Below are 115,343 nucleotides of genomic sequence, written 5' to 3' on the forward strand. Positions count from 1 at the left end.
AGTATGATCGCCAGCGGTGCTACTGATGTCAACTGGAGTGTTCGGTGGGGCATGCAATGGGGCTCTAAAATCCTATCGAATCAAAGTGAATCTGCTATGCCTTTCAACTTTGATGAGCAAGAACAGTACTATAAAGATTTAAGTGCTGGATTAAGTGAGCTTTCAACAACGGGTACTGTAAAGAGTATGTGGGGCGGCCTTTACTTAGAAGGTGATGGGGGCTCTGATAGACAAGTATTCAACTTAGACGCACGGGAGTTTGCTAAGGCACATACCTTCGCTGTGTCAGGGATCCCGCATGGCGCAACAGTCGTTTTTAATATAACCGGCGATGATAATGTTGTTGTAAAAGGTAAAAGCTTTGCGAGTTTACATAACCATGCAACTAAAACAGTATTCAACTTTGCGAATGCCAAAAAACTTGATATCAAAGGGAATCGTTGGCAAGGCGTTGTTTTAGCTCCGTTTGCTGATATTAGAGGTGTTCATGGTGTTGCTAAGATGCCAATTATTGGCCAGAGTTTTTATGGTTCAATGACATTGTTAGGCGGTGAATTCAGCGGTGACTTACCTGAAATCGGTGCGCCAGTTTGTAATGATATTGATGTTACTGATAAATGGAGTTGGACTGGCAGTGAGTTTATGCCGGAGTTTGACCAAGTTATTTCAACTCCGATAGCTGTAAATCTAAATGATGATAATGGCGATGGTATAATTGACGAAAAAGATGTGACAGATATCTTGGCTGTAACTTTTAATATTGCTAATTATCGTGCGCAGGGCATTGTTCGAGCGTTTAGCGGTATCGATGGTCAAGAGTTGTGGAAAACTGAAAACTTTGATGGATCTTTTAATTATAAAACAATTAAAGCGAGTTCAACTTACTCTATCGCTGCCGCAGATGTTAATAACGATGGTTTGGTTGAAGTTATAGTAAGAGATTCTACTGATCACAGTTATAAGATTTATAGTAATACTGGCGACTTGATTAAGGCTATTCCTAAAGGGTTTGCATTTGGAAATTCCGCTATATCCGATCTTAATGGTGATGGTTCCGCTGAATTCATTATTGGCAATAACATTGTGAATCTTGATGATGATTCAATCGTTAAGCTTAAAAAGCCTGTGGATTATAATAAGGGCGACTTCGTAATGATTGATTCAATTGCTTTTGATGCAGATCTTGATGGCCAGCAGGAAGTCTTAGTAAATGGTGTTTTATATACTATGGACGGACAAATTCTTTGGAACAAAAATACACAACAAGGCTTTGCTGCAATTGGTAATTTTGATAATGATGCATACCCTGAGATTGTGCTAACTGACTTAGATGGAAGTATTAAGCTTCTAGAACAGGATGGCTCAGTAATTTGGGAGTATCAATCAGATGATTCAGGCGGTGGTGTTCCTTCAATTGGTGATGTTGATGGCGATGGTGAACCAGATATTGTTGTCTCAGGCGGTAAATTAATTAAAGTACTGAATAAAGAGGGCGTTTTAATTAACTCCTTTGCAATTAATGATCCCTCTAGTAAACGCGCTGGTGTCATAACATATGACTTTAATGGCGATGGAAAAGATGAAATCATTAATATAGATGAAACGGGGTTAAATATATTTAGCGCATCAGAAAATAGATTAGTTTATACGTCTAAGCAGTCCTCAGGGACAATTTGGGAGTACCCAATTGTTGTTGATTTAGATGGTGATGGCTCTGGAGAAATTATCTCTGTTTCCAATACATTGCTTTTGCCAAGCGGTGCCATGGGTACTAATGGTATTTCTGTCAAAACGTCAAAAAGCTGTAAATGGTCGCCAGCTACACGTATTTGGAATCAGCATTCCTTTTCTGGTTCGAATATAAACCAAAATGGCTCGTTGCCTTTACAACAAGAAAACAGCTGGGAACAAACAAATACCTTCCGTTCTGGTAATTTGAATTAATTCATTCTAAATGAGCCAATTAACTTTTTTAATTGGCTCATTTTGTTAGAATTGCGCTCGTTTTAAAACGGATTTAAAAAGGTTTATTTTGGCTGATTTACACGATGACCCTGCAATTAAAAGTTTGTTGGAAAGAATGCCAGAGGGTATTCAAAATACATTTACCGATGAACAGTTAGTACATTTGAAAATTGCAATCGGTGCAAGACAATGGGGGAATCACGCAGTTGACCTTAGAGGGGTTGTTAAATTATTTAAATACCGTTATTACTACGTGCTTTTGGCTGGACGAAATAGGCGACAATTAACTCCTCAAGAACAAAAAGTTGCTAAGTTTGGGCAAGCGGTAATTTTAAGCATGGCAGTCTCATTTGTCCTATTAACTATATTGCTAATTTTATATTTGGCGAAATCTGCATTGGGAATTGATATATTTTCTAGCTTTTCCTTTGGCCTGTGGGGCTGGTTTAACTCCCTGTTAAATTAGAATAGCTAAAGTGGCTGAGAGGGTTAGGTTTTACCGGTCCTTTTTAATTGGTAATTTGATATGGTTTCGCTCATATTAAGTAATGCAATCTCACTACTGTCACATTAACTTAATATGAGTAATATTCATGTTTACTGCTTAAATATGTTTATTTTTTGTAAATGGTCTAGCTTCTTGCAATTTATTTTTTTTAAATTAACCCCAATTTTTCAATTTTATTTTGATTATAATTTACACAGTCTTGTGTTTTTTTACCTTTTTTGGAAATCGATTGTCAATAAACTGCTCCTATCCCTTTGTTTATTAAAATAATAAAGAAATATGAATCTGCCCTGAATAGTTTAATTTAATAATGTTGTGTTTATTTTTGTTTATCTTGCGTTCATTTTTTTAAATGTTTCTTTTTTATACTTCAATTTAATGCAATTTTTGTTTGGCACTTTATACTTATTTTTTGGTTGATCTGTTCCTGTTGTCACTATATTATTGCAGCTGATTTTTTAGTTACTTGCCGTTCAAGGAAGATATAGTGAACAGAAGCAGAACATTTAAACCATCTAGTTCTTCAGATGCAAATTTTTATCGCTTATTTGACTTGTTAACACTTTTTATTGCATTTCAAATAGCAAATAGTATTTATACTATTCACTTTACCTCAGCTTATCTTGCAGCTGCATTATCTATCACAATTACCTATATGTATTGTGCAGAAATATTATCTACATACCGATCGTGGCGTGCAGGTAAATTCAGAAGCATGGTTTTATGCTCTTGGGTTTCTTTAGTCGTTGCGTTTTCAACGATGTTTTGTATTTCATTTGTTTTTAAATTCACAGAAGTATTGTCTCGTTTAGGGTTAACCATTTGGTTTTTTGTGAGCTTGCTGCTTTTATTTAGCTGGCGTTTGGCTGTTCATTTATACAAACGTAATCGACGTCGATTAGGCTTGAATCTTCGTAATGTTGCAATTGTTGGTGCAACTGAAGGGGCAGCGTATTTACATAAAGAAATTGAAAATAATAGCGAGTTAGGCTTTAAGTTTATGGGTTTCTTTGATGACCGTAAACCTGAACGTTTGTTTGAAAAAGCCGCCAATTATGACGTGGAAGGCAACATTCAAACCGCAATTGATCGGGCTCGAGATGGTGAAATAGACATATTATACATTGCATTACCACTAAAAGCTGAAAAGCGTATTGCTGATATTTTATTACAGCTTGGCAATACGACGGTTGATGTGCATGTTATTCCTGATTTTCTACTTTCTAACTTGATTCACGCTAGGATAGAACATGTTGGTAATTTAGATACATTAAGCGTGTTTGAGTCACCTTTAATAGGTGCGCAGGAGTTTATTAAGCGTACTGAAGATATTATTGTTTCTTCATTAATTCTGCTATTAATTTCCCCTTTACTGTTAGTGATCGCTGCTGCAGTTAAGCTTACTTCCCCTGGAAATATAATCTTCAAACAAGATCGATATGGTTTAGATGGTCGAAAAATTAAAGTGTGGAAGTTTAGGTCTATGACAGTCACCGAAAATAGTGACGTAGTTACACAAGCGACAAAAAATGATGCGCGTATTACTAAGCTTGGTGGCTTCTTGAGAAGAACTAGCCTTGATGAGTTACCTCAATTCATCAATGTATTAAGAGGTGAAATGTCAATAGTCGGCCCAAGACCTCATGCTGTAGCTCATAACGAAGAATACAGATCTAAGGTCGATTTCTACATGATTAGACACAAAGCAAAACCTGGTATCACCGGTTGGGCTCAAATTAATGGCTGGCGCGGTGAAACAGATACACTTGATAAGATGGCTAAACGAGTTGAATACGACTTACATTACATTAAGCACTGGTCCTTGTGGCTTGATGTGAAAATAATTTTTATGACAATTTTTAAGGGATTTAAAAGTGAAAATGCGTACTAATACAATTTTATTTTTACCTATTGCACTGGGTTTATCTGCACCTGCGATCGCAGTTGAATTAAAGCCAGGCAGTTTTATGACTGAGGATGGAGCAGAGCTCACGCCTACGCTCCAATTAGGTGTTAGTAGCAACGACAACTTTTTTATGACACCATCAGATACCCAGTCTCGTCTAATATGGGAAATAGCACCTAGTTTAAATGCATTGATTGAAGACGGTCCAGACAATTATGAATTTGATGTTGCTACACGTTCTGCACTGCATAATAAAGATTCTACTGATAACTTTACGCAAATAAATCTAGGCGCTGGTTTGCATAAAGAATTTACCAGTAAACACCGTGTAGATATTAAAGGTGATGCTGATTGGCTGTCAGAAGCACGTGGTGCAGGTTTGACAGAAGGTCAGGGTAATACTATTGATGACTTAATTACATACCAACAACAGAATTTCTCTGCTAGGTATGAATATGGTGCCCTAAGCTCTAAGGCGCAGGTCGCTTTTATGGCTGGCTACTATAATAAAAATTATCAAAATTTTTCTGAGATATCTCGTTTCCGTGATTACGACAAACCTATGCTAGGTATTACTGGTTATTATAATACACATGCCGGTAGCCGTGCCTTTGTAGAGATAAAGCAGGAAAACTATCGCTACGATGTTATTGATTCTAATGGTATTTCTCGTGATTCAGATGATGTTAAAGTATTGTTGGGTATGGAATGGGAAGCGACAGCCATTACAACGGGATCGTTTAAAGTCGGTTATCAGAATAAAGATTTCGAGTCGAATCTTCGGGACAATTTCAGCGGTTTAAGCTGGGAAGCTGCGGTTGTTTGGAAACCACTTTCATATACGTCATTACAATTGGTAACTAGCCGTGCAGCAAAGGATCCTTTGGTTCAAGGCGATTATATTCGTGAGAGTGTATATGGTGCTACATGGCAACATGATTGGAGTGAATCTTTAAGCTCAGTAGTCAGCGCAAATTATGTGGATCAAGAGTACGTGGGCAATTTTAATCGCAAAGATAAAGTTAAAAACGCACGTCTTGGGTTGAACTATCTAGCAAACAACTTTGGTATGGTATCGGGTTATGTTGATTTCATAGACCGTAACTCAAACCAAGCTAACATCGAATTTGATCGTGTAATCGTGGGGCTTAATTTTACTTTTGCGTTAAAGGGTAATGAATGAAGGTCAAAATTTTAATAGCTTTAACCTTGCTCCTAAGTGTTTATAGTTTTGCTGATGATTCAAAAAACTATATCTTAGGGGCTGGTGATAAAATAGAAATTAAAGTATTTGGCCAGCCAGATTTAGATGTAACCTCACTGCTAGGTAATAGCGGTGAGATTAATTACCCTTTTTTAGGTAAGGTCAAGCTTGTCGGATTAAATATTTCGCAAGTTGAGCAAACGATTAGCGAGGGTTTACAGCCTGATTATTTGGTTAACCCTAACGTATATGCTCAAGTCGTGGAATACCGTCCTTTTTATATCCACGGTGAAGTTAAGGAGCCTGGTGCGTATCCGTATCAACCTGCAATGACAGTAAACCAAGCAATTGCATTAGCTGGCGGATTAACTGAGCGAGCCTCTGTTGACAAAATTTTTATTTTTAAAGAGAAAACCAAAGCGCAGCAACAAAAAGGTAACTTAAATAGCCAAATTGCTGCTGGTGACACTATAAAAATAGAACAGCGCTTGTTTTAGGCAGTTAAAGGCAGTAATTAAAAATGAATTCACTATCAGAAAAGCCTAATAGCAATGAAGAACTCATTGATTTAGGCGCTTACCTTAATGTTATCAAACAGAATAAATGGAAAATCTTAGGTTTTTCGGTTGTTGTAACTTTATTTACCATGATGGTTACTCTAACCTTGGTACCTAAGTATATAGCTTCTGCAACCTTACTGATTGAGTCAGAACAAACAAAAGCTGTTAGCTTTGATGAAGTTTATGGCTTAGATTCAACGAAAAAAGAATATTATCAAACTCAGTTTGAAGTAATAAAGTCGGATAGTATAGCCCGAGAGGTCATCACAAAGCTAAATTTGGCAGAGCATCCGGACTTTATTAATAAACCTTCATTCAGTGATGAGTTAAAAAGTATGGCGAAGCAACTTTTGCCATTTCTTAACAAGTCTGAACGTTCAGTGCTCACCGAGCAGGAGATTGCTGAGTTAAAAATGCTGGATTTACTTGCTACGTTTAGAGCTAACCTGAGCGTATCACCTATTCGTAAGACCCAACTTGTAAAAGTTAGTTTTGAATCGAGCGATCCTAAACTTGCTGCCTTAGTCGCTAATACCGTAGGTGAGGTTTATATTGAAAGCCAAATGCGCGCTAAAATGGGCATCACCCAACAGGCTTCAAGTTGGTTGAATACCCGCTTATCAGAGCTACGAGTTCAACTTGACAGCTCTGAAGTTCGCTTACAAAACTACCGAGAAGAGCAAAAACTTGTCGACATTGAAGGTATTGCGGGGCTTATAACTCAAGAGTTAGAGCAAACGTCTAAACAGCTTGTTGACGCTCGCGCTACAAAAAACAATTTGGAAAGTATAAACCGTGTTATCAATGAATATGGCAATGATAACATTGAGTTACTGGGAAGTATGCCTGAAATTACTTCGCACCGTGTAGTACAAGATGTTAAACGTGAAGTGGTGTTAGCTGAGCGAAAGGTGAGCGAATTAGCTGAGGTATATGGCCCTAAACATCCTAAAATGATTTCAGCTAAAGCTGAGTTAGCGACAGTAAAAACGAACCTTAATAAGCAAATTAAAGGTTTGATTACTGGTATTGAGAAAGAGTTAAATAGGATTGCGCGTACTGTCAGTGCTCTTGAAGGGGATTTAGCAAAAATCCGTGCTGAGTATCAAGATGTAACGCGTAAAGAGACGCAATATAACCAGTTAAAGCGTGAAGTTGAAACAAACCGTAATATTTTTAATACCTTTTTATCTCGCTCTAAAGAAACTGAAGTAACCAGCGACTTTAGTTCAGCAGCAGCTCGTTTTACAGACCGTGCATATGCACCAAGAAATCCAAGTAAACCAAATAAAAAGTTAATTATTATTTTAGCCTTTGTTGCAAGCTTAGGTTTTGCAATGGTGATGACATTCGTTTTTGACGCGCTAAACGATACTGTTAAAAATAAAAATGATGTTGAAAATAAACTAGCGCAGCGAATGTTAGGTTTGCTACCTCATGTTGCAATTCCTAAAAAGAGTTTCTTTCCGATCCATGCTTACTTAGATGATACGTATCGTCGCTTTGCTGAATCGGTACGAACTTTCCGTACTAGTCTATTATTAACTCATCTTGACCGCGCACATCAGGTTATTGCTGTTACATCGACTTCGCCAGGAGAAGGTAAAACCACTACTTCTGCTAATTTAGCCATGTCGTTAGCGCAAATGGGGAAGGTGTTGTTAATTGATGCTGATTTACGTAAGCCAACTCTAGCAAAACGATTTGATATACCAGTGTTTCACCCTGGTTTGAGTAATTTAATTATTGGCACAGATCAATTAACTGATTGTGTACATGAGGATTCGCAATCTGGTGTAACTATAATGCCCAGTGGTCAGATACCCTCTAACCCACTTGAGCTCCTCTCGAGCAGCCGCTTTTCTGATTTGCTTAGTGAATTAAAAGGTAAGTATGATCATATTATTGTTGATACGCCACCGACTCAAGCGGTTAGTGATGCACTAGTAATAGCACAAAGTGTTGACTCGGTTGTATATGTTGTTAAATCAGATATAACACGTATTAAACCTATCACCGCAGGGCTTGAGCGTCTATTTGAAGTAAAAGCTCATGTTGCGGGTGTTTTACTAAACCAAGTGGATATGAGTAAGTCTAAAGATGAACACAGTCAAGGGTATTATGATTATTACGATTACTCACAGCAACCTGAAAAACCTCAAGCGTAACTAAGTTAGTTTATGTTTGATATTCATAGTCATATTTTGCCAAGTATTGATGACGGCGCTAAAGATCTAGATGAATCTTTAGCGCTTCTTAAAATGGCTGAAGATGATGGTATAACCCATATGGTTGCTACACCACATATACATATAGGTAGATTTAATAACCGAAGCTCTCATATTTACGAGAGCTTGGTTAACTTGCGTCTACATGCAAAAAATGCCGGTATTGGTGTAAAGTTAGCTGCCGCAGCAGAAGTGCGTCTCGATGTAGAACTTATGGCATTGGTTATGTCTAATCAGTTACCTTTTATTGGGGAAATAGCTAATAAAAATGTACTGTTATTAGAGTTACCACATTCGCATATGCCACAAGGTTACGATAAATTTATCCAATGGCTTGATAAACAAAATATTCGGGTAATTATTCCGCATCCGGAGCGTAACCGAGATATTCAGTCTAATCTATATTATATTCAGCACTTAAAACAATTAGGCTGTGATTTTCAGTTAACAGCATCAAGTATCCAAGGTGAGTGGGGGGAAAACGCAAAAGCCATATCATTGCAAATGCTTAACGATGGCCTAGTTAGTTATATTGCCTCTGATACTCATTCCGTTAAACGTCGTCCTCCCGTTCTTAGCCAGGCTAAAGAAACTGTCTCGCAATTAATCGGTGTAGAACAAGCTAACTCAATCTTCATTACTAATCCGCAACGATTGACAGAATGCTTATTTAATGACTAAATTTAACATAGGTAAAACTGTAACTAGCTCTATTTTAGCCGTCTTAGTGCTTTTTATTACTTATTCAAGCCTACAAAGTATGCGTGCGAATGCGTGGTATTTTAATGCGCTAAATATTGTGCAGGCCACTGCTCTTGATTCTTCTAACACATCGTTGCTCAGCGCAGAAAATGCAATGACGCTGGCAACTGATTTGGACCCTGAACATCCGCATTACTGGCATTTTTTGGCTCATATTAAAATGTTAGGTTTATCAAAAATGAATATATCATCGAATGAGCAAATTAAGCAGGTTGAAGATACATACCAACAAGTTGAACAAGCACTATTAAAGTCGGTTGAGCTAAGGAGCACTTGGGCGCAAACTTGGGTTGCCTTAGCTCAGGTTGTCAGCTTTCAAGAAGGGCCTTCTGAGCGAGTATATGGCTATCTCCAAGAAGCGAAAAAAATGGGGCCTTATGAATTTAATACTCATCTAGGTATTATTCAAATCGCTTTAATGCACTGGACTAATCTACCGCCTACCTATAAAGCACTATATGTAAATGAGCTTAAGCTAGCTTCTAAACATGGTTATAAATTTAATAGTATTTTTAATATGGCAGAGCGAATGGAGCGCTTAGGTATAGTGTGTTTATCACTTCAATTTGGCAATGAATTTAGCCGTGTTAGACAAACACCGGCTTATAAACGCAGCTGCAAAAATTTTAATACTAATACGATGTTAAAGAACTAAAAAGCTACTCACTTTGTTTTAAAGCACGTTAGATTCACTGTATGTCTTTTCTATGTTGCTTGATATAGTTCGACACTTCACTAACAGTTGCTAACCAGTAGCCAGTTTCTGGTTTTTGTAAGTAATTAATCAGCTCTTCTAATGCGTTTATATCGGTAGAGTATTGGCCACGTTCGCCTATTTCATGCCCTGCTAGAATGATCCAGCTATTATTGGTTCGATGTTGTTCTATCATGGCCTTAATCTCTGCAAATGTGAGTCCATCGATCCGTAGACTTGTTAACTGTGAAAAGTCAGTAAAGTTGGGGTTGTTTGCTGTTTCGTCTAACCAAGTTCGGCCTGTGTCAAAATGTTTGGCTATTAATGGAACATAGCTTTTAGTGTTAGCCCCTCGGCCTACAAAAGTGTTGCCGCACGGGTATGCGAATGCCTTTGCATCAACACCTAACGTTTGCTTAATATACTGTTGGCTGTCTATGATATCTTTTTCAATATCCTTAAGTGAAGCTTGTTCTAAGGATAAACCTTGTTGACGCAACCATTCAAAATTCCCAGTACATAAATGCTTATTAGTGTGGTTGGCTATTTCGTGACCGTCTTTTACAACTTTTTGCCACTTACTTACTCGTTCCTCAACATTAAAGGGGGAAACATAAAAGGTGGCTTTAACTTTGTATTTATTTAATAACGACAACCCATTATCGACTTGGCTATGTCTTGCATCGTCAAAGGTAATACTTATTGCGTTACTGGCGTTATCTGGGTAGGAAAAGCCTTGGTATGAGGTATTCTGAGCGCTTGTGTTTAAACTAATAAATGCCGTAATTAAAAAGCGTGATAATTTTAACATGTTCAATCCCTTTTCATCTATTTTCTGTAATAGAATCAAAAAGCAATGAATAGTGCAATGCGACTTTTGCATAAAAAACGCCCAGAACGAATCCGCATTGTTCTGGGCTTAGGGGGTGGCTCTTGCGAGCCTGCGCTAACTATAAAAAAACACCTTCTAAATTTAGTAGGGAGAAGTAGAAAGTACTTTTAAGTGTAGTTAAATAGTGGGAAATTGCACGATAAATGTACAATTTTTATATTGGTTTTAAATCAACTTGTTACACCATTTTACCTATTAAAGGTATGTATTTGTTCAGGGTTTATACGCAACTTATACCCAAGTTATTAACTGGGTATTTTGTACTAAATCACGTGGTAGTGAGTTCTTGATTTTATTCTTTTGCCACTTACCGAGGCCTACCGGACAGCCACATAACATTAACACTACTTCACCATTATCTTGAGTTGGTTTTTCGAGCCGAATATCTTTACCGTTAAAGTAATCGTTTGCTTGGCAAGCAGACATCTCAAAGGTATTTTTTTCGCAATCTTGACCAAAGACGGTGGCGAATTCATGTGCTAAGCGAACTCCGCCTTTATGGATCACACCAAGTTGAATGCCTAAACGTGAGTATTTAATTTTATCTTGCAGTTCATCAAAGCCATCAGGAAACAACCAAAGCTCTTTATCACGTTGCATTAAGGTGCCTTTGAGTGATTTTAGACCGAACTGTTTTTTAATTGTTTGCATAAACGCTTGGCTTTGCTTTTTATCAAACTCAGCAAACGGAAATGCGCCTTTTTTAACTTTTTGGTGTGGGTTGTCAATTGAGGCTATTTTTTTAAATTTAGCGATGAAGAAACCTTCACTGTCGTAAGTTTGTGGCCAAACATGCAAATAACCTTCGCTGGTTGTCGCTTTATCAGCGCCATCAAACAGGTTATCGAGCGATTGTACTTCGATGCAAGCAGGGAACTCTGCTAATAGATACTCGCACACTTGTTGGTTTTCAAGCGGTGTCAAAGTACAGGTCGAATAAACTAATGTGCCGCCAGGTTTTAGGGCATAAAAGGCACTTTTGATAAGGGCTTTTTGTACAGCAGCAATATCTATATTAGACTCAATTGACCAATTCTTTAGGGCGTCTGCATCTTTACGAACCGTGCCTTCACCTGAACACGGGGCGTCTAGCAAAATACTGTCGAAGCACTCATACATGTAATCCCCAAAGATCACACCGTCAAAATGTGATAATGCACAATTACCTACACCCATACGCTTGAGTGTTGCTGCCAAGACTTTTAAGCGAGATGATGACAACTCATTGGCAACTAACACGCCAGTATTATCCATCATGGCGGCGATTTGTGATGTTTTTGAACCCGGTGCCGATGCCATATCAAGTACCGCATCGCTTTGCTTAACTTCGGCTCGAAGAGCAACCGGCGGTAGCATTGAACTGGCTTCTTGCACATACATAGCACCACTTAAGTGTAAATCGGTATTACCGATTGCAAGGGCTTCTTCTTCCTCACTAGGACGTGTTAACCAGAACCCTTCCTTGCACCATGGGATTGCTGTTAACTCCCATCCTTTGTTGGCGCATTGACGCTGAAATTCTGAGACTGACATTTTTAATGTATTTACGCGAACAGATCGTCTAAGTGGGCGGCGACAGGCTGCAATAAAGTCGTCTAATGATAAATGTTCAGGAAGGTAGCTTTTTACATCATGAATAAATGAGTCTGGAATATATGTATTAGCGTCCACTAAATGGCTCTCACGTCACGTAATAATAGGCTGATCATACCATTTATAGCGCTGTCAGGGGATATTTTTAGCTTTTTCAGAGTGAGATTAAAGTGTCGACATATTAACGATATAAATATCTTTTATAGTCATTATTTTTGATAAATATCATTTTATGTCGACATTTTGCTGATTTTTTAGTCTATTTTTCCGATCTCAAGGTTGACACATTCAATGATAGGGCGCATAGTGAACTTACAAATTGTCGACAATCTTAATTTAGTACTTAAATAGACCTATTTATGACAGAGCAAAAAGCAAACGATAACTACAACGATATCACGATAACAACGGCATCAGACCAAGTGTTTGTCGACATGCGTCGTGAAATTGTACAAGGCACCATTGAGCAGGGCAGCAAAATTTCTGAGCCAGAACTTGCTAAACGCTATGGTGTAAGCCGTGCCACCTTACGTGAGGCGCTAAATCGTTTAGAGAGCTGTTATTTGGTAGAGCGTAAAGCGAATGTCGGTTGTCGTGTTGTAGCACTGACCGCTGAGCGTTTAATCGAAGTCTATCAGGTTCGTAGTGCCTTAGAGGGACTTGCTTGTCGGTTAGCTGCTGACAATATGGAACCTGAAGAAGTGCAAGGTTTAAAACAGTTATTGAATCAGCACTTACAAACACAGCGTGTAAAAGAAGGTGAATCATACTACCAAGAAGCGGGCGACCTTGATTTTCATTATCGCATTATTAAAGGGTCTAAAAACGCGCATCTAATTCATCTTTTATGTAATGAGTTGTACCAGTTAATTCGTATGTACCGTGTACAAATGGGGATGGTTGGGCCGCGTGTATCAAAAGCATTTGACGAACACTTGGCAATTATCAATGCCATTGAAAACCATGATGGTGAATTGGCCGAAATGCTTATGAAACGCCATATTAGTGCGTCTCAGGCAAATATTCAGACTAAGTTTGACTTACTCGCAGCAAAAAATCAGTAGCGCCTTAGTTAAACAGTCACAATTTAGCTTTAAAAAATAGAGTCAGCCAAAGAGCTGAAACCGTTCAAAGATAGGAGTTATCCAATGTCAGCAGGATTAAAGTTCAAACAGGCAATCGCCAACAATAAGCCACTGCAAGTGGTTGGCACCGTCAATGCGTACTGCGCAATGATGGCAGAAAAAACAGGTCACCAAGCACTTTATCTCTCAGGTGCGGGTGTTGCTAACGCATCATACGGTATGCCAGATTTAGGTATGACAAGCTTAGATAACGTACTTGAAGATATTCGTCGGATTACCAGCGCTACCGACTTACCGCTTCTTGTTGATGCTGACACAGGTTGGGGCGGTGCATTTAATATTGCTCGTACTGTTAAAGAAATGACTAAAGCGGGCGCTGCGGGCTTCCATATTGAAGACCAAGTTGCACAAAAACGTTGTGGTCACCGTCCTAATAAAGAAATCGTGTCTAAAGATGAAATGGTTGACCGTATTAAAGCCGCAGTTGATGCGAAAACAGATAGCGATTTTTACATTATGGCGCGTACTGATGCATTCCAAAAAGAAGGCTTAAATGCAGCCATTGACCGCGCTGCCGCATGTGTTGAAGCAGGTGCCGACGCTATCTTTGCAGAAGCTGTGCATGATTTAGCAGATTATCAAGCATTTGCTAAAGCGTTAAATGTGCCAATTCTTGCGAACATCACTGAGTTTGGCCAGACACCGCTATATACAGCTGAGCAATTAAGCGAAGTGGGTGTTGAAATTGTACTTTACCCACTTAGTGCATTTAGAGCGATGAACAAAGCAGCACTTAATGTGTATTCGTCTATTCTTAGCGAGGGCTCGCAACAAAGCCAATTAGACAACATGCAAACACGTGCTGAACTCTATGAGTTTTTAGACTATCACTCATATGAAAACACACTCGATAACCTTTTCTCAGCTAAAAAATCATAACGACAACATATAAGGAGAACACTCATGGTAGATAAAGCATTAGGCGGCGCAGGTTTACGTGGTCAAGTAGCAGGTGAAACAGCACTGTGTACAGTAGGTAAATCAGGTTCAGGTTTAACTTATTGTGGTTATGATATTAGTGAATTAGCAGATAAAGCGCAGTTTGAAGAAGTGTCTTTTTTACTGTCACGTGGTGAATTACCCACAGAGTCTGAGCTTACTGAATATAAAGCAAAGCTAAAATCACTACGTGGTTTACCAGATGCACTAAAAACAGTGCTTGAGAACATTCCTAAAGACGCGCACCCAATGGATGTAATGCGTACCGGTTGTTCTATGCTAGGTAATCTTGAAATGGAGCAAGATTTCTCAGAGGCGAATGATGCGATTGACCGCCTAGTTGCCGTATTCCCAAGTATTATTTGTTATTGGTATCGTTTTAGCCATGACGGCGTTCGCATCGACACTGAAACAGATGATGATTCGGTAGGCGCACATTTCTTAAATTTATTACACGATAAAGCACCATCAGCATTATTTGAGCAAGTAATGAATGTGTCTTTAATTCTCTATGCAGAGCATGAGTTTAATGCATCAACATTCACTGCGCGTGTATGTGCGTCAACATTGTCTGATATTCACTCTTGTGTAACGGGTGCTATCGGTAGTTTACGTGGTCCATTACATGGTGGTGCTAACGAAGCGGCAATGGATATGATTGAAGGCTTCACAAGTGCAGACCAAGCTGAAGAGGCGCTAATGGGTATGCTTGAACGTAAAGACAAGATTATGGGCTTTGGTCACGCTATTTACCGTGAATCAGATCCACGTAACGTGATCATCAAAAAATGGTCAGAAAAACTGGCTGATGAAGTGGGTGACGATGTTCTATATCCTGTATCTGTTCGCTGTGAAGAGGTCATGTGGCGTGAAAAGAAATTATTCTGTAATGCTGATTTCTTCCATGCATCTGCGTATCACTTCATGGGTATCCCAACTAAGTTATTCACGCCAATTTTCGTGATGAGCCGTGTTACAGGTTGGACAGCACACGTGAAAGAGCAACGCGCCAATAACCGTATTATACGCCCAAGTGCAGATTATACGGGCCCAGAAGCGCGTAGCTATACGCCAATTTCTGAGCGTTAATCGTTAATTAAATAGTGATAGGGGTGGCTTAGCTGCCCCTTTATGAAGGGGCGAAATAAATACAAAAACAATCAGCCCACCTTTGTTCACCGTCACCAAGTACAAGTAGAATCATCATGAATACAAATTTTAGAAAACCATTAGCAGGCACCGGAGTCGATTATTTTGATACTCGTGCTGCTGTTGATGCAATTAAACCGGGCAGCTATGCCACACTTCCTTACACATCACGTGTCCTTGCTGAAAACTTAGTTCGTCGCTGTGAACCTGAAATGCTCAATGATGCACTGTCGCAATTGATTGACCGCAAGCGTGATTTAGATTTCCCTTGGTTTCCTGCTCGCGTTGTATGTCACGATATCTTAGGTCAAACAGCGTTAGTTGATTTAGCAGGCCTTCGAGATGCCATTGCTGCAAAAGGCGGCGATCCTGCAAAAGTAAACCCTGTGGTACCAACACAGTTAATTGTTGACCATTCATTAGCGGTTGAACACGCAGGTTTTGAACCAGACGCATTTGAAAAAAACCGTGCGATTGAAGACCGTCGTAACGATGACCGTTTTCACTTTATCAATTGGACGAAAACAGCATTTAAAAATATTGATGTGATCCCGCCGGGTAATGGCATTATGCATCAAATCAATTTAGAGAAAATGTCGCCAGTGATCCAAAAACGTGATGGCGTGGCATTCCCAGATACATTAGTGGGTACAGATAGCCACACACCTATGGTCGATGCGTTAGGTGTTATTGCTGTCGGTGTGGGTGGCCTTGAAGCTGAAAGCGTGATGCTGGGGCGTGCTTCTTACATGCGTTTACCTGATATTGTCGGTGTTGAGCTGACTGGTAAACCACAGCCGGGTATTACTGCAACGGATATCGTATTAGCGATCACCGAATTTTTACGCAATGAAAAAGTCGTTTCGACCTACCTTGAATTTTATGGTGAAGGTGCCGATGCACTGACTCTCGGTGACAGAGCAACTATTTCTAATATGACGCCAGAGTTTGGCGCAACAGCTGCGATGTTCTACATCGATGACAACACACTTGATTACTTACGTTTGACTGGCCGTGAAGAAGAGCAAGTTAAACTAGTCGAAACTTACGCAAAAGAAACAGGTCTTTGGAGTGATAGCCTTAAAACGGCCGAGTATGAGCGTGTATTAACCTTTGATTTGTCATCTGTAGGTAGAAATATTGCGGGCCCATCTAATCCACATCGCCGTGTTGCAACCAGCGAACTTGATAAAGCGGGTATCACTGGCGCCTTAGAAAATGAAGAAGGCTTAATGCCAGATGGCGCGTGTATTATCGCAGCAATTACAAGCTGTACAAATACCAGTAATCCGCGAAATGTTATTGCTGCAGGTTTACTTGCGCGTAATGCTAACGCTAAAGGGTTAACCCGTAAGCCATGGGTTAAAACATCACTGGCACCGGGTTCTAAAGCGGTGAAATCTTACCTAGAAGAAGCTAACTTATTACCTGAGCTTGAGCAACTTGGCTTTGGTATTGTGGGGTTTGCATGTACGACCTGTAATGGCATGAGTGGTGCGCTTGATCCTAAAATTCAGCAAGAAGTGATTGATCGTGATTTATACGCAACTGCTGTACTTTCGGGTAACCGTAATTTCGATGGCCGTATTCACCCATATGCCAAACAAGCATTCTTAGCATCACCGCCACTGGTTGTTGCTTATGCTATTGCGGGTACGATTCGTTTTGATATCGAAAAAGATGTATTAGGGCATGATCAACAAGGCAACGAAATTCGCCTAATGGATTTATGGCCAACAGATGAAGAAATTGATGCAGTGATCAAACAAAGTGTTAAACCTGAGCAGTTTAAAAAGGTTTACGAGCCAATGTTTGATTTAAGTGTAGATTACGGTGAAGACAACGATCCGCTTTACCAATGGCGCCCACAAAGTACTTATATTCGCCGCCCACCTTATTGGGAAGGGGCATTAGCGGGTGAACGTTCTTTGAGTGATATGCGTGCACTAGCCGTACTAGGCGACAATATCACCACTGATCATTTGTCGCCTTCAAATGCGATTTTAGCGTCAAGTGCTGCTGGTGAATACCTAGCTAAAATGGGTCTCCCTGAAGAAGATTTTAACTCATATGCTACTCACCGAGGTGACCATTTAACAGCGCAGCGTGCAACATTCGCAAACCCTAAATTATTGAATGAAATGGTTAAAGAAAATGGTGAAGTGAAGCAAGGTTCATATGCTCGCATTGAACCTGAAGGCAAAGTAACACGTATGTGGGAAGCCATTGAAACCTACATGCAGCGTAAACAACCACTTATCATTGTGGCTGGTGCTGATTATGGCCAAGGCTCATCACGTGACTGGGCTGCAAAAGGTGTACGCCTTGCAGGTGTTCAAGTGATTGCAGCCGAAGGCTTTGAGCGTATTCACCGCACTAACTTAATTGGTATGGGCGTATTACCACTTGAATTTAAAGCTGGCACGACACGAATGACTTTAGGCATTGATGGTAGTGAGAGCTTTAGTGTCAAAGGTGAGCCAACACCTGGTGCAACACTGACATTGGTGATTACCCGTGCCAATGGTGAAACCGTTGAAGTACCAATGACGTGTCGTTTAGATACCGCTGAAGAAGTGTCAATTTATTCAGCTGGTGGTGTGCTACAACGTTTCGCGCAAGATTTCTTAGAATCTGAGGAGCACTAAACTATGGCGTTTAAACCACAAATGAAGGTGCCAGCAACCTATATGCGTGGCGGCACCAGTAAAGGGGTGTTCTTTAACTTAATTGATTTACCTGAGCCTGCCCAGGTGGCAGGCGAGGCCCGCGATAACCTATTATTACGTGTGATTGGTAGCCCCGATCCTTACCAAAAACAAACTGATGGTATGGGCGGTGCAACCTCAAGTACGAGTAAAACGGTGATTTTATCGAAAAGCGCTAAACCAGATCACGATGTTGATTATTTATTTGGTCAAGTGGCTATCGATAAAGCGTATGTTGATTGGAGTGGTAACTGCGGCAATCTAACCTCAGCAGTTGGGGCTTTTGCGATATCGAATGGTCTTGTTGATGCGAGTAAAATTCCTGATAACGGCGTTGTTGAAGTTAAAGTATGGCAAGTCAATATTAGTAAAACCATCATAGTGCATGTGCCAATTACTAACGGTGAAGTGCAAGAAACCGGTGATTTTGAGCTTGATGGCGTGACCTTTCCAGCTGCTGAAGTGAAACTTGAATTTATGGATCCGGCAGATGGTGAAGGTGCATTATTCCCAACAGGTAATTTAGTGGATGAACTTGAAGTTCCGGGGATTGGTATGCTGTCTGCGACGATGATCAATGCGGGTATTCCAACGGTTTTCATAAACGCCAGTGAAGTTGGCTATGATGGTACAGAGCTTCAAGAAGCGATTAACGGTGATGCATCTGCACTTGAAAAATTAGAAACAATTCGTGCCTATGGGGCGTTAAAAATGGGGTTAATTTCTCATCTTGATGAAGCAAAAGCACGTCAACATACGCCAAAAGTAGCCTGGGTAGCTCCAGCAACAACCTACCATGCATCAAGCGGCAAAGTTGTAAATGATACTGATATTGATTTAGTGGTACGTGCTATGTCAATGGGTAAATTGCATCACGCCATGATGGGCACAGCAGCGGTTGCAATAGGCACCGCTGCAGCTATACCCGGTACGCTTGTAAATCTCGCCGCAGGCGGGGGAGAGCGTCAGGAAGTTAACTTTGGTCATCCTTCTGGCACATTAAAAGTAGGCGCTGCTGCAACACTTGTTGATGGTAAATGGCAAGTCACAAAAGCAAGTATGAGCCGAAGTGCGCGCGTGTTAATGGAAGGCTGGGTTAGAGTACCCGAGTAATACCCTGTGTAATCTAAATGAAGCGGCGGTTACGCCGCTTTATCGAATTTGTAGCATTGTTTTTTCATATCTTCAATAAACTCATCAAACTTACCGCTTTTTTGCATGGTGTCTATTTCGTCATTGAGATCTTTTAAGGTATTTTTCCAGTTTGGGCTTGTTTTGCTGACAGAATAATAAAGTGGTTTGTGTTCTAGAGTTGGTTCTACAGCAACTAGAGATTCTATAATTCTTTGCTTATCGCTGTTAGATAGCTGAGATTTATAGACACTTGCTTTTAAAACCTCTAGGTCTGCAACAATAAGGCTGACACGATTGCTCAGCAATAAATGAATAAGTTGGTATTCATTATTAGCGACGATGGTATCAAGCTCTTTGCTTTCGATCATGCTATCAAGTTTCTTGGTGTTTTTGTAAGCACGGACTACACCTATAACATGCTCCTTGATTGATTCAAGGTCACCATTGAATGTAATCGAGTTACCTTTTAAAGTAACAAAAGATAAGTCGCCACCTGGTATTGGTTGACTTAAAGCTAATAGATTATTGCGAGTTTGGTTGAGAAAGTTGTCAGATATTACATCGTCCTCAACGAAATATTCGGGGAATAAGATATCGGCTTTTCCTAATTCCGCTTCTCTAACTGCGCGAGCCCATGGATAAAAGCCAATATAGACGCCATAGCCTTTTTTTAGTAGAGATTGGACCGTAAATTGGTAAAGCCAGCCTTTGTTACATAGGTTTTCATCAATATAAGGAGGCCAATCAAGAGTTACTAATCGAAGCGTTTTTTTAGCACCCAAGTTATAACCATAACCATCTTTATAGCGTACAGCATTTTGAGTAACTTCTTTGCCATCGAGTTGGTAAGTAATAGGAGTAAGTCCAGCGAATGCTTGATACGAAAAGATAAATATAATTACAGCAAGTACTTTCATAGTTTTTTAAGCTTCTTTTTTTAAGTTAAGCTTAGCCCTTTTTGATTAGTCTTCAACACTGTATTTGTAATAAAATTTAACGAAGCCCGAGCTACGTTAGATCACCCGTACTGGTTAGAGGCATTACATTCGAATTATTTGTCTTAGATATTTTCATATCGTAATTTGAAACGGTTATCCGATTTTTCGATGACGCGTCATGAGAACGACCTTATGATGTTAATTTTATTTCGGGGACGACCCTATACTAAAGAGTAATTGGTATGGGTTAAAGTTGCCAGCGAGTATAAGCTCAATTAGGTGTTTTTAAATATCAAAAAGTACTGTAAATTCAATGCTCTTATTTATTTATTTTTAGATGAAAACGCTGAAATAGAGAATTGGTACGACCGAGTGGATTCGAACCACCGACTTTGGCACGGGTCATAGAGAGTGGTAGCGCTCTAACCAACTGAGTTAATTATTTTTTTAGATGAAACCGCTGAAATAGAGAATTGGTACGACCGAGTGGATTCGAACCACCGACTTTGGCACGGGTCATAGAGAGTGGTAGCGCTCTAACCAACTGAGCTAATTATTTATTTTTAGATGAAACCGCTGAAATAGAGGATTGGTACGACCGAGTGGATTCGAACCACCGACTTTGGCACGGGTCATAGAGAGTGGTAGCGCTCTAACCAACTGAGCTAATTATTTATTTTAGGAGAAACCGCTGAAATAGAGGATTGGTACGACCGAGTGGATTCGAACCACCGACCTCTACCATGTCAAGGTAGCGCTCTAACCAACTGAGCTACGGTCGTACAGGCATTTAATTCTGAAGAGATTAAATGTTTTGGTACAACCGAGTGGATTCGAACCACCGACCTTTGGACTGGGCCGTTAAGAGTGGTAGTGCTTTTTCCTTTGGTTATACCTATATCATGGTACAACCGAGTGGATTCGAACCACCGACCTTTGGACTGGGCCGTTAAGAGTGGTAGTGCTTTTTCCTTTGGTTATACCTATATCATGGTACAACCGAGTGGATTCGAACCACCGACCCCTACCATGTCAAGGTAGTGCTCTAACCAACTGAGCTACGGTTGTATTTTGATATAAAATTGTTGTCTGTTTGGCTAAACAACGGAGGCTAATATATAGCGACTAGTTGTGTGAATCAAGCAGGTTTAGCTATTTTTGTGTTAAGTGCTGTTTTTTTATTCATAACGGACTAATTTCACACTCTTTATAAAAGTTTTGCCACCATTGTACGTGGCTCTTTGCTGATTGCTTTAGCTGCTCTAAAATAGCATGTTCGCCAGAAACAGATACATAATGATGCATTGAGGTATCATCCCACACTTGCAGGTAAAGTGGTTGTAGAGCTTCTAGCTTACCTGTCAAAAATGACTGATAGGGCTGTAGTTGCTGCAAATAAAACTTTTTAAAGATATTACTTAATGTGCGTGCTTTTTGTTTATTTTTATTGAGAGGGCATAACTCGTTACTTGAAAACTGAGTTAAAAGTTTTGTTAGTTGGTTATTATAACTAATCTGTGTCCTTGCTGCTGATATTAAAAGTTTATTGTAATTGAACTGGTTCAAAACCTGTAAGTTTTTAACAATTGACTCAGTATCTACATTTTTTACATTATCTGAATTTATCTGCTTAGCAAGTTTGGCAAATTCTTTCATCGCCTGTTCTGTTTCAGTAAAACCCGCGGTATCTTCTGCAAGGTGTACAGATGTTAGCTGCCAAGTTTGTTTAAATTCTGGTTCGTTGTTGAGCATAGCTTTAAAAAAAGTAGGCAGGGCGATTGTTTTTTGCTCTGCTGTGAATGCTATTTTTTTATAAAGCTCATCATTTTGCTCAAGGGTTGCTAAGCAAGTATTTGCACTTTGTATAAAATCTATTTGGTATTTCAATATATTTGCAGCTGAAGCGGTTTTGCCAAGTTGATTGTTGTGTTCAGCGATGAGGGTTGCAAGTTTACACTGTTGAAGCTGAGCAAGCTCAAGCATGCCAATGGTGGTACTATTATGTGCGTCGACTTTGTCATGTTGAACAGGGAAAGTCGTCGGCTTTTTTAGCTCAAAATCGTTAAATTTAAGAACATTGTGTAGCCTCTGTGCATAGGTTTGATTTAGTTCTCCCGAAGACTCAGAGCAAGCAACGACGAGGAAGCTCACCGTAATCACAGTGAGCTTCAAAAAAATTTTAGGCATTTTTAAATGGTGCATGGTTAAATCGCCAATGTACTGTAAACATCAACATAATAGCTGCAGCACTTAAACCTACAATAATTCCAATCCAAAAGCCGTGTGGGCCCATTGCTGACACTATTAAATCTGTACGAGCAAGTACGTAGCCAAGAGCAAAGCCGATCAACCAGTAAGATATAAAGGTGATATAGCCAATGGGGGCAGTGTATTTTAATCCTCGCAAAATACCATTAGCCGATACCTGTAGTGCATCAGGTAATTGATAGATACAAGCAAGCACCATGATTGATGAAGCAAGCGCGAGCACTTCAGGGTTATCAGAATATAATTGACTTATCACATCACGTGCAAAAAAAGTGACAGTGGCTAATATAAAGGCAATTATTGCGGCTAAAATATAGCTGGTTTTAACAGCATTTTTTAGTTGATCATAATGCTTTTGGCCAAATAGGTTTCCAATGCGAATACTAATCGCAATAGATAAGCTCAGCGGCATCATGAATAACAACGTTGTGACACTGGCAGCAATTTGGTGACCCGCTACAGCAACAGCCCCTAGATGCGCTATGAATAAAGGAATACACGCAAATAGAGTCACTTCAAAAAAAGTTGCCAATGAAATTGGAATACCCACTTTTGTAATTGTCCACATAGTCGTTACTTTAGGTAAGGCAAAGTTTGCTAACAATGATTTGGCATTAATTTTTTTACTGAAGTGGCAGTATATAACTTGTGTTAACGCCATTGCGCTGAATACTAGGGCGGTCGCGATGCCACAACCAGCACCGCCATAGGCCTCAAAGCCTAATTTTCCATGAATGAATATATAATTAGCCGGAATATTCACTGCTAAGCCAATTAAACTGATATAAAAAGCTGGCTTAGTCATGCCCATACCTTCGGTTATATTCCGGTATACGCTAAATAGTAAAAAGCCAAAAATCCCCCACTTAACAAAATAAATGTATTGCTCTGATAGGGTTAAAATTGCAGGTGATGTATTTAACTGAACCAGCACTATGTCGGTAAGGCTGGCAAGCCCCAGTCCAATAACACTCAATACCAGCGCTAGGTATAAGCCTTGTTGAAAATAATGACTAATCCCTTGTTTGTCGTTGGAGCCAGCAAATTGAGCAATAATCCCCGTAAGGGCTAATAGAATGCCTTGTAATGCCAGCATTAGTGGATTCCAAATACCTGTAGCGATAGACAATGCAGCGAGATCAGTCGCACTAACTTGCCCTGCCATAATAGTGTCTACCACCGTCATCAAAATAAGGGTAACTTGTGCCAAAAATACAGGGATGGCTAGAGAAATTAACCGTTTGGCTTCCCAACTACAAAAAGACATAAAATACACGACTAAATAAACAGGCAGCCATTGTAATCTATTCATAGATCAATAAAAATCGCTGTTACTTATTTAGTGAAGAAAAGAAGGTACATCTATGTTTACCGGAATTGTACAGACCCAAGCGTTAGTTGAACATATAGCAAACCAAGAAGGTGTTTTAAGGCTTACTTTAAAAGTTAAGGACGCTTATGCTAATAACCTAGCAATTGGTGCAAGTATTGCTATCAATGGGTGTTGTTTAACGGTTGTAAAGTTTGAAAAGGTATCACAAGAAAACACCATAATTAGTTTCGATGTAATAGATGAAACCCTTAAGTTAACCAATTTAGGCCTTTTAAAAGTAAATGATATGGTCAACTTTGAACGTTCTATGACCTTTGGCACAGAACTTGGTGGTCATATAGTGTCTGGTCACATTCATACCATGGCGGAAATTTTAGCTATTGAACATACACAAGATAACTGCAAAATCCAATTGGCAATACAAAGCACTTGGCAAAAGTATGTTTTATATAAGGGCTTTGTAAGTGTAAATGGCGCAAGTCTTACAGTAGGAGAGGTCGATGAGAAGGGCTTTTGGTTGCACCTTATCCCAGAGACTCTCGCTATTACAAATTTAGATAGATATAGTGTTGGTGATAGGCTCAATATCGAAGTTGATCAGCAAACCTACACTATCATCAACACTGTTGAGAACTACTTGGCTCGGCAAGCAAATTAAAAAATTTGTTCATCATCACTATCAACATGCAACTCTAGTTTGTTCTGTGCGTAATCTATATGCATATTTAAATGAATAGGGTTGCAGCATGCACTGCAATCCTCATAGTAATCTTGGTCACCATCACTGGCATCTAGTGCAACATGAATATGGTGACCGCAATGAGGGCATGAAATACGTTGTGTGAAATGATTTTTCATCAGCTTTTACCTTAATCAGGCATGCCTGAATTAGTTAAATTGCAATCTTTATTAAACTCTAACCCATCAAAAATGAATTTATATTTAATACGATTGATATAACTTACTAGCCAGCTAATAAACAAGTGGCTAGCACCTGTATTTGAACATGTTCTAAGGCAAATTATAGTTCTGATTTTGCATTTATGACATTTGCTTTACAGCGGCAAGGAGATTATTTAAGGAGTAAATTAATTTGTTGTTTAGCTTCAGTCAGATAGTGACCAGCAAAAATATTCGCATTATTTAAAATAGGGTAAAGTTGATAAATTTGTTTGCGTTGCTGATAACCATTTTGTAGCGGGTACTGGCTATCGTATGCACTGTAGAACGCGTCTGGGAGCGGGGCGAATAACTCACTCATGGCAATATCGCATTCCCGATCACCATAATAACAGGCAGGATTGTAAATGCTTGGAACAGCATGAATAAATCCCATGTTCCTGCGCCAAAAATCACCGTGTAGCAAAGATGGCTCTACTAGATGGCCGTGTAGCATGTCTTTTATAAAAGCAATAAACATATCTTGATTAACGAGCTCTATACCTTTTTCTTGAAGCAATTGAAGTTGCCAACCAATGCGCTCCTCAGCAAAAAATACATCCCACTTTTTATGCCATCTATTCGGTTGCACTGTCGGACCTAAAAAGTTGTCATTATCATAGCCAAACATGGCTTGTGTGTGTTTTTTATGTAAGTTTGCTAAGTGTTCCCCCATAATGTGCCAACAATCATGAGGTTGTTTGTCGTGTTCAAGCCACTCAAGCACTATAAATGAAAACTCAATATTACTGCCAACTGTGATGCAGTCGGGAATCATGAACAGGCTTTCTTGGGTTAGAAGTTTAAGATTAAATGCTTCACATTCGAGGCGATCTAATTCACTGACATGTGCAACTTTGACAAAGTAACGATGTGAATCATTGGCAAGTTCAAAGTATTTATCGTTATTAGGTGATTGCAATTGGCGTTTGAAAGTATGTTTAAAGTCAAAGTGCATTGCTTGGCTGATTTGCTCATTCACTGAATTCCACATAGGTTTTGCTCACCTTTTGACCATCTAATTAAACTATGGCAAAAAGACAATGAATTAACAAACCCATAGCGTTAATATTATCAAGATTAATAAGATTTTCTGGGGAATTGAATGAACAAAAGTCTTGTGACTAATCTTGTCGCTGCGATTTTAGTATTGTTGGGCTTCTTGCTAGACAATGAAATTGTTTTATCAGTGGGTTTATTTGCCTTGTCGGGCGCTGTAACAAACTGGGTTGCAATTCATATGTTGTTTGAAAAGGTCCCGTTTTTATATGGTTCCGGTGTTATAACAATTAAATTTGAATCGTTTAAAGTGGCGATTAAAAACTTGGTTATGACAGAGTTCTTTACTGAGCAAAAAATTGACCAAGTAATGGCAATGGCAAAGCCCAATATTGACCTTGAGCCTGTGATAGCACATGTGAACCTGAGCCCCGCTTATGACTCATTAATCGAAGTGATTGAAGCTTCTCAATTTGGCAGTATGTTAGGAATGTTCGGTGGCCGAGAGGCTTTAGAGCCAATGCGTGAGCCGTTCATCGTGAAAATGAAAGAGGCGGTGATTGACATTTCACATAGTGATGAGTTTAAAGCGATTTTAGATGAAAAACTGTTTGCTAGTTCGCATATTGGTAGCTCACTACATACGACAGTTGAAGCGCTAGTGGATGATCGTTTAAATGAGCTTACACCCACAATGGTAAAAAATATTATTCAAACAATGATTAAAGAGCATTTAGGTTGGTTAGTGATTTGGGGGGGCGTTTTTGGAGGCCTATTTGGCTTACTAGCAGCACTTATTTAAAGGTGAGCAACAGGTATATAAAAGCTGTTGCTCAGTGGCTTTTATTTAGAGCCGGCAATAACAATAACAGTGTCATCAGTTGTTTTTGCCAAGTCATGAATGCTTGTTTGGGTCGATTCTAATTTTAGATACTTTGCTGTCTTATTGAAGCCATAGATACTCGCAAATTTTGCAGTAGACATATTATTACATAGAAGCTTGTCTGAAATTACACGCCTATTGATGCCTAAGTCTCGCATTTTATGCACAAGATCTAAACGATTGTTTGACGCAATTGCCATACACGTTTGCGTGCCAGGCGAATCATCTGCAGCTACAAATTGCGCTGCACTTGTATCAAAAGTAATCACTGATGAGCCAATAATAAGCGCTGTTCCAAGTGTTGTTAACGTATTCATATTTCTCTCCGGTTGATGTCTTAGCGATTAAAGGGTTTGAATGTTTATCCCATTTGGTTAGAACACCTTAATTATTAACGTATCTTTATCTGGTTGCTGTTAATGAAAATCGATAAGATGTAAGTAAGTATGAAGATATGTATAAATTAAACTAACCCACTGAAAAATTAGTATATTAAGTATTACTTTTGACACAATTAACGAAAAGTATTTCTGCCTTTGAATTGAAAAAGCGAAATGGCGATGGGTTTAATGTATGGTTTTTACTTCATACTTACATTTGAGTATTTACACTAGCGCTAAATCAGTTTTACAACGCCGATTAAAACGTGAGGAGAATAAGTGACTAAAAAACTATCTGGCTATTATCAACAAGCTTATGCAGTAAACTCAAAACACTTTAATCAGTGTTTCTACTGCGGCTGTGAAGCAACTGAGCGTGATTATTGTCCGCCACTGCATATGCTGCAAAGTATTGTTGATCTAGGAGAGGACGCTGAGTTTATCTCTATTCCAGCCTGCTATGAATGCTTTGCGTTACTGCATAATGAACGTGTACTCACTATTGATGCACGTTTTGTAAAAGTGAAAAAGAAAATAACAACCAAGTACGCTAAGGCACTACGCATTTTCCATATGTGGCATGAAAGTGAACTTGATGATATGAGTGATGAGTTTGTTCATAGTATTCGGGCCGGTATGAAGCTAGGTGCAGAGGCGGCTGAGCGTTTAGCTTTTCAAGGTTATAGTTACGCGACTGAAGATGCCAGCGTTACTGTACGCGAAAAACGTGCAGAATTTGATGTCCAAGGTAAGACATTTTATGACTTTAAAGACGCACTCAATTATTGCATTAATGATCTAGGTGTCGATCGAAGTGAATTTTATAAGCTGGTGGTAGAAGATTATAACGGTGATTTTAACCGTGCTTTAAGCCAATACAGGCATCGCCATGATAGAGTAACCGCTGCCAGTGACGCAGACACCTTAATAAAAAGTTTTGCTAAGCAACACAAACAAAACTCTGATTTTGTTACCCGAACAGTGAAACATTTCATCAATAAAGATCCAACGTTAACAACTGAAGGGGCATTGGAGCAGCTTTATATTAACTATATAAAAAAGTAGTCTAGCTCAGGTTCGTTATTCATCTTAATAAATGGTGATTAGCCTCTTTTGTTCGCATTAAAATTAACATTTAGTTAAAGTAAATGAATAATAAAAAGGAGAAACAACATAATGCAAAAATTTGCTCCATCAGTGTTGGTCATTGCGCTTGGTGTCGTGTTAGCCGGCTGTCAAGATAATGGCCCACAAGACCCAAGAGTCTCAATTAATAAAAATCCATATCCAAGCACTTATAAGCCACTTGCTTCAACGAGTACCCTTATCACCAATGCGACTGTATTAACAGGAACCGGTGAGCGTTTAGACGAGGCTGATGTCTATTTTGTTGACGGTAAAGTACAACAAGTTGGTAAGGGGTTAAGTGTTCAAGCTGATATAACAATTGATGCACAAGGTAAATGGGTAACACCTGGGATTATAGATGTTCACTCACATTTAGGTGCATACCCAACCCCATCGGTGGCATCTCACCAAGATGGTAATGAAATGACCAGCCCTGTGACTGCAGAGGTGTGGGTTGAGCACTCTGTTTGGCCACAAGACCCTGGTTTTAATCGTGCTCGTGAGGGCGGTATTACGTCATTACAAATTCTACCAGGCTCAGCAAACTTGATTGGTGGTCGTGGTGTAACCCTTAAAAATGTTCCTTCGCATACAATGCAAGGTATGAAATTTCCTGATGCACCCTATGGTTTAAAAATGGCGTGTGGCGAAAACCCGAAACGTGTTTATGGTAGCAAAGGTGTTTTGCCATCTACGCGTATGGGGAATATGGCAGGGTATCGTACAGCATGGATTGAAGCCGCTGAATATAAACGTCAATGGGATAAATACGACAGTGATTATGACGCGGGTAAGAACCCAGAAGTACCACATCGTGATATTAAGCTAGATACCCTAGCAGGTGTACTTGAGGGCGACATACTCATTCATAACCATTGCTATAAAGCAGAAGAAATGGCCATGATGATTGACCTTGGCAAAGAATTTGGCTATCACTCAGGTACTTTCCATCACGGTGTTGAAGCATACAAAATAGCTGATTTACTCGCTGAAAACGGTAACTGTGCAGCACTTTGGCCAGATTGGTGGGGTTTTAAGATGGAAGCCTATGACATGGTTCAGGAGAACGTGGCAATTGTCGATGCAGTTAAAAACTCATGTGCTGTTGTTCATTCAGACTCGGATACTACCATTCAACGTCTAAACCAAGAAGCTGGTAAAGTTATGTATCGCGCAAACGATGTTGGTTATGACATCTCTGAACAACATGCAATTAAGTGGATCACCTCAAATGCGGCTAAATCGCTGGGTATCGATGACAAAACAGGATCACTTGAATCTGGTAAACAAGCTGATGTTGTTATCTGGAATCAAAACCCATTTAGTGTGTATGCAAAAGCTGAGCAAGTATTTATCGATGGTGCCAAAGTTTATGATCGTAACGATGATAAATACCAAGCACAAAGTGATTTCATGCTAGGTCAAAAATAGGAGTAACATTGATGACAAAATTAACTAAATCATTAAAGCTGTCACTTGTTGCTGCTGGCTTATTTTCTGCGACAGCAAGTGCTGCATCTGTGGCAATTGTAAATGCAACATTACACACTTCAACAGAGCAAGGTGTGCTAGAAGGCGCAAGCGTTGTTATTGATGGTGACAAAATTGTTGCAATTAACCCGACATCTATCAACGCAGATACAACTATTGACGCAAAAGGCCAAATCGTAACTGCTGGGTTTATCGGCACAATGAACCAACTTGGCTTAGTTGAGGTGGGTGCTGTTGCAGGCTCACGTGACGGAAGCGATGATAAAGCAACTATCGATTTTGACCCAAGTCTTGCGTTTAACCCACGTAGCAGCTTAATTCCTTATGCCCGCAAAGGTGGCATTACTCAAGATGTAATTGTCCCTAATGGCGGTGAAAGTATCTTTGCTGGCCTTGCATCTGTGGTTGATTTATCGGGTAGTTTTGAAAGTGTTAATAAAAAGCAAGTTGCACTTGTTGTTCACCTAGGTGAAAAGAGCAAGGGCTCTCGTGCAATGTCAATGAAAACACTTATCGATAAGCTTGAAGGTGAAAAGTCAGCTAAAAAAGATGACAAAAAAGAGCCTTCAACAGAGCAAAAAGTGCTAGCAGCAGTGCTTGCTGGTGACATGCCGCTGATTGCCAGTGTTCAACGCGCGTCAGATATTTATTCACTTGTTAAGCTAAAAGAAACCTATGGTATTAATTTAGTGATTCATGGCGGTGATGATGCTGTTGTGGTTGCGGATACGCTAGCAAAAGCTAATGTGCCCGTGATCATCAGTTCAATGGCTAACTTACCAGGGAGCTTTGACTCATTACATGCAAACCTTGCTAATGCAGGTAAGCTTGAAAAAGCCGGTGTCAAAGTGATTATTGGTGTTGCCGGTGACTCAAGCCACAATGTATACCAATTACGTTTTGATGCAGGTAACGCTGTATCTTACGGTATGACTCAACAGGGTGCTTTGAGTGCAGTAACGAGTAATATTGCCGATGTATTTGGGCTGAATTCCGGTGTTATTGCAACAGGTAAACGTGCCAACCTCGTTATGTGGTCTGCCGATCCTTTTGAGCTTAACTCACACGTGAGCAAAATGTGGATCAATGGTGAAGAGGTTTCTACCGAAGCGCGTCAAGATAAACTACGTGAGCGTTACACAACAGATTCAGCTATGCCTCGAGCTTATACAAAATAAGCGCATTAGCTAACAAACTAAAAAGGCCGCAATGCGGCCTTTTTCATATCAGTTAAAGGCGCTTATCAAGCGCCTTATAACAGATTAAAACTAAACTAACTTAGCTAAAATATCATTAAATGTCGTGCTTGGACGCATTGCTTTGAATGCCGCATCGTCATTTGGCTGATAATAACCACCCACATTCATCGCAGGGCCTTGCGCATCGTTTAACTCTTTAACGATTTGGTCTTTTTGAGACTCAAGATCAGCAGCGATTTGTGTGAACTGTGATTTTAATTCTGCGTCATCATCTTGTGCAGCAAGTTCTTGTGCCCAGAATAATGATAGGAAGAAGTGTGAACCACGGTTATCAATCTCTTTCACTTTACGCGAAGGTGATTTGTTTTCAGCAAGGAAAGTACCTGTTGCTTTGTCTAGCGTATCAGCAAGAACTTGTGCTTTCTTGTTACCAGTATTAACCGCTAGGTGCTCTAAAGAAGCAGCAAGTGCTAAGAATTCACCTAATGAATCCCAACGTAAGTGGTTTTCTTTTTCGAATTGTTGAACGTGCTTAGGCGCTGAACCACCTGCACCCGTTTCGAATAAACCACCACCATTCATAAGAGGTACGATAGACAGCATTTTCGCACTGGTACCAAGCTCAAGAATTGGGAACAAGTCAGTTAGGTAATCACGCAAAACGTTACCCGTAACAGAAATTGTGTCTTTACCTTCTTTGATGCGCTCTAATGAGAATTGAGTTGCTTCTAGTGGCGCAAGAATACGAATGTCTAGACCATCAGTATCATGGTTTGGTAAATATGCATTCACTTTTTTGATTAACTGTGCATCGTGTGCGCGGTTTTCGTCTAACCAGAAAACTGCTGGCGTGCCTGTTGCGCGAGCACGGTTAACTGCAAGCTTAACCCAATCTTGAATTGGTGCATCTTTCACCTGACACATACGCCAGATATCGCCTTGCTCAACAGCGTGTTCAAGTAACGTGTTGCCATTTGTGTCAACAACACGAATAGTACCGGCGTCAGCTACTTCAAACGTTTTATCATGTGAACCGTACTCTTCTGCTTTTTGAGCCATTAAGCCAACATTAGGCACGCTACCCATTGTTGATGGATCGAATGCACCGTGTTCTTTACAGAAGTCGATAGTTGCTTGGTAAACACCTGAGTAACAACGATCTGGAATGACAAAGCTCGTGTCTTGTAATTTGCCTTCGCTGTTCCACATTTGACCGCTTGAACGAATTGCAGCAGGCATTGACGCATCGATGATCACATCACTTGGAACATGAAGGTTAGTGATACCACGGTCAGAGTCAACCATCGCAATAGCTGGGTTGTTGTCATAAACTGCTTGGATATCAGCTTCGATTTCTGCTTTTTTAGCAGCATCTAAACTTTCAATTTTAGAGAAAACATCGCCAAAACCGTTGTTTACGTCAACATCTAGCTCTTTGAAAAGATCTGCGTGTTTTGTAAATACGTCTTTAAAGAATACTTTAACAGCGTGACCGAAGATGATTGGATCAGACACTTTCATCATCGTTGCTTTCATGTGTAATGAGAACAACACGCCTTTGTCTTTTGCTGCTTGAATTTCTTTTGCAAGGAAAGCTTGAAGCTTAGCAGCACTCATGCGAGAAGCGTCAATTACTTCACCCGCGAGTAATGGTGTGCTTGCTTTAAGAACGGTGATATCACCATTTTCAGCAACATGTTCAATACGTACATCAGTTGCTTCTGCTACCGTTACTGATTGCTCTGAACCAAAGAAGTCACCGTCTTCCATGCTTGCAACGTAAGATTGAGAGTCTTTGCTCCATGTACCCATTGAGTGTGGATTATTGCGAGCATACTCTTTCACTGAGCTTGGTGCGCGGCGATCAGAGTTACCTTCACGAAGTACAGGGTTTACAGCACTGCCTTTAATTTTGTCGTAAATTGCTTTAACTTTTTTCTCTTCGTCTGTTTTTGGCTCAGAAGGATAGTCAGGCAGGGCATAGCCTTTTTCTTGTAGCTCTTTGATTACGGCACGTAGTTGTGGAATTGACGCGCTGATATTTGGCAGCTTGATAATGTTTGCTTCAGGTGTTTTAGCCATTTCACCTAATTCAGCTAGGGCATCATTAATGCGTTGCTCTTCCGTTAGGTATTCTGGGAAGCTAGCAATTACACGGCCCGCTAATGAAATATCACGCGTCTCAACTTCAACACCAGCTGCGTTAGTGTAAGCTTGGATAATGGGTAACAATGAATATGTTGCCAATGCTGGCGCTTCATCTGTTTTAGTATAGATAATTTTTGATGTCATCATCATTCCTAGATAGTTGGCGTAATGGTTGGTTAAGCTGTGGACAGCCCCCCTTAATTAGCCATATTCAACAATGCAAATTTACTGCTATAAAATAGCAATCAGTCTGTTAGGTGTTACTACTTAATATTAGCTATCAAAATAGTCACAACTGACAGACTGTAAGATTTTTTTAGCTTAATAGCTGACAAAATAAAATTAGCCATTAGCCTTAGTCAAAATTGACTAAATCGCTAAATTTAAGCAACAAGAGTGTAACAAGCTTGACTCTAAAGGGCTAATAACAATTCAACAATTTTGTCGTCAAATAGCTATTAATGAAAGTAGAAGTGGGGTTGAAAAATAGATTTTCAAGGTCATATCAGAAACATTAGGGGAGAGAAGTAAGCGAGGATCTTAACAAGGTCGCTCGCTTGGTACTCGAACAGGTTTTACCTAAGATAGCTCATCGTTAGGGGCAATATTCGTTGCGTGTAACCCTTTTGGACCTTGTTGCAATTCGAATGTTACATCTTGACCAGCTTTAAGTGTTTTATAACCGTCCATTACAATCGTTGAGTAATGAGCGAATATATCAGTCTCGCTGCCGTCTTCTACGATGAAGCCAAAACCTTTGGCATTGTTGAACCATTTGACTTTTCCACAAGCCATACTTCTACATCCTTCTATAAGTTGACTAATTTAGTTATTCTAAACCGTGTAATTTGCTAGACTGACTAAGGTTTAATCAATCTATCTTTGACTGTAGTTTATTTAGTCAATCAGTCAAGTGTTTTGAACTATTTTTTAACAATTTATTTATTTTTTTATTCAAGTTTGCTTGAGTTCTAAAGACAAGACTATATTTAATTATGAGTGGCATGAAAGATTCTGGTGTTATTGAAACGGTTCGCGATAGTGAGAAGCAAAAACTGCAACCACCGCGAAAATATAAAGTCATTTTGAATAATGATGATTACACGCCTATGGACTTTGTGATAGAAGTACTAATGACGTTTTTTAATATGGATAGCGAAAGAGCAACAGATGTGATGCTTCAGGTTCATCATAACGGTAAAGCAATTTGCGGTGTTTATAGCGCCGATGTTGCACATACCAAAGCTGAGCAGGTTAATCGTTACGCACGCGATAACGAGCATCCACTGCTATGTAGTTGTGAGCAGGAATAAATACCAAGGTAGGGTGAACATTTAGCCCATCACAACGGTATATAAATATTATCTCAGTAAGGGGTTGCCAATGCTAAACAAAGACTTAGAACTAACCTTAAATGCGGCGTTTCGCGAAGCGAGAACACGCCGCCATGAATTTATGACCGTCGAGCACCTTTTACTTGCACTGCTCGATAACCCTTCTGCTGGAGAAGCGCTCAATGCGTGTGGCGTAGATATGGGCACTTTAAAAGTCGAGTTATCTGAATTTATCGATGAAACGACGCCTGTTATTCCTGATTTAGAAGAAGACCGTGAAACACAACCAACGTTAGGTTTTCAGCGCGTTCTGCAACGTGCTGTATTCCATGTACAATCATCAGGTAAAAATGAAGTTACTGGCGTCAACGTGCTGGTGGCTATCTTTTCTGAGCAAGAAAGCCAAGCCGTCTATTTACTGAAAAAAGCGGATGTAAATCGTCTTGATATAGTCAACTTTATCTCTCATGGTATTTCCAAAGCTGATGATGAAATTGGCGGTGAAGACCATGATGATATCCATGAAGAGGTACAAGAAGTTCAAGGTGAAGAGCCGACTAAGCTCGAGAACTTCACAACAAACCTCAACCAACAAGCGGTTGATGGCAATATTGATCCACTGGTTGGGCGAGACAGTGAAGTTGAGCGTACTGTTCAAGTTTTATGTCGTCGTAAGAAAAATAATCCGCTGCTTGTTGGTGAAGCTGGGGTAGGTAAAACGGCCATTGCTGAAGGTCTTGCTTATCGTATTGTCAACAAAGAAGTGCCTGAAGTAATTGCTGATGCGGTTGTTTATTCACTTGATATGGGTGCATTACTGGCCGGTACAAAATACCGCGGTGATTTTGAGAAACGCTTTAAATCACTGCTCAAAGAGCTGCAAGCAAAACCTGGGTCTATTCTATTTATCGATGAGATTCACACCATCATCGGTGCTGGAGCGGCATCAGGTGGCGTAATGGATGCTTCTAACCTAATTAAACCGCTACTTTCAAGTGGTAAACTGCGATGCATGGGCTCTACCACTTATAACGAGTTTAAAAATATCTTTGAAAAAGATCGTGCACTAGTACGTCGTTTTCAAAAAATTGATGTTCTTGAGCCAAGTGTTTCAGACACCACTAAGATTCTTAATGGTTTGAAAGAGCGTTATGAAGAACATCATGGCATTCGTTATACACAAAAAGCGCTCAAAGCAGCTGCAGAGCTAAGTGCTAAATATATTAATGAACGTCACTTACCAGATAAAGCGATTGATGTTATTGATGAGGCAGGAGCCAATCAGCGCTTACAGCCTATATCAAAACGTAAGAAAACGATTGGCGTATCCGATATTGAACTGATCGTATCGAAAATGGCACGTATTCCACAGCAAAGCGTGTCTTCAAGTGATAAAGAGACGTTGAAAAACCTTGACCGTAACTTAAAAATGTTAGTGTTTGGACAAGACCAGTCAATTGACGCGCTCACCTCTGCTATCCGTTTATCTCGTTCAGGTCTTGCGAATGAAGATAAACCAGTGGGCTCGTTCTTATTTGCTGGTCCTACGGGGGTTGGTAAAACAGAGGTGACTAAACAACTAGCTAAGTGTATGGGCGTTGAGTTTATTCGCTTTGATATGTCTGAGTATGTTGAGCGTCATGCAGTTAGCCGTTTAATTGGTGCGCCTCCAGGTTATGTCGGTTTTGAGCAGGGTGGTCTATTGACTGAAGCGGTTATCAAAAACCCCCATGCAGTGGTGCTGCTTGATGAAATTGAAAAAGCACACCCTGATATTTACAACATCTTGTTACAAGTTATGGACCACGGTACATTAACTGATAATAACGGCCGCAAAGCTGATTTTAGAAATGTTGTATTGGTGATGACCACAAATGCAGGTGTGCAAGAGACAGTGCGTAAATCAATAGGCTTTACTGAGCAAGATCACTCACACGATGCAATGAGTGAAATTAACAAGGTATTCTCACCAGAATTTAGAAACCGTTTAGATAATATTATTTGGTTCAACCATCTTGAGAAAGAGGTGATCCTTCAAGTGGTTGATAAGTTTATTGTTGAATTACAAGCACAACTTGATAAGAAATCAGTTAATTTGGAGCTGACTTCTAAGGCACGAGAGCTGTTAGCTGATAAAGGCTACGACAAAGCTATGGGGGCGCGTCCGATGGCTCGCGTTATCCAAGAGGAGCTTAAAAAGCCACTTGCTAATGAAATATTATTTGGTGAGTTATCAGATGGGGGCTCTGTCAAAGTCTCTGTTAAGGATAAGAAAATTCACTTTGAATATGAAACAAGCTTAGAAACAGCCTAAAACAGGCAACAAAAAGCCCAGCAAATGCTGGGCTTTTTGTTTATTAAATGGAATTAAAACTAAGATTAGTTTTAACACCATTTAACAAACGCTTTTAGCTCTTTGTAATAAACACATCTGCTCATTCAAAGCAGCAAAAAGCTAAATCTCTCGTTAACGCACTAGCGAGCACGGAATACGATGCGACCTTTCGATAAATCGTAAGGAGTCATTTCTACGGTTACTTTGTCGCCAGTTAAGATGCGGATATAGTTTTTGCGCATTTTACCAGAGATATGAGCCACAACAACGTGACCATTTTCTAGCTCAACTCGGAACATTGTATTTGGTAAAGTATCAAGGACTGTCCCTTGCATTTCGATTACGTCTTCTTTCGCCATGTTTAGCGTAACACCTCTTTAATAGTTAAACGCTGCAGATTTTGCCGAAAATACAGCAATAAGTAAAGCTACAGGGCTTAATTTTGTAAATTAAATCGCCAACCACTGATCGCCAATGTGCTTTTGTGCTGGCAAAAATTGGGTTTTATATTTCATTTTATTACATTCGTCTATTTGATAACCTAAGTAGACAAATTGTTTTTGTTGTTGCTTTGCAAATTCTATTTGGTGCATGATCATTACACTGCCGAGGCTGTACGATTCGTAGTCAGGGTCAAAAAACGTATAAATAGCAGAGACGGCATTATCCATATTATCAGTAACAGCTACCGCGACAAGTTTGTCGCCATCACGTAGCTCAATAAAGGTAATTGGTAACCACTGACAGAATAAAAAACTTTCGTACTGATTTTGTTCTGGTGGGTACATTGAGCCATCTTGATGGCGCTGCGTTATGTACTTGCAGTAAAGAGGGTAATAGTCTGCTCGTTCATACTCACTATAACTCACAGTAAAGACTTTTTTCGCTCTGTTTAGTTTACGCTTTTGTGATTTTGAGGGTTGAAACGATTGTGCTAGCACCCGAATAGAATTACATGCATTACATACTGGACAGTGCGGTCGATAAATTTGATCGCCACTGCGCCTAAATCCTAGCGCGAGTAGTTGCTCAAACTTCTCAGCGCAGTAACAGCTTGGATCAAGAATAACTAACAGTTGTTCTTGGCGGTTTGGTAAATAACTGCAATCAAATTGCTGGCTCAAACCTAGCCTAGTGGGTAAATGCTCAGTCATAAATATTTATCAACTCTTGCGGTTGCCACATGTGCGATGTTGGTACGTATTGTTGGGCTAGTTTAAGTCTAGTTAAAAATTCAGTCCGCGGGATAACTTTTGCACCTAGCGTTATCAAATAAGGGTTTTCAAGTTGGCAATCAATAAAGTGTGCATTATGTTTTTTTAACCAATTCACAAGCGCCCACATAGCTAACTTCGAACCATTGGATGTATGATGAAACATTGATTCGCCACAAAATATACCGTTTTGCATAATGCCATAAAGGCCAGCGACCAAATGGTTATCTTGCCAAATTTCAAGGCTATGTGCGATACCTTGATGATGCGCTTCGATGTAGGCATGCATCATTTGTTCAGTGATCCACGTACCTTCAGCATCTAAGCGCTGCTCTCGACAGGCATTAATAACATGTGCAAACGCCTGGTTGACCGTGACGCGAACAGGAGTGCGCTTCAAATGTTTTTTCAAACTTCGGCTCACGTGAAATTCGTCCAACTCGATAACACCACGCATGCTAGGCGACCACCACATAATCGGCTCATAATCACTAAACCATGGAAAAACGCCATTTTTGTAAGCATTTTTGATGCGTTCAACGGATAAATCGCCACCAATAGCTAATAAGCCATCTGGCTCGTCAAGCGCAAATTCAGGGTTTGGAAAATCAACACTCTCGGCTGAGAGTTGGTATAGTTGCTTGATCATATTGCGTTATCGTTGTTATTTAGCTTAATTTTAACAAAATCTTAGTTATAAAAAAGGGGCTGTTGATAACAGCCCCTAAATTTATTGTGTTAGATTAAAAAAATTATAGGTTATCTAAGAAACGCTCTGCATCAAGTGCTGCCATACAACCTGTACCTGCCGAAGTGATAGCTTGACGGTAAATGTGATCAGACACATCGCCTGCAGCAAACACCCCTGGTACGCTTGTTTGTGTTGCGTTACCGTTTAAGCCAGATTCAACAACTAAATAGCCGTCTTTCATTTCAAGCTGACCTTCAAACATGTCGGTATTTGGTTTGTGACCGATTGCGATAAACACACCAGCAAGGTCAATGTTCTCTGTTTCTTGCGAATCTGTAGCTTTGATGCGGATACCTGTCACACCCATTTCATCGCCTAATACTTCGTCTAAAGTTCGGTTATAGTGTAAAACTACATTACCGTTCTGTGCTTTCTCTTTTAAGCGATCGGATAAGATTTTTTCACTACGGAAGCTGTCACGACGATGAATTACATGAACTTCTTCTGCAATATTAGATAAGTATAACGCCTCTTCAACAGCCGTATTACCACCACCAACAACCGCTACCTTTTGACCGCGATAAAAGAAACCATCACAGGTTGCACACGCTGAAACACCACGGCCTTGAAAGTTCGTTTCAGATTCTAAGCCTAAGTATTTTGCCGAAGCACCTGTTGCAATAATAAGAGCGTCGCACGTATACGTACCAGAGTCACCAGTTAATGTGAAAGGGCGTTTAGATACATCTACTTTGTTAATATGATCAAAAACAATTTCTGTTTCAAAGCGCTCAGCATGTTCTTTCATTCGATCCATTAACGCAGGACCCGTTAGACCATGAGCATCACCCGGCCAGTTTTCAACTTCTGTAGTGGTTGTTAATTGTCCACCTTGTTGAATGCCGGTAATAAGAACCGGATTAAGGTTGGCACGGGCAGCGTAAACAGCTGCGGTGTAACCAGCAGGGCCAGAGCCTAGAATGAGAAGTTTACAATGTTTTGCGTTCGTCATGGTTTTTCCTAAATACGTTTTAATACGATTGTTAATGCGCCCGATTCTAAGAAAAACAAGGCGGATGTAAACAAAAGGGCCGATTATTTTTTTGCAGAAATCGCAAAGCTGTCAAATAATCCTTACTTAAAAAGTATGTATAAGTAAATATACGAGTCAAAACAGCAGTACGTACTTATTAAGTAAATACTCTATTAGTAGAGTTTAAAGCTTGGTTTTGGTTATTAAATAATCACAAAGCAATGTATTGCACCAACAAAGTACGTTTATTCATGACCAAGCAATTTTTTTTTGGTATGTTTTAGCTAATTTTGATATTAGCTTACACACAAGAGCTAAACAACCGAACAGGCAACTATGGTATTTTGGCAGGAAAAGCCCGCATTTGGGCTGACTACAGAAGATATAAAAGTCTTAACCAATGCAAAAGAATATCGCAGTGAGTTATTACGACTAATTCGCACAGCGACAAAAAGAATTTATATTACTGCGTTGTACTTGCAAGATGATGAAGCAGGACGTGAAATACTCAGCGCTTTACATGAAGCATCTTTGGCTAATCCCGCATTAGATATAAAGGTGTTGGTAGATTTTCATCGCGCGCAACGAGGTTTAATAGGCGCTGCAAAATCAGAGGGTAACGCCAGCATGTATTGCGACTTTCTTGAAGAGTTTCAATCTAATGTGCAAGTTTATGGTGTGCCGGTTAAGGCGAAAGAGCTATTTGGCGTACTACATTTAAAAGGTTTTGTTATTGATGACACTCTGCTTTACAGCGGAGCAAGCCTAAACAACGTTTACTTACAACAAGATGATAAATATCGCCTTGACCGTTATTTTCTTGTTAATCAAGCTGGCTTATGTAATTCGGTTATTGATTTTATACATACGTACCTACTGAGCTCTGAAGCTGTCCCGCGTCTCGATCGCCGTCCCTTAACAAAATTTAATGATATAAAAGTAGCGCAAAAGCAGCTCATGCGAGAGCTTAAATCTGCCAGCTATAACAGTGCTAGTGAAGCAAGTTCTGCACAATTGGGGGTTCGGCTATTTTTGGGCCTCGGTCGCCGTAGTAATAAGCTAAACCGTTTAATAAAGTCTTTGTTTGATACCACAGAGCAAGAGTTAGTTCTGTACACACCCTATTTTAATTTTCCTGCGCCGTTACTGCGTTCGTTACGTCGATTATTAAAACAAGGTAAACAAGTGACTATTGTGGTAGGCGATAAAACGGCGAATGATTTTTACCTTCCACCCAGCGAGCCGTTTAGTAAAATTGGGGCATTACCGTATTTATATGAAACGATTTTATATAAGTTTTTAAAATCTCAAAAGCGTCATATTGCCAATGGCAACTTAAATGTCTATCTGTGGAAGCATGAAAGCAACTCTTTTCATTTGAAGGGAATTTGCAGAGATAATCGTACTCATTTATTGAGTGGTCATAATCTAAACCCTCGTGCGTGGGGATTAGATATCGAGAATGGTATTTTAATTGATGATCCTGAGCAACGCATATTGCCACAGATTGAGCAAGAGAAAAAAGCCATTTTAACCCACTGTCGTCGACTGACAGGGCCGCAGGACTTAGAAACAATGGACGATTATCCTTCGCCAGTTAAAAAGTTACTTGGGCAAGCTAAGCGTGTAAAGGTCGACTTTATAATCAAGCGGTTTATTTAATCTCAATAATAAACAGGTATAAAAAAAGCAGCGAATTCGCTGCTTTTTTTGTGTCAAAATGCTAATTAAGCATTTTCAACCGCTGTACGTGGGTCAACATATTCCATGTTGAATGCTTCAGCTACTTCTTTATAAGTAACTTGGCCTTTGATCACGTTTAAGCCTTTTAAGAAGTGTGCATCGTCAAGAAGCGCTTTCTTGTAGCCTTTGTTAGCAAGGTTGATGATAAATGGTAATGTTGCGTTATTAAGTGCGAACGTAGAAGTACGTGGAACAGCACCTGGCATGTTAGCAACACAGTAGTGAACAACGTCATCAACGATGTATGTAGGATCTGCGTGAGTTGTTGCTTTAGATGTTGCAATACAACCACCTTGGTCGATTGCAACGTCAACGATTGCAGAACCAGGTTTCATTGCTTTAATGTGCTCAGCAGTTACAAGTTTAGGCGCAGCTGCACCTGGGATCAATACACCACCGATTACAAGGTCAGCTTCTAGTACGTGTTTTTCCAATGCGTCAGCAGTAGAGTAGATCGCTTGTACTTTATTACCAAATTGCGCGTCTAGGGCACGGAGTACATCGATATTACGATCAAGAACGACCACGTTAGCACCTAGGCCAACAGCCATCTGCGCTGCACTACGACCAACCATGCCACCGCCGATAACAACAACTTTAGCTGGCTCAACACCTGGTACACCACCAAGTAACATACCACGACCGTGGTTAGATTTCTCTAATGCCTGTGCACCCGCTTGAATAGACATACGACCCGCAACTTCACTCATAGGAGCAAGAAGAGGTAAACCACCACGTGCATCAGTTACTGTTTCGTAAGCGATACACACTGCACCACTTTTAACTAGGTCTTCAGTTTGTGGAAGATCTGGTGCTAGGTGAAGATAAGTAAATAGAATTTGGTCTTCACGTAACATTGCACGCTCAACAGCTTGTGGCTCTTTTACTTTAACGATCATCTCAGCTTTAGCAAAAACGTCTGCTGCTGTAGGAAGAATTTCAGCACCTGCAATAACATAGTCTTCATTAGTGAAGCCAATGCCCATACCTGCATCAGTTTCAACAAACACTTGGTGGCCATGGTTTACTAATTCACGAACACTCGCAGGAACCATACCTACACGGTATTCATGGTTTTTAATTTCTTTAGGTACACCAATAATCATAATTTTTCGCCTTAATAGAACGGGATGAAATTTTCGACTATTATATTCATGACAAGGCAGTGTGTCTCACCTTTTTTTGTGTATTATCTAGTGATATAATCTAAAATATATTTTTTAATGGTTTAAAACTCTGGTTAGCACTATGCATCAATTACTTGACAGAATTGACCGTAAAATTTTGATGGAATTGCAGCTTGATGGTCGGATCTCTAACGTAGAGTTAGCAAGGCGTGTAGGGCTAAGTGCCACTCCTTGTTTAGAGCGTGTAAAGAAGCTCGAAAGGGAAGGTTATATAGTAGGTTATAAAGCTGTTGTTGACCCTGCTAAGCTTGGGCAAGGTTTGTCTGTTTATGTTGAAGTGACTATTACTAAAACCTCACCCGATGTATTTGAAGAATTTAATGCTGCTGTAAAAAAACACGATGAAATCATTGAATGCCACTTAGTGTCAGGTAACTTTGACTTTTTATTAAAAACACGTGTTAACGATATGTCAGAGTATCGCAATGTTTTAGGGGATATCTTGTTAAAGCTCCCTAATGTCAGTGAAAGTCGTACTTATGTAGTTATGGAAGAAGTGAAAGGTGAGCAAGGCGTGATTATTCGCCCATATATTGCTTAAGCTGTTAAAATGCAGGTAGAGTTATAAAAACTTGTTCATTATCAGTCCATCAAGGTTAAGATAAAGTGCATAAAACGGCATTTCCTGCTAAGGTATTTCACTGCTAACCGATCAGTTGTAAAGAATAATAAGGAATAGGGAGCTATGCGCCTAAATGGTGTTCAAAGACTGCTAGAAACAGGGCTAATTATTAGTACCTTTGCGGCAGTATTTATTTTATGTGCATTAATTAGTTTTGATCCGGCCGACCCATCATGGTCGCAAACTGGTGAGTTCGTCAATGTAAAAAATATAACAGGTACTGCAGGTGCTTGGGTAGCAGATATTTTGCTGCTTACATTTGGCTGGTTAGCTTATCTAGTGCCTGCCGCTATCCAATTGTTCGGCTATTTACTGTTTAAACAACCACATCGTATTTTCCAGCTTGACTACACCACATTGTCGTTAAGAGTTATCGGGTTCGCTTTATTTATAACGTCAGCGACAGCAATCAGTAGTATAAATTTTGATGATATTTATAACTTCTCATCTGGCGGGGTAGTGGGGGATATCATTGCCTCAGCGATGATGCCAACGTTTAATTTTACTGGTACTTCGATTCTTTTACTCTGCTTCTTCTTTGCCGGTTTAACACTTTTAACCGGTGTGTCATGGGTTCAATTTGTTGATTTTGTGGGTAAGTGGGTCATGCAAGCTTTCTATTTCTTGCGTGAACAATTATCTGCGTGGTTACATCGCGAGAAAGAAGCTATCAAGCCTGTAACAGAGACTGAGTCAGATGCTAACTTTGTTGAGCCAGATAACGAGCCGTCAATCAGTTTTAATAAAGAGAGTGAAGCTAAGCAAAAACCATCGAGCGAGACTAAAAAGCCAGATAGCGAGTTTGAGGGGTTCGATGAGCTTGATGATATTTTGGATCAAGAAATAGGTTTTAGTGCACTTGATGATGAGTCCTTCGACACCGTCTCGGCACTGAATGCGCTTGACCAAAGTCCTGTGGTAGATGCTGAACCAGAAAAACCGACTACCACAGTCGTATCACCTGCGCGACCAATGCCCAAGCCAAAGCCCGCGTATCAGCCACCACCAACGGCAAAAGAAAAATTTGAAGCGTTATTAGATGAAGAGCCGCCGACTAATCCTTTACCGTCACTTGATTTATTAGACCGCCCAGATAAAGCGAAGAATCCGTTATCACAAGAAGAGCTTGACGGTATCTCGCGTTTAGTTGAAACCAAACTCCTTGATTTCAATATTCAAGCAGCAGTTGTAGGTGTATACCCAGGCCCTGTTGTTACACGTTTTGAGCTTGATTTAGCGCCGGGTATTAAAGTGGCTAAAATCACTGGCTTAGCAAAAGATTTAGCGCGTTCATTGTCTGCTGTCAGTGTGCGTGTAGTAGAGGTTATTCCAGGTAAAACCTATGTTGGTTTAGAGCTGCCGAACAAACATCGTGAAATAGTGCGTCTAAGCGAAGTTATTAACGCGCCTAAGTTTGAATCAAACCCATCACCACTGACTATGGTGTTAGGTAAAGACATTGCTGGCGAGCCAGTCTGTGCTGATCTTGGCAAAATGCCACATTTACTTGTTGCTGGTACGACAGGTTCAGGTAAGTCAGTGGGCGTTAATGTAATGATATTAAGCTTACTGTACAAATCGGGCCCTGATGATGTACGTATGATCATGATCGACCCGAAAATGCTTGAACTTTCTGTGTACGAAGGCATCCCACATTTATTATGTGAAGTTGTGACCGACATGAAAGAAGCAGCCAATGCATTGCGTTGGTGTGTAGGCGAAATGGAACGCCGTTATAAGCTGATGTCGGCACTTGGGGTGCGTAACTTAAAAGGTTACAACCAGAAGGTACGTGATGCCAAAGAAGCGGGTCATCCAATACTCGATCCTCTTTTTAAAGACACCGATGGCATGGCCGATGGCCCTGAAGAGCTAGATAAACTCCCAAGTATTGTGGTGGTGATTGACGAATTTGCCGACATGATGATGATCGTGGGTAAAAAAGTGGAAGAGCTGATTGCACGTATCGCGCAAAAAGCCCGTGCTGCAGGTATTCACTTAGTACTCGCAACACAGCGACCATCGGTTGACGTTATTACAGGTTTAATTAAAGCGAATATTCCAACCCGTATGGCGTTCCAGGTTTCAAGTAAAATTGACTCGCGTACTATTTTAGATCAGCAAGGCGCTGAAAACTTACTAGGTATGGGTGATATGCTTTACTTACCGCCGGGGACTAGCGTCCCAGTGCGTGTGCATGGTGCATTTGTAGACGACCACGAAGTTCACGCGGTTGTAGATGATTGGAAAAAACGTGGCAAACCAAATTATATAGATGAAATTTTAAGTGGTGATGCCGCAGAGGAAATTTTACTACCAGGAGAAACCAGTGAAGACGGTGATGAAGAGTCAGATCCGCTTTACGATGAAGCAGTATCATTTGTAATTGAAACCGGCAAAGTGTCGGTATCGAGTGTACAGCGTAAACTTCGCGTAGGTTATAACCGCGCAGCACGCTTAGTTGAACAAATGGAAACATCAGGCATTGTTAGCGCACCGGGACACAACGGTGCACGCGAAGTCTTAGTGCCAAATGGTGGAGCAAATTAATGAAAAAATTTAAATACCTAGCCTTAATTATGGGCTGTTTATTAAGTGGCCAAAGTTTTGCAGACGACAGCGAAGCATTGCAACAACAACTGGCTGCGATTAAAAGTTTTAAAGCAGAGTTTTCACAGCAAGTGACCGATTCACAAGGTGAAGCTATCATGCAAGGTGAGGGGAATATTGCCCTTCAGCAGCCTATGATGATCCGCTGGCAACAACAAAGCCCAGACGATACCTTGTTTGTATCAAATGGTGATAAAACGTATTACTTCGACAGCTTTGCTGAACAAGTCACTATTATGAATACTCACAGTTTGATTGATTCAACACCGTTTGTATTGTTGACCTCAAAAGATCCAGAGCAATGGGCTAAATACCAAGTTGTGGCAACGGATGTAGGCTTTAGCGTCACGCCAAACAAAGGCGTTGAGAGCCAAGTTGAAAAGTTAGACATTCGCTTTAATGCTCAACAGCAGGGCCTTGCATCACTTACAGTACTAGATACCTCAGGTCAGCAGTCTTTATTTACCTTTAAAGACGCTAAAGTAAACGAAGCACTTGCAACTCAGACCTTTGAATTTACCATTCCTGAAGGCGTTGAAGTTGACGACCAAAGCCAAGGTGATTAAGGCTTGAGTAACCTCGGATTTAATTTTGGTCCTGATGTGCGCCCTCTTGCGGCGCGCATGCGACCCGAAACACTGAATGACTACATAGGTCAGCAGCACCTTTTAAGTCCCGATAAACCCCTTTACCAAGCCATTCTTGCAGGTCGATGCCACAGCCTCATTTTGTGGGGACCACCTGGCGTTGGTAAAACCACCTTAGCGCAAATTATTGCGAATCATGCCGATGCAAGCCTTATTCAAATGTCGGCGGTCACAGCAGGTGTAAAAGATATTCGTGAGGCAGTAAGCGAAGCGAAAGCAAATCTTGCAGGGCGAGGGCAACGGACGTTATTGTTTGTAGACGAAGTGCATCGCTTTAATAAATCTCAGCAAGATGCATTCTTACCCCATATCGAAGACGGTACCTTTATTTTTGTAGGCGCAACCACCGAAAACCCATCATTTGCACTTAACAACGCGATACTGTCTCGTGCCCGTGTATATGTATTAAAAGCACTTGAGCAAGCTGATTTATTTACCGTAATCGAGCGCGCTTTACGTGAAGATGTGGAGCTTAGCCAAAAACACATAGAAATTGCTGATAACGCCAAACAAGCGCTTTGCCAAGCAAGTGATGGCGATGCGCGTAAAGTACTTAACTTGTTAGAACAAGCGGTTGATTTAACCACTGAGCAGCAGAGCAAATACCTTGTTGATCAACATGTTTTAAGCCAAGTACTGCCAACTCATTTAGCCAAGTATGATAAAGGCGGCGATGAGTTTTACGACTTAATTTCCGCGTTTCATAAGTCAGTGCGTGGTAGTTCACCTGATGGTGCCTTATATTGGTATTGCCGTATTTTAGCAGGTGGCGGCGACCCGCTTTATGTAGCTAGGCGGTTATTAGCGATTGCCACAGAAGATATTGGCAATGCCGACCCGCGAGCAATGGAGGTCGCACTCAATGCGTGGGATATTTTTCAACGTGTTGGCCCAAGTGAAGGTGAGCGCGCTATAGCACAAGCCACCATTTACTTAGCCAGTGCGCCGAAAAGTAACGCTGTGTATATGGCGTTTAACCAAGCGCTGCAAGATGCTAAAAATGAGCCGAGTCATCCGGTGCCAGAGCATTTACGTAATGCACCAACTAGCTTAATGAAAGATTTGGGCTATGGTGCAGAATATCGGTATGCACACAATGAGGAAGGTGCCTTTGCAGCGGGCGAAAAGTACTTCCCAGAAGCTATTTATGATCGTCAGTATTACTTCCCAACCGATCGCGGGCTTGAACAAAAAATCAAACAAAAGCTGGACTATTTAACTCAGCGCAACGAGCAAAGTGATATTAAACGTTATGAATAGTTTGAAACTTTACATGATGATTGCAATGGGCGGTGCTTCTGGGGCATGTTTACGCTATTTTCTTAGCGAAACCATGCTAAAACTGCTCGGTAGGGGATTCCCTTTTGGCACGTTGACAGTTAATATTCTTGGTTCATTGTTAATGGGCATTTTATACGGCTTGATTGAAAGAGAAATAATCGCTGTTAGCCCCGCTAAAACCTTAATTGGTATTGGCTTTTTAGGTGCATTGACCACCTTTTCAACATTCTCAATGGATTCGTTGTTGCTATTGCAACAAGGTCACTTTTTTAAAATGGCCCTCAATATCACCTTAAACGTGGTGGTGTGTATATTTATGGCTTGGCTGGGCCTTCAGCTGGTAATGCAAAAAGGTTAAAAATCAAACATGTTAGATTCTAAATATTTACGTCAAGATATCGAACAAGCGGCTGCACGCTTAGCAACTCGTGGATTCGACCTTGATATTGCAGCGGTAACTGCACTTGAAGAAAAGCGCAAAACATTACAAGTAAAAACGCAAGAACTTCAAAGTGAGCGTAACGCAAGTTCCAAAGCTATCGGCCAAGCAAAAGCGAAAGGCGAGCACGAAAAAGCACAACAGCTTCTTGATTCAGTAAGTACTCTTGGTGACCAACTAGACAGCGTTAAAGCAGAGCAAGACGCAGTACTCGAAGAGCTTAAGCAAATTGCACTTGCTATTCCAAACCTACCTGATGAGTCTGTACCCGTTGGTGAAGACGAAGACCAAAACGTTGAAATTTCAACCTGGGGTACGCCTAAGTCATACGACTTTGAAGTAAAAGATCACGTTGATGTTGGTCAAGACGTAAACGGCCTAGATTTTGAAATGGGCGTTAAAATCAGTGGCGCACGCTTTACTGTTATGCGCGGCCAAGTTGCCCGTATGCACCGTGCTCTTACGCAGTTCATGCTGGATACGCACACAGAGCAAAACGGCTACACAGAAATGTATGTGCCTTACCTAGTAAATAGCGCAAGTTTATACGGCACAAGCCAATTACCTAAGTTTGCTGGTGACTTATTCCACACTCTAGGTTTAGTGGATGATGACGGTCAGCAACAACCTGGTTTTAGCTTAATTCCTACAGCTGAAGTACCGCTTACAAACAGTGCTCGTGACGAAATCTACGACGAAAGCGACTTACCAATTCGTTTAACAGCGCATACACCATGTTTCCGTAGTGAAGCAGGTAGCTATGGCCGTGATACACGTGGTCTTATTCGTCAACACCAATTCGACAAAGTTGAATTAGTACAACTAGTAAAACCAGAAGATTCAATGCAAGCGCTAGAAGAGCTTACAGGTCACGCTGAGCAAATCTTACAAGCATTAGAACTTCCTTACCGTAAAGTGATTCTATGTACCGGTGATATGGGCTTTGGCGCAGCAAAAACTTACGATTTAGAAGTTTGGTTACCTGCACAAAACACCTATCGTGAAATCTCATCATGTTCAAACATGGTTGATTTCCAAGCGCGTCGTATGCAAGCGCGTTTCCGTCGTCAAGGCGAGAAAAAGCCAGAGCTACTTCATACACTAAATGGTTCAGGTTTAGCGGTTGGTCGTACGCTTGTTGCTATCTTAGAGAATAATCAACAAGCTGATGGTTCTATTGTTGTACCAGAAGTGTTACGCCCATATATGGGTGGCTTAGAAGTGATTGGTAAAGCCTAAGCTTATTAGCTTTAAGCCTTAAAAATAAGAAAGCCGTTGTTTTTATGAATAGCGGCTTTTTTATAAAAGTAAATAAATTGGTTTTAAAGCTTACAAGTACCTGTAATCTTTTTGCTTTTTTTACAAAAAATAGTCGTAGAGGTATATTAAGAAAGTTAAAGGAATTAACTAAGATTGCTAGATAAAACACTACTAGCAAAAATTGTATAGTGATAATGGAATATAATATGGATTTAGCAGCAACATACTCGCAAACAAACTCACTTACGTTCGATATCTTCGAAGAGCACCTCCATAAAACAATCGACAAATCAATAATCAATAGTCTAGACTCTATAGCAATGGATAGATATCAAAAGATAAATTTGGAGCTCACAGATAAAATGGATAGCTTGAGAAAATACCTTAAATATATATTTTGATATTACTTTTTGGAAGCTTGTTAAATGCTTGTACAAATATTTATTGGGGTATTATTAAGAATAGCACTGACGAAGCTATTCAAGTAAAGCTAACGTTTATAAATGAGTATGGAACACAGGTTTTGGAACTTATGCCTATAGAGTCTAATGATAGTAGTGCTTGGGAATATAGGCAGTCATCATTGGTTATTACAAAAATAGATGAGGATTTATCTATGGTTGAGGCAACCAATGCAAAAGGGTGTACTATTATGTTAGACCGAGAAGAGATTGAAAAGAATGTTAGCGAGCACAAACAACAAATTATAATTTCTACTGATGATTTTTTTAATGCTTGCACTAAGTAACCCTCAATAATTGGGATTATTATTAAAGGCTACTTTCAAAAGTTGCAATTAGATAAGTATTTAAAAAATCAAGCTAAACAACTTGATGCTACTCAATCCAAAAATAAGTACAAGTACGGGTAATGTCACTAGGTTTACTAGCATAGAGTTGGTGTAATCTCCCATTACAGTTTTTTGATTGACTAGCCATACCAAATACGCCGTTACAATAGGTAGCAGGAGGCCATTAGCTGCTTGTGCAAAAATAATAACAGCGACAGGGTCAAGACCGAGCGAAGCAACAAATGCACCAAACAGTAAAATAGTAATTGCAACAAGTTTAAAACGCGTGTTACTCATTTGTGTTGACCAGCCAAGCATGCCACACACAGCATAAGCGCCTGCTAGAGGGGCGGTTATAGCACTTGTTAGGCCTGCTGCGCACAAACCAAGTGCAAAGAAGTAGTGAGCCATTGAACCTAATAAAGGTTCGAGTTGTACGGCCATGTTAGCTGCAGATATTTTGCCAGCTTCAGTACCATAAAAAGCCACGGAAGCAGTCGATAAAATTGCTAAGGTGATCACACCACCAAGCGTGATCGATATACCAGTATCAAGATTTGTTTCTTTTATTACTTTTTGCATGTCATTATTTTTATCATGTTTTTCGGCAAGGACACCTGAGTGCAAAAATAAATTATAGGGCACAATTGTCGTGCCAATTAATGCCAGTACAGTTGTGATTGATTCTTCAGGTAGGCTTGGAATGAAGCCTTTTAAAATCGCCGTTAAAGACGGTGCAGCCATTACTAAAGTTGATATAAACACTATACTCATTAGTACAACGAGAACAATTAATGCGCCTTCTATTACCTTATGTTTACCTGTATATAAAAGTACAGCACTTAGAATTGCTATCAGTGGAGTCCATAGTAATGGGCTAACAGAAGGAACAATTTCTTGCAGACCCAAACTTGCACCAGTCAAATTACCCGCTTCATAAGCAGCACTACCAATACCTATGGCACTGATTACTAAAATAGCTGCTAAAGCTTTAAAAACGGGTGTTTGAATCGTTGTTCTTAAAGCTGATGCTAAATCATGCCCAGTTGCCACACCTAAGCGAGCAGCCATAGATTGAAGTAGAATGGTGGCAATAACAGAGAAAAGTAACGTCCATATCAAAGCAAAACCAAAATTAGCACCGGCTACACTTGCTGTGGTGATGGTGCCTGGGCCGATAAAGGCGGCAGTGACAAGAAGTCCTGGTCCTAAGCGCATAAAAAACCTTTTATTATTAGAATGTTGTTTTATTAAGGTGAAAAGTACCAAAAAACACATGTTCAACAGATTGAACCAAAGGGTATAGGGACTAAAGAGCAGGGTAAAGTAAAATAGGTGAACAGTTACAACTTTCTTTTATGGAAATATCACATAACGTAGGTAGATCCATAGTGATTTTAATGTAGTTGAGTGTTGTATTTTTTATCAGTGGTTTAGCAAAATAGAAAACAGCAAACCACGCTTGCTGAGAATACCGACTTTGATATAGGTTCAATTTAAAAATAGTGCTGGCAAGGGTTTTTTACGACACAATACTACCGATCACAGCTCATCTTATTGCTAGAGAAAGATATACTCAGTAACAAACTAATTTCCTATAATGGATCAAACAGTTACAGCTATGAGCTATTCAAGCAGCTACCTGATAAAAACGTATTTACTTTTGTTGCCACTAATAATTGTGATGACTATCAACAACAATTATTTGAGCAACTTGATGCATTAACGATTAATCAAATAGTGCATCAAGGATAGACAATCACTACTAAAAGGTTATTTAACGACTATGAAAAGTTTATACATAACCAAGTAAATTGTAGATTTAAATATATTTTATTTATTAAAAAGGTATATTATTCAATGTGTTATTTTGGTTCGCTTTTTGCTTCTATTGTTTAGACTACTTTGAAGGAGCAATAAATGACCGAATTATCGTTAACTGTATATTTTGCGTTCTACGCGTACCTCATAATGCTGCTGGTTCAATGGTTGGTGGCAACTGTTTCAAAGGCAAAACGAGCGGGGGCAATCCCTGGCAAGCTTGAACCTGAATTGAGCCATGAGAGTTTCACATTTCGTGCCCATCGCACTTTTATGAATACATTGGAAAATAGCCCCTTATTTGTAGGGACTATTTTACTGGCTTTTACACTAAACCTGACTAGTGGCGTCTTTGCTGTTTGTGTTTGGGTATATGTTGTAGCAAGAGTAATACATATGGTGCTTTATTACGCGATAGCCACTGAGAAAAACCCAAGCCCACGCAGCTATTTCTTCTTAATTGGTTTGGTATCTAATATTACAATGCTTGTACTGGTAGGAATACGTCTGCTGTATTAATAGAGAAGGGCTCTTTTAGTAAAAGAGCCCTATTTATGGTCACTCGATGTTAATGAGGGTACTGCTTACCAGCGAGTCATATGTCACAGTGATAACTGCGGTACCTAAATTATTAGCCTTACTCGTTACTCTAAAAGCCGCCTGCTGAGTACCAGGGTTGATTAGTTTGGCTGTTATTAAGTTGCTATCATTCGTGCTCCAAGTAGCAAACTCAGTGACATTTAAAGACTGTGGGCTTGAATTATAATTTGCTGTTAATTGCAAATCTAATGACTCTGATGATGAGATTGTATATTCGCTATTGCCTTCGTTTATCTGAATAGAATTGAGATCGTCATTACCTTCTATCACCAATGTCGCTATTTTTTGTTTTGGACCACACGAACCAATTAACTGCGTTACGCCTGGTTTTAAAGCTAAAATAGTTGCATTGTCACCTTCATCAGTACTGACATTTTCTGAAAGCCCAACTAAGCCTGCATTGATCACAGACCAATTGACACTCGGGTTGATATTAACAGCTTGCTTAGAAACACTTTCATCATAAGTTGCTTGCGCAGCGAGTTGGATTTGTTCGCCAACATTCAGTGTGATCTCGTCCACTGTTTCTTCCGCAACAATTAGATTTAAACTTTCTAAATTGACAGGATCTGCAGTAACAACCAACTCTCCTGAAACATTATTGATTGTTCCAGTAACGGTTGTGTTTTCTATGTTTGCAGCAGAGGTATAAATGATGCCTTGGTTATTTATTCTAGCTGTGGAGTCTTCATCAATACTAAAAGTAACACCTCTAATACTATTTTGGGCGATATACCCATCAGCATAGGTAATATCAGCCGATATTCTAGCTGGCATACAGGTGTTAATGCTCCCTGATGCGGGAGCTATTTGTTTTAACGAAATTGACGAGGCTGCCACATCACTGATAGAAATTTCCTCTTCATCAAAAATATCGTTAATAGTGGTTGCCGTTATGGTTAACAGCCCTTGACTAGAGTCAGCATTTTTTAGTGCTGTTAGGAGTCCGCTACTACTAATTTTCGCGATGGTTTCATCACTTGTTTGCCAAGTTAACTCGTCAGTAATATCTCTCGAATCGCCGTTGCTATCAATGCCGGTTGCGATTAACTGATGCGTTTCACCCGCTTTGAGTCGAACCTGACTATTTTCGATGCTGACTGTCTCAATAATAGTGCCATTTTCGCGAAGCTTTTCTAGCTCAACTTCTTTTGCTAGTTTTGATGAGTCAGTCTCTGAGCCGCAACCTAGAATTGAAGTAACAATAAGAGCAACAGTTGACAGCTTTGTAATGTTCGATATTTTTTTCATGGAATTCCTTTTAACTGACTACTTAAAATTGATAGGTGAAACCTAGCGTTACACCACTGATGTCAACATCATCGCCTTCAAACAAAGACTGGTAAGCAAGTCTTACATGTGTATTTTTAATGTAAGGCACTTCTTGATGTATTGCGACGCCCCATGCAAAACCATCGTAGTCATAGTCGCTAGGAAGCTCTTGGGAAGTTGAAGTTACTTTCATTTGAGTTTTCGCATAGCCCAATGAAACATCTAGGCCAAAACCATTGACGATATTTGATTGCATTACAAAATAAAGACCAACACTTTTATCAATATCGAAATTTATATTGTAGATATCATCATCATTACTTGAAACGAGGTATTGAGCTTCAAATGCCATATTTTTGTTACTTACCCCAGCTCTTAAAAAAGTGGCTGTTGGTTTGGCACTTTCGCTGCTGATCTCAATATCACTGAGCATGTAATCAACACCGAAGTAGGGCGTGTCAGCCTGCGCAGAGAAAGAGGCTGTGAGAATTAAAAGCGAGAATAAATGTTTCATAATCCATTATTTTGTGTTTATTTTAGGCGCAATGGTAACGCTTTGTAGTGACTCAAGCAAGCGAGCTTTACTTTATATATGTAGACTCGTTGATGTATGATTAAGCGAATTGGTATAACGAACATCTAAACTTTGGCTGCGGACTTAGCTGCGGAGCGAGAAAATTTAGATGTTCATATAAAAAACGCTGATAGAGCTACTCTACACCAATAAAACCACCGGTTTGATGTGACCAAAGTGCAGCGTAAATACCCCCTTTTTGGATTAGTTCTTCATGAGAGCCTTGTTCAACGACGCCGCCTTCATCAAGTACTATGAGCCTATCCATTTGTGCAATTGTTGATAAACGATGGGCTATGGCAATAACCGTTTTGCCTGTCATTAAGTCATCTAGACTTGTTTGAATAGCAGCTTCTACTTCTGAATCTAAAGCACTGGTTGCTTCATCTAAAATAAGAATAGGGGCATCTTTTAATAATACACGCGCTATGGCGATACGTTGACGCTGCCCTCCTGACAGTTTCACACCGCGTTCACCGACTTGTGCAGCAAAACCTTTATTGCCTTTACTGTCTTCTAAGTCCTCAATAAACTCAATTGCTTTTGCTTGTTTTGCTGCTGCTAGCATTTCTTGTTCAGAGGCATCAGGTCGTCCATAGAGGATATTATCTTTGACTGAACGATGTAATAAGGACGTATCTTGTGTGACCATTGCAATATGTTTGCGTAAGCTTTCTTGAGTTACGTTGGCAATGTTTTTGCCATCTATACTAATGGAGCCGGAATCAACATCATAAAAGCGCAGTAACAGATTAACGAGTGTGGATTTCCCCGCACCAGAGCGGCCAACTAAACCTATTTTTTCGCCAGGCTTGATAGTAAGGTCCAATCCATTGATAACAGGGCCTCTGTGGGTTTCATTTGCTGCTTTTCCATAGTTAAACTGTACGGAATCAAACGTAATCTCACCTTGCGTTACAGCTAAAGTGTCTGCGTTTGGTTTATCATCGACATCAATGGGTGTTGATAGGGTTTTCATACCATCAGCCACTGTACCAATATTCTCAAATAGACTACTGATCTCCCACATAATCCATTGAGCCATGCCATTTAAGCGAAGTGATAAGCTTACGGCAATAGCAATTGCCCCCACTGATATTGCACTAATCGACCATAAGTACAAAGACAAAGCAGCAATACTAAACACAAGAAGGTAGTTTAATGTATTGATAGAAAAATTTAGGCTCGTTACTAAGCGCATTTGTTGATAAACAGGCTGTAAAAAAACATCCATACTATCTTTGGCATATTGTTCTTCGCGTTGTGTGTATGAGAACAATTTGATGGTGGAGATATTCGTATAGCTATCTACCACTCGGCCGGTCATTTCCGAGCGAGCATCAGCTTGTGAACTCGCGATCTTTTTTAATCGTGGTACAAAGTACATTTGTATAGCGGCGTAGACGAGTAACCACACTAATAACGGGATCATTAGGCGCCAATCTGAGTCTGCAACGAGAAACACCATAGCGCCAAAGTAAACAACAATGTACATCAACACATCGAGTAGCTTCATGACAGATTCACGCACTGCCAGTGATGTTTGCATCACTTTCGTTGCTATTCGTCCGGCAAACTCATTTTGGTAAAAACCGATACTTTGTCGCAGCAAATAACGGTGTGCTAACCAACGGATCGACATAGGGTAATTACCAAGCAAGGCTTGGTGTAAAATTGCAGAGTGAAAAAAAACGACGATTGGCAAAACAATCAATAATACGACAGCCATTTTTATTAACTCTGACTTTTGTTGGTCAAATAATGTCTCTGGAGTGTATTGGCCTAACCAGTCAACTAGTTGCCCCATGTAGCTAAAGAGCGACACCTCTAAAATAGCCAAAGCTGCAGCACTTAGAGACATCAGTATCAGTGATAACTCCATGCCTCGAGTATAATGGCGGCAAAATGCAAATAACGTATTGGGTGGCTGGGAAGGCTGCTCTTTTGGAAATGGATTTATCATCCGTTCAAATAAACGATACATACACGACACTTTTCAAAGTAAGATTGCCTAACTATATCACTGAGCAGAATTTTTAGCAGTTGATTTACCTAAAAAACTATTAAAATACATCATGATTCAAGTGTTTACATATCTTAATTACCATGGAACTATAATAAGAAAAAGGAACTTACCATGAAAAAACGGCTTAGCTTATTTGCACTCATGATCAGCTTACCTATAAGTGCTTATCAAACAGGCACTTTCACCTTTAAAGGTAAGAAGACCGCGATAGAAAAACCGCTGACAATTACTTTACCTGATAACTACGAAGAATCTAAAAACTATAATGTTGTTTACGTATTACATGGCTTTAGTGGTAATCACACTGATTGGACAAAGCTCACTAACATTGAACAACTTGCTGACCAATATAATGTTATCGTTGTTAACCCAGATGGTAACTTTGGCTCTTGGTATTTAGATTCTGAGGTCGACAAAACATCGCAATATGAAACATACATTGCTGAAGACGTTGTAGACTATATCGATTCTAATTATTCGACTAACCGGTCTAAAACTGGCCGAGCAATCACAGGGTTATCGATGGGAGGGTTTGGTGCACTGCATATCGCGATAAATCACCCTCATCGGTTTGCAGCTGTATCAGCGATGTCTGCGGGGGTCGATGTAAGACCTTTTAGTGCAGAGTTTGATCTTACCAAGGTGCTTGGCAATTATGCTGAAAATGAAGCAAGGTGGGATAGCATCGCTATCGTTAATAACCTTCATAAAATTGCAGCAGGTAATACAGCATGGAAAAAGAGCGCTGACGATCTTCCCATCATGCTTGATATTGGCGTTGATGATTTTTTTATTGAACAAAACCGAGCCTTGCATCAAGCGATGCTAAATCTGCGTATTCGGCATGATTATATCGAACGCCCAGGCACTCATGATTGGCATTATTGGAGTAAAGTCATTCCTTATCAGTTTTTGTTTTTAACTTCTCATATGGCACGGTAAATAGATGTTTCAACGTTTTCTTATTCTATTAGCAATTGGTTTTTTTGGGTTTATCGGTTGGGTTATTTACCTTGCTAATACAGGTCAGAAATCGGTGTTTTTTGATTTAGTTGCTGCGATACCGTATGGCGATAAGCTTGGGCATTTTTTATTATTTGGATTGCTCACACTATTTATAAACTTAGCGTTTAAGTTCAAAGCCAGTGTTATTGGGGGCTTTAAAATATATTGGGCTGCTTTAATTGTGTTTACTTTTGTTGTGTTGGAGGAGTTCAGTCAATACTTTATCGCCACGCGTACTTTTGATCTTGTTGATTTACTGGCTGATTTAAGTGGCATTGTATTTTTTTGTATTTTATCTACTTTTTTATCAAAAAAGTTGTACCCAATTACTACTTAATTGCTCAGTTACTTGCTCGGTTTAGGCTATACTCAGTTTATAGTCAGCTTGAAAGTCGCTTATGAAGAAAGAAACGCCTGAATACTTGTCTGATATTATTGAGCTTTTATTAGATGCTGTTTGTGTAGTAGATGCAAAGGGCTGCTTGCTTTTTACTAACCCTGCCTTTGAAACTATTTTTGGCTATCCCCCTGAAGAAGCCATCGGTAGATATATGTTAGATTTTGTCTACCCAGAAGACAGGACTAAAACTATCAATGCCGTTAATCAAATTGTTATAAATAATCATCCTCCTCGTTTTGAAAATCGATGGGTTAGAAAAGATGGCCGTATTGTACATGTTTTATGGTCAGTTTACTGGTCTGAAGAAAAACAAGTCAGGGTGGCAATAGCTTATGATATTACCGAGCAAAAGAACCTCGAACAAAAACTGATTTATATGGCAGGACATGATTCATTAACAGATTTACCTAATCGCAGCTTTTTGATTTCTGAGCTAGAAGAGTCATTGTCTGTTGCTAATACGATATCGACAATTATTGCTGTCCTCTTTATTGACATAGATGGTTTTAAACAAGTAAATGATTTTCATGGTCATGCAGCGGGCGACAAGCTATTAAAAACAGTTGCGATGCGTCTTCGTCACCAACTTAGAAAAGAAGATAGTGTAGGGCGCTTAGGGGGAGATGAATTTGTTGTTATTTTAAATAGTATTAGTAATAAGCAAGATGTTGTCGAAGTCGTTGATTTATTGCGTGAAGAGATTTGCAAACCTCTTGAATATAATAATGAGTTACTAAGCTACTCGCCAAGTATTGGTGTGGTTTTATTCCCTGAGCATTATGGTGATGCTGAATATTTAATCCAATGTGCTGATAAGGCAATGTATGATGCGAAAAAAGCAGGGGGAAACCAAGCCGTTTTTTATCACAGTGGAATAAAGCTTCCCAATGTAAAGCCAGAGTAGTTTTAAGAGAAAACGGCTATTTAGGCTGATAAGTAATCGTATCGGACTCACACTTAAGTTCTGTTCAATGATTGTTTTAACCTGATAATCTGTTTTCTGACTCATAACTATTGTGCGAAAAAAAATAGTAGTTAGCCTTGAATGATTCATTGAAGGAGTGAAACTATGTTTAAGCGTAAAATAATAACAACAAGTGGTGCTTTGTTTAGCTCATCACTGTTATTGGCAGCGGCAGTGCATGCCACGACACCTCAATACAAAGGTCAACAAGCTTTGCATGATATTGCAAATGCAGTTTCAAAAACGCGTATAGAGCAAGATATTCAAACCTTGGTTGATTTTGGTACTCGTCACACCTTATCAGAAACGAAATCGAATACGCGCGGTATTGGTGCGGCTAGGCGCTGGATAAAATCTGAGTTTGAGGCCATTTCAAAAGCCTGTGGTAATTGCTTAGAAATTATCGAAGTAAAAGACACTATTTCTGGTGAAAAGCGTATTCCAAACCCAGTAGAGGTTGTCAATATCGTGGCGATTCAGCGCGGCCAAGTTTATGAAAATCGCATGATCATGATGTCGGGAGATATTGATTCGAGAGTCTCTGATGTAATGGACTATAAATCAGATGCGCCAGGGGCTAACGATAATGCATCCGGTGTGGCTGGTGTGCTTGAATCTGCGCGTGTTTTATCAAAGTATAAATTTAATGGCTCGATTGTTTATGCTGCACTATCTGGTGAAGAACAAGGCTTGTTTGGTGGTAAAATTTTAGCTAAATATGCACAAGAGCATCACTGGCGTGTTCATGGTGTTTTAAATAACGACATGATTGGTAATTCAACCGGCATTAATGGTGTTACAGATAACACAACAGCACGTATCTTCTCAGAAGGTACACGCGTTATAGAAACAAAAGAACAAGCTAATAAACGCCGTTTTACCGGTGGTGAAGTCGACTCTGCAAGTCGTAACCTTGCACGCTACATTGATACAATTGCCGATAGATATATTGAAAATCTCGATACCATGTTGGTCTATCGACTCGATCGATTTGGTCGAGGAGGGCATCATCGTCCATTCAACGATGCTGGCTTTGCAGCGGTGCGCATTATGGAAACTAATGAAAACTACAATCAACAGCATCAAGACCTACGTACTGAAAATGGTATCACTTACGGTGACACCATCGATCATGTTGATTTTGCCTATGCGGCTAAATTAACCTCGTTAAATGCTGTGACTATGGCGTCAATGGCGTGGGCACCCGCACCGCCAACAGGTGTCAGTATTTCAGGTGCTGTAAAGCCAAGCACAACACTAGCTTGGCATAAAAGTGATGATCCAACTGTGGTTAGCTATAAAATTTATTGGCGTTATACCAGTGAACCACAGTGGCAGTTTAGCCGTGACGTTGGCAAGGTAACCGAAGCCACCCTTAACAATGTCGTGATCGATAATTACTATTTTGGTGTCGCAGCCGTGAACAAAGACGGAATTGAATCCCCAGTTGTATTCCCAGGGGATGTAGGCGCATTTGAGTGGCCTAATAAGTAAGTCATTAGGCGTCATAGCGTACATTAATGTGCGCTATGAATGATCCTAATTCGCATTTCGACAAAGCTATTTTGTAAAATTAACTCTCTTTTAGCAGCGTTAAAATGTCTTCGCTTTTCATTCATATCCACAACAAAAAATATGCGCTAGCATAAAGTTAACTTAGCGAGTGGCTTTAGCACATGATTACTTGACCTTTTAAACCATTTTTATAGAGTAGTCTTCACTTATCATTCAAAGTGATCGATTTTTTACTAAATAGAGTTTAATTAGTAACGAGTAATTTCAATAGCTTAATAGAGGAGTTGGCATGCAATATCTACAAGGAATTCTGCAAACAGTAAAGGAATCTAACCCTAACGAACCTGAGTTCTATCAAGCTGTTGAAGAAGTACTATCATCTCTAAAGCGTGTCGTTGATGGACATAATGATTATAAAAAAATGGGCATTATTGAGCGATTAGTTGAACCGGAAAGACAAATCATGTTCAGAGTTCCATGGCTTGATGATAACGGGAATGTGCACGTTAACAGGGGGTATCGTATTGAGTTTAGCTCTACTCTTGGGCCTTTTAAAGGAGGTCTACGTTTTCATCCCAGCGTAAACCTTGGAGTTATTAAGTTCTTAGGCTTTGAACAGATCCTTAAGAATGCGTTAACGGGTTTACCCTTAGGTGGCGCAAAAGGAGGTGCAGACTTTGACCCGAAAGGGAAAAGTGATAACGAGATTATGCGTTTTTGCCAATCTTTCATGACAGAGCTATATAGGCACATTGGTGCTACAACGGATGTACCAGCGGGTGATATTGGCGTAGGTTCAAGAGAAATAGGCTATTTATTCGGCCAATACAAGCGCATAACTAATCAGTTTCAAGGGGTGCTAACGGGTAAGCCCTTGCTGATGGGGGGGGCTGCATTAAGAGCTGAAGCGACAGGCTATGGCATAGCTTATTTTCTAAGTGCTATGCTTGATGCTAAAAATGACTCTTTACAAGGAAAGCGTTGTCTCGTATCAGGCGCAGGTAATGTCGCACTCCATTTGATGGATAAGCTTAGCCAATGTGACGCTATCGTTTTAACCTGTAGCGATTCAAAAGGGACTTTATACTGCAAAGATGGTTTAGATGTTGAGCTTGTTAAACACCTAAAAACAGAACAAGGAGCTGAGCTTCGAGACTACCTAAACACACATTCTGAAGCTGAGTTCACACCCGTTAATCAGTACCCAAACAATGGTCATAAAGTATGGCAATATGAAGCTGATATCGCTTTACCCTGTGCAACTCAAAATGAAATTACTAAAAATGATGCGACTTCACTTGTAGAGAATGGCTGTTTAATCGTATGTGAAGGTGCAAATATGCCAAGCACTGCAGAAGCGCTGACTGTTTTTAAAAAGCATAAAGTTTACCTTGGACCTAGTAAAGCCGCGAATGCAGGTGGTGTGGCAACTAGTCAGTTTGAAATGGCACAAAATGCTAGTATGCAAACATGGCGACCAGAGCAAGTCGATGAAAAACTCCAACAAGTTATGAGGACTATCTTCGATACTGTTTCCACTACAGCGAAACAGTACTCTCATGAAGATGATCTAAGCCTTGGCGCTAACATAGCAGGTTTCGAGCGTGTAGCAGAAGCAATGATGAAACAAGGCGTTGTATAGCTGAGATCTGAAAACAACCCCATGCTATTTACAGAAAACGCATGATATATGGTGGCTATGAGACTATTTTAGATAAATAAAAGTGCGTTTTTAGCTAAAGCTCGATAATGCAGAGCTTTAGCTATCTCTTAATTACGAGAATGTTTTTTCACTGAGCAACTCCTGCATTTGCTCACGCATTTTGAATTTTTGTAGTTTACCTGTGACTGTCATTGGGTATTCATCGACAAAGTGAATGTGCTTTGGTACTTTAAAATAGGCAAGCTTGTCTTTTAAAAATGTGCGAATGGCCTGTTCATCTAGTACTGCATCATCCTGTGGTTGTATCCACGCACACACTTCTTCGCCATATTTTTCATCGCTAATTCCAAAAATTGCGGCATCTTGGATACCTGGGTAGGTGTAAAGTACCTCCTCGATTTCTCGTGGATATATGTTCTCACCACCACGAATAATCATATCTTTAATGCGACCAACGATAGAAACAAACCCTTCTTCGTCCATTACCCCTAAATCTCCAGAGTGTAACCAGCCGTCCTTATCAATGGTGGCATCCGTTTTCTCTTTATCGTTCCAATAGCAGCGCATGATACCCGCACCGCGGCTACATACTTCGCCAGGGATACCAATCTGTTGAATATCACCCAGTTCATCAATAATTTTCACCTCGGTATGGGCTAGAGCGCGGCCGACAGTACTCACTTGCTTTTCAATTGGTGAGTCAGTTTCAGTCACATTGTTAATCGGGCTACATTCAGTTTGCCCATAACCAATCACGACTTCTGTCATATGCATTAGTGAATGAACTTTGCGCATAACTTGCTCAGGGCATGTCGAACCGGCCATGATGCCCGTTCGTAGGCTAGATAAATCATACTGAGCGAACTCTTTGTGTTCCAATTCTGCTATAAACATAGTCGGTACGCCATGAAGAGCGGTACAACGTTCTTTTTCTACCACTTCAAGGGTTGTTTTAGGATCAAATGAATCACTTGGGAAGACCGCTGTTGCACCTTTACTAATGCACACTAAATTACCTAACACCATACCAAAACAATGGTACAGAGGCACAGGAATACAGAGTTTATCCTGATATGTCAGTTTCATAGCCTCAGCCATCAAAAAGCCATTATTGAGAATGTTTTTATGCGATAAGGTCGCGCCTTTTGGGTTGCCTGTGGTACCTGATGTAAATTGAATATTGATATCTTGCTCGCAATTCAACGTAGCTGCAATCGCATCGAGTTCGAGTTTATGAGCATCTGTAGCGCGTTGCATTATATCATCAAAACTGAACATTCCTGGAGCTGGCTTATCACCAATACGGATGATGTTTTTTAAATGTGGAAGGGCGTTTAGGTTTAACTCACCTGCATGTGAGTTTTTTAACTCAGGGGCAAGTTCATTAAGCATGCTTATATAATTACTCGCTTTAAATTCACTCGCGGTAATAAGTGTTGAGCACTCAACGCTGTTAAGGGCATATTTTAATTCACTGGGGCGATATGCTGGGTTAATACATACCATAATGGCACCAATTTTTGCGGTAGCGAATTGCGTTAAACACCATTCAATATTATTAGGGGACCAGATACCAACACGGTCTCCTGGTTTAACGCCAAGCGAGAGTAGCCCCATAGCGAGTTGATTAATTCGATGTTGGTATTCTTTGTATGTCAGACGAATGTTTTGATGATTAACAACAATAGCAGGATGTTCTGGGTTATTGTCGACAATAGCGTCAAGATACTGACCTATTGTTTTATCAATTAAGGGAACGTCAGTAGCGCCTTGGAAATAGCTTTGTGTTAATGGAAGACTGTTACCATGTATATTGTTTGCTTGCATTGTGTTCTCCGTGTCCTATTGAATGTTGTCGTGGACTTGATGCGAAAATAGCTAAATCAATTTATTGAATATTCGCATAGCATTAGCTTACATGTTTAACTAAGCATAGATTGTCGACAAATGAAAGCGATATAAGACTAATGTACAGAGTGTAGCTCTAAGTTGGGAGGAAAGGATGGTCTTTTTACAGGCACAAAAAACGTGCATAAGCACGTTTTTCAAGTATTGATAAATGGTTAGGCTTCATCTCGCTTGTAGGTTTTACGCATCAAATAAACGTAGGCATTAATAAAGGCATTTTCTTGAAACTTTTTAAGACCTGTATCTTCAAACGCGATAGGTAGAGGGTTACGTTTTAACTGTTCTTTTATTGTCGTTGCGCTTAATACTTCTACGTCTAGTTCTTCAATCAGTTGGATAGCCGTTTCCATCTTAAAACCTTTTGCACTACCAGCAAACTTACCTTTCGGCTGACGTTCTTTAATTGCTACAGAATCAATTTGATAGTCTTGCATTAATTTTCTGAAATCAAATTGAAATTTACGCATCACTTCCGTGTCGTTGCCGTTCGCTAAGGTAAAGCGAGTTTGTCTTATATCACGGATATCAAACACATCGTTATCTTTCGTTAAAATACACAGCAGCACGTCGCTACCGGTAATTTCTACACCGCATGTTCTCATGGTCATTCTCTAAATAACTTAATTTTCGCAATTATAGCAAGTAACGACCTGAAAAACAGTTGCTTTAAAAATGAATTTTAATAGCAATCGCACTATGATCACTGACGCTTATGTCTTCAAGTGTTTCGGCAGGATTTAAATGTTCTTCAAAGCTCGAATAGGAGACTGAACTCACTTTTGACATTGCACATTCAGGATTAAAATGTGCAGAAACAAGGATATAATCAAGTACGCTGCCACGGCGATGGTAATAATGACTGAAGGGCTTAGTATAGCCTGCTTTATTTTCATCACTAAATAGATATGCATCTGTTAATCCGACCACAGGTTCATTTTGCTCGATGCATGGTTCACAGCGTGTCGGATGAAAACCTTGTGTCATAAATGATAATGTCGGGCTAGTAAGTACATCGTTAAAATCACCCATCACAATAGTTGCACACTGTTTTTCACGCTGTGTCTTTAAAGCATCGTAATAAACAATTGAGGCCTCAAGGGAACGTGATATTTGCGATTGCATAGTCCCCACAGTTTGATGTAGCAATTGAAGTAATGGATCTTCAAGGTTATGAATATTTAAAATATGCGCCATTGATTGCACGCGTTGTGATTTAAAGTGAACCACATAACAGCAGATATCCCCAAAGAAAGGGATTGAGATTAAGCATTTAATAGGGGTTCTATTGAACTTGAACTCATTTTGGTTATTCAGGTATTCAAGCAGTTCTGGGCAGGGTGTCAGTGGTTCACAGCTTTTTAAAGGGTACTTACTGGCTAAAGCGACAATGGGATTGAAAAGTACCTGTGGATATAGCGCATCGTGACTTGGCGTGTCAACTATTTCAAAGTAGTCGTAACCTGCTTCTTTACATTGTACTTCCAATGCTTGATAGCTAAACACTTCTTGAAAAGCGACTATATCGGCTTGGGTTTGGTTTAGAAACTGGGCGATAAATTGCTGCTTTTGGCGCCACTGGGTTTTATTATAATGTTCATGTTGCTGATAAAAAGAATAGGGTGGTGCTGTATAATTTAGCAAATTAAATGTTGCAAATTTAACTGTGTGAGGTTTTGACATCATATTTACCCAAAAAGTTATCTTCACTAAGTATGAAATGGGATAAGTAATTGTCAATTTAGTCTTCTAACTACTTGTATTTGAATTCAGTAGCGGCGACAATGGTCGTTCATGTTTGCGAAGACTCAGTGAATATGAGCCTAAATAGGCACTAAAATGGCAATGCTTATTCGTAAAAGCGTTGCAGAGTTTACAAATTAATTTTTTAAAAAATACATGTGATGCATTGTAGGCATCACCACTGTAGTAAGGATTTATAATGCCAGTTATTACCCTCCCTGACGGCAGTCAGCGTAGTTTTGAAAACCCAGTAAGTACCTATGATGTAGCAAGTGATATCGGTCCTGGCCTTGCCAAGGCAACTATTGCAGGCCGTGTGAATGGCTCGCGTGTTGATGCATGTGATTTAATTACCGATGACGCACGTTTAGAAATTATCACAGCAAAAGACGACGATGGTTTAGAGATCATCCGTCACTCATGTGCGCACCTTATTGGTCATGCAGTTAAGCAACTTTTCCCTGAAGCGAAAATGGCAATCGGTCCGACCATTGATAACGGTTTCTATTACGATATCGATATGGAGCATTCTTTAAGCCAAGACGATTTAGATGCAATTGAAAAGCGTATGCTTGAGCTTGCTAAAACAAACTACGATGTGGTTAAAAAGACCGTCAGCTGGCAAGAAGCGCGTGATACTTTTGAAGCACGCGGTGAAACATATAAAATGGAAATCTTAGACGAGAATATCGCAAAAGATGACCGTCCAGGCTTATACCATCACGAAGAATATGTTGACATGTGTCGTGGCCCACATGTACCAAATATGAAATTCTGCCAACATTTTAAAATAATGAAAGTGGCGGGTGCATATTGGCGCGGTGATTCTGAAAACAAAATGCTGCAACGTATTTACGGCACAGCATGGGCAGATAAAAAGCAACTTAAAGCGTATTTAAAACGTTTAGAAGAAGCTGAAAAACGTGACCACCGTCGCATTGGTAAAGCACTTGATTTATGGCATTGGCAAGAAGAAGCACCAGGCATGGTGTTTTGGCATAATGACGGCTGGAGCATTTACCGTGAACTAGAAGACTTTGTTCGTGAAAAACTACGTGAGTATGATTACGAAGAAGTGAAAGGCCCACTAATGATGGACCGTGGTTTATGGGAAAAATCAGGTCACTGGGATAAATATTCAGATGCCATGTTCACAACTGAATCAGAAAAGCGCGAATATGCAATTAAACCAATGAACTGCCCAGGTCACGTGCAAATCTTTAATCAAGGTTTAAAATCATACCGTGATCTTCCATTGCGTATGGCTGAGTTTGGGTGTTGTCACCGAAACGAACCATCAGGTGCATTGCACGGCTTAATGCGTGTACGTGGCTTTACTCAAGATGATGCGCATATCTTCTGTACAGAAGAGCAAATCATGGATGAAGTATCGTCATGTATCAAAATGGTTTACGATACATACGAAACGTTTGGCTTTGAAAAGATTGTTGTAAAACTATCTACTCGTCCAGAAAAGCGTATCGGCGAAGACGAAATGTGGGATAAAGCTGAGCTTGCACTGGCTGAAGCGCTGAAAGCAAATGACATTGAGTTTGATTACCTACCAGGTGAAGGTGCATTTTATGGTCCTAAAATTGAGTTTACACTCTATGACTGTTTAGATCGTGCATGGCAATGTGGTACTGTACAGCTAGATTTTGCATTACCGGGTCGTTTAGGTGCGACATACGTTGCAGAAAATAATGAACGTCGTACACCAGTGATGATTCATCGTGCTATATTAGGTTCAATCGAGCGTTTCATTGGTATTTTAACCGAAGAATACGCTGGCTTGTTTCCAACATGGCTTGCGCCTAAGCAAGTTGTGATTATGAATATCACCGATAAACAAGCTGATTATGTGCAAGAAATTGTACAAAAATTAAATAAACTTGGAATTAGAGCCGCTGCTGACTTGAGAAATGAGAAGATTGGCTTTAAAATCCGTGAACATACGTTAAAACGTATTCCATATTTACTTGTTGTTGGCGACAAAGAAGTTGAACAACAAGAAGTGGCAGTACGCACTCGCACAGGTGAAGACCTAGGCAAATTTAATGTTGATGATTTTGTAGCTAAAATTAGTGATGAAATAAAAAATCGACAGTAAATCATGAGCGTGTAGGGCATAACAAACAGCCAACTACACGCTTTTTATTTTATATTCTTGGAGGATCGTACCATTAGAGGCGGCAAGAAAGGGCAACAAACAGCTCAAAAAAATCGTATCAACGAAGATATTACAGCTAAAGAAGTTCGTTTAATTGACATTGACGGCGAGCAAGCTGGCATCGTGTCATTAAAAGAAGCGCAAGCTATGGCTGATGATGCGGGTGTAGATCTTGTAGAAATCAGTCCTAATGCAGAGCCACCTGTATGTAAGGTTATGGACTACGGTAAGTTCATCTTTGAAAAAAGCAAAGAACTAAAAGAACAAAAGAAAAAGCAAAAGCAGATCCAGGTTAAAGAAATCAAATTCCGTCCAGGTACGGATGAAGGTGATTACCAGGTTAAGCTTCGCAACTTGCGTAAGTTCTTAGAAGCGGGTGATAAAGCTAAAATTACTATTCGCTTCCGTGGCCGTGAAATGGCTCACCAAGAAATTGGTATTGAATTATTAAATCGTGTTAAAGCTGATTTGGAAGATGTTTCACAAGTTGAATCTTTCCCTAATCGTGTTGAAGGTCGTCAAATGGTAATGATGATGGCCCCTATTGCTAAAAAGTAATAAACAAGCGATAATACGCACCGAATTTATTTCAGGTCTCCAAGTAGCAGCATGCTGTTCACCTGAAATAACCGGTTTAAAGTAAAATTGCAGTTATATTGACTGGATTTTCACCGGATATTGGCGGTAAGTTTGGCCTTAAAAGTAGAGTTATTTATTTACCTCTCGCCTGCTTGCCTAATCGTAAAGCAATACATTTGGAGTTATTGCAATGGCTTATAAGCTAAAAACTCACAGAGGCGCTGCTAAGCGTTTCAAAAAGACTGCTTCTGGCGGTTTCAAGCGTAAACAAGCGCATCTTCGTCACATTCTGACTAAGAAAACTTCTAAGCGTAAATTACACTTACGTCCTAAGATGATGGTTCATAAGAATGACCATGGTCTAGTTTCACGTATGTTACCATTCGCTTAATAGGAGTCTTCAGAAATGGCAAGAGTTAAACGCGGTGTTATCGCACGTGCACGTCACAAAAAAGTTTTAAAGCAAGCTAAAGGTTACTACGGAGCACGTTCACGTGTTTACCGCGTAGCTTTCCAGGCAGTTACTAAAGCGGGTCAATACGCTTACCGTGACCGTCGTGCTAAGAAACGTACTTTCCGTCAACTTTGGATTGCACGTATCAATGCAGCAGCTCGTCAAAACGGTCTTTCATACAGCCGTTTTATCAATGGTCTTAAAAAGACTTCTGTAGAAATCGATCGTAAGATCCTTGCAGATATCGCAGTTTATGACCAAGTTGCATTTGCAGCACTTGTTGAAAAAGCAAAAGAAGGCCTAGCGGCTTAATTCGCTTTTCATAAAAGTTTTAAAAAGGAGCCTTGTGCTCCTTTTTTTGATCTCAAACTCAAAACATTTCTTTGCTAAATAATTATATACGCATGTCATTAGCTCCATTTTTTTGTTGAATCACCGCAGTTTACGCAATCAACTCAGATTAGTTGTTATAATTTCTTCTAATTAAATAAGTATCGCACCTGAGAGTAATATGTTTGCTGGCTTAATGTTTTTATCTGCTGCTGTGACCATGGACAGTCACTTACCACCCTTAAAACCTTGGCAAGGTGAAAGTGTGACGTTGATGCAAGAAAAAGGTCCATTAACTACAGATTTTGAATTAAGTGGCGGTATGCGTTCGCCAAACTATGAAGATACCATGGCGTTTGTTGATAGGCTTGTTGCAGCCAACCCAACACAGTTTAAGGTACAAACAATCGCAACAAGCAGTGCAGGGCGTAAGATAAAAATGTTAGTTGCGAATGAGCAAGGTTTGTTCGATGCAGCGCAGTTAACGTCTGATGCAAAACCAACAATTTTTATTCAAGCTGGTATTCATAGCGGTGAGATTGATGGCAAAGATGCCATGTTTATGCTGCTGCGTGACATTGCAACAGGCAAGCGCCGTGATATCTTGAGTAAAGTAAATATACTTTTCATTCCTATTTTAAATGTTGATGGACATGAAAGAAGTAGCCAATTTAATCGTATAAATCAGCGTGGCCCCGTTGAAATGGGTTTTAGAACCAATGGTTTAAATTTAAACCTTAATCGTGATTACACTAAGTTAGATACCCCAGAAGTGCGAGGTGTGTTGAAGGTTATTAATACGTTCAAACCCGATCTTTATGTGGATGTACATGTTACCGACGGCGCTGATTATCAATATGATGTGACGTATGGCTATAATCCGGTTTTTTCAAGTGAATCACCTAGTGTTTCAGAAGCACTCGACACAATGTTCAAGCCAGTTATCGACACTAAATTGGCTAAGATGGGTCATATTCCCGGTCCGTTAGTTTTTGTAATGGATAAACGTGATTTTAAAAAAGGATTGGCTGGATGGGTTGCAACACCACGCTATTCGAATGGGTGGGGCGATTTACGTTCTTTACCGAGCATCTTAGTTGAAAACCACTCTTTAAAACCTTATAAACAGCGTGTACTTGGCACTTACGTGTTTTTAGATGGTGCAATTGATGCGCTTGCTAAAAATAATCAAGCGTTACAAGCGGCGGTTAAAAAAGAACGTGAATTTAAACCTACGCAACTGGTAGTTGAGCGCAGCTATGCAACAGAACCTGATACACTGGTATTTAAAGGAATAAAATATACGCGTAGTAAAAGTGAGTTATCAGGGCAAGCGGAAGTAGCTTATCTTGGTGAAGAAGAAAGTTATGATGCATTGCCTATTTACTGGCAAAAAATCGTTAAAAAAACAGTTAATGTGCCTAGCGCCTTTTATATTCCGCCAGCTTATAGTGCAATTATTAGTAAATTAAAACTACATGGTGTTGAAGTATTGCGTGTTAAAGACACTGGGCCTAAATCTTTAACCCAGGCTACGGTGAAAGACTATACTTTTGCTAAAGTGCCTTTTGAAGGGCGTTTTCGAGTTGAAGCAAGCTTCGATTACAAGAACATCACTGATGTTGATGTAACTGGCTGGTATAAGGTATCAACAAATCAGCCATACTCAGAGCTAGCAACTCATTTGCTGCATCCTGAAGCACCCGATTCATTCTTTGCATGGGGCGAGTTCAATACTATTTTTCAGCGCACTGAGTATATGGAAAACTATGCTTTGATACCTTACGCAAAGCAAATGTTACAAGCGCAACCAGAGCTAGCGCTTGAGTTTGATAAAAAAGTTCGTGAAGATAAAGTCTTTGCTAAAGACCCAGAAGCACGCCTGAACTGGTTATACAAGCGCTCACCTTTTTATGATCAAGCTTATTTGCAGTACCCAATTTTAATGGCGTTTGAAAAACCTTCCATGGAGCAATGAAATGAACGTTATTACAATTCCAGTAACAGGCTTTGCACAAAATTGTCGTGTTGTTATTTGTAGTGAGACCAACAAAGCGGCATTAATTGATCCTGGCGGAGATGCCGATAAACTAAGTGCAACGCTTTGTGAATTAGGATGCGAACTTGAGTCTATTTTTTTGACTCATGGTCACCTTGACCATGTTGGTGCAGCGAAACAACTTGCTGAAAAATTTGCTGTAAAAATCATAGGCCCACACATTGGCGATAAGTTTTGGTTTGATTCATTGCCTATGCAAGCGCAAATGTTTGGTTTTACGCCCATAGCGCCATTTTATCCAGATGCATGGTTAGCTCATGGAGACACAATTCGTATCGGTAATACTTGTCTATCAGTGCGCCACTGCCCTGGTCACACCCCAGGACATGTTGTTTTTTACCATGATGTGTCTGAGCAAATATTTGTTGGTGATGTAATTTTTCAAGGTTCGGTAGGGCGTACTGACTTTCCTAAAGGCGACAGTGCGCAACTTATTGAATCTATTAAATCTGAAATATTGACTCTAGCAGATGAGGTTAGAATTCTCTCTGGGCATGGCCCAAATACAACGGTAGGTCATGAACGAAAAACGAACCCATTCATTAGCGGGCGTTATGGCTAGAATTGCATTTTTTTTGCATAAATAATTGAAAATGAGCAGACTGATTTTTAAATCAGTAGTATAATTTAACCAATAACTTTAAAGAAAAAGAAATAAAATGTCTCTAAACCAAGTAGATCGCCAAATTTTGGCATTGTTACAGCAAGATGCTAGCTTATCAACGGCAGAAATTGCCGATAAAGTTGGTTTATCTCAATCTCCATGTTGGCGTCGTATTGCGAAGCTTGAACAGGATGGCTATATCAAAGGTAAAGTTGCTTTGCTTGACGAGAAAAAGCTTGGCTTCGATATGTTGGTTTACGCCCATGTTCGCTTATCTAACCACGGTAGAACAAACTTGGCTGAATTTGAACGTTTGATCATGAGTTATGATGAAGTCACCGAATGCTACAGTATGGCAGGGACAATGGACTTTATGTTACGTATCATATCAAAAGGGATAGAGGGCTATGAGCAGTTTGTTCGTGATAACCTTTTGAACTTAGAATTCGTTCAAGAAGTACATTCGAATGTTACAATGACATGTGTTAAACGTAGTACATCATTACCACTCTAGTTCTTCCATTTACTACACTGAGTCTTTTTCAATGAGCGGCTAGCATTTTACAATGCTAGCCGTTTTGTTGTTAATAATTGTTAACGTAACAAGTTTTTGCTAGAATTCCGCGCCTTGCCAAAACGTATTCACAAGAAAGAGGATCTTAATGTTTAACTTACTCAGCAAAGCACCTAGCTCTGCTAAAAACGATATATTATCAGGCCTGACTGTAGCGTTAGCATTAGTACCAGAAGCAGTTGCATTTGCTTTCGTTGCTAACGTAGAACCATTAGTCGGTTTATATGCTGCATTTATTGTTGGCTTAATAACGGCTATTTTTGGGGGTCGTCCAGGTATGATTTCTGGTGCTACAGGCGCACTGGCTGTTGTGATGGTAAGTTTAGTATTAGATCATGGTGTAGAGTATTTATTTGCCACTGTACTATTAATGGGGATATTGCAGATCTTAGCGGGGGTGTTTAAGCTCGGTAAATTTATTCGCATGGTGCCACATCCTGTGATGTTGGGATTTGTAAACGGCTTGGCAATCGTTATTTTCTTAGCGCAGTTAGGGCAGTTTAAAGTACCAGATGGCATGGGCGGTCAGCAGTGGATGGAAGGACAAGCGCTTTATATCATGCTTGGTTTAGTTGCATTAACTATGGCTATTATTCACTTTTTGCCAAAGCTCACGACAGCAGTACCATCTTCGCTTGTTGCGATTGTGACCGTAACAGGTTTAGTTATTGGTCTAGATTTAGAAGCGCGTACGGTACTTGATTTTCTAAAGGGCATGACAGGTAACGAGCAAGCGACTATTGCAGGTGGCTTACCTGAATTTCATATTCCTATGGTGCCTTTCAATTTAGAAACGCTTAAAATTATTTTCCCTTACGCATTAGTTTTAGCGGCAATTGGCTTAATTGAGTCATTATTAACACTTACCTTAATTGATGAGATCACAGAAACTCGCGGACACAGTAATAAAGAGTGTATAGGTCAGGGCGCTGCCAATGTGACGTGTGGCTTCTTTGGTGCAATGGGTGGTTGTGCCATGATTGGTCAATCGATGATCAATATAAACTCGGGTGGTCGTTCACGTTTATCTGGCATTAGTGCAGCTTTATTACTTCTTGTTTTTATCGTGTTTGCAGCAAGTTTAATCGAGATGATCCCATTAGCAGCGCTAGTAGGTGTTATGTTTATGGTGGTTTTAGGCACATTTGAGTGGGCAAGTTTCAAAATGATGAAGCGAGTACCTAAGTCAGATGCGTTTGTGATTGTATTAGTGTCAGGTGTAACCGTTGCAACCGACTTGGCAATAGCGGTTTGTGTGGGGGTCATTGTATCTGCACTGGTATTTGCTTGGCAGCATGCGAAGCACATTTACACAAGTAATTATATAGACGAGCAAGGCTCAAAAGTATATGAACTACATGGCCCGTTGTTCTTTGGCTCAGTGAAAAACTTTGCTGAACTATTTGATGTTAAAAATGATCCTCAAGATGTGATCATTGAATTTAAGCACAGCCGTGTTGCTGATCACAGTGCAATTGAAGCCATAGATAGCCTAGCGGACAAATATAAAAAAGCAGGCAAGCAATTACACTTACGCCACTTAAGTCCTGATTGCATTCAACTCCTTCATAAGGCACGTGATATTGTTGAAGTAAATGTGATTGAAGATCCAAATTATAAAGTGGCTTCAGATAAATTAGCTTAAAAATAAAGTAATGATAAAGCGAAGGCTGTCGTAGTCTTCGCTTTTTTAATGCCTGAAGAATGCGGTAAGGCTATAAAAAATCAAGATAGGCGGCAGTGCTTTATTCTCGTGACTATCGGTATAATAAAAATAAGTATATAAGGTAACTCGTTATTTTGAATTGGCAATCTTTAGTTGATAATCGACAACGTTTTTTCTGGGTCCTGCAGATCGCTGGCTGGATTGGCTATGCATTAGTAAATTATATAGGCTCAAAAGTATTTGAAATGCGTGACATATACGTGTTTGTTATCGTTTTGAATGCTTATGCAGGATGCTTAATGACGATACCTTTACGCTATATGTATAGGAAAGTGTGGAACGCGTCACCTTGGGTATTAATGCTCGTTGTTTTTGGCGCGTCTTATCTGACGGGAACGCTTTGGGCAGTAGTACAAAAATTTAACTTATGGGAAATATACCGGCATGGTTATAGGCCAAATGAGTGGTTTTATTACCTTCAACAAGGTTTAGATTCTGTCTATATCATTTTGTGTTGGAGTGGTTTGTACTTTGGAATTAAGTATTACCAGCTTTTACAAAGTGAGCGACAAAAAGCATTAAAAGCAACAACAATGGCCCATGAAGCGCAACTAAAAATGCTTCGTTATCAGTTAAACCCGCATTTTTTATTTAATACGCTTAATGCTATTTCTACACTGATATTAGTTAAAGAGAACAAAGATGCAAATCTAATGGTCTCTAAATTAAGTGACTTTTTACGTTATACGTTAAACACAGATCCAATCAAAAAAGTCCCATTAGAGCAGGAGTTACATGCTTTAATGTTGTACTTAGAAATTGAAAGAGTGCGTTTTGATGAACGTTTGCAGGTAAATGTTGAAGTGAGTGAGCAAGCAAAAGAAGCACTAGTGCCAAGTTTAATACTGCAACCGATTATCGAAAATGCCATTAAGTATGCTATTGCACAACTAAATGAAGGTGGTGTGATTGATATAAAAGCACAAGTTTTCGCAAATGAACTATTATTGGAAGTAGGCGATAATGGTCCTGGTACCGAGCTGATAAATGGCCAACTGGTTAATTCTCAAGGCGTTGGCATAGCAAATACCAAAGACCGACTAAAAACACTTTATGAGAACAATTATTCGTTTGTACTCTCTGACAATACGCCAAGTGGATTAAAGGTAAATCTGCGTGTTCCGTTTGAAAAGGCTGTTAAATAAATGAGCAAAATTAGAACGCTGATTGTTGATGACGAACCATTAGCCAGAAAAGGCTTAGCTGTAAGACTTTCTGAGTTTGACGATTTGGAAGTTATTCGTTTATGTAGCAATGGACAAGAAGCAATTGATGAGTGTGTATCTGGCAACATTCAATTAGTATTTTTGGATATCCAAATGCCAAACATGAATGGGTTTGAAGTAGCGCGAGCATTGAGCGAGAGTGTTAATCCATTACCAGCTATTGTTTTTGTAACGGCATTTGACCAGTTTGCTGTTAAAGCATTCGAAATTCATGCGTTGGATTATATTCTTAAACCAGTCGATGACAACAGACTAAAACAGGCGGTAGAGAAAGTGCATACCTATTTAAAGACACAACAAGATAACGCCCATAAGAAGAAACTAGCGAGCTTTGTTGCGGGTATTACAGGTAACAACTGCGAAGAAATTTTAAAGAAATTAGCAACAGGAGATAGCCTAGCAGATAGGCGTTATCCAGAATCACTCGCTGTAAAAGAGCAGGGTGAAATTGTTCGTGTGCCTGTGGTTACAATTCAATGGGTTGATGCGGCAGGTGATTATATGTGTCTACATTGCCAAGACGGACAAACGCATATCTTACGAAAAACGATGAAAGAGCTAGAACAAGAGCTCGACCCGCAATTGTTTGTACGTGTTCATCGTAGTGCTATTGTAAATACTAAACAAATTAGCAAACTTGTTACCCAAGTTAGCGGTGAGTACTTATTAGTGCTTGATAACGGTCAAGAACTAAAAGTGAGCCGTAGTTACCGTGATAAAGTGAAAGCAGCACTGGCCAGCTAGTTAACAATAGACACTAATTAAGTCAAAAAGGCGCATTTAATGCGCCTTTTTAACGAGTAATTGTAATAGTTTAAACTGTTACAATCTTCATTGTGTTTGTCGCACCAATCGTTTCCATCGCATCGCCGTGCGTTAAAATCACGGTGTCGCCAGCCACAAGAGAACCAAGTTCAACCAGCGTGTTTAATGCGTCACGAACCATGCTGTCATCTTCACATTTTGTTGAATCGAAGAATACAGGATAAACACCACGATAAAGAGCTGTTTGCCCCAGTGTGCTTGCATGGCGTGATAGTGAGTAAATTGGCAGACCAGAGCTAATACGCGACATTAACTTAGCTGTGCTGCCTGATTCCGTTAGTGTCACAATCGCTTTTACAGAATCTAAATGATTAGCTGCATACATCGCAGATAAGGCAATTGATTCAGCATTTGATGAAAAACGGCTGTCTAAACGGTGTTTAGAGACATGTGTTTCTTTTTGAGATTCTGCACCTAAACAAACGCGAGCCATAGTAGCTACGGTTTCTTCAGGGTAGTCACCTGCTGCTGTTTCAGCAGATAACATAACTGCATCTGTACCATCTAATACGGCGTTAGCAACGTCCATAACCTCTGCACGGGTTGGCATTGGGTTATCAATCATTGATTCCATCATTTGTGTTGCAGTAACAACAGTACGGTTTAGTGAACGTGCGCGGCTAATAATAAGCTTTTGTTTACCAACTAGGGCGGCATCACCAATTTCAACACCAAGGTCACCACGTGCAACCATAACAGCGTCAGATGCAAGTACGATATCATCAATTGCTTCAACAGTCTCAACCGCTTCTGCACGCTCTATTTTTGCTAGAAGTTGCGCGTTTGAACCAGCCGCTTCTGCTAAAGAGCGAACATAGCGCATGTCATCGCCACTACGTGGGAATGAAACAGCAATGTAATCAACACCAATTTCAGTAGCTGTGATTAAATCTTCTTTGTCTTTTTCAGTGAAAGCTGGGGCTGTTAAGCCACCACCTAATCGGTTAATCCCTTTATTATTTGACAGTATACCGCCAACAGTAACAGTTGTGTGAACTAGGGCACCATCAACGCTATCGACAGTTAATTGAATCAAACCGTCATTTAATAGTAGTAAGTCACCAGGTTTAACGTCGTTTGGTAACTCTTTATAGTCGATACCTACCGAGTTTACGTCGCCTTGGCCTTTTTCCATTTTCGCATCAAGGGTAAATTTTGCGCCTACTTCTAGGTTAACTTTACCATCTTTGAAAGTTGATACACGAATCTTAGGGCCTTGTAAGTCGGCGAGAATAGCAACGTGTTTGCTTAAACGCTTAGCAATGCTGCGTACCGCTTCTGCGCGGTCTTTATGATCTTGTGCTACACCATGTGAGAAGTTCAAACGAACAACATTTGCACCTGCACGAATAATTTTTTCTAGGTTGTTATCGCGATCGGTTGCCGGTCCAAGGGTCGCAACAATTTTTGTGCGTCTTAGCATCAAATTCTCCTGTGCGCTTAATTAAATTAAGCAAATTGATGGTTATCTATTAAAAAGTCGTGCAATTAAACCATTTATATTGGCTTATACTTCGGCACGATGTAGAACTCATAAGTAAGAATAGTGTTCTTACTTATGAGAATCAGACTATTTGTATAAAATTGTAATATACAAAGTAACAATGACGTTATTATGACACCGGTGTCAGGTAGCGTCAATACACATACCTTTTTAAAGGGTATTATAAAAATCTGGTCCGATGCCTTCGTTATTTTGATATACTGACCATAACGTCGCTTCATGATTTTGATGATTTATATCAACTTAGCTTACAAGCTCGCATTTTTGGGCTGCTTGGGTATAATGCGCGCGTAATTATTTTGATTAACTAACCAATAGTTGTTACCGAGGAGGACACTAAATGCAAGTTGCATTAGTAGGGTTAGGCGTTATGGGTAAAAATCTTGCCCTCAACCTGATTGAAAAAGGGCTGACATTAGTAGCTTATGATAAAAACCCTGATGCGGGTGCTGAGTTACTAAGCTGTGCGAAAACGCTTGGTTTGGCAGACCGTTTACACATAGTGTCTGATTTAAATGATATGGTTAGACGCTTAGAGCCGCCTCGTTCAATCTTACTATTAGTTCCTGCTGGTGAATTGGTTGACAAAGTGTGTACAGAGCTTGCAGAAGCAGGCGTTGACTGTGATGACATTATTGTAGATTGCGGCAACAGTAACTACAAAGATGGTATTAGCCGTAAACTTAAATATCAAAACAAATTTGAATTTGCCACTATGGGTATTTCTGGCGGTGCAGAAGGCGCACGTCATGGTCCTGCTATGATGGCGAGTGGCTCAGAAGGCGGCTGGGAGCGTGTAGAGCCGTGGTTCGAAAAAGTAGCGGCAAGCTACAAAGGTGAATCATGTTTTGCGCGTGTAGGCCAATCTGCAAGTGGTCACTTTGTAAAAATGGTTCACAACGGTATCGAATATGCGTTGATGCAATTAATTGCCGAAATGTACCAATTACTGCGTTTAGGCACCAATCGTTCACCGAAAGAAGTGGCTGATATTTTCAATGACTGGTCAGAAGGGACTTTAAATAGCTACTTACTGTCAATTTCAAGCCATATCTTAAGCCTTGAAACAACAGAAGGTGAGCCACTAGTCGATTTAATCGATAATAAGGTTGGCGCTAAAGGCACTGGCCTATGGACTGCACAAAATGCGTTAGAACTTGGCATTGCAGTGCCATCATTAGTGGCGGCTGTACAAGCTCGTCACTTAACAAATACTTGTGATACACATGCAGCGAAAGAAATGACTTACGCTGCTAAAGCAACTGACTCAGTTGATTTAGATTTGGATGAGTTAAAAGATGCATTCACACTGGCAAGTTTACTTGCTTATCGTCAAGGCTTAGCACTTATCAAAGGTGCATCTCGCGCTCATCAATGGAAAGTTGACCTTTCGAAAACGCTACAAACATGGCGCGCTGGTTGTATCATTCGTGCTGATTACTTAGACAATGTGGCTGAAGGTGTAGAATTTATCGATTCGATGCAGCGTGAATCAGCTGCATTACGCAAAGTAACAGGCGCAGCAGTTGCTTCGGGTCTTGCGTTCCCTGTGTTAACAGCCACACAAACTTACATTGCCACGTTAACAACACCAAGTAATGGTCACCTTGTTCAAGCACAACGTGACTATTTTGGTGAGCATGGTATTAAAACTCACAGTGGTGAGATTTGCCATTTAACAGACTTAGTGGAGATTGACGAAAAAGTTCGTTAATTATCAAAAGTATAAAAAAAGGCACCAGTTGGTGCCTTTTTTGTATTCAATTGTATTGATTATCGGCTCAATTCACCGCGCAAATTGTCTTGCATCAAGTGACGAATTGTTTCTACTTCAAGTTTTTGACTGAATAAGTAGTGTAATTTGGTTAAACACGCCTCTAATGTCATATCGTAGCCACTGATCACACCACAATTTAATAAGGCATTACCCGTTGCATATCCACCCATATTCACTTGGCCTTTTAAACACTGTGTTAAGTTAACAATCACCATACCGCGTTTACTAGCGTCATTAAGAATATTTAAAAACGCAGGATCTTGTGGCGCATTACCGACACCAAAGCTAAGTAAAACAAGTGCTTTGATATCATCGTTAACTAAACTTTTTACCACTTTAGGGCTTATACCAGGGTATAGATAAAGCACACCTATGGGTTGTGGTGTGATATTCGATACCTGTAATTCGTTATCAACGTAAGGGCTGAGCTGCCCTTTGATCAGTTGAATATTAATTCCTGATAACGCTAAAGGTTCAAGGTTAGGTGAAGCAAACGCATCAAAGCCATCGGCATGCGCTTTGGTAGCACGGTTACCACGGAACAGCTGGTTATTAAAAAATAGGCTTACTTCAGCAATCGGATAATTAGCGGCTAAATACATCGCATTTAGTAAGTTCACTTGCCCATCTGAGCGCAGCTGTGACAGTGGAATTTGCGAGCCGGTTACAATCACAGGTTTTGTTAGGTTTTCGAACATGAAAGACAAAGCCGAGGCGGTATAGGCCATGGTATCGGTACCATGTAAAACTACAAAGCCATCATAGTCTTGGTATTTACTTTTAATATCGTCAGCAATGAGTTGCCAATGGGCAGGCGACATGTCTGAAGAATCAATGAGTGGGCAATATTCGTGTATATCAAACAAAGGCATTTCATCGCGATTAAACTCTGCATTATTAACCACTGTTTCGGTCAAAAAACCTTCTGCCGGAACATAGCCGCGGCTCGATTTTTTCATCCCGATAGTACCGCCCGTGTAGGCGATATATATACGTTTACGTTTCATAAAAAAAGCCCAGTAAAATAACTGGGCTTAGTATACCTAAAATTGCTTAGCTAAGTAACTTATTGAATTACGTTACATACTAAACAACGTGCATAAACACCTTGTGGATCGTTATAATCTTTTAGGTTATCAATTTCACTACTAACCTGATTAATTAGGCTCTGTAAATTAGCTTGTGTTGCAAGCACTGATCGCGATGAATCAGATTTAGCAAAAAAGCTTTTAACAGCGGCTGTACCAAAGATATCTTGTAGCATTTGCTCTTGAGGGGTAAGCGACTGTTTGATGGTTTTAACATCATAGTGAGTTAGCTTAGCAAGTTCAGCCGCAGCTTTAATAGCATCTTGCTTATCACCTAGTTTATCGACTAAACCTAGCTCTTTTGCTTGGGTCGCAATCCACACACGGCCTTGGGCTATTTCATTCACTTGTTCTGGTGTCATGTTACGTGCTTCTGCCACTACATTTAAGAAGCGCTGATAAGCATCTTCTACACTCAATTGAATGATATCTGCCATTTTCTCATCAAGTGGGCGAGCAATCGAAAAACCAGCAAGATCGGTCGTTGCCACACCATCTGAATAAATACCTAATTCAGCCATGGTATTTTCAAATGTCATGAAGGTACCGAATACACCAATTGAGCCCGTAATAGTACTAGGAGCAGCCCAAATTTCGTTAGCGGCAGATGCAATCCAATAACCACCAGAAGCGGCAACTGAGCTCATTGATGCAATAACGGGTTTGCCAGCAGCTTTAAGTGCTAATACTTCGGCACGAATTACTTCAGATGCGAACATACTACCGCCACCTGAATCAATACGAAGCACAACAGCTTTTACTTTGTCGTCAAGACGCGCTTTACGAAGTAGGGCAGCGGTAGAGTCACCACCAATCTCACCTGCCTTGCGTTCACCGTCTACAATGGTTCCTTTAGCAACAACAACAGCTACTTTTTCAGTAATTGGATTATCAAATTCAATTGGTGATTTTACAAGCGATAAATACTCACGGAAGCTAACCTGTTTAAAGGTTTTGCCTGTTTCTTCAGTACCCACTACATCAATTAATTGTTGACGAATTTGTTGTGACGTTTTCAGTGAGTCAACCCATTGGTTGTTTAGTGCGTATTGACCTGAATTACCATTAACGGCTTGCATTTTAGCAAGGTATACATCCATATCTTCATCGAAATTGCTTTCATCGAATGGACGACTTGCAGCGACGTCTGTTTTGTACTCGTTCCAAAGTGCGGTTAGCCAGACATTATTTGCCTCTTTTGCAGCCTCAGACATGTCGTTGCGGATGAAAGGTTCAACGGCTGACTTATAAGTACCCACGCGGAAAATGTGTTGTGTTACTTTAAGTTTCTCAAGTGCATCTTTGAAATAAAGCGGAAACATGCCGTAGCCTTCAATGCTTACACCGCCATAAGGGTGCATTGACACCTCATTAGCATGAGCTGCAATATAATATTGTGCTTGCGTGTAATAATAGCCCGTTGCGACAACTTGTTTACCCGCTTCTTTAAATGCATCAATCGCCTTTGTTATTTGCTTTAATTTGTTGATATGGGCACTTGGCATTTTTTGTAAGTCAAGCAGCATAACTGAAATACGATCATCTTCAGTTGCCTGATTAATAACTTCAATTACATCATCAAGCAAAATTTCTGATGGTGCTTCTTGGCCCATAGTTGCATCGTTGATAGCTGCTTCAACAGGGTCAACATAGGTTTTTTCCTCAACAATTGGTCCATTTAGGTTTAGGCGTAATACAGTGCCGTCGGCCACTTTTACTTTGTCTTCTTCACTGGAGATAGCAACAATAAATAGTATTACTAGTAGTAAAAATATAATGTTGAGAACCAATCGGCGTGAGAAGTTAATCCCTGCCCAAATGCCTTTAAATATCTTTGCTAGCAAAATAAATCCTTAATTCAGTACAACTTAGTAGTTAACTCATCTTAGCTCAGAATAACCTTAAAATTAACTGTTAAATAGTAACAGAGTGTTTAAATCAACAAATTGCCACAGATTAATTAGATGCTAAAAGTTGATTATTTACAGTTATTACAGCAGAATCTAACTATTGCAGAGGTTAGACCAGTTAACGGGGCACACATGTTAGAACAAAAATTACAATTACCGCATACTGAACTTCGTAATCGTTTGGTTATGGGATCAATGCATACAGGGCTTGAAGAAGGCTGGCATAACCGAAAACGCTTACGAGCATTTTACCAAGCAAGGGCGAAGGGGGGCACTGGGTTAATTATTACTGGCGGCTATAGCCCAAATATACGTGGTAAATTAACTCCCTTTGCTTCAACGTTTAGCTCTTATTATGATGTGATTAAACACCGTGCTTATACAGAGGCTGTGCATGAGCAAGGTGGAAAAATCTGCTTGCAGTTACTGCATGCTGGACGATATGCCTATCATCCATTTAATCAAGCGCCAAGTGCAATTAAAGCGCCTATCAATCCTTATAAACCTAAAGCAATGTCATTAGGTTCAATAAAAAAGACCATCAAAGACTTTGCGAACTCTGCAAAGCTTGCTGAAAAAGCGGGTTATGATGGTGTTGAAATCATGGGCTCAGAAGGGTATTTAATCAATGAGTTTATGGCTAATCACACAAATAAACGCACCGATAGCTATGGCGGTAGTTTAGAAAATCGCATGCGTTTAGCTGTTGAGATTGTTAAAGCTGTTAGAGCAAAAGTAAGTAAAAAATTTATTATTATTTTTCGTCTATCAGTTATGGATCTTATTCCAGATGGCTCAACGCCAGATGAAGTAAAGCAACAAGCTATAGCACTTGAAGAGGCTGGAGTAGACATATTTAATACTGGTATTGGCTGGCATGAAGCGCGTGTTCCGACTATTGCCAGCATGGTTCCGCCTGGTGCATTTAAAGAAGCTTCGAAAAGGTTAAAAGACACTGTGTCAGTGCCGGTTGTGGCTGTAAACCGTATTAATACTCCTGAAATCGCCAATAGCATTTTAGAGGCAGGTGAGTCAGATCTTATTTCTATGGCTCGTCCACTTCTGGCTGATCCTGAATTCTTTAACAAATATATTAATAAGCAGTCTGAACAAATTAATATTTGCATTGGTTGTAACCAAGGTTGTTTAGATCATGTCTTTAAAAATAAACGAGCGACATGCTTGGTCAATCCACAAGCGGCGTTTGAATTAGACTATAGTTTAGAAAAAGCATCGTCTTCACGTTTAGTACTTGTTGTGGGAGCAGGGCCGGCTGGTCTTGCTGCAAGTTGCTATCTCGCACAGAAAGGGCACAAGGTAACACTCATCGAGCGCAAAGAGAAAATGGGTGGTCAATTTAATCTGGCAATGCAAATCCCAGGTAAAGAAGACTTTAACCATACACTTAACTACTTCACTAACGAATTAAAGCGTCTTGATGTTGATCTAAAACTAGGTACTGAATTTAAAGACGATATGCTTAATCAATACGATGACGTTGTGTTTGCAACAGGCGTACGTCCACGTGAAGCGAAAATCGAATGTGGCGATGGTAAACGTGTATTCGCTTATGATGAAGTGATTCGAGGTGAAGTAGAGCTTGGTGAAAAAATTGCTATATTGGGGGCTGGCGGCATTGGTTTTGATATGGTGGCATTTTTAAGTGAACACAAAGGTCAAACTATTGAGCAGTTTAAAACTCAGTGGGGAATAGAGTGTGAAGCCAAGCCAGACAAAGATACACGTAAGCTTTATATGCTTAAGCGAAGTGAAGGACGCTTTGGTAGCGACTTAGGTAAAACGACAGGTTGGATACATCGCCAGGTTGCTAAACAACATGGTGTAACACAAATAGCAGAATGTCAGTACTTAAGCTTCGATAAACAGGGGTTGAAGATCACAGTCAAAGGCGAAGAAAAACTGTTAGATGTCGATACGGTCATCGCATGCATCGGTCAAGTGTCTAACAGCGAAACATTTGCAAATGAAAAAGAAAATGCGAAAGTTCACGTTATTGGTGGAGCCAAGTTAGCGGCTGCCATTGATGCTAAGCGTGCAATTTTTGAAGCATTACAGGTAGCTAGAAAAATCTAATTGAAATAAACACAAGCTATATGTGGTCTTAGTCTATACTAATTACTAGTCTTATAACTGAGGCCACAATGTTGAATACTTTAATAAAATCATATGATCAATCCTTAAATAAACTCCGTATTTTTGACGGCGTTCCTGCACTTCTTATCAGATTTATCTTAGCCCCGGTTATGATAATTGCCGGCTTTAATAAGCTTGCTCTGAGTGGTGATGTTACTCATTTTTATCAATACTTTTTAGCATCCGAAGATATCATCGCCTGGTTTGGAAATGAAGAGTGGGGTCTCGGTTTACCTTTTCCTGCATTATTAGCTTTTCTAGCTGCATGGACTGAATTTTTGGGTGGGATACTTTTATTTTTTGGCTTTTTAACTCGACTTGTGGCTATACCACTTATGATTACCATGTTAGTAGCGGCAACGACTGTTCATAGCGAACATGGTTGGTTTGCTGTTACGCCAACAGATGCAAGCACAAGCCCTGCGCGTGTTTTAAGTTGGATAAATATCCCAGGAGCACAAGAAAGCTTAGACAATTCAGCACAAGCCTCAGAAAGATTAACTAAAATGCGCGATTTATTAGAAACACACGGTCATACTGGCTATTTATATGAAACTGGTCGTCCTGTGATTTTAAATAATGGCATGGAGTTTTCAGTAATTTACTTTGTCATGCTTTTGAGCCTGTTCTTTATGGGTGGGGGAAGATACTTGAGTATCGATTACTGGTTGGCTGTAAAGCGAACTAATGACTTTATTGATAACTAGAATAAGTGTTAAGCTTAAATTTTATAGCCCCTATTAATTAGGGGCTTCGTATTATGTATTTACGGATTTGAAATGGATGCTTTAACGCTTTTACAAACTCGACAGTCTGATCCAAGGCTTGTCGCACCTGGCCCTTCACAAGAACAATTATCAATTATCAAACGTGCGGCACTGAAAGTGCCAGATCATGGTTGCATAGCACCGTGGCGATTTATTGTTGCACAAGGCGAGGCATTAAATAAGCTAGGTGAGATTTATCACCAAGCGGCAGTTGCTGAGCAACAAGATGCAAGAATCATTGAACGTGCAAAATCATTACCTTTGCGTGCGCCAATGGTGATAATTGCAATCGCTAATGTAATCGACAATCCAAAAGTACCGCGTATTGAGCAAGTACAAAGTGCAGGATGCAGCGTCCTAGCAATGCAACAAGCTGCTTTTGCACAAGGACTAGGTGGTATTTGGCGAACCGGTTACTTTGCGCAAAGTCCTTTTGTTAAGTCTGCTTTAGGGTGCAAAGAAGAGGATGAAATTGTAGGATTTTTATATCTGGGAACACCAGAAGTGGACTGCAAAAAGCCTGTAAGGCATGAACCATCACGATTTTTTGAAAATTTATAATAATTTTTGAACTTTTTCGTATTTTAATAGTCAGATCTGATTAAGCTTGCTTATGCTACTTTTTTCAAGTTTATCTTTGCTGTAAGAAGCGCTTGGACGCAAAACTAAATAATCTTCTTCGGTATGTTTTTTAATCGGTTGTTTTTTGATAATGTAATGGAAGTCTCAGAAAAATAACGATAAAGAAGACGAGAAAAATGGGAAACTTATTTTTACGTGAAAAAGAAAATTGGTTCGCTTGGTCAGTATGGGGATTATTCGGCGCAATTATTACATTTTTTGTGGCTATGTCGACTAAAGCTCCTCAGTTTCTAGGGTTATCGGCTGTGGGAGTGCTATTTCTACTCACATGGTGGATGCAAAGTACAAAACGCTTTGATTTTGGGCGTGCATTTAAAATATGTTGTTATGTTCTGACATTTACAAGCTTGCCTGCATTTTTACTTGTTATTGTTCCTAGCGACAACTTTAATCGCATCGACGTTGTTGTTCAGGCAACGGCTTTTGCCCTTATAAGCGTGTTTATTTGTTTGATATGCTCATGGATTGCAAGACGTCCTAAGCAATATTATTAACTTTATTGAACTTTATTAAAAATAAACCTTTACAAAAAACTCAGTAAACACTATTATGCGCGCCGTACGGAGAGATGGCAGAGTGGTCGAATGCACCGGTCTTGAAAACCGGCAGGGGTTTGTAGCCCCTCTAGGGTTCAAATCCCTATCTCTCCACCATTATTTAAAAAAACCGCCTTATTGGCGGTTTTTTGCTTTCTGGAGATAAATAATGCCGATAAGCGAACCTTCAAAATTACAACGTATTATTAAACACCTGTTGCTGTGGTCAGTCTTTTCCTATTTTTATCATAGCGGTGTAACTGTACTTGTTGCAATGGCCCATGATGCTAAGCCTGAGCACGGCCTGTTAACTGCGATTGCATATGGCATTGGTTTTAATGCGCTTGTTGCTCATTTGATTGGTAAATATGATAAACATTGGCCAATTATTGCTGCGTCATATATAGCACTTGTGGGTTTACTTGTTGTGCCTTTGGTTCTTACAGGCACGGCAGGGTTGATGAATGTATACTTCATTTCAGTAATGGTTATAACTTTACCAATCGCTACCTTTATCGTTGATAAAATAAAGCAACGAATTAGTTTAAACACTAACCAAACGCAGTAAAACTAGGCGATATTCAGTGTTTTTTTATGTTAGTATGGTTTTGTCTTTTAACTAATAAACGTGAATTTAAACATGTCAGATATTTTTACAACAGATGCTGAAAAAGCAAGTTATGGTATTGGTTTACAAATGGGTGAACAATTAAAAGCGAATCCATTTGAAGGTTTAAACCTTAACTCTGTATTTGAAGGTATGAAAGACGCGTATGCTGGTAGTGATTTCCAAGTTGAAATTCCTGCAATTCAAGCTGCTTTTGAAAAAATCAATGCTGAAATTCAAGCGCGTCGTGAAGAAGAAGCTAAGGTACTAGCTGCTGAAGGTGTTGCTTTCTTAGAAGAAAATGCAAAGCGCCCAGAGATCACTGTAACCGAGTCAGGTTTACAGTATGAGATTCTTACGGCAGGCGAGGGTGAAAAACCAACAGCTGAATCTACTATTCGTGCGCATTACCACGGTACACTAATCAACGGCACAGTATTCGATAGCTCATATGAGCGTGGTCAACCTGCTGAATTCCCAGTAAGTGGCGTTATCAAAGGCTGGACAGAAGCAGTTCAAATGATGGGGACAGGTTCGAAATGGCGCCTATATGTACCACATGAGCTTGCTTACGGTGAGCGTGGTGCTGGTGCAGCAATCGCACCTTTCTCGACGTTAATTTTTGACGTTGAGCTATTAGAAATCATTTAATAGATTTTGAATAGACGTAAAAAAACCTGCTAGATGCAGGTTTTTTTATGTCTGATAAAAATATTAACTATTTGATTCAGCGTATTCTTTACACTTTTCAGTGTCAACGCATTCACCATATAAGTAGAGTGAGTGGTTAGTTAGCTTAATGCCATTTTCTTCAGCAATTTCAACTTGACGACGTTCAATAAGATCATCCTCAAACTCCACAACCTTGCCACACTTTAAGCATACAAGGTGGTCATGGTGCGTACTTCCTGATAGTTCAAATACCGACTTACCACCTTCAAAGTGGTGGCGAGATACGATACCAGCATCATCAAATTGGTTAAGAACACGATAGACAGTTGCAAGACCAATCTCTTCGCCTTTGTCTAATAAAATTTTATAGACATCTTCAGCGCTGATGTGTTGATTGTCTGGAGATTGCAGAATCTCTAAAATTTTAATACGTGGCAGCGTTACTTTTAACCCTGCTTTTTTTAGTTCCAAGTTGTGATCAGTCATTCAATCTGTCTCAATTTATTTAGTTATACTAGGCACCTTAAAAGATGCACACGACACATTAGCAACCATTAGAATAACGCGCATGGCAAACAAGTGCAAAGAACAATTCGCTTAATTGCCGAATATTTAGACAAAAACAAACTGGTTGTGCATCTTTACAGCAGCTAGTAAATGCGAGTGTTACTTGTTATTAATCAGCAAGTTCACTTAAACACATTTCTTCATAAACTTGAGCACACCATTCTTTAACTCGCTTTTCTGTGAGTTCAGGTTGACGGTCTTCATCAATACCTAGGCCAACAAAGTGGTTATCATCGATGACCGCTTTTGAGGCTTCGAAGTCGTAACCTTCCGTTGACCAATGGCCAACAACGATAGCACCGCGTTCTGTTACGATATCATTGACCATACCCATAGCATCTAAGAAATACTCTGCATAATCTTCTTGGTCACCGCAACCAAATATCGCGACTAATTTCCCTTCGAAGTCGATTTCTTCTAATTCAGGGAAAAAATCATCCCAATCGCACTGCGCTTCACCGTAGTACCATGTAGGGATACCAAATAATAGCAAATCGAATTCAGCAATCTCTTCTTTAGAGCTTTTCGCAATGTCATGAACGGCAACAAGTTTCTTACCTAGCTCTTTTTGGATCATTTTAGCTACGTGTTCAGTATTGCCTGTATCGCTTCCGAAAAAAATACCTACGCTTGACATGGATTTAAAACCTTCTATCTATCAATAGCCAATCTTTCTTGTAAAATTGTTTCAATCAACGCGCTACGGCTAATATTCTGCGCATCTGCCATATCGCTTAATGCTTGATATAACTGTGATGAAACCTTAAATTCTACACGCTTTAAACCACGTGCTTTATCTCGTTTTATTTGATTACGTTTATTCACTTTTAATTGCATATCGCGAGGTAGGGGGTTCGTTTTTGGCCTACCTGGGCGTTTTTCGTATTCAAATAAATCGGGTGTTGTTCTATCTAGTTCTGACTTTGCCATGTCTAGCCAACACCTGCGCCTTGCCAAAAAACTTGAATAAGTCCTTTAGCTATAAACCCAGAGCAACCTAAAAACAGCACTAACCAAACGATGTATCGGCCAAATTTTGGTACATCACCTTTTTTAAGGACATCTTGAATTGCCATTCCAATAAAAAAGAAAATGCCGGCTAAGCCAAAATACAACCCTAAGGTATCAAATTCGTTAATTAACTGACTGACCATCAACGTATAAACCTTCAAATTAAACGGCGCGTACTATAGCACACAAAATCATAATAATTTAGTGGGCTAGATCAAAAACGTGAATTTTATCTTGCCCTTTTTATTGCTCTAAAAAGTCGCTAATTGCTTTATTTACAGCAAGTGGTTTTTGCGCATGTAACCAATGACCCGCACCGTGAATTACTTTTGCCTTCGCATTTGGAAATAAACTTATAATCATTGGACGATGCTCAGCCAAAATATAGTCTGAATCATTACCTTTCACGAATAAAGTATCACATAAACAAGAATCATTTTCATCAAGTTGCGATAAAATATTTTCGTATTGCTGATATAAAACATCTAAATTGAATCGCCATTGGTACTGTCCTTGGTCGTTTTTTGCAAAACTTTTTAACAAAAATTGTCGAACACCCATCTCGTCGATATGTTTTGCTAGTAGTTGATCCGCTGCTTTTCTATCTGCAACACTCGCTTCAGCCACTTCGTTTAAACCAGCAAAAATAGCACTGTGCCGTGGTTTATTTGCTACAGGGGAAATATCTAATACAACTAACTTATTGACCACATCCTTGTGCTTGAGTGCTAATTGCATTGCTGCTTTGCCGCCCATTGAATGGCCAATAATATGTGCATTTGATATGTTTAAGTGCTTTAGCAAGTTGTAAATATCGTCTGCCATTACTTCATAGTTCATCGTTTCACTATGAAATGACTTACCATGATTTCGTAAGTCAACATTTGTAACGGTGTAATTTTCTGCTAATGCTTTGGCTATAACATTCAAATTCTCTAATGAGCCAAACAAACCATGGATCAATACAACGTCAGGACCTTGGCCCGATTGTTGGTAGTTTAATAGCATTTTAAACTCCTATTTTTAATCGCTGTATTTTGCCTAGCGAAATTACAAATTGCAAAACATAGAGAATTGCTGCGAGCTTAGGTATAATCATTGAGAACTTTTAAAATGTGACCCGTAAAGACAGGAATAACATGAAAAAAATCGACATAGACGACGAGTTATATCAATACATAGCAAGTAACACTCAAAGTATTGGTGAAAGTGCATCAACTATTTTGCGTCGTTTATTAAACCTATCTGATGGTAACACGGTAGCAGAAACAACGAGTGAACATAGTGAACAAGAAACCTCAACCGTTGAACCTGTAAAAGACAACACGACCGATAAAACGCAACAACCTGAGCCAGAAGCAGAAAAAGCGACTCCACCTAAAGCCAGCTCACAAGCTAAAGGGAATGTTTTTAATGTGTTGAATAAAGAAGAGCTTGCAATGCAAAAGGGAGTGGTAGGGCGCTTTTTATTCATTCTAGCTGCCTTGTACCGTTCTCACAAAAACGAATTTGTGAACGTATTAGATATAAAAGGCCGTGACCGCGTTTATTTTGCTACCAGCAAAGAAGCATTACTCGAAAGTGGTAGTAGTATGAATCCGAAAAACATCACTGATACAGAATACTGGGTGATGACGAACTCAAATACAACACGTAAGAAAATGATGCTTCACGAAGTCGCGCTGTGTTTAGGCTACAGCAGTGATGACGCTGAAAAAATCCGTGACTATTTATAACCGATAAGGAAATATTATGGCGATTCACCCGGATGCAGGAAAAACCGCACCACAAGAAAGCTTAGTTAATGTACCTAAACTGGTTTCTGCTTACTATTTAAATGAGCCCGATCTTGAACAAAATCCAGAGCATTGTGTTGCTTTCGGTACGTCAGGACATCGCGGCTGCTCGTACGATGTAAAGTTTAACGAATCGCATATATTAGCTATTACTCAAGCTATTTGTGATTACCGCAAAGAAAATGATATTTTTGGTCCTCTTTTTCTTGGTAAAGATACTCATGCTTTGAGTGAAGCTGCATTTAATTCAGCCATTGAAGTGCTGGTTGCTAACGAAGTACAAGTTATTACGCAAGAAAACGATGAATACACCCCTACACCTGTCATCAGTCATGCGGTTGTATCACATAACAAGCAAAATCCAAATGAATTAGCAGATGGTATTGTCGTTACGCCATCTCATAATCCACCAGAAGACGGTGGTTTTAAATATAATCCGCCAAACGGTGGGCCTGCTGATACTGATGTAACTAAATGGATTGAAGACAGAGCAAATCAGTTACTGCTTGAAGATCTCGTTGAAGTAGAGCTATTTCCATTTGCTAAAGCATCCCGCTCAGGTTTTATAAAATATCAAGACCTTATCAATCCCTATGTTAATGATTTAGAAAATATCATTAATTTAAAAGCCATTAGCGAAGCAAATATAAAAGTAGGTATTGACCCGCTTGGTGGTTCAGGTATTAATTTTTGGCCTGTAATCGCAGAAAAATACAATTTAGACCTAACAGTCGTAAATAAAGACGTTGATCCACGCTTTGCTTTTATGCCACTGGACAAAGATGGCAAAATTCGTATGGATTGTTCATCGCCTTACGCCATGACCAATTTAATCGCACTGAAAGATGATTATGATATTGGTATTGGTAATGACCCAGATTATGACCGCCATGGTATTGTGACGCCTGATGGTTTAATGAATCCAAATCACTTCTTAGCCGTGGCGATAGATTACTTATTAAATAACCGTGATTGGTCAAAAGATGTGGCGATTGGTAAAACGCTTGTATCAAGCGGCATGATTGATAAAGTTGTAGAGCGTAACAATCGTAAAGTAAAAGAAGTACCCGTTGGTTTTAAATGGTTTGTTGAAGGCCTGGGTAAAGGTACGCTTGCTTTCGGTGGTGAAGAAAGTGCAGGGGCATCGTTCTTACGCTTTGATGGTACAGTTTGGAACACAGATAAAGATGGCTTTATCTTAGGTTTACTCGCAGCTGAAATCTTGGCAGTGACGGGTAAAACACCTTCACAACTTTATAAAGAGCTTGAACAAGAGTTTGGTGCGCCTATCTATAAGCGTATCGATGCGCCAGCAACCTCACAGCAAAAAGAACGTCTAAAAGCACTTTCTGCTAACGATGTTACTGCAAGCACACTCGCTGGCGATGTCATTACGCAAAAGCTAACCCATGCACCAGGTAACAATGCTGCAATTGGTGGTTTAAAGGTTGTTACTGAAAACGGTTGGTTTGCTGCACGCCCATCGGGCACTGAAGATATTTATAAAATTTACCTTGAATCATTCAAAGGTGAAGAACATTTAGCATTACTTGAAAAAGAAGCGAAAAAATTAGTTGATTCAGTAATTAGCTAATCTCTTTTTTATCTTTTAAAACGGCTGATATTCTCAGCCGTTTTTGTATTCTACTCTCACGCATTATTAGGATAGAACAATGAGCTATTCAACCTCTGCATACCTAGATGAATTAAAACGTACAGGCGACTTTTTAACACTCACTCGCAGTAATGAATTTCAACTTGAACCATCGTCATTCACCCTTAAAAATGGCACTGATGTAACAGTTCATGATACGGGTATCATAGAGTTTCAACCAAAAAAACAAACAAATAAAGATATTGTGCTTTCAAGTGCGATACATGGTAACGAAACAGCGCCAATTGAAATCTGCGATCAATTAATCAAAGCAATCATTGCAGAAGAACTTACGCTGAAACAGCGCGTATTGTTTATTTTTGGTAACCCTAAATCAATTAATATCGGTCAGCGTTTTGTTGATGAAAACCTAAACCGTTTATTTAATGGCCACCATACTGTTGAAGGTATTGCCTCAAACCCTGAGCGCGTGCGCGCAAAGCTACTTGAAGATGTGGTTTCGGATTTCTTTGAACGAGGCAACCAGGCCAGTGAGCGTTTTCATTATGACCTTCATACTGCAATTCGTGGCTCTAAAAATGAAAAATTTGCAGTGTATCCATTCTTACATGGCAAGCCTTGGAAAAAGTCGCAGTTACAATTTTTACTTAGCTGTGGCGTAAACACAGTATTAATGATGAAATCTGCGGCAACAACGTTTAGCTATTACTCGTCTTATATCCACGGTGCTGACTCATTTACAGTTGAGCTTGGACAAGTAAAACCATTCGGTGAAAATGACATGTCTCGCTTTGAGAAAACTAAAAAAACGTTAATTGCATTAATTAGTCAAGAAACTGTTGAATACAAAGAATTCAATGCAGAAGATTTTGAGTTGTTTTCAGTTTATAGAACAATAAACCGTACTTGCGAAGACTTTAGTTTCCCATTTGCTGATGATGTAGAAAATTTCACCGGTTTTGCCAAAGGGGAATTATTAGCGATTGATGGTCAGACCAGGTATGAAGCGGAAGTAGACGGTGAAGCTATAATCTTCCCAAATGCAGATGTAGCCTTAGGTCAGCGTGCTTTGCTTACCGTTATCCCTATGCAAGTTGATAGCAACTTTATTTAAATTTTTTGCATTAACACCCATCTGAATGTAGTTAACTATATGACTTTAATGGTTTTATTTTGTTGTATAGTTAACTTTCCATGCGTATTTAGCCATTTATCGACTATTCGTCTATGATTAGTTGAATAACAACTTACGTTAACGTAAAGTGACGGCAGTTTAATTTAATTTGATTGAATATTGCGCAAACTTTATCCTTGCAGCTCAAGCTGATAAAAACACAAATAAGGGCAGTGGCGTAGGTTTCTGACAACGAAAGAAGGTAGGTTATGAGTAATCCAAATAACGTATCGCTAAACATTAATCATGAACTGTCATTTATTGATGGTCACGCATTAACAATTCCTACATTAAGCATTCTTAATGAGGATGGCGACATCTACGAGGGTGCAACCGCACCTGATATCGACAAAGCAACAGCAATCCATCTATACGAGACAATGCGTTTTATCCGTGCTCTTGATGAGCGTATGCAAGCAGCGCAGCGCCAAGGCCGCGTTAGCTTTTATATGCAATGCTTAGGTGAAGAAGCAGCTGTAACTGCATCAGCAGCAGCCCTTGATCAAAACGACATGATCATGGCCCAATACCGTGAGCAAGCCGCTTTGCGTTATCGCGGCTTTAGCCTTGACCAATTCATGAACCAAATGTTTTCAAATGAAAAAGATTTAGGTAAAGGTCGCCAAATGCCGATTCACTATGGCTCACGCGAACTTAACTACATGACTATTTCATCACCGCTTGGTACACAAATCCCCCAAGCAACGGGTTATGCTTATGGTCAAAAAGTGCGTCATATTGATGCCAAAACCGGTGAGTTAAATAGCACTATTGATAACATTACTATTTGTTACTTTGGTGAAGGTGCTGCCTCTGAAGGTGACTTCCATGCTGGTTTAAACATGGCTGCTGTTCATGAAGCGCCGGTGATCTTCTTTGCTCGTAATAATGGTTATGCGATTTCTACACCGGCTGATGAACAATTTAAAGGTGATGGTATTGCATCACGTGGTGTTGGTTACGGTATTAAAACAATCCGTGTTGATGGTGCTGATGCACTTGCTGTTTACGCAGCAACGAAAAAAGCCCGTGAAATAGTAACGACTAAAGGCGAACCCGTTTTAATCGAGTCAATTGCCTACCGTTTAGGTGCTCACTCAACCAGTGACGACCCAAGCGGCTACCGCACAAAAGACGAAGAAGCGAAACATAAGGGGTGTCCTATTGAGCGTTTCCGTAAGTGGTTATTAAAACAAGGTTGGTTAGACGAAGCACAAGACGCTAAAGATAAAGAAACAATTCGTGAAGAGATTTTAGCGGCTCTTAAGCGTGCTGAAAAAGTGGCAAAACCGGCATTAGAAGAGCTTATTTCTGACGTTTACGATACGCCAATTCCATCACTGCAAAAACAATACGAACAATTAAAAGAGCATATTTTGCAGTATCCTGATGCTTATCCAACCACTGCAGGGAGATTAAAGTAATGGCTAAAATGAACATGCTTCATGCAATTAACTCTGCTCTTGATATCACCATGGCAGAGCATCCAAATGCCTGTATTTTTGGTGAAGACGTTGGTTATTTTGGTGGTGTATTCCGTGCTACATCAGGCTTACAAGAAAAATATGGTAAGCACCGTGTGTTTAATACTCCCTTAACTGAGCAAGGTATTTTAGGTTTTGCCAATGGTTTAGCGGCATTTGGTGCACCAGCTTTAGCTGAAATTCAATTTGCTGATTATATTTTCCCTGCATTTGACCAAATCGTGAATGAATCAGCTAAATTCCGTTACCGTAGTGGTAATGAATTTAATGTTGGCAATCTAACAATCCGTACTCCATACGGTGGTGGTATTGCCGGTGGTTTATATCACTCACAATCACCAGAAGCTTATTTTGCTCACACACCTGGTTTGAAGTTAGTTGTGCCACGTAACCCATACCAAGCTAAAGGTTTACTTCGTGCATCAATTAAAGATGATAACCCTGTTATTTTCTTTGAGCCAAAACGTTTATACCGTGCATCAACTGGTGAAGTACCTGAAGAAGATTACAGCATCGAGCTTGGTAAAGCTGAAATCGTACAAGAGGGTACTGATGTCACTGTACTTGCTTGGGGGGCGCAGATGGAAATCATCGAAGACGCCGCTAAAAAAGCAGCAGAGCAAGGTATTAGCTGTGAAGTAATCGACTTACGCACCATTTTACCGTGGGATGTAGAAACGATTGCTAAATCAGTAATCAAAACAGGCCGTTTAGTGGTTAGCCACGAAGCACCAATTACCAATGGTTTTGGTGCAGAAATCGTTGCAACAATTCAACAAGAGTGTTTCTTACACCTTGAATCGCCAATTGCTCGCGTGTGTGGTTTAGATACGCCATACCCATTAGCACTTGAAAAAGAATATGTGCCAGATGCACTTAAAGTGCTTGCTGCGATTAAGCAATCAGTAGAGTTTTAGGAGTCAGTATGTCTAAAGATTTTATCTTGCCAGATATCGGCGAAGGCATCGTAGAGTGTGAAATTGTTGAATGGTTAGTTGCAGAGGGCGATTCTGTAAAAGAAGATCAGCCAATTTGTGATGTGATGACCGACAAAGCGCTTGTGCAAATTCCAGCTGTTCATGATGGTGTGATCAGTAAGCTATATTATGCAAAAGGTGACATTGCGAAAGTACATGCACCCTTATTTGCAATGGATGTTGATGGCGAAGCACCAACACAAAGCGAAGAAGCGCGAGCTCCTGCTACAACTGAAGCATCATCTGAGGCTGATGAGCACTTAGAAGATTTCATTTTACCAGATATCGGTGAAGGTATCGTTGAGTGTGAAATCGTTGAGTGGTTAGTGAGTGAAGGCGATGAAATCGTTGAAGATCAAGCGGTTTGTGATGTAATGACAGACAAAGCACTGGTGCAAATTCCGGCTAAATACACAGGTAAAGTCGAAAAGCTTTACTACAAAAAAGGTGATATTGCAGCGGTTCACAGCCCATTATTCCAAATGAGTATTGCAGGCCAAAGTGCAGAGCCAGATGTAAGTTCTGCAGTGGTTAAAGCACAAACAAATGCAGCAACTAAACCAGCACAGAAACCTGCGGCTTCAGCAAATGAAACTAAACAGCTTAATAAGAAAGCAGTTGCTTCACCTGCTGTTCGTCGTAAGGCGCGTGAACTTGATGTAGATTTAACGCAAGTGCCAGGCTCGGGTAAAAATGGCCGGATTTATAAGCAAGACATCGAAGACTTCTTGAATGAAACACCAAGCCAAACTGTATCACAAGATGCTACGCCAAAAACCGCATCAACAACTTCTGTTGGTAGTAGCCGTGTTGAGCCTATTAAAGGTATTAAAGCGGCAATGGCGAAGCAAATGGTTGCGTCAGTATCGACTATTCCTCACTTTACTTTCTGTGACGAAATTGACTTAACAAAACTGATCGCAATGCGCAGCGAGCTAAAAGAGCAGTATAAGCAACAGGGCGTTAAGCTCACTATGATGCCGTTCTTTATAAAAGCGCTGTCATTAGCTATTAAGCAATTCCCAGTGCTTAACTCACAAGTTAATGATGATTGTAGCGAGCTGACTTACTTTGATGATCACAACATCGGTATGGCGGTTGATTCTAAGATTGGCCTATTAGTGCCAAATATTAAATCATGTCAGTCGAAGAGCATTGTTGATGTTGCTAATGAGGTTACGCGTTTGACAGAGGCGGCACGTGATGGGCGTGTATCACCCGATGATTTGAAAGGCGGCACGATGAGTATTTCGAACATCGGTGCGATTGGCGGCACAATTGCAACCCCGATCATCAATAAACCAGAAGTGGCGATTGTTGCTTTAGGTAAACTGCAGCACTTACCTCGTTTTGATGAAAAAGGGAATGTGATTTCAGCAGCTATTATGCAAGTAAGCTGGTCTGGCGACCACAGAGTCATTGATGGTGGCACTATTGCTCGCTTCAACAACTTGTGGAAGTCTTACTTAGAAGATCCTGCAAAAATGATGATGGTGATGAGCTAACATTAGGGCGTGTTGACCTTTTGTGGTTAATTTTGCAGCAGTGTGTTTGGTATTTAGGCAAGGCAGAGCCTATGTAGTGTGGTTGTTCCCCATAAATAGGCGATAACGCAGCATCAATGCCAAACACGCGCTGCCCTTCGGGTTCTTCCTAGGGGCGATTAACTCTTTGTTGCTCGATTTTTACTTAGCCCACTAGGTTACAAATCTCGCGCCGCGATTAAATCGCCCCTAGAGTGAACAAATTTCAATCTACAAAGGTCAACACGCCCTACTAAGCATTAAAAAACCAGCCTCGGCTGGTTTTTTAAATTCTAAATATTCTATTTGCTATATGCCGTAAAAATACAAACCATAACCGAGTAACAATGCTGGTATTGTTGAATATACTGTCGCCACTAAGGCCGCTTTTGGTGCTAATGCGATAGCTGGGAATAAGGCATCGCCATCATTCGATATTGCATTGGCTGCCATCGCACTAAACGGAATAATCCCTTGAATATATAGTGTCATTACAACAATTTGTGGCCCGCAACCAGGTAATAAGCCGATTGCCACAGCAACTAAGGGCGCTAAGTAGGCATACTCAGAAAACCATGCTGCTAAATCTACGCCAGCCACATTCACCAAAATTTCAAACACCATAAATGAAGCAACGACCCATGCTGTAACAAAATGAGTGTCCATTAACACTTTAGTAAGCTTTGATGGAGGCGTGCAAGGGGCTTCTTCGCTAGTTACTTGCTTATAACTTACACCTTTTGAAGATAAAGCCCATACAATCACGGTAAAAAGAGCCATCAAGGCGCCAAAAATACTGATTGTGTTTGCAAGGCCTTCACTGAAGAAACGAGTATCTGTGTTTGTTGCAATAACAAAAGCGATAATCAAACTAGGTATTAAAGCAAACTTCCAAACAGGGCGGCTATATTCGAGTATCTTTGGTTGGCACTGAGGCTCTTCATTATACTCAGTCGCATTACTTGGTTGAAAACTTGAACTGGAATGAAATAAATTAACAATTTGACCACTAATAATACCCACGCTCACTCCTATCAACATCATTAATAGTCCATCAAGAGGACGAGTGGCGAGTAATAAGAATGCAGCATCTCCCATTGTCGCTGTCAGTACCGCAACAACGGAGCCAAAGCTAGCTTGCTTTTTGGTAAATTGAGTAACAACTATAATGGCGCCACCACAGCCAGGTAAAGCACCTAAGATAGAAGCAAAACTGACTTCAAGGATGCCTGATTTTGCGCGTAAATAGCTTAGCTGTAATTGTGGAAGGCGATCGATTAAATAATAATAAATTAATAAAGTGGCAGCAACAAAGACCGATACTTGAAAAAAAGCATCGCTCAATGCTTGTAATGTAAATTCACGGGTTGCAGGTATTGCTAATGCAATAAGCAATAGAAAGGGTAAGAACAAGCGCTTATTATCCGTAATGTAACACCTCGCTTTTTGAGGAACTAACCTCGTTTGGGAAAAAAAATACATACAGTGCAACCTAAAAAATTAATCAGATTACACTGTAGTATCATTTTAAATGAAAATCAATCTCATTTGCATTTATTTGCGTTGGAATTCAGAGTTTGCATTCCATTTAGGCCATTCTTCACGCTCAGAAATATCAAAGCCTACTTGATAGAATAACTGAAGGTCCTGAATCGCACCTGATAAATCCCACTCATCACGGTAACGATCACATGGTTGATGGTAACAACCTCGAAGCACTAAGCTCATTCGTTTACGGTAATTAGCGGTTTCTTCATTAAGCGCTTCACTGCCGCCACCAGCGTACATTGCTGGCACACCCATGTTTGCAAATGCAAAGTGATCAGAGCGGTAGTAACCACCTGAAGACGGTTTAGGATCGCCAGATACAGTGCGGCCTTGTGCTTTTGCAGCTGTTTCTAGCAGGCTATCCATTTCTGATTTACCAATACCAACAACACTGATATCTTTTACTTTACCTAACAGGTTTAAGCTATCCATATTGATGTTAGCAACCGTTTGTGATGCTGGGATAACCGGGTTTGCAGCATAATATTTCGAGCCGAGTAAACCTTGTTCTTCAGCAGTAACTGCTAAGAAAGTCATCGAGCGGCTAGGGTGTTGTGGTAAAGTAGCGAATGCTTCAGCAACTTCAATTAAGCCTGCAGTACCTGTCGCATTATCGTGGGCACCATTGTAGATTTGGTCGCCTTTACGCGTTTTATCTGTACCAAGGTGATCCCAGTGAGCTGAATAAATGATGTGCTCGTCTGGCTTTTCGCTACCCGGTAAAGTCGCAATGAAGTTATACGAAATTGACTTTTTGATTGTGTTGTTTACTTCAACACTCGCTGTTAGGTCGCCCATATCAACATGGTAAGCGCCTTTAGCAGCATTGGCTTTCATCGTATCGAAATCTAAGCCTGCTTTTGTGAAAAGCTCTTTAGCAACATCAGTTGTTACCCAGCCCTCAACAGCAACACGGTCCATGTTGTTATTTTCTTTTTGGAAACCAAATTGCTCACCACTCCATGAGTTTTCAACTACAGACCATGGATAAGATGCTGGCGCTGTTTCGTGAATGATAATCGCACCAGCTGCACCTTGACGGCTCGCTTCTTCATACTTGTATGTCCAACGGCCGTAATAGGTCATTGCATCACCGGTGAATAAATCAGGGTTTTTTGTCGCAAACCCCGGATCGTTTACCAGCATTACAACTGTTTTACCCTCAACATCAAGGCCTTCGTAATCGTTCCAGTTATATTCAGGCGCGTTTACACCATAACCAACGAAAACAAGCTCAGAGTCTTTAATGCTTTGTTTTGCACTAATACGGCTACTACCCATCACCATATCTTTCTTGTATTGGTAATCTTTGCCACCAATGGTAAGTACCATGTTTGAGTCTGCTTCAAGTGAAACAAGCGGAACTTCTTGTAAAAAGCTATCACCATTGCCTGGCTGAAAACCGAGCGCTTTAAATTGATCAGTTAAATAAGCTAGAGTGAGTTCTTCACCCTTTGATGAAGGTGCTCTACCACCAAACTCATCAGAGGCAAGCACTTTAATGTGTTCAGCTAACTGCTGTGAATTTATACTCTGATAAGCGTTAGCTACATCATTTGACGTGTTACTTGTTGAAGCACAGCCTACAAGCATCGCGCTTGCTATCACTGTCATTGAAAAATAACGTTCCATAATCAATCTTTTTTGTTTTAAGGTAGCATTAGTATATGAGGTTCTATTAATGAGAACCAGTTTTTGCGGTAAACTAGCCACAATACATCAAGAAGTTAAATGTTATAAGAAATGAAACGATTTACCGCCCCCGAACAGTGGTCAACCCAGTACCTTACAACCGGTGCGTTTGTTGACTTAGTTAAACTGTTTAATATAGATAAGTTGTCTGATTGGCCATCATGTGAATGGTTTAATCAATTTTTAACCGCCACGACTTCGCAAGGGATCCCCATTCGTTTTACTGAAGATGAAAAGTTTGCAGATGAAACTCGGTATTATGAACAAATAATTTTTGAAACAGGGCAAGTACCCACACGCCAGCAGAATTGGCATGATCTATTTGGTGGTTTTATTTGGTGTTTATTCCCAAAAACCAAAGCGCTGATTAATCACCAGCACATTGAAGAAATTAAACTGCATGGTCTAAAAGAGCGCAGTAAACACAGAAATGCACTTACCTTGTTTGATGAATGCGGCGTTGTATTAGCCATTACCGAACAAAGCTGGCAACAGCAATTACGCGATCATCAATGGCAGCAGGCATTTGTATTACAGCGCGAATTATGGGGTGAAACTATACGTCCTTACATGTTTGGTCATGCTAACTACGAAATGCTTACACAACCTTATATTGGTTTAACGGGTAAAGCATTATTTATTGTTGTGCCTGATGACATATTTTGTAAAGATTTAGCCGAGCAGTATGCGTATATAGATCAACGTCTCTATGAGATGATTAAAGTTGACGATTGTTTGCGAGACAATAAAAATTTGTCACCCTTACCATTGTTAGGTGTACCTAGCTGGTGGGCTGAGAATAATAACCCAGAATTTTATAATAACACGGACTACTTTAGGCCGAAACGAAGGAAACGCAATGATTGAAGTAGCAGGGCTTAAAAAGAAGTTTAAGCTAACAAAAGATCATAAAAAAAATAACACGGATAATATTGATCCCCGAGAAGACAAGCAGTTTTTTCATTCCGTGAGAGACGTCAGCTTTCACTGTAATAAAGGTGAAGTATTGGGCTTGTTAGGCCCGAACGGTGCTGGTAAAACAACAACACTTAGAATGATCTCAACAGCGCTTAAGCCTGATGAAGGAACAATAACCATCTCTGGTCACGATATTGTTAAGAAACCTTTAGTTGGCCGTAAATCAATCGGCTTTTTATCAGGGAGTACTGGCTTATACGGACGTTTAACGGTTAAAGAAAACGTTGAGTACTTTGCTCGTTTGCATGGCATGAGTAAAAAGGCGGTAGCAGCACGTTGTGATGAGCTTTTCACCTTACTTGATATGCACAACTTTATTGACAAACGTGCAGAGAATTTATCTACAGGCATGAAGCAAAAAGCCAATATTGCCCGTGCAGTTGTTCATCACCCTGATGTGGTTATTCTTGATGAGCCTACCACTGGTTTAGATATCATGACCACGCAAACCGTCATTAACTTTATTCGTGGCCTTAAAGAACAAGGTACACCAGTCATTTTCTCAACACACCATTTAGATGAGGTTGCGTTACTTTGTGACCGTGTTGCGGTGATAAACCAAGGCATAAGTTGTTTTGATGGCACATTGGATGAGTTTAAACAAACTGGGCAAAGCGAAGAGTTAAACCAAGCGTTTATGAATATTTTGACGGAGAGTCGTGATGTTTGAAGTATTTAAAAAGGAATTAAAAGAGCTGTTACGTGACCGTAAAACATTAATATTCGTGGTCGCACTGCCGGTTGCTGTTTTCCCATTATTATTTGCTGTAATGGCATTTATTAGTTCACAAGCAGCATTAGAGGCAGAACAAGAGGTCCATACTTACGCCATCATCAATGGTAATTACGCGCAAGAGTTTACTGATAAGGTGTTTTACCACAAGAGCTTTGCTTTATATAAAGGTGACGAAACCTTTAATACAGTAGAGGACCTTACCAAAGCAGTTAAAGCGGGCACCATAGATATGGGTATCTATTTGCCATCAGACGCTAGGCAAACTTTAGATAACGCTAAGCAAAGCGAATGGCAAGTTGTTTATAACGACGCGAAAGCAATTAACTTTTTATTTGACCGCGTTAAGGAGCTTGCAAAAGAATATGGCGATAAACTGCGCACGACTAAGCTTTTAAGTTTTGGCGTATCAGAGCAGCAACAAGCGGCAATTATCGAACCTATTAAAGTGGTGAAGGTCGACACCGCAGATAAACGTGAAAATCTCGGTGAGAAAATTGGTGGATTTATTCCTTATCTACTAATACCTCTGGTATTAATGGGCGCAACGTATCCCGCGATTGATTTAGGTGCCGGTGAAAAAGAGCGCGGAACCCTCGAAACGCTTTTACTTACACCAATCACGCGTACACAGCTTGTGTTAGGTAAGTTTGTAACCTTACTTGCTTCTTCAATTGCAACAACCACCATAACGGTACTCAGTATGGGGGTGTGGATATCAATAGCCATTGCTTTTGTTGATTTAGCGGTTGTTAAAAACGCATTTAGTTCTTTAACCGTGTTAGATTTAGGATTGATTTTTGTGTTGTTATTGCCTATTGCTGCAATCTTCTCTTCATTAGCGTTGGCCATTTCTATTTATGCGCGAACCTTTAAAGAAGCGCAAAACTACATGGCGCCACTTAGTATGGGTGTTATTTTTCCAATTATGGTTGCCTTAATGCCAAATGTTGAACTCACGAGCAAAACCGCTTTTATTCCAGTGACAAACGTTGCGTTGGCAATCAAAGAAATCATTAAAGGCACAGTAGATTACACATTAGTGGGTTTAATCTTCTTAGCGACAGTGATAGTGGCAGGGGCTTTACTCACGTTTTGTGTTAAATGGTTTAATAAAGAAGATGTCTTATTCAGATAAAAGACGTATTGTTTCAACCTAATAAAAAGCACCATTTGGTGCTTTTTTTATATTTTCAATACGTTACCTTGTATTACCTCCTTATTGATTAATATTTTTTACTTATACCCCATCTTTATTATGAAATTCTCCTATACTCTGTGAAGAATGGTAAATAAGGCTTTTTAATTCAATGGATTTGCTTCAAGCAACTAATTTCTTTTATCGGCACAAGCTTCCTTTTGTTGCTCTGTTGGTTTTGATCTCTCTTGCGTGCGTTGCGATAATAAAATTTGAATTTGATACCCGTGAAGATGTGTATGCTCGTACATTAGAGCAAATGAAACGAGAGCTAACCACAAAAGAGGATAGGTTTACCTCTACACTTAGAGAAAATATTTCTGCGCTTAATTTCTTAGACGCAACTCCCCCGATTATGGCGATTATGCGCGCCACAAACGATAAGAATATCGATCCTGTTCTTGGCACACCAATATCAGCATGGAAGGATAGGTTAGCCAAGATCTTCAGTGGCTTTATGGCTACCGATAACGACTTAGCACAAGCTCGCTATATTTACGTTGGACAGGAAGGCAAAGAAGTCGTCAGAGTTGATAATATTAATGGTGAAGTAAAACGCATAGCTGAAACTGATTTGCAGTTAAAAGGTCATCGAGACTACATGCAAATAACAAAGGGACTACCTAATGGCCACATTTATGTTTCGCCAATTAATTACAACAGAGAGAATGGTCATATACAAATCCCCTATGTGAGTACGTATCGTGTATCAAAATTAGTACGTGACCTGTACGGAGAGCCCTTTGCTGTCTTGATCGTCAACTATTATGCTGATGATCTTTTAAACGGATTAGTTGAAAACACAGCAGATATTTTTGATGTATACCTACTTAATGCTGATCAGCAATTTATTTATCATCCAAATGAAGCATACCGTTTTAGCTTTGAGTCAGGGGATGCGCGATTTTGGAAGCAAGAGTTTTCAACTAATCAGGCGATGGATCAAATTGATATTTTCGATTTTATGAGCTTGCCAGAGAAACTTTATTTAAAGAAAGTTATTCAGTTCTCTAATGGTATTGATATGAAGCCACTTACACTGGCAGTGTCTGTTGATACCCAGACTATGTTGCATGAGATTAAAAGTAAACGCTATAAATTCATAGCCATGCTATGTTTGATTATTATTGCTGTGATCGTGCTATTTATAATTTATCAGCGTGACATAAGCCGAAAACTCGAATTGAGCTTTTTCAAAGAAAAAAACAGCAAAATTATAGAAAGCTCCTCTGATGCAATTATTATGGTTACCCCTGATGGCACTATTTGCAATGCCAATCAAACTGCGAAAGAGTTTTTTAGTATAAAAGAAAAGGAAACAAATTTTGATAACTTGTTCAATTACAATGATGAAGATTTTCAAGGAGTTGCGCAAGCTATAAAAAATAATGAACGCTGCTCGTTTGAAGCCATTTATATAGATGAAACACAGTGTCATTATTTCTCAATTACTCTGGCCCCGATTTTTGATGCGCTTAAAAAACAAGTCCAAGTCGCTGCAATAATTCGTAATATTAACTCATTAAAAAGGGCACAACATCAACTTGAGCAACTAAACGAAACGCTTGAAGAAAAAGTCCAAAATCGTACGGCAGAGCTAGAAGAGGCAACAAAGCAAGCTTTGGCGGCTAGCAAGGCGAAAAGCCAATTTGTTGCTAATATTTCGCACGAAATACGTACACCAATGAACGGTGTACTGGGTATGCTCGAAATGCTGGAAGTTGAGCCGCTCACAATTCAACAAAAGCAGTACTTACATTATGCCAATAGTAGTGCACAGTCCTTAATGACGCTTATTAATGATATTCTGGACTTTTCTAAAATTGAAGCCGGCAAACTTGACTTAGATTACCATGAGTTTGATGTTGTCTCTGTGTGTAATGATCTAATGACATCAATGGCGGTGCAAGGTCAAAAAAAAGGTTTAGAAGTGCTCTTTGATTCAAGTTTAGTTAGTCACAGGGGCGTTGTTGGAGACAGCCATCGCTTGAAGCAAATACTCAATAATTTACTGAGTAACGCATTTAAATTTACTCATCAAGGATTTGTTAGTTTACATCTCAGTGAACGAAAAATGCTGGATGACAATGTTTTATTAACCTTCAAAGTCACAGATACAGGTATTGGTATATCAAAAGATAGCCAAAAAAAACTGTTTGATGTTTTTACACAAGAGGATTCAAGCACAACTCGGCACTATGGTGGGAGTGGGTTAGGTCTTTCTATTAGTCGCAAGTTATCACAGTTAATGGGAGGCGATATTGCTGTTGAGAGTGAAAAAGGTCAGGGTAGTTGTTTTACTGCCACGGTTTTGATGACACTCAGTCAACCAAGTAAATCGAATAGCCAAACAGCTATATTAGCGCATAAAAAAGTTGCGTTTTCCTTGTTGTACGAACCTTTAAAGCAAAACTTGATAAGCCAATTAAAATCTTTTACTCAATTAGAAGAGGAAAATATAACGTCACTGTTTTCATTGGAAAAAGAAAGTAAGAGTAAGTTTGATCTTATCGTCGTTGATCAAAAGCACCCACAAATTAGTGATTTCATAGATCTCGCTAGTCAAAATAGTGATATTAAGTTATTAGTGATTGGTTTGGTGTCAGCATTAGAAAAAAAATACTCGTTACCTGCCAATGCAGTGGCCATGTCAAAGCCGATAACACAGGATGAGCTTATTTATCGGTTAGCAACGTTATTTAAATATGAAGGGCAAATATTGAATCATAAAGATAGAGTGGAAAAAGAAATTGTCGATGTCGATTTCTGTAACCGCTCTATTCTTATTGTCGATGATAACCTGATCAACATTGAAGTGAGTAAAGCTATTTTGCGCGATACAAACATTAATATCGAGTCTGCAGGTGATGGTATCGAAGCATTGGAGGTTCTTAAAAATAGCGAAACCCAGTTTGACCTTATTTTAATGGATTGCCAAATGCCAAATATGAACGGCTATGATTGTACTAAACAAATAAGATATGGTCATGCAACAGAGCGCTTTCAAGATATTGTTATTATTGCCATGACCGCAAGTGCGATGGCAGGCGATAGAGAGAAGTGCCTGAGTGTTGGCATGAACGACTATATTACCAAGCCGATAAAACAAGCCACACTTCGAAATAAACTCGTTATGTGGCTTAATGCTGATAATACCAATCTGCAATAATACTTCATCATTTTGAGGGATAAAGCTTGTCGCTACCTGCGTTAAAAATTTCTTATTTAGAACAACTAAATAACGAAATTTTTGCCTTGTTATCAACGATGATTTATTGCCTCAAAATAGACCACTTAATTAAGCGAATCGGTATAAATATCAGTTTGGCTAAGCGGCATCTTTATTATGGGCTGGGGTTGGCATTAGCTTGCTGATGTCTGCTGAGTGAATTACTTTTTGTGTTTCACTCCAGTGAAGTAATTCAATTCTTCCACAGTCATTCTCTACAAGAGCCGTACAGTTTTCTATCCAGTCGCCATCATTGCAATATAAAATCCCATCTACTACTTTAACGGCTGGGTGGTGAATATGGCCACATATAATACCGTCCACGCCTTGCTTTTTTGCTTCATGAATAGCCGCTTTTTCAAATGCATCAATTGCTTCGCGGGCTTTGTGCACTCGTGCTTTGATCCATGACGCCAACGACCAATAATGCCCACCGAATAATCGACGAATGCGATTAGTCCAGCGATTTAAAAATAACAGTAAGTCGTATCCTGCATCACCTGCAATACTAATTAATTTGTTGTAACGGGTTGCTGAGTCGAAATCATCGCCGTGCAAAAGTAAAAAACGTTTATTGGCTTTTGTTGTGTGGATATATTGCTGATGTACTTCAATACCAAATAAAGACTCATCGGCATATTGGCGAAACGTTTCGTCATGGTTACCCGGTATATAGATGACGCGTGTGCCATCTTTCGCTTTTTGTTGAATAAGCGCTAACACATCATAATGGCTAGGATGCCAGAAAAATTGCCGTTTCATGGACCATAAATCGACGATATCACCGACCAAGTATAATACGTCGCATTCAATAGCATTCAAAAAATCCAATAAATACTGCGCTTGGCAGTCTTTATAACCTAAGTGAACGTCGGAAATCCAAACGGCAGGATAGTGGGTTTTACTACTGCAAGTGTTATTCATGGCATTTACTCATGGTGTAATAAAGTAAATGCTAGGCAGAATCAATGACAGTTAAAAGACGCTTTAGCGAAACATCTATGACAAATACTAATAACAAAAAAACCGCCGAAGCGGTTTTTCTATTTTGTATAGGTTGGTTCAATTAGCCTTTAACGAGTGCGGCAATTTCGGAAGCGGCACTATCTAAATCAAGCATTAGCTTTTCACCGGTATGACGGTTTTTAAGCTCAACCTTATTTTCGTCAAGATTACGTTCACCAATAACCAATGTGAAAGGCACGCCTAATAGTTCCATATCGTTGAACATCACACCAGGGCGCTCTTTACGGTCATCAAATAACACATCTAAACCAGCTTCTTTCAAACCTTTGTAAAGGTTATCTGCAATATCAGGAATACGATGAGACTTATGCATGTTCATAGGCACGATTGCTAAATCAAATGGTGCGATAGGTTGTGGCCATTTAATACCGTATTGGTCGTTGTTTTGCTCAATGGCAGCAGCCACGATTCGTGAAACACCAATACCGTAACAACCCATCGTCATGACTTGGTTTTTACCTGATTCACTCAGAACGCCTGCTTTCATTGCCTCTGAGTACTTAGTACCCAGTTGGAAAATATGACCTACTTCAATACCACGTTTAATTTGCAGTGACCCTTGACCACAAGGGCTTGGGTCGCCTTCAACGATGTTACGAATATCTGCCACTTCATAGCTTTCTACATCACGATCCCAGTTAATGCCGCTGTAGTGTTCGTCGTCTTTATTCGCACCCGCAACAAAATCAGCCATTACATTAGCTGAACGGTCAACAATAATTGGCATTTTAAGACCGACAGGGCCTAATGAGCCAGGTTTTGCACCAATCGCTGCAACGATATCTTCTTCTTTTGCCATTTCAAGCGGTGAGTCTACAAGCGGGTGCTTTTCAGCTTTCAACTCGTTCAACTCATGGTCGCCACGTAATACAAGCGCCACTAAACCACGTTGTTCGTTTTCATCTGGAGCACCATACACGATAAGTGTTTTAACGCCGCGATGAGGTTTAACACCGTAGTGCTGTTTAAGCTCTGCAATGGTTTTTGCATCTGGCGTTGGAAATGCTTTTAACTCTTTAGTTGCTGCTGGGCGCTCTTCAGTCGGTGCCAATGCTTCTGCTTTTTCGATATTTGCAGCGTAATCACTTGCATCACTAAATGCGATGGCGTCTTCACCTGATTCTGCAAGTACATGGAACTCATGCGATACGCTACCACCGATAGAGCCGGTATCCGCGATAACAGGGCGGTAATCAAGACCAAGGCGTTCGAAGATGTTGCAGTATGCTTTGTGCATTACTTGGTATGTTTTCTCTAAACACTCATCACTTAAGTGGAAAGAGTAAGCATCTTTCATAGTGAATTCACGGGCACGCATGACACCAAAACGAGGGCGAACTTCGTCACGTACTTTTGTTTGTACTTGATAAAGAGTCAATGGTAATTGCTTATAAGAGCTTACTTCTTTACGTACAAAATCAGTGATCACTTCTTCGTGTGTTGGACCCAGTGCAAAAGGGCGGTTATGACGGTCGTTAATGCGTAATAATTCAGGACCAAATTGCTCCCAACGGCCTGACTCTTCCCAAAGGTCAGCTGGTTGGATAATAGGCATTAACATTTCGATAGCGCCTGCTTTATCCATTTCTTCACGTACAATGTTTTCTACTTTTTTAAGTACGCGTAAACCAGAGGGCAACCATGTATACAAACCCGACGCAACGCGGCGGATCATGCCTGCTCGTAGCATTAATTGATGAGAAACAATTTCTGCATCAGACGGAGTTTCTTTAAGTGTTGCGAGTATATATTGACTGGTACGCATCTCTATTCCAAGTAGTGTTAAAATTATTATCGTTTACTCAAGACGTTTGAGTAATAACAAGTCGCTAAGTTTACCAGTGGACGCACTGACACTAAAGCGATATGTTTTAAAAAAAGTGTTAAAAAATTAGCATTTTTCAATGCTGGTCACTGTATTATGATTATCCCGAACATGCCACCTAATATTGAAATCATATAAGGTCATGCCGTAGCTTTGTTCAGACTCACGTTGCTTTTTATAAGCAGGGCGAGGGTCTTGCTTTAATACATTGCTAATAAAGGCTTTTAATTCTGGTTGCTCAGTTTGTTTTTCGATAAACGCCAGTGCTTTATCAGTAAACTCGACACTCATATCTGTTTCTGGTCGGGTATCGGCAAAACCTGCGGTCGCATCAGTCATTGCATCTGAATAGGGCAAATAAGGCTTAATATCTAAAATCGGTGTGCCATCAAGTAAATCAATACCTGAGAGCAATAAGCATAACTGACCATTTTTATATTCAATGCCCTCAAGTTTTACTGCACTCATGCCAATGGCATTAGGGCGAAAAGTCGCACGTGTAGCAAATACACCTTTACGTTCATTTCCGCCAAGGCGAGGGGGTCTCACCATTGCTGAATAGCCTTTATCAGCGGTTTCATGAAATCTAAATAATAACCAAATATGGCTAAATTCATCGAGACCACGGACAAACTCTTCGCGATTGAAATCGCTACTGAATACCAGCTTTGCCTTAGCCTCAGGAACCAAGCGAGGTTGGCGAGGTATTGCAAACTTTTGTTTGTATGGAGATTGAATGTGGCCGACGGCAGTTAGTTTGTATTCGCTCATTGTGTATTAAACTTAAGGAAATCTGCCGACATTTTACATGCAAACACAAAAAAAGGCAGTCGAGACTGCCTTTTTTAAAATTAGACATGTCAGTCTAAATTAGAACATGTATTGGAATGATACCGAAGCCACATCCATATCAGGGTCAATATCATCTTCTAATTCGTAACGTTCATACTCTAAACGTACTTGCATGTTTGTTGTGAAAGCATACTCAATACCTGCACCATAGAATACATCGCCACCATCAGTGTCAGCGCTAATGCTACCAAGCTCACCTAAGTCTTGTTCTACTTCTGCATCCCATTCAAGCCAACCGCCTTTTGCGTAAACAGAAAAGCTGTCAGTGATTGGTGCTGCTAAACGCGCAGCTAGTGAGATACCGTCAAGCTCAACTTTTGAATCGATATCACTCGCTTCATCGAAGTTTTGGTATGCAAGCTCAAGGCTTAAGTATTTATTAAATTGAGTACCAACGTAACCTTTTAACATTTGTGCATCATCATCAAAGTCAGTGTCATTTTCACTGTCTTCAAACTCAAATGAATATTGGCCGTAACCAATACCTGTATAAATACGTGGTGAATCCATCTCGGTAATATCTGCATGTGCAGCATTGTTGAAACCAAGTAGTGCTAGAGAAATTGCAGAAATTGAGATTGCTTTAATCATTTAATAGCTCCTTTATAAAATAAATAAACGAATGTTTCGCTTCATTCCCAAGGAGTATTGCAGTGACCGTGCCATACTGTAAATGAGGCCTAAATCACTGTTTTTAGGCCCGAATAAATGAAATTTTGTGCAGTTTGTCGAAACTATAATCAAGCATTCAGTTTGGCGCTCGTAACAATTTCAGGGTGCCCTGTAGAAGTTACTAGGTGCAGTATAATAATGCAAAGCAAAGCCATGTTATGCTTTTTGTAGTAATGTTTCTGTTTCTATGGCTATTTCTTTCATTTTTATCGCATAGTTTTCTATTTTCTTTTCCTCATCAGTAACTGCTGTGTAAGAGGGGACTTCAATAGGATAACCTGCTTCATCCATGGCAATAAAACTAATTACACAATGATTGGTTTCAACGAGGTTTTGTGTTTTTGGGTCGCCGCAGCGTACTTGAATAAAGATTTGCATACTGGTTTTACCCGTATGGGCGATACTGGCTTTCACTTCGACAATTTGGCCAACCAAAATAGGGCGCTGAAACTTTACACCCGCAACAGAGACGGTAACACAGTAATGACCGCTCCAACCTGCAGCACAGGCATAACCAGCTTGGTCAATCCACTTCATGACCACACCACCATGAACCTTACCGCCAAAATTTACATCGGTAGGTTCAGCTAAAAAACGAAAGGTTACACTTGAAGACGGCATACTTTACTCACTATTTTAAACACGACAATTTCAGCATAGCCTAAAAAAGGGGCCGAAGCCCCTGCAATTTAGGATAAATTTTAATTAAATGAGTAACGTGCGTTATTACATATTAGGGTAGTTTGGTCCGCCAGCCCCTTCAGGTGTTACCCATGTAATGTTTTGGCTTGGGTCTTTTATGTCACATGTTTTACAGTGCACACAGTTTTGTGAGTTGATCACAAACTCTTTCTCACCTTCGACATCTTGTACTTCGTAAACGCCAGCAGGGCAGTAGCGTTGTGCTGGCTCATCAAACTTAACTAAATTCACTTTAATGGGAATGCTATTATCTTTAAGTTTTAAGTGACAAGGCTGCGATTCTTCATGGTTGGTATTTGATAAAAACACCGATGAAAGTTTATCGAAGCTAAGCTTGCCGTCTGCTTTGGGGTAGTCGATCTTTTCGGCCTGATCAGCAGCAACTAAGGTGGCATGATCTGGTATGTTGTCTTCAAAGTTAAACGGTAAGCTGCCACCAAATAGATTTTGATCGAGTGTGTTATAAGCGCCCCCTAAGAACTTACCCAGTTTATGCATAACTGGGCCAAAGTTACGCGATTGGTAAAGCTCTTTATACGCCCAGCTTTGTTCAAAGGCCGTTTTATATTCAGCTAAATCGGCATTTTCTTTACCGTTGCTAAGAGCTGCTACGATTACATCAGCAGCAACCATGCCTGATTTCATTGCAGTATGGTTACCTTTGATCTTAGCAAAGTTCAATGTGCCAGCATCACAACCAACAAGTAAACCACCTGGGAAATGCATTTTTGGTAAAGAGCGTAGGCCGCCTTTAGCGATGGCTCTTGCACCATAGGCTATACGTTCACCGCCTTCTAAAACATCTTTAAAGACAGGGTGATGCTTCATACGCTGGAATTCATCAAACGGGCTTAAATGTGGGTTTGAGTAATTAAGATCAACTATTAAACCTACAACTACTTGATTGTTTTCACTGTGATACATAAACGCACCGCCACTGGTATCACCGGTTAAAGGCCAGCCTGTACCATGTACTACTGTGCCTTCTTTATGTTTACTCGGGTCGATTTGCCAAATTTCTTTGAAACCTAAACCGTAATGCTGTGGTGACGCATCTTTATCAAGGGCAAAGTGTTTAATTAGCTGTTTACCTAAATGACCTCGGCAGCCTTCAGCAAATACGGTGTATTTGGCTCTAAGTTCCATACCTGGCATGTATCCATCTTTTTCATTGCCGTCTTTATCAAGACCCATATCGCCGGTGATAATACCTTTTACGGTCTCGTCTTCTATAATTAAAGAGTGCGCACTAAAGCCAGGGAAGATTTCTACCCCTAAGTTTTCCGCTTGCTCAGCTAAAAAGCGGCACACATTACCCATAGAAACAATGTAATTGCCTTCGTTATGGAATGTTTTAGGGCTAGCAAAGTGGGGGATGCTGGTGGCTTTTTCACTATTATTGAACCAGTAAATATCATCTTGCGTTACTTTAGTGGTAATTGGAGCACCTAATGACTGCCAATCGGGTAGTAATTCATCCAATGCTTTGGTTTCAAAAACCGCACCGGATAAAATGTGCGCGCCCACCTCAGAGCCTTTTTCTACCACACAGATCATTAATTCTTGTTGTTTTTCTTGTGCTTGTTGAGCCAATCTAATCGCAGTTGATAAACCTGCTGGGCCTGCGCCTACGATGACTACATCAAATTCCATGACTTCGCGTTCGACCATATAAACCTCTTCTCGGTGACGGACCTGCTGTAAAGAACCTTATTTCATACTTGCAAATGAAACGTTACAGGCTGTGAATACTTTAAGGTTATTTTAGGTTGACGTTTACGTCAACAGGAAGTAGTCTGAATTCATAAAATAAATAAGTTGACGTCTAGGTCAACTTTGAGAACACACAATTGATGGAGTCACGATGAAAGTCCTTGTTCCAATTAAAAGAGTAATTGACTACAACGTCAAAGCACGCGTTAAAGCTGACAAAACGGATGTTGATCTAGCTAATGTAAAAATGGCGATGAACCCGTTTTGTGAAATTGCAATTGAAGAAGCTATTCGTTTAAAAGAAGCAGGGATGGCCACAGAGGTTGTTGCTGTGACTATTGGTAATAAATCATCTCAAGAGCAATTACGTACGGCCTTAGCACTGGGTGCCGATAAAGCCATTCATATTGAAACAGAAGAAAAGCTTGAGTCTTTACATGTTGCTAAATTACTGAGCAAGATTGTAGAGCAAGAATCACCTGAATTGGTAATTTTAGGTAAGCAATCGATTGACTCTGACAACAATCAAACCGGTCAAATGCTTGCTGCTCTAACAGGTCGTGGCCAAGGCACCTTTGCATCTAAAGTCGATATACAAGCAGGTACAGTTAATGTAACGCGTGAAGTAGATGGCGGCTTACAAACTGTTGCTCTTAAACTACCTGCTATTGTAACGACAGACTTACGTTTAAATGAACCCCGTTATGCTTCATTACCAAACATCATGAAAGCAAAGCGTAAACAACTTGATGTAATTGCTGCTGACAGCCTTGGTGTAGACCTTGCGCCTCGCGTGCAGCTGGTTGAAGTAAACGAGCCAGAAAAACGCAGCGGCGGCATTATCGTAGAAGATGTTGCGACATTGGTTGAAAAGTTAAAAACAGAAGCGAAGGTGATCTAAATGAAAACATTAGTGATAGCTGAACACGACAAAGGTGTTCTAAAGCCTGAAACCAATAAAACGATTACTGCTGCTGTTAAATTAGGCTTTGATGTAGATTTATTACTAGCAGGGGAAAACTTATCTGCTATAAGTGAGCAAGCAGCATCAATTGCA

The 115,343-nt window shown here is 40.0% G+C and carries 102 protein-coding genes and 3 tRNA genes (2 of these 105 cut by a window edge); 65 read left to right on the forward strand and 40 right to left on the reverse strand.

What is annotated here, in order from left to right:
- The 8 genes from L3V41_RS12400 to L3V41_RS12435 all read left to right on the forward strand — a co-directional run.
- A protein-coding gene (locus tag L3V41_RS12400; protein ID WP_237127845.1) for a choice-of-anchor A family protein crosses the window boundary here: on the forward strand, positions 1-1,944 show its 3' portion. 285 nt of this gene lie to the left of the window's left edge; 1,944 of the gene's 2,229 nt are visible here — the last part of the coding sequence; the start codon falls outside the window, past its left edge; it ends in the stop codon at positions 1,942-1,944.
- A gap of 88 nt (positions 1,945-2,032) precedes the next feature.
- Positions 2,033-2,431: a 3-phosphoshikimate 1-carboxyvinyltransferase gene (locus L3V41_RS12405; RefSeq protein WP_237127846.1), complete on the forward strand. Its 399-nt coding sequence runs from the start codon at positions 2,033-2,035 to the stop codon at positions 2,429-2,431.
- 529 nt (positions 2,432-2,960) lie between these two features.
- Positions 2,961-4,364 (forward strand): undecaprenyl-phosphate glucose phosphotransferase, encoded by a 1,404-nt coding sequence (locus L3V41_RS12410; protein WP_062569210.1) that lies wholly within the window; start codon positions 2,961-2,963, stop codon positions 4,362-4,364.
- Positions 4,348-5,562: an outer membrane beta-barrel protein gene (locus tag L3V41_RS12415; protein ID WP_237127847.1), complete on the forward strand. Its 1,215-nt coding sequence runs from the start codon at positions 4,348-4,350 to the stop codon at positions 5,560-5,562. The genes L3V41_RS12410 and L3V41_RS12415 overlap by 17 nt, the downstream gene beginning before the upstream one ends.
- Complete coding sequence (locus L3V41_RS12420) at positions 5,559-6,080, forward strand: polysaccharide biosynthesis/export family protein (RefSeq protein ID WP_062569208.1); 522 nt, start codon at positions 5,559-5,561, stop codon at positions 6,078-6,080. The genes L3V41_RS12415 and L3V41_RS12420 overlap by 4 nt, the downstream gene beginning before the upstream one ends.
- A 23-nt stretch (positions 6,081-6,103) precedes the next feature.
- Positions 6,104-8,311, forward strand: coding sequence for a polysaccharide biosynthesis tyrosine autokinase (locus L3V41_RS12425; protein WP_062569207.1), 2,208 nt, complete (start codon positions 6,104-6,106; stop codon positions 8,309-8,311).
- 12 nt (positions 8,312-8,323) lie between these two features.
- Positions 8,324-9,052, forward strand: coding sequence for a CpsB/CapC family capsule biosynthesis tyrosine phosphatase (locus L3V41_RS12430; protein ID WP_193988885.1), 729 nt, complete (start codon positions 8,324-8,326; stop codon positions 9,050-9,052).
- Positions 9,045-9,788, forward strand: coding sequence for a VpsP family polysaccharide biosynthesis protein (locus L3V41_RS12435; RefSeq protein WP_237127848.1), 744 nt, complete (start codon positions 9,045-9,047; stop codon positions 9,786-9,788). Before L3V41_RS12430 ends, L3V41_RS12435 begins: the two co-directional genes overlap by 8 nt.
- A gap of 34 nt (positions 9,789-9,822) precedes the next feature.
- Here the strand turns inward: L3V41_RS12435 and L3V41_RS12440 are convergent, their stop codons facing one another.
- Both L3V41_RS12440 and rsmF read right to left on the reverse strand, forming a co-directional pair.
- Complete coding sequence (locus L3V41_RS12440; protein ID WP_237127849.1) at positions 9,823-10,638, reverse strand: polysaccharide deacetylase family protein; 816 nt, start codon at positions 10,636-10,638, stop codon at positions 9,823-9,825.
- Between the two features lie 312 nt (positions 10,639-10,950).
- Complete coding sequence (gene rsmF / locus L3V41_RS12445) at positions 10,951-12,390, reverse strand: 16S rRNA (cytosine(1407)-C(5))-methyltransferase RsmF (RefSeq protein WP_237127850.1); 1,440 nt, start codon at positions 12,388-12,390, stop codon at positions 10,951-10,953.
- 281 nt (positions 12,391-12,671) lie between these two features.
- Between rsmF and L3V41_RS12450 the strand changes: the two genes are divergently transcribed.
- The 5 genes from L3V41_RS12450 (at position 12,672) to prpF (ending at position 19,366) form a co-directional block, all read left to right on the forward strand.
- Entirely contained in the window at positions 12,672-13,376 is a 705-nt protein-coding gene (locus tag L3V41_RS12450) for a GntR family transcriptional regulator (RefSeq protein WP_054554723.1), read from the forward strand.
- Between the two features lie 84 nt (positions 13,377-13,460).
- Positions 13,461-14,336, forward strand: a complete 876-nt coding sequence (prpB, locus tag L3V41_RS12455; protein ID WP_062569203.1) for a methylisocitrate lyase — start codon at positions 13,461-13,463, stop codon at positions 14,334-14,336.
- A 24-nt stretch (positions 14,337-14,360) separates the two neighbouring features.
- A complete protein-coding gene (gene prpC, locus L3V41_RS12460; protein ID WP_062569202.1) occupies positions 14,361-15,485 on the forward strand; it encodes a 2-methylcitrate synthase in 1,125 nt (374 codons plus the stop codon).
- 116 nt (positions 15,486-15,601) lie between these two features.
- Positions 15,602-18,193, forward strand: coding sequence for a Fe/S-dependent 2-methylisocitrate dehydratase AcnD (acnD, locus tag L3V41_RS12465; RefSeq protein ID WP_237127851.1), 2,592 nt, complete (start codon positions 15,602-15,604; stop codon positions 18,191-18,193).
- A 3-nt stretch (positions 18,194-18,196) separates the two neighbouring features.
- Complete coding sequence (gene prpF / locus L3V41_RS12470) at positions 18,197-19,366, forward strand: 2-methylaconitate cis-trans isomerase PrpF (protein ID WP_237114132.1); 1,170 nt, start codon at positions 18,197-18,199, stop codon at positions 19,364-19,366.
- Positions 19,367-19,395: 29 nt separating this feature from the next.
- On the opposite strand, the gene L3V41_RS12475 is transcribed toward prpF, so the two are convergent.
- The 5 genes from L3V41_RS12475 to L3V41_RS12495 all read right to left on the reverse strand — a co-directional run bounded on the left by L3V41_RS12475 (position 19,396) and on the right by L3V41_RS12495 (position 23,860).
- Positions 19,396-20,304 (reverse strand): transporter substrate-binding domain-containing protein, encoded by a 909-nt coding sequence (locus tag L3V41_RS12475; protein ID WP_237127852.1) that lies wholly within the window; start codon positions 20,302-20,304, stop codon positions 19,396-19,398.
- A gap of 726 nt (positions 20,305-21,030) precedes the next feature.
- Positions 21,031-21,107, reverse strand: a tRNA-Val gene (locus L3V41_RS12480).
- Between the two features lie 209 nt (positions 21,108-21,316).
- Positions 21,317-21,393: transfer RNA gene (locus tag L3V41_RS12485), tRNA-Val, on the reverse strand.
- Positions 21,394-21,507: 114 nt separating this feature from the next.
- Positions 21,508-22,512 carry a DUF3080 family protein gene (locus L3V41_RS12490; RefSeq protein WP_237127853.1) on the reverse strand — a complete coding sequence of 335 codons (1,005 nt, stop codon included), beginning with the start codon at positions 22,510-22,512 and terminating at the stop codon, positions 21,508-21,510.
- Positions 22,505-23,860, reverse strand: a complete 1,356-nt coding sequence (locus L3V41_RS12495; RefSeq protein ID WP_062569196.1) for an MATE family efflux transporter — start codon at positions 23,858-23,860, stop codon at positions 22,505-22,507. Before L3V41_RS12495 ends, L3V41_RS12490 begins: the two co-directional genes overlap by 8 nt.
- Before the next feature lie 97 nt (positions 23,861-23,957).
- Between L3V41_RS12495 and L3V41_RS12500 the strand changes: the two genes are divergently transcribed.
- Positions 23,958-24,584, forward strand: a complete 627-nt coding sequence (locus L3V41_RS12500; protein ID WP_062569195.1) for a riboflavin synthase — start codon at positions 23,958-23,960, stop codon at positions 24,582-24,584.
- Here L3V41_RS12500 and L3V41_RS12505 read toward each other — a convergent pair.
- Together L3V41_RS12505 and L3V41_RS12510 are read right to left on the reverse strand one after the other, a co-directional pair.
- Positions 24,581-24,784 carry a CPXCG motif-containing cysteine-rich protein gene (locus L3V41_RS12505; RefSeq protein ID WP_062569194.1) on the reverse strand — a complete coding sequence of 68 codons (204 nt, stop codon included), beginning with the start codon at positions 24,782-24,784 and terminating at the stop codon, positions 24,581-24,583. The genes L3V41_RS12500 and L3V41_RS12505 overlap by 4 nt on opposite strands.
- A gap of 214 nt (positions 24,785-24,998) precedes the next feature.
- On the reverse strand, positions 24,999-25,859 hold the full coding sequence (locus tag L3V41_RS12510; protein WP_062569193.1) for a fructosamine kinase family protein: 861 nt from the start codon (positions 25,857-25,859) through the stop codon (positions 24,999-25,001).
- A gap of 111 nt (positions 25,860-25,970) precedes the next feature.
- On the opposite strand from L3V41_RS12510, the gene L3V41_RS12515 reads away from it, so the two are divergent.
- Complete coding sequence (locus L3V41_RS12515; protein WP_193988877.1) at positions 25,971-26,666, forward strand: DUF445 domain-containing protein; 696 nt, start codon at positions 25,971-25,973, stop codon at positions 26,664-26,666.
- Positions 26,667-26,707: 41 nt separating this feature from the next.
- Here L3V41_RS12515 and L3V41_RS12520 read toward each other — a convergent pair whose 3' ends face one another.
- Complete coding sequence (locus L3V41_RS12520; RefSeq protein ID WP_062569191.1) at positions 26,708-27,064, reverse strand: DUF3718 domain-containing protein; 357 nt, start codon at positions 27,062-27,064, stop codon at positions 26,708-26,710.
- Positions 27,065-27,406: 342 nt separating this feature from the next.
- Here L3V41_RS12520 and L3V41_RS12525 point away from each other — a divergent pair, with 342 nt between their 5' ends.
- The 3 genes from L3V41_RS12525 to L3V41_RS12535 all read left to right on the forward strand — a co-directional run bounded on the left by L3V41_RS12525 (position 27,407) and on the right by L3V41_RS12535 (position 30,924).
- Positions 27,407-28,192 (forward strand): hypothetical protein, encoded by a 786-nt coding sequence (locus L3V41_RS12525; RefSeq protein WP_062569190.1) that lies wholly within the window; start codon positions 27,407-27,409, stop codon positions 28,190-28,192.
- 111 nt (positions 28,193-28,303) lie between these two features.
- Positions 28,304-29,686 carry an amidohydrolase gene (locus tag L3V41_RS12530; RefSeq protein ID WP_193988876.1) on the forward strand — a complete coding sequence of 461 codons (1,383 nt, stop codon included), beginning with the start codon at positions 28,304-28,306 and terminating at the stop codon, positions 29,684-29,686.
- Between the two features lie 11 nt (positions 29,687-29,697).
- Positions 29,698-30,924 (forward strand): amidohydrolase family protein, encoded by a 1,227-nt coding sequence (locus L3V41_RS12535; RefSeq protein WP_193988875.1) that lies wholly within the window; start codon positions 29,698-29,700, stop codon positions 30,922-30,924.
- 90 nt (positions 30,925-31,014) lie between these two features.
- Here the strand turns inward: L3V41_RS12535 and L3V41_RS12540 are convergent, their stop codons facing one another.
- Both L3V41_RS12540 and cspD read right to left on the reverse strand, forming a co-directional pair.
- Positions 31,015-33,237: an NADP-dependent isocitrate dehydrogenase gene (locus tag L3V41_RS12540; protein ID WP_237127854.1), complete on the reverse strand. Its 2,223-nt coding sequence runs from the start codon at positions 33,235-33,237 to the stop codon at positions 31,015-31,017.
- Between the two features lie 435 nt (positions 33,238-33,672).
- Positions 33,673-33,888, reverse strand: a complete 216-nt coding sequence (gene cspD / locus L3V41_RS12545) for a cold shock domain-containing protein CspD (RefSeq protein ID WP_062569186.1) — start codon at positions 33,886-33,888, stop codon at positions 33,673-33,675.
- 209 nt (positions 33,889-34,097) lie between these two features.
- Here cspD and clpS point away from each other — a divergent pair, with 209 nt between their 5' ends.
- Together clpS and clpA are read left to right on the forward strand one after the other, a co-directional pair.
- Complete coding sequence (gene clpS, locus L3V41_RS12550) at positions 34,098-34,406, forward strand: ATP-dependent Clp protease adapter ClpS (protein ID WP_193988873.1); 309 nt, start codon at positions 34,098-34,100, stop codon at positions 34,404-34,406.
- A gap of 70 nt (positions 34,407-34,476) precedes the next feature.
- Positions 34,477-36,741 carry an ATP-dependent Clp protease ATP-binding subunit ClpA gene (gene clpA, locus L3V41_RS12555; RefSeq protein ID WP_237127855.1) on the forward strand — a complete coding sequence of 755 codons (2,265 nt, stop codon included), beginning with the start codon at positions 34,477-34,479 and terminating at the stop codon, positions 36,739-36,741.
- 161 nt (positions 36,742-36,902) lie between these two features.
- On the opposite strand, the gene infA is transcribed toward clpA, so the two are convergent.
- The 4 genes from infA to trxB all read right to left on the reverse strand — a co-directional run bounded on the left by infA (position 36,903) and on the right by trxB (position 39,679).
- A complete protein-coding gene (gene infA, locus L3V41_RS12560) occupies positions 36,903-37,121 on the reverse strand; it encodes a translation initiation factor IF-1 (protein ID WP_002962494.1) in 219 nt (72 codons plus the stop codon).
- Positions 37,122-37,211: 90 nt separating this feature from the next.
- A complete protein-coding gene (locus L3V41_RS12565; protein WP_237127856.1) occupies positions 37,212-37,916 on the reverse strand; it encodes an arginyltransferase in 705 nt (234 codons plus the stop codon).
- Entirely contained in the window at positions 37,909-38,625 is a 717-nt protein-coding gene (gene aat, locus L3V41_RS12570) for a leucyl/phenylalanyl-tRNA--protein transferase (protein ID WP_062569182.1), read from the reverse strand. Before aat ends, L3V41_RS12565 begins: the two co-directional genes overlap by 8 nt.
- A 103-nt stretch (positions 38,626-38,728) precedes the next feature.
- Positions 38,729-39,679, reverse strand: coding sequence for a thioredoxin-disulfide reductase (gene trxB, locus L3V41_RS12575; protein WP_237127857.1), 951 nt, complete (start codon positions 39,677-39,679; stop codon positions 38,729-38,731).
- Positions 39,680-40,036: 357 nt separating this feature from the next.
- On the opposite strand from trxB, the gene pssA reads away from it, so the two are divergent.
- Positions 40,037-41,362: a CDP-diacylglycerol--serine O-phosphatidyltransferase gene (gene pssA / locus L3V41_RS12580; protein ID WP_237127858.1), complete on the forward strand. Its 1,326-nt coding sequence runs from the start codon at positions 40,037-40,039 to the stop codon at positions 41,360-41,362.
- Between the two features lie 65 nt (positions 41,363-41,427).
- Here pssA and ald read toward each other — a convergent pair whose 3' ends face one another.
- On the reverse strand, positions 41,428-42,549 hold the full coding sequence (gene ald / locus L3V41_RS12585) for an alanine dehydrogenase (RefSeq protein ID WP_062569179.1): 1,122 nt from the start codon (positions 42,547-42,549) through the stop codon (positions 41,428-41,430).
- A 142-nt stretch (positions 42,550-42,691) separates the two neighbouring features.
- Here ald and lrp point away from each other — a divergent pair, with 142 nt between their 5' ends.
- The 7 genes from lrp to L3V41_RS12620 all read left to right on the forward strand — a co-directional run bounded on the left by lrp (position 42,692) and on the right by L3V41_RS12620 (position 50,237).
- Positions 42,692-43,171 (forward strand): leucine-responsive transcriptional regulator Lrp, encoded by a 480-nt coding sequence (gene lrp / locus L3V41_RS12590; RefSeq protein ID WP_062569178.1) that lies wholly within the window; start codon positions 42,692-42,694, stop codon positions 43,169-43,171.
- Positions 43,172-43,315: 144 nt separating this feature from the next.
- Positions 43,316-45,802 (forward strand): DNA translocase FtsK 4TM domain-containing protein, encoded by a 2,487-nt coding sequence (locus tag L3V41_RS12595; RefSeq protein WP_237114126.1) that lies wholly within the window; start codon positions 43,316-43,318, stop codon positions 45,800-45,802.
- Positions 45,802-46,428 (forward strand): outer membrane lipoprotein chaperone LolA, encoded by a 627-nt coding sequence (gene lolA / locus L3V41_RS12600; RefSeq protein ID WP_237127859.1) that lies wholly within the window; start codon positions 45,802-45,804, stop codon positions 46,426-46,428. The genes L3V41_RS12595 and lolA overlap by 1 nt, the downstream gene beginning before the upstream one ends.
- Positions 46,429-46,431: 3 nt before the next feature.
- On the forward strand, positions 46,432-47,769 hold the full coding sequence (locus L3V41_RS12605; RefSeq protein ID WP_237127860.1) for a replication-associated recombination protein A: 1,338 nt from the start codon (positions 46,432-46,434) through the stop codon (positions 47,767-47,769).
- Entirely contained in the window at positions 47,762-48,148 is a 387-nt protein-coding gene (gene crcB, locus L3V41_RS12610) for a fluoride efflux transporter CrcB (protein ID WP_083515309.1), read from the forward strand. The genes L3V41_RS12605 and crcB overlap by 8 nt, the downstream gene beginning before the upstream one ends.
- A gap of 9 nt (positions 48,149-48,157) precedes the next feature.
- Entirely contained in the window at positions 48,158-49,468 is a 1,311-nt protein-coding gene (gene serS / locus L3V41_RS12615) for a serine--tRNA ligase (RefSeq protein ID WP_062569174.1), read from the forward strand.
- A 418-nt stretch (positions 49,469-49,886) separates the two neighbouring features.
- Complete coding sequence (locus tag L3V41_RS12620) at positions 49,887-50,237, forward strand: hypothetical protein (protein WP_193988866.1); 351 nt, start codon at positions 49,887-49,889, stop codon at positions 50,235-50,237.
- A gap of 60 nt (positions 50,238-50,297) precedes the next feature.
- Here L3V41_RS12620 and L3V41_RS12625 read toward each other — a convergent pair whose 3' ends face one another.
- Complete coding sequence (locus tag L3V41_RS12625; RefSeq protein ID WP_237127861.1) at positions 50,298-51,497, reverse strand: Nramp family divalent metal transporter; 1,200 nt, start codon at positions 51,495-51,497, stop codon at positions 50,298-50,300.
- Between the two features lie 339 nt (positions 51,498-51,836).
- On the opposite strand from L3V41_RS12625, the gene L3V41_RS12630 reads away from it, so the two are divergent.
- Positions 51,837-52,034, forward strand: coding sequence for a hypothetical protein (locus L3V41_RS12630; RefSeq protein WP_062569169.1), 198 nt, complete (start codon positions 51,837-51,839; stop codon positions 52,032-52,034).
- A gap of 165 nt (positions 52,035-52,199) precedes the next feature.
- On the forward strand, positions 52,200-52,619 hold the full coding sequence (locus tag L3V41_RS12635) for an MAPEG family protein (RefSeq protein ID WP_237127862.1): 420 nt from the start codon (positions 52,200-52,202) through the stop codon (positions 52,617-52,619).
- A 39-nt stretch (positions 52,620-52,658) separates the two neighbouring features.
- On the opposite strand, the gene L3V41_RS12640 is transcribed toward L3V41_RS12635, so the two are convergent.
- The 3 genes from L3V41_RS12640 to L3V41_RS12650 form a co-directional block, all read right to left on the reverse strand.
- Complete coding sequence (locus L3V41_RS12640) at positions 52,659-53,951, reverse strand: Ig-like domain-containing protein (protein WP_237127863.1); 1,293 nt, start codon at positions 53,949-53,951, stop codon at positions 52,659-52,661.
- Positions 53,952-53,973: 22 nt separating this feature from the next.
- Positions 53,974-54,486: an outer membrane beta-barrel protein gene (locus L3V41_RS12645; protein WP_237114121.1), complete on the reverse strand. Its 513-nt coding sequence runs from the start codon at positions 54,484-54,486 to the stop codon at positions 53,974-53,976.
- 196 nt (positions 54,487-54,682) lie between these two features.
- Positions 54,683-56,530 carry an ABC transporter ATP-binding protein gene (locus tag L3V41_RS12650; protein WP_237114120.1) on the reverse strand — a complete coding sequence of 616 codons (1,848 nt, stop codon included), beginning with the start codon at positions 56,528-56,530 and terminating at the stop codon, positions 54,683-54,685.
- A gap of 153 nt (positions 56,531-56,683) precedes the next feature.
- Between L3V41_RS12650 and L3V41_RS12655 the strand changes: the two genes are divergently transcribed.
- From L3V41_RS12655 to gdhA, 5 genes are all read left to right on the forward strand, one after another.
- Positions 56,684-57,514: an alpha/beta hydrolase family protein gene (locus L3V41_RS12655; RefSeq protein ID WP_237127864.1), complete on the forward strand. Its 831-nt coding sequence runs from the start codon at positions 56,684-56,686 to the stop codon at positions 57,512-57,514.
- A gap of 4 nt (positions 57,515-57,518) precedes the next feature.
- Positions 57,519-57,914 (forward strand): VanZ family protein, encoded by a 396-nt coding sequence (locus L3V41_RS12660; RefSeq protein WP_237127865.1) that lies wholly within the window; start codon positions 57,519-57,521, stop codon positions 57,912-57,914.
- Positions 57,915-57,975: 61 nt separating this feature from the next.
- Positions 57,976-58,881, forward strand: a complete 906-nt coding sequence (locus tag L3V41_RS12665) for a diguanylate cyclase (RefSeq protein ID WP_193988858.1) — start codon at positions 57,976-57,978, stop codon at positions 58,879-58,881.
- A gap of 165 nt (positions 58,882-59,046) precedes the next feature.
- On the forward strand, positions 59,047-60,435 hold the full coding sequence (locus tag L3V41_RS12670) for a M28 family metallopeptidase (protein WP_237127866.1): 1,389 nt from the start codon (positions 59,047-59,049) through the stop codon (positions 60,433-60,435).
- Positions 60,436-60,745: 310 nt separating this feature from the next.
- On the forward strand, positions 60,746-62,098 hold the full coding sequence (gdhA, locus tag L3V41_RS12675) for an NADP-specific glutamate dehydrogenase (protein WP_237127867.1): 1,353 nt from the start codon (positions 60,746-60,748) through the stop codon (positions 62,096-62,098).
- Between the two features lie 132 nt (positions 62,099-62,230).
- Here gdhA and L3V41_RS12680 read toward each other — a convergent pair whose 3' ends face one another.
- The 3 genes from L3V41_RS12680 to L3V41_RS12690 all read right to left on the reverse strand — a co-directional run bounded on the left by L3V41_RS12680 (position 62,231) and on the right by L3V41_RS12690 (position 65,707).
- Complete coding sequence (locus tag L3V41_RS12680; protein ID WP_062569161.1) at positions 62,231-63,946, reverse strand: AMP-binding protein; 1,716 nt, start codon at positions 63,944-63,946, stop codon at positions 62,231-62,233.
- Between the two features lie 236 nt (positions 63,947-64,182).
- Positions 64,183-64,629 carry a DUF3010 family protein gene (locus L3V41_RS12685; RefSeq protein WP_062569160.1) on the reverse strand — a complete coding sequence of 149 codons (447 nt, stop codon included), beginning with the start codon at positions 64,627-64,629 and terminating at the stop codon, positions 64,183-64,185.
- Positions 64,630-64,693: 64 nt separating this feature from the next.
- The gene (locus tag L3V41_RS12690; protein ID WP_062569159.1) at positions 64,694-65,707 is read right to left on the reverse strand and encodes an endonuclease/exonuclease/phosphatase family protein; all 1,014 of its coding nucleotides are present in this window, start codon (positions 65,705-65,707) and stop codon (positions 64,694-64,696) included.
- 259 nt (positions 65,708-65,966) lie between these two features.
- On the opposite strand from L3V41_RS12690, the gene thrS reads away from it, so the two are divergent.
- The 10 genes from thrS (at position 65,967) to L3V41_RS12740 (ending at position 76,233) form a co-directional block, all read left to right on the forward strand.
- A complete protein-coding gene (gene thrS, locus L3V41_RS12695; RefSeq protein ID WP_062569158.1) occupies positions 65,967-67,877 on the forward strand; it encodes a threonine--tRNA ligase in 1,911 nt (636 codons plus the stop codon).
- A gap of 57 nt (positions 67,878-67,934) precedes the next feature.
- Positions 67,935-68,495, forward strand: a complete 561-nt coding sequence (gene infC, locus L3V41_RS12700; RefSeq protein ID WP_083515308.1) for a translation initiation factor IF-3 — start codon at positions 67,935-67,937, stop codon at positions 68,493-68,495.
- A 211-nt stretch (positions 68,496-68,706) separates the two neighbouring features.
- Positions 68,707-68,907, forward strand: coding sequence for a 50S ribosomal protein L35 (rpmI, locus tag L3V41_RS12705; RefSeq protein ID WP_054554888.1), 201 nt, complete (start codon positions 68,707-68,709; stop codon positions 68,905-68,907).
- Between the two features lie 15 nt (positions 68,908-68,922).
- A complete protein-coding gene (rplT, locus tag L3V41_RS12710; protein ID WP_062569157.1) occupies positions 68,923-69,282 on the forward strand; it encodes a 50S ribosomal protein L20 in 360 nt (119 codons plus the stop codon).
- Between the two features lie 199 nt (positions 69,283-69,481).
- Entirely contained in the window at positions 69,482-71,278 is a 1,797-nt protein-coding gene (locus L3V41_RS12715; RefSeq protein ID WP_193988852.1) for a M14 family metallopeptidase, read from the forward strand.
- A gap of 1 nt (position 71,279) precedes the next feature.
- Positions 71,280-71,921 carry an MBL fold metallo-hydrolase gene (locus L3V41_RS12720; protein WP_062569155.1) on the forward strand — a complete coding sequence of 214 codons (642 nt, stop codon included), beginning with the start codon at positions 71,280-71,282 and terminating at the stop codon, positions 71,919-71,921.
- 97 nt (positions 71,922-72,018) lie between these two features.
- A complete protein-coding gene (locus L3V41_RS12725) occupies positions 72,019-72,477 on the forward strand; it encodes an Lrp/AsnC family transcriptional regulator (RefSeq protein ID WP_036968198.1) in 459 nt (152 codons plus the stop codon).
- 148 nt (positions 72,478-72,625) lie between these two features.
- Positions 72,626-74,182 carry a SulP family inorganic anion transporter gene (locus L3V41_RS12730; RefSeq protein ID WP_062569154.1) on the forward strand — a complete coding sequence of 519 codons (1,557 nt, stop codon included), beginning with the start codon at positions 72,626-72,628 and terminating at the stop codon, positions 74,180-74,182.
- Positions 74,183-74,337: 155 nt separating this feature from the next.
- Positions 74,338-75,408 (forward strand): histidine kinase, encoded by a 1,071-nt coding sequence (locus L3V41_RS12735; protein WP_062569153.1) that lies wholly within the window; start codon positions 74,338-74,340, stop codon positions 75,406-75,408.
- A complete protein-coding gene (locus L3V41_RS12740; protein ID WP_062569152.1) occupies positions 75,409-76,233 on the forward strand; it encodes a LytTR family DNA-binding domain-containing protein in 825 nt (274 codons plus the stop codon). It begins immediately after the preceding gene.
- A 70-nt stretch (positions 76,234-76,303) separates the two neighbouring features.
- On the opposite strand, the gene pyk is transcribed toward L3V41_RS12740, so the two are convergent.
- Entirely contained in the window at positions 76,304-77,737 is a 1,434-nt protein-coding gene (gene pyk, locus L3V41_RS12745) for a pyruvate kinase (RefSeq protein ID WP_062569151.1), read from the reverse strand.
- A gap of 421 nt (positions 77,738-78,158) precedes the next feature.
- On the opposite strand from pyk, the gene gndA reads away from it, so the two are divergent.
- Positions 78,159-79,532, forward strand: coding sequence for an NADP-dependent phosphogluconate dehydrogenase (gene gndA, locus L3V41_RS12750; RefSeq protein ID WP_062569150.1), 1,374 nt, complete (start codon positions 78,159-78,161; stop codon positions 79,530-79,532).
- A gap of 59 nt (positions 79,533-79,591) precedes the next feature.
- Here gndA and ansA read toward each other — a convergent pair whose 3' ends face one another.
- Positions 79,592-80,602 carry an asparaginase gene (ansA, locus tag L3V41_RS12755; protein ID WP_062569149.1) on the reverse strand — a complete coding sequence of 337 codons (1,011 nt, stop codon included), beginning with the start codon at positions 80,600-80,602 and terminating at the stop codon, positions 79,592-79,594.
- Between the two features lie 59 nt (positions 80,603-80,661).
- Complete coding sequence (gene sppA, locus L3V41_RS12760; protein WP_237127868.1) at positions 80,662-82,527, reverse strand: signal peptide peptidase SppA; 1,866 nt, start codon at positions 82,525-82,527, stop codon at positions 80,662-80,664.
- Between the two features lie 198 nt (positions 82,528-82,725).
- Here sppA and L3V41_RS12765 point away from each other — a divergent pair, with 198 nt between their 5' ends.
- From L3V41_RS12765 to L3V41_RS12795, 7 genes are all read left to right on the forward strand, one after another.
- The gene (locus tag L3V41_RS12765; protein WP_062569406.1) at positions 82,726-84,687 is read left to right on the forward strand and encodes an NADPH-dependent 2,4-dienoyl-CoA reductase; all 1,962 of its coding nucleotides are present in this window, start codon (positions 82,726-82,728) and stop codon (positions 84,685-84,687) included.
- 68 nt (positions 84,688-84,755) lie between these two features.
- Positions 84,756-85,454, forward strand: coding sequence for a DoxX family protein (locus tag L3V41_RS12770; protein WP_062569147.1), 699 nt, complete (start codon positions 84,756-84,758; stop codon positions 85,452-85,454).
- 72 nt (positions 85,455-85,526) lie between these two features.
- Complete coding sequence (locus tag L3V41_RS12775; protein ID WP_062569146.1) at positions 85,527-86,075, forward strand: NAD(P)H nitroreductase; 549 nt, start codon at positions 85,527-85,529, stop codon at positions 86,073-86,075.
- Between the two features lie 197 nt (positions 86,076-86,272).
- On the forward strand, positions 86,273-86,650 hold the full coding sequence (locus tag L3V41_RS12780; protein ID WP_062569145.1) for a hypothetical protein: 378 nt from the start codon (positions 86,273-86,275) through the stop codon (positions 86,648-86,650).
- Between the two features lie 68 nt (positions 86,651-86,718).
- Positions 86,719-86,809 (forward strand) — tRNA-Ser (locus tag L3V41_RS12785).
- A 52-nt stretch (positions 86,810-86,861) separates the two neighbouring features.
- Complete coding sequence (locus L3V41_RS12790; RefSeq protein ID WP_062569144.1) at positions 86,862-87,260, forward strand: hypothetical protein; 399 nt, start codon at positions 86,862-86,864, stop codon at positions 87,258-87,260.
- 72 nt (positions 87,261-87,332) lie between these two features.
- On the forward strand, positions 87,333-87,950 hold the full coding sequence (locus tag L3V41_RS12795; protein ID WP_062569143.1) for an FKBP-type peptidyl-prolyl cis-trans isomerase: 618 nt from the start codon (positions 87,333-87,335) through the stop codon (positions 87,948-87,950).
- Between the two features lie 63 nt (positions 87,951-88,013).
- On the opposite strand, the gene fur is transcribed toward L3V41_RS12795, so the two are convergent.
- From fur to L3V41_RS12820, 5 genes are all read right to left on the reverse strand, one after another.
- On the reverse strand, positions 88,014-88,457 hold the full coding sequence (gene fur, locus L3V41_RS12800; RefSeq protein WP_062569142.1) for a ferric iron uptake transcriptional regulator: 444 nt from the start codon (positions 88,455-88,457) through the stop codon (positions 88,014-88,016).
- A gap of 190 nt (positions 88,458-88,647) precedes the next feature.
- Entirely contained in the window at positions 88,648-89,175 is a 528-nt protein-coding gene (fldA, locus tag L3V41_RS12805; RefSeq protein ID WP_193988851.1) for a flavodoxin FldA, read from the reverse strand.
- Positions 89,176-89,189: 14 nt separating this feature from the next.
- Positions 89,190-89,468 (reverse strand): LexA regulated protein, encoded by a 279-nt coding sequence (gene ybfE, locus L3V41_RS12810; protein WP_062569140.1) that lies wholly within the window; start codon positions 89,466-89,468, stop codon positions 89,190-89,192.
- A 2-nt stretch (positions 89,469-89,470) separates the two neighbouring features.
- On the reverse strand, positions 89,471-89,692 hold the full coding sequence (locus L3V41_RS12815) for a DUF2788 domain-containing protein (RefSeq protein WP_062569139.1): 222 nt from the start codon (positions 89,690-89,692) through the stop codon (positions 89,471-89,473).
- 100 nt (positions 89,693-89,792) lie between these two features.
- The gene (locus tag L3V41_RS12820; protein WP_237127869.1) at positions 89,793-90,557 is read right to left on the reverse strand and encodes an alpha/beta fold hydrolase; all 765 of its coding nucleotides are present in this window, start codon (positions 90,555-90,557) and stop codon (positions 89,793-89,795) included.
- A 131-nt stretch (positions 90,558-90,688) separates the two neighbouring features.
- Between L3V41_RS12820 and seqA the strand changes: the two genes are divergently transcribed.
- From seqA to L3V41_RS12850, 6 genes are all read left to right on the forward strand, one after another.
- The gene (gene seqA / locus L3V41_RS12825; protein ID WP_193988849.1) at positions 90,689-91,285 is read left to right on the forward strand and encodes a replication initiation negative regulator SeqA; all 597 of its coding nucleotides are present in this window, start codon (positions 90,689-90,691) and stop codon (positions 91,283-91,285) included.
- A gap of 16 nt (positions 91,286-91,301) precedes the next feature.
- A complete protein-coding gene (gene pgm / locus L3V41_RS12830; protein WP_062569136.1) occupies positions 91,302-92,939 on the forward strand; it encodes a phosphoglucomutase (alpha-D-glucose-1,6-bisphosphate-dependent) in 1,638 nt (545 codons plus the stop codon).
- A 79-nt stretch (positions 92,940-93,018) separates the two neighbouring features.
- Complete coding sequence (astE, locus tag L3V41_RS12835) at positions 93,019-94,074, forward strand: succinylglutamate desuccinylase (protein ID WP_237127870.1); 1,056 nt, start codon at positions 93,019-93,021, stop codon at positions 94,072-94,074.
- Positions 94,075-94,343: 269 nt separating this feature from the next.
- Positions 94,344-95,558, forward strand: a complete 1,215-nt coding sequence (locus L3V41_RS12840) for a thiamine pyrophosphate-dependent dehydrogenase E1 component subunit alpha (RefSeq protein WP_237127871.1) — start codon at positions 94,344-94,346, stop codon at positions 95,556-95,558.
- A complete protein-coding gene (locus L3V41_RS12845; protein WP_062569133.1) occupies positions 95,558-96,535 on the forward strand; it encodes an alpha-ketoacid dehydrogenase subunit beta in 978 nt (325 codons plus the stop codon). Before L3V41_RS12840 ends, L3V41_RS12845 begins: the two co-directional genes overlap by 1 nt.
- An 8-nt stretch (positions 96,536-96,543) precedes the next feature.
- A complete protein-coding gene (locus tag L3V41_RS12850; RefSeq protein ID WP_237127872.1) occupies positions 96,544-98,100 on the forward strand; it encodes a dihydrolipoyllysine-residue acetyltransferase in 1,557 nt (518 codons plus the stop codon).
- 327 nt (positions 98,101-98,427) lie between these two features.
- Here the strand turns inward: L3V41_RS12850 and L3V41_RS12855 are convergent, their stop codons facing one another.
- Entirely contained in the window at positions 98,428-99,600 is a 1,173-nt protein-coding gene (locus L3V41_RS12855) for a putative manganese transporter (RefSeq protein ID WP_237127873.1), read from the reverse strand.
- A 72-nt stretch (positions 99,601-99,672) separates the two neighbouring features.
- The gene (locus L3V41_RS12860) at positions 99,673-101,298 is read right to left on the reverse strand and encodes a M28 family metallopeptidase (RefSeq protein WP_062569130.1); all 1,626 of its coding nucleotides are present in this window, start codon (positions 101,296-101,298) and stop codon (positions 99,673-99,675) included.
- Between the two features lie 111 nt (positions 101,299-101,409).
- Between L3V41_RS12860 and L3V41_RS12865 the strand changes: the two genes are divergently transcribed.
- The 4 genes from L3V41_RS12865 to L3V41_RS12880 all read left to right on the forward strand — a co-directional run bounded on the left by L3V41_RS12865 (position 101,410) and on the right by L3V41_RS12880 (position 107,436).
- The gene (locus L3V41_RS12865; protein WP_237127874.1) at positions 101,410-102,225 is read left to right on the forward strand and encodes a DUF3025 domain-containing protein; all 816 of its coding nucleotides are present in this window, start codon (positions 101,410-101,412) and stop codon (positions 102,223-102,225) included.
- A complete protein-coding gene (locus L3V41_RS12870; protein ID WP_062569128.1) occupies positions 102,218-103,006 on the forward strand; it encodes an ATP-binding cassette domain-containing protein in 789 nt (262 codons plus the stop codon). Before L3V41_RS12865 ends, L3V41_RS12870 begins: the two co-directional genes overlap by 8 nt.
- Complete coding sequence (locus L3V41_RS12875) at positions 102,999-104,207, forward strand: ABC transporter permease subunit (RefSeq protein ID WP_062569127.1); 1,209 nt, start codon at positions 102,999-103,001, stop codon at positions 104,205-104,207. The genes L3V41_RS12870 and L3V41_RS12875 overlap by 8 nt, the downstream gene beginning before the upstream one ends.
- 172 nt (positions 104,208-104,379) lie before the next feature.
- Positions 104,380-107,436, forward strand: coding sequence for an ATP-binding protein (locus L3V41_RS12880; RefSeq protein ID WP_237127875.1), 3,057 nt, complete (start codon positions 104,380-104,382; stop codon positions 107,434-107,436).
- Between the two features lie 159 nt (positions 107,437-107,595).
- On the opposite strand, the gene L3V41_RS12885 is transcribed toward L3V41_RS12880, so the two are convergent.
- The 6 genes from L3V41_RS12885 to L3V41_RS12910 all read right to left on the reverse strand — a co-directional run bounded on the left by L3V41_RS12885 (position 107,596) and on the right by L3V41_RS12910 (position 114,244).
- The gene (locus L3V41_RS12885; protein WP_237127876.1) at positions 107,596-108,420 is read right to left on the reverse strand and encodes a UDP-2,3-diacylglucosamine diphosphatase; all 825 of its coding nucleotides are present in this window, start codon (positions 108,418-108,420) and stop codon (positions 107,596-107,598) included.
- Positions 108,421-108,562: 142 nt separating this feature from the next.
- Positions 108,563-110,287, reverse strand: coding sequence for a proline--tRNA ligase (locus L3V41_RS12890; RefSeq protein WP_237127877.1), 1,725 nt, complete (start codon positions 110,285-110,287; stop codon positions 108,563-108,565).
- Between the two features lie 126 nt (positions 110,288-110,413).
- Positions 110,414-111,118, reverse strand: coding sequence for a tRNA (N6-threonylcarbamoyladenosine(37)-N6)-methyltransferase TrmO (gene tsaA, locus L3V41_RS12895; protein ID WP_237127878.1), 705 nt, complete (start codon positions 111,116-111,118; stop codon positions 110,414-110,416).
- Positions 111,119-111,217: 99 nt separating this feature from the next.
- Complete coding sequence (locus L3V41_RS12900; RefSeq protein ID WP_062569122.1) at positions 111,218-111,790, reverse strand: outer membrane beta-barrel protein; 573 nt, start codon at positions 111,788-111,790, stop codon at positions 111,218-111,220.
- Positions 111,791-112,027: 237 nt separating this feature from the next.
- The gene (locus L3V41_RS12905; protein ID WP_054561436.1) at positions 112,028-112,492 is read right to left on the reverse strand and encodes an acyl-CoA thioesterase; all 465 of its coding nucleotides are present in this window, start codon (positions 112,490-112,492) and stop codon (positions 112,028-112,030) included.
- Positions 112,493-112,597: 105 nt separating this feature from the next.
- Entirely contained in the window at positions 112,598-114,244 is a 1,647-nt protein-coding gene (locus L3V41_RS12910; RefSeq protein WP_237114098.1) for an electron transfer flavoprotein-ubiquinone oxidoreductase, read from the reverse strand.
- Positions 114,245-114,437: 193 nt separating this feature from the next.
- Between L3V41_RS12910 and L3V41_RS12915 the strand changes: the two genes are divergently transcribed.
- Positions 114,438-115,187 carry an electron transfer flavoprotein subunit beta/FixA family protein gene (locus L3V41_RS12915; protein ID WP_062569120.1) on the forward strand — a complete coding sequence of 250 codons (750 nt, stop codon included), beginning with the start codon at positions 114,438-114,440 and terminating at the stop codon, positions 115,185-115,187.
- Positions 115,188-115,343, forward strand: partial view of an FAD-binding protein gene (locus tag L3V41_RS12920; RefSeq protein ID WP_062569119.1) — the beginning only. Its footprint extends 771 nt past the window's final position; 156 of the gene's 927 nt are visible here — the first part of the coding sequence; it begins with the start codon at positions 115,188-115,190; its stop codon lies off the right edge, out of view.

It is taken from the genome of Pseudoalteromonas sp. L21, assembly GCF_021728035.1.
Lineage (GTDB): Bacteria > Pseudomonadota > Gammaproteobacteria > Enterobacterales > Alteromonadaceae > Pseudoalteromonas > Pseudoalteromonas arabiensis.

What these genes read in the sequence shown, in the direction of transcription:
- L3V41_RS12505 (WP_062569194.1), bottom strand. Translation starts at nt 24,784, where the DNA reads ATGAAAAATCATTTCACACAACGTATTTCATGCCCTCATTGCGGTCAC.
- L3V41_RS12645 (WP_237114121.1), bottom strand. Translation starts at nt 54,486, where the DNA reads ATGAAACATTTATTCTCGCTTTTAATTCTCACAGCCTCTTTCTCTGCG.
- L3V41_RS12515 (WP_193988877.1), top strand. Translation starts at nt 25,971, where the DNA reads ATGAACAAAAGTCTTGTGACTAATCTTGTCGCTGCGATTTTAGTATTG.
- clpA (WP_237127855.1), top strand. Translation starts at nt 34,477, where the DNA reads ATGCTAAACAAAGACTTAGAACTAACCTTAAATGCGGCGTTTCGCGAA.
- L3V41_RS12885 (WP_237127876.1), bottom strand. Translation starts at nt 108,420, where the DNA reads ATGAATAACACTTGCAGTAGTAAAACCCACTATCCTGCCGTTTGGATT.
- L3V41_RS12500 (WP_062569195.1), top strand. Translation starts at nt 23,958, where the DNA reads ATGTTTACCGGAATTGTACAGACCCAAGCGTTAGTTGAACATATAGCA.
- L3V41_RS12435 (WP_237127848.1), top strand. Translation starts at nt 9,045, where the DNA reads ATGACTAAATTTAACATAGGTAAAACTGTAACTAGCTCTATTTTAGCC.
- acnD (WP_237127851.1), top strand. Translation starts at nt 15,602, where the DNA reads ATGAATACAAATTTTAGAAAACCATTAGCAGGCACCGGAGTCGATTAT.
- L3V41_RS12530 (WP_193988876.1), top strand. Translation starts at nt 28,304, where the DNA reads ATGCAAAAATTTGCTCCATCAGTGTTGGTCATTGCGCTTGGTGTCGTG.
- infA (WP_002962494.1), bottom strand. Translation starts at nt 37,121, where the DNA reads ATGGCGAAAGAAGACGTAATCGAAATGCAAGGGACAGTCCTTGATACT.
- L3V41_RS12845 (WP_062569133.1), top strand. Translation starts at nt 95,558, where the DNA reads ATGGCTAAAATGAACATGCTTCATGCAATTAACTCTGCTCTTGATATC.
- L3V41_RS12440 (WP_237127849.1), bottom strand. Translation starts at nt 10,638, where the DNA reads ATGTTAAAATTATCACGCTTTTTAATTACGGCATTTATTAGTTTAAAC.
- L3V41_RS12625 (WP_237127861.1), bottom strand. Translation starts at nt 51,497, where the DNA reads ATGCGCTTAGGACCAGGACTTCTTGTCACTGCCGCCTTTATCGGCCCA.
- L3V41_RS12770 (WP_062569147.1), top strand. Translation starts at nt 84,756, where the DNA reads ATGTTGAATACTTTAATAAAATCATATGATCAATCCTTAAATAAACTC.
- clpS (WP_193988873.1), top strand. Translation starts at nt 34,098, where the DNA reads ATGAAAGATTCTGGTGTTATTGAAACGGTTCGCGATAGTGAGAAGCAA.
- thrS (WP_062569158.1), top strand. Translation starts at nt 65,967, where the DNA reads ATGCCAGTTATTACCCTCCCTGACGGCAGTCAGCGTAGTTTTGAAAAC.
- L3V41_RS12910 (WP_237114098.1), bottom strand. Translation starts at nt 114,244, where the DNA reads ATGGTCGAACGCGAAGTCATGGAATTTGATGTAGTCATCGTAGGCGCA.
- L3V41_RS12715 (WP_193988852.1), top strand. Translation starts at nt 69,482, where the DNA reads ATGTTTGCTGGCTTAATGTTTTTATCTGCTGCTGTGACCATGGACAGT.
- ybfE (WP_062569140.1), bottom strand. Translation starts at nt 89,468, where the DNA reads ATGGCAAAGTCAGAACTAGATAGAACAACACCCGATTTATTTGAATAC.
- L3V41_RS12880 (WP_237127875.1), top strand. Translation starts at nt 104,380, where the DNA reads ATGGATTTGCTTCAAGCAACTAATTTCTTTTATCGGCACAAGCTTCCT.
- fldA (WP_193988851.1), bottom strand. Translation starts at nt 89,175, where the DNA reads ATGTCAAGCGTAGGTATTTTTTTCGGAAGCGATACAGGCAATACTGAA.
- L3V41_RS12900 (WP_062569122.1), bottom strand. Translation starts at nt 111,790, where the DNA reads ATGATTAAAGCAATCTCAATTTCTGCAATTTCTCTAGCACTACTTGGT.
- L3V41_RS12690 (WP_062569159.1), bottom strand. Translation starts at nt 65,707, where the DNA reads ATGTCAAAACCTCACACAGTTAAATTTGCAACATTTAATTTGCTAAAT.
- L3V41_RS12425 (WP_062569207.1), top strand. Translation starts at nt 6,104, where the DNA reads ATGAATTCACTATCAGAAAAGCCTAATAGCAATGAAGAACTCATTGAT.
- rplT (WP_062569157.1), top strand. Translation starts at nt 68,923, where the DNA reads ATGGCAAGAGTTAAACGCGGTGTTATCGCACGTGCACGTCACAAAAAA.
- seqA (WP_193988849.1), top strand. Translation starts at nt 90,689, where the DNA reads ATGAAAAAAATCGACATAGACGACGAGTTATATCAATACATAGCAAGT.
- L3V41_RS12730 (WP_062569154.1), top strand. Translation starts at nt 72,626, where the DNA reads ATGTTTAACTTACTCAGCAAAGCACCTAGCTCTGCTAAAAACGATATA.
- trxB (WP_237127857.1), bottom strand. Translation starts at nt 39,679, where the DNA reads ATGACGAACGCAAAACATTGTAAACTTCTCATTCTAGGCTCTGGCCCT.
- prpC (WP_062569202.1), top strand. Translation starts at nt 14,361, where the DNA reads ATGGTAGATAAAGCATTAGGCGGCGCAGGTTTACGTGGTCAAGTAGCA.
- crcB (WP_083515309.1), top strand. Translation starts at nt 47,762, where the DNA reads ATGAATAGTTTGAAACTTTACATGATGATTGCAATGGGCGGTGCTTCT.
- lolA (WP_237127859.1), top strand. Translation starts at nt 45,802, where the DNA reads ATGAAAAAATTTAAATACCTAGCCTTAATTATGGGCTGTTTATTAAGT.
- ald (WP_062569179.1), bottom strand. Translation starts at nt 42,549, where the DNA reads ATGATTATTGGTGTACCTAAAGAAATTAAAAACCATGAATACCGTGTA.
- L3V41_RS12660 (WP_237127865.1), top strand. Translation starts at nt 57,519, where the DNA reads ATGTTTCAACGTTTTCTTATTCTATTAGCAATTGGTTTTTTTGGGTTT.
- L3V41_RS12740 (WP_062569152.1), top strand. Translation starts at nt 75,409, where the DNA reads ATGAGCAAAATTAGAACGCTGATTGTTGATGACGAACCATTAGCCAGA.
- L3V41_RS12680 (WP_062569161.1), bottom strand. Translation starts at nt 63,946, where the DNA reads ATGCAAGCAAACAATATACATGGTAACAGTCTTCCATTAACACAAAGC.
- astE (WP_237127870.1), top strand. Translation starts at nt 93,019, where the DNA reads ATGAGCTATTCAACCTCTGCATACCTAGATGAATTAAAACGTACAGGC.
- L3V41_RS12540 (WP_237127854.1), bottom strand. Translation starts at nt 33,237, where the DNA reads ATGACATCAAAAATTATCTATACTAAAACAGATGAAGCGCCAGCATTG.
- L3V41_RS12670 (WP_237127866.1), top strand. Translation starts at nt 59,047, where the DNA reads ATGTTTAAGCGTAAAATAATAACAACAAGTGGTGCTTTGTTTAGCTCA.
- prpB (WP_062569203.1), top strand. Translation starts at nt 13,461, where the DNA reads ATGTCAGCAGGATTAAAGTTCAAACAGGCAATCGCCAACAATAAGCCA.
- pgm (WP_062569136.1), top strand. Translation starts at nt 91,302, where the DNA reads ATGGCGATTCACCCGGATGCAGGAAAAACCGCACCACAAGAAAGCTTA.
- L3V41_RS12780 (WP_062569145.1), top strand. Translation starts at nt 86,273, where the DNA reads ATGGGAAACTTATTTTTACGTGAAAAAGAAAATTGGTTCGCTTGGTCA.
- L3V41_RS12635 (WP_237127862.1), top strand. Translation starts at nt 52,200, where the DNA reads ATGACCGAATTATCGTTAACTGTATATTTTGCGTTCTACGCGTACCTC.
- L3V41_RS12860 (WP_062569130.1), bottom strand. Translation starts at nt 101,298, where the DNA reads ATGGAACGTTATTTTTCAATGACAGTGATAGCAAGCGCGATGCTTGTA.
- serS (WP_062569174.1), top strand. Translation starts at nt 48,158, where the DNA reads ATGTTAGATTCTAAATATTTACGTCAAGATATCGAACAAGCGGCTGCA.
- gndA (WP_062569150.1), top strand. Translation starts at nt 78,159, where the DNA reads ATGCAAGTTGCATTAGTAGGGTTAGGCGTTATGGGTAAAAATCTTGCC.
- pyk (WP_062569151.1), bottom strand. Translation starts at nt 77,737, where the DNA reads ATGCTAAGACGCACAAAAATTGTTGCGACCCTTGGACCGGCAACCGAT.
- ansA (WP_062569149.1), bottom strand. Translation starts at nt 80,602, where the DNA reads ATGAAACGTAAACGTATATATATCGCCTACACGGGCGGTACTATCGGG.
- rpmI (WP_054554888.1), top strand. Translation starts at nt 68,707, where the DNA reads ATGGCTTATAAGCTAAAAACTCACAGAGGCGCTGCTAAGCGTTTCAAA.
- L3V41_RS12875 (WP_062569127.1), top strand. Translation starts at nt 102,999, where the DNA reads ATGTTTGAAGTATTTAAAAAGGAATTAAAAGAGCTGTTACGTGACCGT.
- L3V41_RS12565 (WP_237127856.1), bottom strand. Translation starts at nt 37,916, where the DNA reads ATGACTGAGCATTTACCCACTAGGCTAGGTTTGAGCCAGCAATTTGAT.
- L3V41_RS12475 (WP_237127852.1), bottom strand. Translation starts at nt 20,304, where the DNA reads ATGAAAGTACTTGCTGTAATTATATTTATCTTTTCGTATCAAGCATTC.
- L3V41_RS12720 (WP_062569155.1), top strand. Translation starts at nt 71,280, where the DNA reads ATGAACGTTATTACAATTCCAGTAACAGGCTTTGCACAAAATTGTCGT.
- L3V41_RS12840 (WP_237127871.1), top strand. Translation starts at nt 94,344, where the DNA reads ATGAGTAATCCAAATAACGTATCGCTAAACATTAATCATGAACTGTCA.
- L3V41_RS12915 (WP_062569120.1), top strand. Translation starts at nt 114,438, where the DNA reads ATGAAAGTCCTTGTTCCAATTAAAAGAGTAATTGACTACAACGTCAAA.
- L3V41_RS12430 (WP_193988885.1), top strand. Translation starts at nt 8,324, where the DNA reads ATGTTTGATATTCATAGTCATATTTTGCCAAGTATTGATGACGGCGCT.
- pssA (WP_237127858.1), top strand. Translation starts at nt 40,037, where the DNA reads ATGGTATTTTGGCAGGAAAAGCCCGCATTTGGGCTGACTACAGAAGAT.
- L3V41_RS12870 (WP_062569128.1), top strand. Translation starts at nt 102,218, where the DNA reads ATGATTGAAGTAGCAGGGCTTAAAAAGAAGTTTAAGCTAACAAAAGAT.
- L3V41_RS12665 (WP_193988858.1), top strand. Translation starts at nt 57,976, where the DNA reads ATGAAGAAAGAAACGCCTGAATACTTGTCTGATATTATTGAGCTTTTA.
- L3V41_RS12535 (WP_193988875.1), top strand. Translation starts at nt 29,698, where the DNA reads ATGACAAAATTAACTAAATCATTAAAGCTGTCACTTGTTGCTGCTGGC.
- tsaA (WP_237127878.1), bottom strand. Translation starts at nt 111,118, where the DNA reads ATGAGCGAATACAAACTAACTGCCGTCGGCCACATTCAATCTCCATAC.
- gdhA (WP_237127867.1), top strand. Translation starts at nt 60,746, where the DNA reads ATGCAATATCTACAAGGAATTCTGCAAACAGTAAAGGAATCTAACCCT.
- cspD (WP_062569186.1), bottom strand. Translation starts at nt 33,888, where the DNA reads ATGGCTTGTGGAAAAGTCAAATGGTTCAACAATGCCAAAGGTTTTGGC.
- L3V41_RS12725 (WP_036968198.1), top strand. Translation starts at nt 72,019, where the DNA reads ATGTCTCTAAACCAAGTAGATCGCCAAATTTTGGCATTGTTACAGCAA.
- L3V41_RS12650 (WP_237114120.1), bottom strand. Translation starts at nt 56,530, where the DNA reads ATGTATCGTTTATTTGAACGGATGATAAATCCATTTCCAAAAGAGCAG.
- L3V41_RS12820 (WP_237127869.1), bottom strand. Translation starts at nt 90,557, where the DNA reads ATGCTATTAAACTACCAACAATCGGGCCAAGGTCCTGACGTTGTATTG.
- L3V41_RS12865 (WP_237127874.1), top strand. Translation starts at nt 101,410, where the DNA reads ATGAAACGATTTACCGCCCCCGAACAGTGGTCAACCCAGTACCTTACA.
- L3V41_RS12420 (WP_062569208.1), top strand. Translation starts at nt 5,559, where the DNA reads ATGAAGGTCAAAATTTTAATAGCTTTAACCTTGCTCCTAAGTGTTTAT.
- L3V41_RS12640 (WP_237127863.1), bottom strand. Translation starts at nt 53,951, where the DNA reads ATGAAAAAAATATCGAACATTACAAAGCTGTCAACTGTTGCTCTTATT.
- L3V41_RS12790 (WP_062569144.1), top strand. Translation starts at nt 86,862, where the DNA reads ATGCCGATAAGCGAACCTTCAAAATTACAACGTATTATTAAACACCTG.
- aat (WP_062569182.1), bottom strand. Translation starts at nt 38,625, where the DNA reads ATGATCAAGCAACTATACCAACTCTCAGCCGAGAGTGTTGATTTTCCA.
- L3V41_RS12510 (WP_062569193.1), bottom strand. Translation starts at nt 25,859, where the DNA reads ATGTGGAATTCAGTGAATGAGCAAATCAGCCAAGCAATGCACTTTGAC.
- L3V41_RS12520 (WP_062569191.1), bottom strand. Translation starts at nt 27,064, where the DNA reads ATGAATACGTTAACAACACTTGGAACAGCGCTTATTATTGGCTCATCA.
- L3V41_RS12595 (WP_237114126.1), top strand. Translation starts at nt 43,316, where the DNA reads ATGCGCCTAAATGGTGTTCAAAGACTGCTAGAAACAGGGCTAATTATT.
- L3V41_RS12450 (WP_054554723.1), top strand. Translation starts at nt 12,672, where the DNA reads ATGACAGAGCAAAAAGCAAACGATAACTACAACGATATCACGATAACA.
- L3V41_RS12855 (WP_237127873.1), bottom strand. Translation starts at nt 99,600, where the DNA reads ATGTATTTTTTTTCCCAAACGAGGTTAGTTCCTCAAAAAGCGAGGTGT.
- L3V41_RS12495 (WP_062569196.1), bottom strand. Translation starts at nt 23,860, where the DNA reads ATGTCTTTTTGTAGTTGGGAAGCCAAACGGTTAATTTCTCTAGCCATC.
- L3V41_RS12765 (WP_062569406.1), top strand. Translation starts at nt 82,726, where the DNA reads ATGTTAGAACAAAAATTACAATTACCGCATACTGAACTTCGTAATCGT.
- L3V41_RS12890 (WP_237127877.1), bottom strand. Translation starts at nt 110,287, where the DNA reads ATGCGTACCAGTCAATATATACTCGCAACACTTAAAGAAACTCCGTCT.
- L3V41_RS12685 (WP_062569160.1), bottom strand. Translation starts at nt 64,629, where the DNA reads ATGAGAACATGCGGTGTAGAAATTACCGGTAGCGACGTGCTGCTGTGT.
- L3V41_RS12655 (WP_237127864.1), top strand. Translation starts at nt 56,684, where the DNA reads ATGAAAAAACGGCTTAGCTTATTTGCACTCATGATCAGCTTACCTATA.
- L3V41_RS12795 (WP_062569143.1), top strand. Translation starts at nt 87,333, where the DNA reads ATGTCAGATATTTTTACAACAGATGCTGAAAAAGCAAGTTATGGTATT.
- L3V41_RS12775 (WP_062569146.1), top strand. Translation starts at nt 85,527, where the DNA reads ATGGATGCTTTAACGCTTTTACAAACTCGACAGTCTGATCCAAGGCTT.
- fur (WP_062569142.1), bottom strand. Translation starts at nt 88,457, where the DNA reads ATGACTGATCACAACTTGGAACTAAAAAAAGCAGGGTTAAAAGTAACG.
- L3V41_RS12815 (WP_062569139.1), bottom strand. Translation starts at nt 89,692, where the DNA reads ATGGTCAGTCAGTTAATTAACGAATTTGATACCTTAGGGTTGTATTTT.
- L3V41_RS12850 (WP_237127872.1), top strand. Translation starts at nt 96,544, where the DNA reads ATGTCTAAAGATTTTATCTTGCCAGATATCGGCGAAGGCATCGTAGAG.
- L3V41_RS12490 (WP_237127853.1), bottom strand. Translation starts at nt 22,512, where the DNA reads ATGCCTAAAATTTTTTTGAAGCTCACTGTGATTACGGTGAGCTTCCTC.
- L3V41_RS12905 (WP_054561436.1), bottom strand. Translation starts at nt 112,492, where the DNA reads ATGCCGTCTTCAAGTGTAACCTTTCGTTTTTTAGCTGAACCTACCGAT.
- prpF (WP_237114132.1), top strand. Translation starts at nt 18,197, where the DNA reads ATGGCGTTTAAACCACAAATGAAGGTGCCAGCAACCTATATGCGTGGC.
- lrp (WP_062569178.1), top strand. Translation starts at nt 42,692, where the DNA reads ATGCATCAATTACTTGACAGAATTGACCGTAAAATTTTGATGGAATTG.